The organism is Marivibrio sp., assembly GCF_040218065.1.
GTDB lineage: Bacteria > Pseudomonadota > Alphaproteobacteria > UBA8366 > Aestuariispiraceae > Marivibrio.
Map to the genome: position 1 here is coordinate 168,894 of NZ_JAVJQE010000009.1, position 115,343 is coordinate 284,236.

At 68.5% G+C, this 115,343-nt stretch carries 95 protein-coding genes (2 of these 95 cut by a window edge); 55 read left to right on the forward strand and 40 right to left on the reverse strand.

Features of this window, described 5'->3' with window-relative positions:
- Positions 1 to 383 carry the final stretch of an alpha/beta fold hydrolase gene (locus tag RIB45_RS09540; RefSeq protein ID WP_350050030.1) on the forward strand. It extends 427 nt beyond the left edge of the window, so the window shows 383 of its 810 coding nt (coding positions 428–810); the start codon falls outside the window, past its left edge; its stop codon occupies positions 381 to 383.
- Here the strand turns inward: RIB45_RS09540 and pyk are convergent.
- Together pyk and RIB45_RS09550 are read right to left on the reverse strand one after the other, a co-directional pair.
- Positions 380 to 1,795, reverse strand: a complete 1,416-nt coding sequence (pyk, locus tag RIB45_RS09545; protein ID WP_350050031.1) for a pyruvate kinase — start codon at positions 1,793 to 1,795, stop codon at positions 380 to 382. The two genes, RIB45_RS09540 and pyk, sit on opposite strands and share 4 nt — an antisense overlap.
- Before the next feature lie 242 nt (positions 1,796 to 2,037).
- On the reverse strand, positions 2,038 to 2,658 hold the full coding sequence (locus tag RIB45_RS09550) for a UbiX family flavin prenyltransferase (RefSeq protein ID WP_350050032.1): 621 nt from the start codon (positions 2,656 to 2,658) through the stop codon (positions 2,038 to 2,040).
- Between the two features lie 397 nt (positions 2,659 to 3,055).
- Here RIB45_RS09550 and RIB45_RS09555 point away from each other — a divergent pair, with 397 nt between their 5' ends.
- Positions 3,056 to 3,226, forward strand: coding sequence for a YdcH family protein (locus RIB45_RS09555; RefSeq protein ID WP_350050033.1), 171 nt, complete (start codon positions 3,056 to 3,058; stop codon positions 3,224 to 3,226).
- A 97-nt stretch (positions 3,227 to 3,323) separates the two neighbouring features.
- Here the strand turns inward: RIB45_RS09555 and RIB45_RS09560 are convergent, their stop codons facing one another.
- Positions 3,324 to 5,777, reverse strand: coding sequence for an ATP-dependent helicase (locus tag RIB45_RS09560; RefSeq protein ID WP_350050034.1), 2,454 nt, complete (start codon positions 5,775 to 5,777; stop codon positions 3,324 to 3,326).
- Positions 5,778 to 6,002: 225 nt separating this feature from the next.
- On the opposite strand from RIB45_RS09560, the gene RIB45_RS09565 reads away from it, so the two are divergent.
- Entirely contained in the window at positions 6,003 to 7,613 is a 1,611-nt protein-coding gene (locus tag RIB45_RS09565) for a BCCT family transporter (RefSeq protein WP_350050035.1), read from the forward strand.
- A 94-nt stretch (positions 7,614 to 7,707) separates the two neighbouring features.
- On the opposite strand, the gene RIB45_RS09570 is transcribed toward RIB45_RS09565, so the two are convergent.
- The 4 genes from RIB45_RS09570 to RIB45_RS09585 all read right to left on the reverse strand — a co-directional run bounded on the left by RIB45_RS09570 (position 7,708) and on the right by RIB45_RS09585 (position 11,935).
- Positions 7,708 to 8,208, reverse strand: a complete 501-nt coding sequence (locus RIB45_RS09570; protein WP_350050036.1) for a PAS domain-containing protein — start codon at positions 8,206 to 8,208, stop codon at positions 7,708 to 7,710.
- Positions 8,209 to 8,310: 102 nt separating this feature from the next.
- Positions 8,311 to 10,074: a chloride channel protein gene (locus RIB45_RS09575; RefSeq protein ID WP_350050037.1), complete on the reverse strand. Its 1,764-nt coding sequence runs from the start codon at positions 10,072 to 10,074 to the stop codon at positions 8,311 to 8,313.
- A 178-nt stretch (positions 10,075 to 10,252) separates the two neighbouring features.
- Positions 10,253 to 11,302, reverse strand: a complete 1,050-nt coding sequence (locus tag RIB45_RS09580; RefSeq protein ID WP_350050038.1) for a diguanylate cyclase — start codon at positions 11,300 to 11,302, stop codon at positions 10,253 to 10,255.
- 141 nt (positions 11,303 to 11,443) lie between these two features.
- Positions 11,444 to 11,935, reverse strand: coding sequence for a thioesterase family protein (locus RIB45_RS09585; RefSeq protein WP_350050039.1), 492 nt, complete (start codon positions 11,933 to 11,935; stop codon positions 11,444 to 11,446).
- Between the two features lie 481 nt (positions 11,936 to 12,416).
- On the opposite strand from RIB45_RS09585, the gene RIB45_RS09590 reads away from it, so the two are divergent.
- Both RIB45_RS09590 and RIB45_RS09595 read left to right on the forward strand, forming a co-directional pair.
- Positions 12,417 to 13,274 (forward strand): MlaA family lipoprotein, encoded by an 858-nt coding sequence (locus RIB45_RS09590; protein ID WP_350050040.1) that lies wholly within the window; start codon positions 12,417 to 12,419, stop codon positions 13,272 to 13,274.
- Between the two features lie 21 nt (positions 13,275 to 13,295).
- Positions 13,296 to 13,955, forward strand: coding sequence for an MlaC/ttg2D family ABC transporter substrate-binding protein (locus RIB45_RS09595; RefSeq protein ID WP_350050041.1), 660 nt, complete (start codon positions 13,296 to 13,298; stop codon positions 13,953 to 13,955).
- A gap of 8 nt (positions 13,956 to 13,963) precedes the next feature.
- Here the strand turns inward: RIB45_RS09595 and RIB45_RS09600 are convergent, their stop codons facing one another.
- Entirely contained in the window at positions 13,964 to 14,575 is a 612-nt protein-coding gene (locus RIB45_RS09600; protein ID WP_350050042.1) for a TIGR02444 family protein, read from the reverse strand.
- 131 nt (positions 14,576 to 14,706) lie between these two features.
- On the opposite strand from RIB45_RS09600, the gene RIB45_RS09605 reads away from it, so the two are divergent.
- A complete protein-coding gene (locus RIB45_RS09605) occupies positions 14,707 to 14,913 on the forward strand; it encodes a YdcH family protein (RefSeq protein ID WP_350050043.1) in 207 nt (68 codons plus the stop codon).
- A 28-nt stretch (positions 14,914 to 14,941) separates the two neighbouring features.
- On the opposite strand, the gene RIB45_RS09610 is transcribed toward RIB45_RS09605, so the two are convergent.
- Positions 14,942 to 15,823, reverse strand: coding sequence for a GGDEF domain-containing protein (locus RIB45_RS09610; RefSeq protein ID WP_350050044.1), 882 nt, complete (start codon positions 15,821 to 15,823; stop codon positions 14,942 to 14,944).
- A 117-nt stretch (positions 15,824 to 15,940) separates the two neighbouring features.
- Between RIB45_RS09610 and purE the strand changes: the two genes are divergently transcribed.
- Together purE and RIB45_RS09620 are read left to right on the forward strand one after the other, a co-directional pair.
- Positions 15,941 to 16,444 carry a 5-(carboxyamino)imidazole ribonucleotide mutase gene (purE, locus tag RIB45_RS09615; RefSeq protein ID WP_350050045.1) on the forward strand — a complete coding sequence of 168 codons (504 nt, stop codon included), beginning with the start codon at positions 15,941 to 15,943 and terminating at the stop codon, positions 16,442 to 16,444.
- Between the two features lie 4 nt (positions 16,445 to 16,448).
- Positions 16,449 to 17,537 (forward strand): 5-(carboxyamino)imidazole ribonucleotide synthase, encoded by a 1,089-nt coding sequence (locus RIB45_RS09620; protein WP_350050046.1) that lies wholly within the window; start codon positions 16,449 to 16,451, stop codon positions 17,535 to 17,537.
- Between the two features lie 10 nt (positions 17,538 to 17,547).
- On the opposite strand, the gene RIB45_RS09625 is transcribed toward RIB45_RS09620, so the two are convergent.
- The 3 genes from RIB45_RS09625 to def are packed head-to-tail and all read right to left on the reverse strand — an operon-like array spanning position 17,548 to position 19,193.
- Positions 17,548 to 17,895: a hypothetical protein gene (locus tag RIB45_RS09625; RefSeq protein ID WP_350050047.1), complete on the reverse strand. Its 348-nt coding sequence runs from the start codon at positions 17,893 to 17,895 to the stop codon at positions 17,548 to 17,550.
- Positions 17,896 to 17,929: 34 nt separating this feature from the next.
- Positions 17,930 to 18,613, reverse strand: a complete 684-nt coding sequence (locus RIB45_RS09630) for a COQ9 family protein (protein WP_350050048.1) — start codon at positions 18,611 to 18,613, stop codon at positions 17,930 to 17,932.
- Positions 18,603 to 19,193: a peptide deformylase gene (gene def / locus RIB45_RS09635; RefSeq protein WP_350050049.1), complete on the reverse strand. Its 591-nt coding sequence runs from the start codon at positions 19,191 to 19,193 to the stop codon at positions 18,603 to 18,605. The genes RIB45_RS09630 and def overlap by 11 nt, the downstream gene beginning before the upstream one ends.
- A gap of 230 nt (positions 19,194 to 19,423) precedes the next feature.
- Here def and rpsU point away from each other — a divergent pair, with 230 nt between their 5' ends.
- The gene (gene rpsU / locus RIB45_RS09640) at positions 19,424 to 19,627 is read left to right on the forward strand and encodes a 30S ribosomal protein S21 (RefSeq protein WP_210681611.1); all 204 of its coding nucleotides are present in this window, start codon (positions 19,424 to 19,426) and stop codon (positions 19,625 to 19,627) included.
- Between the two features lie 112 nt (positions 19,628 to 19,739).
- Here rpsU and tssA read toward each other — a convergent pair whose 3' ends face one another.
- From tssA to RIB45_RS09690, 10 genes are all read right to left on the reverse strand, one after another.
- A complete protein-coding gene (gene tssA, locus RIB45_RS09645; protein ID WP_350050050.1) occupies positions 19,740 to 21,035 on the reverse strand; it encodes a type VI secretion system protein TssA in 1,296 nt (431 codons plus the stop codon).
- Between the two features lie 5 nt (positions 21,036 to 21,040).
- A complete protein-coding gene (locus RIB45_RS09650) occupies positions 21,041 to 25,189 on the reverse strand; it encodes a type VI secretion protein IcmF/TssM N-terminal domain-containing protein (protein ID WP_350050051.1) in 4,149 nt (1,382 codons plus the stop codon).
- Positions 25,186 to 26,100 carry a DotU family type IV/VI secretion system protein gene (locus RIB45_RS09655; RefSeq protein WP_350050052.1) on the reverse strand — a complete coding sequence of 305 codons (915 nt, stop codon included), beginning with the start codon at positions 26,098 to 26,100 and terminating at the stop codon, positions 25,186 to 25,188. The genes RIB45_RS09650 and RIB45_RS09655 overlap by 4 nt, the downstream gene beginning before the upstream one ends.
- A gap of 19 nt (positions 26,101 to 26,119) precedes the next feature.
- Positions 26,120 to 27,475 carry a type VI secretion system baseplate subunit TssK gene (tssK, locus tag RIB45_RS09660; RefSeq protein WP_350050053.1) on the reverse strand — a complete coding sequence of 452 codons (1,356 nt, stop codon included), beginning with the start codon at positions 27,473 to 27,475 and terminating at the stop codon, positions 26,120 to 26,122.
- Between the two features lie 151 nt (positions 27,476 to 27,626).
- A complete protein-coding gene (locus tag RIB45_RS09665) occupies positions 27,627 to 28,133 on the reverse strand; it encodes a hypothetical protein (RefSeq protein ID WP_350050054.1) in 507 nt (168 codons plus the stop codon).
- Positions 28,134 to 28,139: 6 nt separating this feature from the next.
- The gene (locus tag RIB45_RS09670; RefSeq protein WP_350050055.1) at positions 28,140 to 29,144 is read right to left on the reverse strand and encodes an SPOR domain-containing protein; all 1,005 of its coding nucleotides are present in this window, start codon (positions 29,142 to 29,144) and stop codon (positions 28,140 to 28,142) included.
- A gap of 250 nt (positions 29,145 to 29,394) precedes the next feature.
- The gene (locus RIB45_RS09675) at positions 29,395 to 29,685 is read right to left on the reverse strand and encodes a PAAR domain-containing protein (protein ID WP_350050056.1); all 291 of its coding nucleotides are present in this window, start codon (positions 29,683 to 29,685) and stop codon (positions 29,395 to 29,397) included.
- 78 nt (positions 29,686 to 29,763) lie between these two features.
- Entirely contained in the window at positions 29,764 to 30,264 is a 501-nt protein-coding gene (locus RIB45_RS09680) for a GNAT family N-acetyltransferase (protein WP_350050057.1), read from the reverse strand.
- A gap of 194 nt (positions 30,265 to 30,458) precedes the next feature.
- A complete protein-coding gene (locus tag RIB45_RS09685; RefSeq protein WP_350050058.1) occupies positions 30,459 to 31,298 on the reverse strand; it encodes a DUF3750 domain-containing protein in 840 nt (279 codons plus the stop codon).
- Positions 31,295 to 31,915, reverse strand: coding sequence for a hypothetical protein (locus tag RIB45_RS09690; protein WP_350050059.1), 621 nt, complete (start codon positions 31,913 to 31,915; stop codon positions 31,295 to 31,297). Before RIB45_RS09690 ends, RIB45_RS09685 begins: the two co-directional genes overlap by 4 nt.
- 97 nt (positions 31,916 to 32,012) lie before the next feature.
- Here RIB45_RS09690 and RIB45_RS09695 point away from each other — a divergent pair, with 97 nt between their 5' ends.
- The 3 genes from RIB45_RS09695 to RIB45_RS09705 are packed head-to-tail and all read left to right on the forward strand — an operon-like array spanning position 32,013 to position 34,470.
- Complete coding sequence (locus tag RIB45_RS09695) at positions 32,013 to 32,870, forward strand: division plane positioning ATPase MipZ (protein WP_350050060.1); 858 nt, start codon at positions 32,013 to 32,015, stop codon at positions 32,868 to 32,870.
- A 54-nt stretch (positions 32,871 to 32,924) separates the two neighbouring features.
- Positions 32,925 to 33,674 (forward strand): vWA domain-containing protein, encoded by a 750-nt coding sequence (locus RIB45_RS09700; protein WP_350050061.1) that lies wholly within the window; start codon positions 32,925 to 32,927, stop codon positions 33,672 to 33,674.
- Between the two features lie 34 nt (positions 33,675 to 33,708).
- A complete protein-coding gene (locus RIB45_RS09705; RefSeq protein ID WP_350050062.1) occupies positions 33,709 to 34,470 on the forward strand; it encodes a DnaJ domain-containing protein in 762 nt (253 codons plus the stop codon).
- 13 nt (positions 34,471 to 34,483) lie between these two features.
- On the opposite strand, the gene RIB45_RS09710 is transcribed toward RIB45_RS09705, so the two are convergent.
- Complete coding sequence (locus RIB45_RS09710) at positions 34,484 to 34,636, reverse strand: hypothetical protein (protein WP_350050063.1); 153 nt, start codon at positions 34,634 to 34,636, stop codon at positions 34,484 to 34,486.
- Positions 34,637 to 34,950: 314 nt separating this feature from the next.
- Between RIB45_RS09710 and RIB45_RS09715 the strand changes: the two genes are divergently transcribed.
- The 3 genes from RIB45_RS09715 to pgmG all read left to right on the forward strand — a co-directional run bounded on the left by RIB45_RS09715 (position 34,951) and on the right by pgmG (position 38,773).
- Positions 34,951 to 35,841 carry a UTP--glucose-1-phosphate uridylyltransferase gene (locus RIB45_RS09715; protein ID WP_350050064.1) on the forward strand — a complete coding sequence of 297 codons (891 nt, stop codon included), beginning with the start codon at positions 34,951 to 34,953 and terminating at the stop codon, positions 35,839 to 35,841.
- Positions 35,842 to 35,865: 24 nt separating this feature from the next.
- Complete coding sequence (locus tag RIB45_RS09720) at positions 35,866 to 37,179, forward strand: UDP-glucose dehydrogenase family protein (protein ID WP_350050065.1); 1,314 nt, start codon at positions 35,866 to 35,868, stop codon at positions 37,177 to 37,179.
- Positions 37,180 to 37,372: 193 nt separating this feature from the next.
- Entirely contained in the window at positions 37,373 to 38,773 is a 1,401-nt protein-coding gene (pgmG, locus tag RIB45_RS09725; protein WP_350050066.1) for a phosphoglucomutase/phosphomannomutase PgmG, read from the forward strand.
- Positions 38,774 to 38,791: 18 nt separating this feature from the next.
- Here pgmG and RIB45_RS09730 read toward each other — a convergent pair whose 3' ends face one another.
- Positions 38,792 to 39,190, reverse strand: a complete 399-nt coding sequence (locus tag RIB45_RS09730) for a hypothetical protein (RefSeq protein ID WP_350050067.1) — start codon at positions 39,188 to 39,190, stop codon at positions 38,792 to 38,794.
- 55 nt (positions 39,191 to 39,245) lie between these two features.
- Here RIB45_RS09730 and RIB45_RS09735 point away from each other — a divergent pair, with 55 nt between their 5' ends.
- The 15 genes from RIB45_RS09735 (at position 39,246) to RIB45_RS09805 (ending at position 57,648) form a co-directional block, all read left to right on the forward strand.
- Positions 39,246 to 39,953, forward strand: a complete 708-nt coding sequence (locus RIB45_RS09735; protein WP_350050068.1) for an HAD family hydrolase — start codon at positions 39,246 to 39,248, stop codon at positions 39,951 to 39,953.
- Between the two features lie 255 nt (positions 39,954 to 40,208).
- A complete protein-coding gene (locus RIB45_RS09740) occupies positions 40,209 to 41,591 on the forward strand; it encodes an aspartate aminotransferase family protein (RefSeq protein ID WP_350050069.1) in 1,383 nt (460 codons plus the stop codon).
- A gap of 31 nt (positions 41,592 to 41,622) precedes the next feature.
- Positions 41,623 to 42,645 carry an agmatine deiminase family protein gene (locus RIB45_RS09745; protein WP_350050070.1) on the forward strand — a complete coding sequence of 341 codons (1,023 nt, stop codon included), beginning with the start codon at positions 41,623 to 41,625 and terminating at the stop codon, positions 42,643 to 42,645.
- 40 nt (positions 42,646 to 42,685) lie between these two features.
- Positions 42,686 to 43,564, forward strand: a complete 879-nt coding sequence (aguB, locus tag RIB45_RS09750) for an N-carbamoylputrescine amidase (protein ID WP_350050071.1) — start codon at positions 42,686 to 42,688, stop codon at positions 43,562 to 43,564.
- A 188-nt stretch (positions 43,565 to 43,752) separates the two neighbouring features.
- Complete coding sequence (locus RIB45_RS09755) at positions 43,753 to 44,868, forward strand: polyamine ABC transporter substrate-binding protein (protein WP_350050072.1); 1,116 nt, start codon at positions 43,753 to 43,755, stop codon at positions 44,866 to 44,868.
- A gap of 116 nt (positions 44,869 to 44,984) precedes the next feature.
- Positions 44,985 to 46,175 carry an ABC transporter ATP-binding protein gene (locus RIB45_RS09760; RefSeq protein ID WP_350050073.1) on the forward strand — a complete coding sequence of 397 codons (1,191 nt, stop codon included), beginning with the start codon at positions 44,985 to 44,987 and terminating at the stop codon, positions 46,173 to 46,175.
- On the forward strand, positions 46,172 to 47,134 hold the full coding sequence (locus tag RIB45_RS09765) for an ABC transporter permease subunit (protein ID WP_350050074.1): 963 nt from the start codon (positions 46,172 to 46,174) through the stop codon (positions 47,132 to 47,134). The genes RIB45_RS09760 and RIB45_RS09765 overlap by 4 nt, the downstream gene beginning before the upstream one ends.
- Positions 47,131 to 47,952 (forward strand): ABC transporter permease subunit, encoded by an 822-nt coding sequence (locus tag RIB45_RS09770; RefSeq protein ID WP_350050075.1) that lies wholly within the window; start codon positions 47,131 to 47,133, stop codon positions 47,950 to 47,952. The genes RIB45_RS09765 and RIB45_RS09770 overlap by 4 nt, the downstream gene beginning before the upstream one ends.
- 21 nt (positions 47,953 to 47,973) lie before the next feature.
- Complete coding sequence (locus RIB45_RS09775; protein ID WP_350050076.1) at positions 47,974 to 49,305, forward strand: NAD(P)/FAD-dependent oxidoreductase; 1,332 nt, start codon at positions 47,974 to 47,976, stop codon at positions 49,303 to 49,305.
- A gap of 204 nt (positions 49,306 to 49,509) precedes the next feature.
- Complete coding sequence (tssH, locus tag RIB45_RS09780; protein WP_350050077.1) at positions 49,510 to 52,200, forward strand: type VI secretion system ATPase TssH; 2,691 nt, start codon at positions 49,510 to 49,512, stop codon at positions 52,198 to 52,200.
- A gap of 182 nt (positions 52,201 to 52,382) precedes the next feature.
- Entirely contained in the window at positions 52,383 to 54,542 is a 2,160-nt protein-coding gene (locus tag RIB45_RS09785; RefSeq protein ID WP_350050078.1) for a type VI secretion system Vgr family protein, read from the forward strand.
- Positions 54,543 to 54,554: 12 nt separating this feature from the next.
- On the forward strand, positions 54,555 to 55,502 hold the full coding sequence (locus tag RIB45_RS09790; RefSeq protein WP_350050079.1) for a toxin-antitoxin system YwqK family antitoxin: 948 nt from the start codon (positions 54,555 to 54,557) through the stop codon (positions 55,500 to 55,502).
- An 87-nt stretch (positions 55,503 to 55,589) separates the two neighbouring features.
- Positions 55,590 to 56,339 (forward strand): TerB family tellurite resistance protein, encoded by a 750-nt coding sequence (locus RIB45_RS09795; RefSeq protein WP_350050080.1) that lies wholly within the window; start codon positions 55,590 to 55,592, stop codon positions 56,337 to 56,339.
- Positions 56,336 to 57,052 (forward strand): N-acetylmuramoyl-L-alanine amidase, encoded by a 717-nt coding sequence (locus RIB45_RS09800; protein WP_350050081.1) that lies wholly within the window; start codon positions 56,336 to 56,338, stop codon positions 57,050 to 57,052. Before RIB45_RS09795 ends, RIB45_RS09800 begins: the two co-directional genes overlap by 4 nt.
- Positions 57,049 to 57,648 (forward strand): 2-hydroxychromene-2-carboxylate isomerase, encoded by a 600-nt coding sequence (locus tag RIB45_RS09805; RefSeq protein ID WP_350050082.1) that lies wholly within the window; start codon positions 57,049 to 57,051, stop codon positions 57,646 to 57,648. The genes RIB45_RS09800 and RIB45_RS09805 overlap by 4 nt, the downstream gene beginning before the upstream one ends.
- Before the next feature lie 4 nt (positions 57,649 to 57,652).
- On the opposite strand, the gene RIB45_RS09810 is transcribed toward RIB45_RS09805, so the two are convergent.
- Complete coding sequence (locus RIB45_RS09810) at positions 57,653 to 58,555, reverse strand: nucleoside hydrolase (RefSeq protein ID WP_350050083.1); 903 nt, start codon at positions 58,553 to 58,555, stop codon at positions 57,653 to 57,655.
- Between the two features lie 234 nt (positions 58,556 to 58,789).
- Between RIB45_RS09810 and RIB45_RS09815 the strand changes: the two genes are divergently transcribed.
- The 8 genes from RIB45_RS09815 (at position 58,790) to RIB45_RS09850 (ending at position 64,945) form a co-directional block, all read left to right on the forward strand.
- The gene (locus tag RIB45_RS09815; RefSeq protein WP_350050084.1) at positions 58,790 to 59,824 is read left to right on the forward strand and encodes a Glu/Leu/Phe/Val family dehydrogenase; all 1,035 of its coding nucleotides are present in this window, start codon (positions 58,790 to 58,792) and stop codon (positions 59,822 to 59,824) included.
- Positions 59,825 to 59,968: 144 nt separating this feature from the next.
- Positions 59,969 to 60,418 (forward strand): GFA family protein, encoded by a 450-nt coding sequence (locus RIB45_RS09820; RefSeq protein ID WP_350050085.1) that lies wholly within the window; start codon positions 59,969 to 59,971, stop codon positions 60,416 to 60,418.
- 31 nt (positions 60,419 to 60,449) lie between these two features.
- Positions 60,450 to 60,941 (forward strand): glucosaminidase domain-containing protein, encoded by a 492-nt coding sequence (locus tag RIB45_RS09825; RefSeq protein WP_350050086.1) that lies wholly within the window; start codon positions 60,450 to 60,452, stop codon positions 60,939 to 60,941.
- Between the two features lie 24 nt (positions 60,942 to 60,965).
- Positions 60,966 to 61,247 carry a glucosaminidase domain-containing protein gene (locus RIB45_RS09830; RefSeq protein WP_350050087.1) on the forward strand — a complete coding sequence of 94 codons (282 nt, stop codon included), beginning with the start codon at positions 60,966 to 60,968 and terminating at the stop codon, positions 61,245 to 61,247.
- 144 nt (positions 61,248 to 61,391) lie between these two features.
- Positions 61,392 to 63,173, forward strand: a complete 1,782-nt coding sequence (locus tag RIB45_RS09835) for an ABC transporter permease (RefSeq protein WP_350050088.1) — start codon at positions 61,392 to 61,394, stop codon at positions 63,171 to 63,173.
- A 77-nt stretch (positions 63,174 to 63,250) separates the two neighbouring features.
- On the forward strand, positions 63,251 to 63,646 hold the full coding sequence (locus RIB45_RS09840) for a hypothetical protein (protein WP_350050089.1): 396 nt from the start codon (positions 63,251 to 63,253) through the stop codon (positions 63,644 to 63,646).
- A gap of 59 nt (positions 63,647 to 63,705) precedes the next feature.
- Complete coding sequence (locus RIB45_RS09845; RefSeq protein ID WP_350050090.1) at positions 63,706 to 64,617, forward strand: DMT family transporter; 912 nt, start codon at positions 63,706 to 63,708, stop codon at positions 64,615 to 64,617.
- A gap of 172 nt (positions 64,618 to 64,789) precedes the next feature.
- Positions 64,790 to 64,945: a hypothetical protein gene (locus RIB45_RS09850; protein WP_350050091.1), complete on the forward strand. Its 156-nt coding sequence runs from the start codon at positions 64,790 to 64,792 to the stop codon at positions 64,943 to 64,945.
- Here RIB45_RS09850 and RIB45_RS09855 read toward each other — a convergent pair.
- From RIB45_RS09855 to asnB, 4 genes are all read right to left on the reverse strand, one after another.
- The gene (locus RIB45_RS09855) at positions 64,942 to 65,499 is read right to left on the reverse strand and encodes a PAS domain-containing protein (RefSeq protein ID WP_350050092.1); all 558 of its coding nucleotides are present in this window, start codon (positions 65,497 to 65,499) and stop codon (positions 64,942 to 64,944) included. The genes RIB45_RS09850 and RIB45_RS09855 overlap by 4 nt on opposite strands.
- A gap of 221 nt (positions 65,500 to 65,720) precedes the next feature.
- On the reverse strand, positions 65,721 to 66,491 hold the full coding sequence (locus tag RIB45_RS09860) for an SDR family oxidoreductase (RefSeq protein ID WP_350050093.1): 771 nt from the start codon (positions 66,489 to 66,491) through the stop codon (positions 65,721 to 65,723).
- A gap of 35 nt (positions 66,492 to 66,526) precedes the next feature.
- Complete coding sequence (locus RIB45_RS09865; RefSeq protein ID WP_350050094.1) at positions 66,527 to 67,708, reverse strand: glycosyltransferase family 4 protein; 1,182 nt, start codon at positions 67,706 to 67,708, stop codon at positions 66,527 to 66,529.
- The gene (gene asnB, locus RIB45_RS09870; protein ID WP_350050095.1) at positions 67,693 to 69,618 is read right to left on the reverse strand and encodes an asparagine synthase (glutamine-hydrolyzing); all 1,926 of its coding nucleotides are present in this window, start codon (positions 69,616 to 69,618) and stop codon (positions 67,693 to 67,695) included. The genes RIB45_RS09865 and asnB overlap by 16 nt, the downstream gene beginning before the upstream one ends.
- Positions 69,619 to 69,827: 209 nt before the next feature.
- On the opposite strand from asnB, the gene RIB45_RS09875 reads away from it, so the two are divergent.
- Complete coding sequence (locus tag RIB45_RS09875) at positions 69,828 to 70,865, forward strand: Fe(3+) ABC transporter substrate-binding protein (RefSeq protein WP_350050096.1); 1,038 nt, start codon at positions 69,828 to 69,830, stop codon at positions 70,863 to 70,865.
- A gap of 286 nt (positions 70,866 to 71,151) precedes the next feature.
- Here RIB45_RS09875 and RIB45_RS09880 read toward each other — a convergent pair whose 3' ends face one another.
- From RIB45_RS09880 to RIB45_RS09890, 3 genes are read right to left on the reverse strand one after another with little or no spacing between them, the layout of a single operon-like run.
- Complete coding sequence (locus tag RIB45_RS09880) at positions 71,152 to 74,574, reverse strand: error-prone DNA polymerase (protein ID WP_350050097.1); 3,423 nt, start codon at positions 74,572 to 74,574, stop codon at positions 71,152 to 71,154.
- Positions 74,574 to 76,172 (reverse strand): Y-family DNA polymerase, encoded by a 1,599-nt coding sequence (locus tag RIB45_RS09885; protein WP_350050098.1) that lies wholly within the window; start codon positions 76,170 to 76,172, stop codon positions 74,574 to 74,576. The genes RIB45_RS09880 and RIB45_RS09885 overlap by 1 nt, the downstream gene beginning before the upstream one ends.
- Positions 76,169 to 76,882, reverse strand: coding sequence for an ImuA family protein (locus tag RIB45_RS09890; protein WP_350050099.1), 714 nt, complete (start codon positions 76,880 to 76,882; stop codon positions 76,169 to 76,171). The genes RIB45_RS09885 and RIB45_RS09890 overlap by 4 nt, the downstream gene beginning before the upstream one ends.
- A gap of 302 nt (positions 76,883 to 77,184) precedes the next feature.
- Here RIB45_RS09890 and hspQ point away from each other — a divergent pair, with 302 nt between their 5' ends.
- From hspQ to RIB45_RS09905, 3 genes are all read left to right on the forward strand, one after another.
- Complete coding sequence (hspQ, locus tag RIB45_RS09895) at positions 77,185 to 77,535, forward strand: heat shock protein HspQ (RefSeq protein ID WP_350050100.1); 351 nt, start codon at positions 77,185 to 77,187, stop codon at positions 77,533 to 77,535.
- A 38-nt stretch (positions 77,536 to 77,573) separates the two neighbouring features.
- Complete coding sequence (locus RIB45_RS09900) at positions 77,574 to 78,782, forward strand: SLAC1 anion channel family protein (RefSeq protein ID WP_350050101.1); 1,209 nt, start codon at positions 77,574 to 77,576, stop codon at positions 78,780 to 78,782.
- Between the two features lie 88 nt (positions 78,783 to 78,870).
- Positions 78,871 to 79,599: an orotate phosphoribosyltransferase gene (locus tag RIB45_RS09905; protein ID WP_350050102.1), complete on the forward strand. Its 729-nt coding sequence runs from the start codon at positions 78,871 to 78,873 to the stop codon at positions 79,597 to 79,599.
- Here the strand turns inward: RIB45_RS09905 and RIB45_RS09910 are convergent, their stop codons facing one another.
- Together RIB45_RS09910 and RIB45_RS09915 are read right to left on the reverse strand one after the other, a co-directional pair.
- Entirely contained in the window at positions 79,600 to 79,986 is a 387-nt protein-coding gene (locus RIB45_RS09910; RefSeq protein WP_350050103.1) for a DUF423 domain-containing protein, read from the reverse strand.
- A gap of 17 nt (positions 79,987 to 80,003) precedes the next feature.
- Positions 80,004 to 80,519: an adenine phosphoribosyltransferase gene (locus tag RIB45_RS09915; RefSeq protein WP_350050104.1), complete on the reverse strand. Its 516-nt coding sequence runs from the start codon at positions 80,517 to 80,519 to the stop codon at positions 80,004 to 80,006.
- A gap of 148 nt (positions 80,520 to 80,667) precedes the next feature.
- Between RIB45_RS09915 and RIB45_RS09920 the strand changes: the two genes are divergently transcribed.
- The 9 genes from RIB45_RS09920 (at position 80,668) to RIB45_RS09960 (ending at position 91,950) form a co-directional block, all read left to right on the forward strand.
- Positions 80,668 to 81,822: an MlaE family lipid ABC transporter permease subunit gene (locus RIB45_RS09920; protein WP_350050105.1), complete on the forward strand. Its 1,155-nt coding sequence runs from the start codon at positions 80,668 to 80,670 to the stop codon at positions 81,820 to 81,822.
- A gap of 15 nt (positions 81,823 to 81,837) precedes the next feature.
- Positions 81,838 to 82,614: an ABC transporter ATP-binding protein gene (locus RIB45_RS09925; RefSeq protein WP_350050106.1), complete on the forward strand. Its 777-nt coding sequence runs from the start codon at positions 81,838 to 81,840 to the stop codon at positions 82,612 to 82,614.
- Between the two features lie 74 nt (positions 82,615 to 82,688).
- A complete protein-coding gene (locus RIB45_RS09930) occupies positions 82,689 to 83,822 on the forward strand; it encodes an MlaD family protein (protein ID WP_350050107.1) in 1,134 nt (377 codons plus the stop codon).
- Positions 83,819 to 84,514 (forward strand): ABC-type transport auxiliary lipoprotein family protein, encoded by a 696-nt coding sequence (locus RIB45_RS09935; protein ID WP_350050108.1) that lies wholly within the window; start codon positions 83,819 to 83,821, stop codon positions 84,512 to 84,514. Before RIB45_RS09930 ends, RIB45_RS09935 begins: the two co-directional genes overlap by 4 nt.
- 27 nt (positions 84,515 to 84,541) lie before the next feature.
- A complete protein-coding gene (locus tag RIB45_RS09940) occupies positions 84,542 to 85,876 on the forward strand; it encodes an aspartate aminotransferase family protein (RefSeq protein WP_350050109.1) in 1,335 nt (444 codons plus the stop codon).
- Between the two features lie 98 nt (positions 85,877 to 85,974).
- Positions 85,975 to 86,940 (forward strand): TAXI family TRAP transporter solute-binding subunit, encoded by a 966-nt coding sequence (locus RIB45_RS09945; RefSeq protein WP_350050110.1) that lies wholly within the window; start codon positions 85,975 to 85,977, stop codon positions 86,938 to 86,940.
- A 627-nt stretch (positions 86,941 to 87,567) separates the two neighbouring features.
- Positions 87,568 to 88,539, forward strand: coding sequence for a TAXI family TRAP transporter solute-binding subunit (locus RIB45_RS09950; RefSeq protein WP_350050111.1), 972 nt, complete (start codon positions 87,568 to 87,570; stop codon positions 88,537 to 88,539).
- Between the two features lie 132 nt (positions 88,540 to 88,671).
- Positions 88,672 to 91,488 (forward strand): TRAP transporter permease, encoded by a 2,817-nt coding sequence (locus RIB45_RS09955; RefSeq protein WP_350050112.1) that lies wholly within the window; start codon positions 88,672 to 88,674, stop codon positions 91,486 to 91,488.
- Positions 91,489 to 91,521: 33 nt separating this feature from the next.
- Positions 91,522 to 91,950, forward strand: a complete 429-nt coding sequence (locus RIB45_RS09960; protein ID WP_350050113.1) for a universal stress protein — start codon at positions 91,522 to 91,524, stop codon at positions 91,948 to 91,950.
- 7 nt (positions 91,951 to 91,957) lie between these two features.
- Here the strand turns inward: RIB45_RS09960 and RIB45_RS09965 are convergent, their stop codons facing one another.
- Positions 91,958 to 94,237, reverse strand: a complete 2,280-nt coding sequence (locus RIB45_RS09965; protein WP_350050114.1) for a hypothetical protein — start codon at positions 94,235 to 94,237, stop codon at positions 91,958 to 91,960.
- A 175-nt stretch (positions 94,238 to 94,412) separates the two neighbouring features.
- Here RIB45_RS09965 and RIB45_RS09970 point away from each other — a divergent pair, with 175 nt between their 5' ends.
- From RIB45_RS09970 to RIB45_RS09985, 4 genes are all read left to right on the forward strand, one after another.
- Complete coding sequence (locus RIB45_RS09970) at positions 94,413 to 96,086, forward strand: peptide ABC transporter substrate-binding protein (RefSeq protein ID WP_350050115.1); 1,674 nt, start codon at positions 94,413 to 94,415, stop codon at positions 96,084 to 96,086.
- Between the two features lie 127 nt (positions 96,087 to 96,213).
- Positions 96,214 to 97,176, forward strand: coding sequence for an ABC transporter permease (locus tag RIB45_RS09975; protein WP_350050116.1), 963 nt, complete (start codon positions 96,214 to 96,216; stop codon positions 97,174 to 97,176).
- Entirely contained in the window at positions 97,173 to 98,111 is a 939-nt protein-coding gene (locus tag RIB45_RS09980) for an ABC transporter permease (RefSeq protein ID WP_350050117.1), read from the forward strand. The genes RIB45_RS09975 and RIB45_RS09980 overlap by 4 nt, the downstream gene beginning before the upstream one ends.
- Before the next feature lie 212 nt (positions 98,112 to 98,323).
- The gene (locus RIB45_RS09985; protein ID WP_350050118.1) at positions 98,324 to 98,800 is read left to right on the forward strand and encodes a hypothetical protein; all 477 of its coding nucleotides are present in this window, start codon (positions 98,324 to 98,326) and stop codon (positions 98,798 to 98,800) included.
- A 122-nt stretch (positions 98,801 to 98,922) separates the two neighbouring features.
- Here RIB45_RS09985 and RIB45_RS09990 read toward each other — a convergent pair whose 3' ends face one another.
- The 5 genes from RIB45_RS09990 to RIB45_RS10010 form a co-directional block, all read right to left on the reverse strand.
- Positions 98,923 to 100,128 carry an amidase gene (locus RIB45_RS09990; protein WP_350050119.1) on the reverse strand — a complete coding sequence of 402 codons (1,206 nt, stop codon included), beginning with the start codon at positions 100,126 to 100,128 and terminating at the stop codon, positions 98,923 to 98,925.
- Between the two features lie 72 nt (positions 100,129 to 100,200).
- Positions 100,201 to 101,517 carry an HlyD family type I secretion periplasmic adaptor subunit gene (locus RIB45_RS09995; protein WP_350050120.1) on the reverse strand — a complete coding sequence of 439 codons (1,317 nt, stop codon included), beginning with the start codon at positions 101,515 to 101,517 and terminating at the stop codon, positions 100,201 to 100,203.
- Between the two features lie 23 nt (positions 101,518 to 101,540).
- Positions 101,541 to 105,209 (reverse strand): type I secretion system permease/ATPase, encoded by a 3,669-nt coding sequence (locus RIB45_RS10000; RefSeq protein ID WP_350050121.1) that lies wholly within the window; start codon positions 105,207 to 105,209, stop codon positions 101,541 to 101,543.
- A 223-nt stretch (positions 105,210 to 105,432) separates the two neighbouring features.
- The gene (locus RIB45_RS10005; protein WP_350050122.1) at positions 105,433 to 105,930 is read right to left on the reverse strand and encodes a hypothetical protein; all 498 of its coding nucleotides are present in this window, start codon (positions 105,928 to 105,930) and stop codon (positions 105,433 to 105,435) included.
- Between the two features lie 130 nt (positions 105,931 to 106,060).
- On the reverse strand, positions 106,061 to 115,343 hold the 3' portion of the coding sequence (locus RIB45_RS10010) for a cadherin-like domain-containing protein (protein ID WP_350050123.1). The gene runs 2,777 nt beyond the window's last position; 9,283 of the gene's 12,060 nt are visible here — the last part of the coding sequence; its start codon lies off the right edge, out of view; the stop codon is at positions 106,061 to 106,063.

Below are 115,343 nucleotides of genomic sequence, written 5' to 3' on the forward strand. Positions count from 1 at the left end.
AACAGGAAGGCATGGAGGCCCTGGTCGAGGGCACGATCGAGCGCTGGTTCACCCGGGCCGCCCGCACCGCCGCCCTGCCGGAGATCGCGCCCGTCCGACGGATGATCGCGAACACGTCCGTCGAGGGCTTCGTCGCCTGCTGCGGCGCGATCAAACAATGGCGCTTCACCGAGCGCTTGCCCGAAATCCGCAAGCCCGCGCTCGTCGTGCAGGGGCGCGAGGATCCGGGGACGACGGTCGAGGCCGGCCAGGTCATCGCCGAACATCTGCCCGGCGCCCGGATCGAGGTGGTCGAGGACGCCGCCCACCTCGCCAATATCGAACAGGCGGAGCGCTGGACGGCGATCGTCAAGGATTGGGTCGACGCCAACGCCAGGGTTTAAGGCAGCCGCGCGATCCGAAGCAGGTTGGTCTTGCCGGGCGTCCCGAAGGGCACGCCGGCGGTGACGACGATGCGGTCGTCGCTTTCCGCAAAGCCGTCGATCTTCGCCTGATGCAGCGCAGTCTCCACCATGTCGTCCAAATTGCGGGCGTCCGGCGCGCGCGCCGAATGGACGCCCCATACCAGCGCCAGCTTGCGCGCCGTCTCCTCCCGCGGGGTGAGCGAGATGATCGGCCGATCCGGCCGCTCGCGCGCGATGCGCACGGTGGTGGAGCCGCTGGTGGTGTAGGTGACGATCGCCGACGCCGTGATCGTCTCGCCCACCTGACGGGCGGCGGCCGACATGGCGTCCGCGGTGGTCGCCTCCGGCTCCAGACGCTGGGCCTCGATCACCTCGCGGTAATAAGGATCCTTCTGCACGCGCTGGATGATGCGGTCCATCATCTCGACCGTCTCGACCGGATAGGCGCCGACCGCCGTCTCGGCCGACAGCATCACGGCGTCCGCCCCGTCATAGACGGCGGTCGCGACGTCGGAGGCCTCGGCCCGGGTCGGAACCGGCGCGTCGACCATCGAATCCAGCATCTGGGTCGCCACGACCACAGGCTTGCCGGCCCGGCGCGCGCTGCGCACGATGTCGCGCTGCAGGACCGGCACGTCCTCCGGCGGCATCTCGACGCCCAGATCGCCGCGCGCGACCATGATGCCGTCGGACAGCTCGACGATCTCCTCCAACCGTTCGATCGCCGCCGGCTTCTCCAGCTTCGCCATGATCCAGGCGCGGCCTTCAATGATCGCTTGCGCCTCCGCCACATCCTCCGGGCGCTGGACGAAGCTGAGCGCCACCCAGTCGACGCCCAGCTCAAGCCCGTAGGCCAGATCCTCGCGGTCCTTGTCCGTCAGCGGAGACAGCGGCAGGACCACGCCCGGCACGTTGACGCCCTTGCGCTCGCTCAATGTCCCGCCTACGGCGACGCGGCAGTCGGCCGAGGCCTCGTCGCAACGCTCCACGGTCAGTCTGAGCCGCCCGTCGTCCAGCAGCAGGTCGGCGCCCGGCTCCAGCGCCTTGAAGATCTCAGGGTGCGGCAGCCGCACCCGCGTCTGATCGCCCTTCGCGGCGTCCAGGTCCAGCCGGAAGGCCGCGCCTTCCTCCAACTCGACCGGCCCGTCCGCAAACGCGCCGATGCGCAGCTTCGGGCCTTGCAGGTCCAGCAGGATCGCGATCGGCCGTCCGGTCTTGCTCTCCAACGCGCGGATGGCGTCGAAGCGGGCCTTGTGGTCCGCCTTCTCGCCGTGGCTGAAATTCAGGCGGAAGACGTCGACGCCGGCCATGAACAAGGCTTCGATCATATCCGGATCCGAAGTGGCGGGGCCGAGGGTGGCCAGAATCTTGGTCTGCCGGGTGCGGCGCATGGGGACTCTCTAAGGATGATGGACCGGGCGCCAGCATAGGCGCGGAGGCGGACGGAGGCTCGCAGAATTTCCCGAGACCGTCTACGGGCGTTTGGCCCCTCCCCCTTGCCGAGAGAGACCCCCCTCGCCCCCTTCATAGGGGGAGAGGGAGGGACCCGCGGGCGCGCCAGCGGCCGTGGGAGGGCGGGCGAGGGTGAGGGGATGGTTGGGGTTTGGCCGGGGCACGGCCTTACAGCCCTCCCTCACCCAGCCGCCGCCCCGTCCGCTTTCCAGCGCTTCACCCCGCCCGTGTCGATCCCGAACAGGTCGAGCGCGCGCCCGACCGTGTGGGCGACCATGTCGTCCAGGCTTTCCGGCTTGGCGTAGAAGGCGGGGACCGGGGGGGCGACGATCCCGCCCATTTGCGTGACCGTCAGCATGTTCTGCAGATGCACTTGGGTCAGCGGGGTCTCGCGGGTCAGCAGCACGAGGCGCCGACGCTCCTTCAGCACCACGTCGGCGGAGCGCGACAGCAGGTTCGACGTCACCCCCGTCGCGATCTCCGCCAGCGTCTTCATCGAGCAGGGCGCGACGATCATCCCGTCGGTCGGGAAACTGCCGCTGGAGCAGGGCGCGCCGACGTCGCCGATGGCGTAGGCGCAATCGGCGAGGTCGCGCACGTCCTTGGCCTTCAGGTCGGTCTCGTAGGCGAGCGTCATCTCGGCGGCCTTGCTCATCACCAGATGCGTCTCAACCCCCGCGGCGCGCAGCGCGCGCAGGCATTCCAGCCCGTAGACGATCCCGCTCGCCCCTGTCAGGCCCACGATCAGGCGGCGGCGCGTTTGCCCGGCCGTCCCATTCTGCGCGTCTCGACCGATTGTCATATTCTCGCCCTTCACATCCAACGGCGTTCAGGTATCCTACAAGACCGTGCGGCGTTCAAGGAAGGCCGCAGGGGACACCGGGTCGGCCGCCCGTTCGGCCCGGCGCAAAGAACAAGGGGCGCACCGCCCGCCGATGCACCGGGGCCGCGACAGACCGCCCTCGACAGCCTCGGCGGAATTCTCATCCTTTCGGGTCCGCTCGAAGATAGGGCGATCCGGGAGGGAGGCGAGAGGCCGCACCGCCGCAAGGCGCGCCGGCCCCGCCGCAGAAGCCCGCCGGGCGACCGGGGACGGGCTGCGCGTCCGACGACCGAAGGCTACGGGCATCGGTTTCCGACCGCCGGCTTCAGACGGGTCGGCCCGCTCGGTTCATCGCAACCAGCGGAGGGTAGATCCCATGAGCAAATCCGATCGCATCGAAAGCTTGAAGGTGAAGCACGCGGAACTCGAAGCGGCCCTGCGCCGCGAGGAACTGCGGCCCCACCCCGACGATGCGGCGTGCCATCGGCTCAAGCGGGAGAAGCTCGCAGTCAAGGACGAGATGATGCGGATGGCGGAAGCCCCCTAACCGGCTCCCGCCTCTTTTATCAGCCGAGAACGCCCCCGGAGGAAGCTTCGGGGGCGTTTCTTGTGAGAAGGAGGTCACGCACGGACGGCGCGGATCGCTACTCCGGCGGCCGCTCCACGAAATTCGCCACCACGGTCTTCGTCCCCGCCTTGTCGAATTCGATGGTCAGCCGGTCGCCGGAGACCTTGATCACGGTGCCGGGGCCGAATTTCTGGTGGAAGCAGCGCTCGCCCTCGCCCCAGTCGCTGTCGGCCGCGCCGCCGATCGGCTCGGCGCGGACGTCGATGACGGGCGGACGCGACGCCCCCGCGAGGCCGCGCTCCTGCAGGCGCTTCCAGCCCGGCCCGCCGCCGGAGGAGAAGCCCGACGTGCGCTCCGGCGCGCCGGGCCGCAGGCCTGAGCCGCGGGCGCCGAAACCGCCATAGGAGCTTCCCCCGTACGCCCCGCCGTACATGAAGCCGGCGCGCTCCTCCGCCATGCCGCCGCCGGAGCCGGCGTAGACGCCGCGGTCGGCCTCCATCAGCACATGGTCCTTGGGCAGCTCGTCGATGAAGCGCGAGGGCAGCGCCGCCTGCCAGGAGCCGTGAATGCGGCGGTTGGCGGCGAAGCTGATCTCGCAGCGCTCGCGCGCGCGGGTGACGCCGACATAGGCGAGCCGGCGCTCCTCCTCCAGGCCCGCCAGCCCGTTCTCGTCCATCGCGCGCTGGTGGGGGAAGAGGCCCTCCTCCCAGCCGGGCAGGAAGACGGTCCCGAACTCCAGCCCCTTGGCGGCGTGGAGCGTCATCAGGCTCACCATCGGACCCTGCGCGCGGTCGTCGGCGTCCATCACCAGGCTGACATGTTCCAGGAACTGCGCGAGGTCGTCATATTCCTCCATCGCGGTCAGCAGTTCCTTCAGGTTCTCGAGCTTGCCGGGCGCCTCGGGCTTTTTGCTTTCCTTCCACATGGCGGTGTACCCGCTCTCGTCGAGGACGGTCTCGGTGAGTTCGATATGGTCGACGCCTTCGGCCAGGCGCCGCCAGCGGTCGAAATCATCCAGGATCGCGGTCAGCGACCGGCGCGCGGCGGGTTTGAGCTCGTCGGTCTCGACCATCCGGCGCGCGGCGATGAATAGCGGCAGACGCTCCAGACGGGCGGCCTGATGGACCGCCTGCAGCGTCGTCTTGCCGACGCCGCGGGTGGGTTTGTTCACGATCCGCTCGAAGGCCAGATCGTCGGCCGGCTGGGCGATGACCCGCAGATAGGCGATGGCGTCGCGCACCTCCTCGCGCTCGTAGAAGCGCGGGCCGCCGACGACGCGATAGGGTACGCCCAGCGTGATCATGCGCTCCTCGAACTCGCGCGTCTGGAAGCCGGCGCGCACCAGCACCGCGATCTCGTCCAGCGAATAGCCCTTGAGCTGCAGCGCCTCGATCTCCTCGCCGACGAGACGGGCCTCCTCCTCGCCGTCCCACAGGCCGCGCACGCGGACCTTGTCGCCCTCGTCCTCCAGGTCGGTCCAAAGCGTCTTGCCGAGCCGGCCCTGATTATGCGCGATGAGGCCCGAGGCCGCGCCCAGGATATTGGGGGTGGAGCGGTAATTGCGCTCCAGCCGGATCACCTTGGCGCCGGGAAAGTCCTTCTCGAAACGCAGGATGTTGCCGACCTCCGCCCCGCGCCAGCCGTAGATCGACTGGTCGTCGTCGCCGACGCAGCAGATGTTGGCCGGCCCCTCCGTCGCCTCGTCCGTCTTGGCCAGCAGCCGCAGCCAGAGATACTGCGAGATGTTGGTGTCCTGATACTCGTCCACGAGAATGTAGCGGAAGAGGCCGCGATACTGGGCCAGGACGTCCGGGTTCTCGGTGAAGACGGTCAAATTGTGCAGCAGCAGGTCGCCGAAGTCGCAGGCGTTCAGGGTCTGCAGGCGCTCCTGATAGATCTTGTAGATCTGGATGGCGCGACCGTTCGCAACCTCCCCGGCGTCGCCGGCGTCGACCTTGGCCGGCGTCAGGCCCTTGTCCTTCCAGCGCTGGATCACGTGAATCAGCATCCGCGCGGGCCAGCGCTTCTCGTCGATGCGCTCGGCCTCCAGGATCTGCTTCAGCAGCCGGATCTGGTCGTCGGTGTCCAGGATCGTGAAATTGGATTTTAGGCCGACCAATTCGGCGTGACGCCGCAGGATGCGCGTCGCCAGCGCGTGGAAGGTGCCGAGCCACATGCCCTCCGTCGCCGGGCCGATCAGGTCGGCGACGCGCTCGCGCATCTCGCGCGAGGCCTTGTTGGTGAAGGTGACGCACAGGATCTGATAGGGCCGGGCGCGCCCCTCATGCAGGATCTGGGCGAGGCGCGTGGTCAGCACCCGCGTCTTGCCCGTGCCCGCGCCGGCCAGCACCAGCACCGGCCCGTCGACCGCCAGCACGGCCTCGCGCTGGGCCTCGTTCAGCGTCTCAAGCCAGCGCGGCGGCGGCGCGTTCGGCGCAGGCGCGCGTCCCGGGCCGGGATAGGCCGGCGCCGGGCCGCTGGGCGCGCCGGGCCAATCGTCGTCGTCATCGTAATCGAGCGGATCGGACATGATGAGGCGGACTATAGCGTCTTGCGCCGATCAGACCAGACGGCGGCGTTAAATCGCGGCCCCGCCGTCGCTTATTCCAAGCCCCCGGCGCCGTCCCGGCGCCCGGGCGCCTCGAATCGGGCGGGCTTGACATATTGCTTCGGCAGCCGAAGTAAGCCTCAAGTCAAAGGCGCCGCCCTCGGGTCGCGCCGACGCGTTTTCACGGGAGAGAGGGGGATCGAAGCGATGAGCGCGATCCGATCATATCTCAACACGCACACGAACCCGCCGGTGTTCATCATCTCGGCGGTTCTGGTGCTCGCCTTCGTCGTCTGGGGCGTCGTCGCCCCCGGCACGCTGGACGAACTCGCTGGCGGCCTGATGAGTTGGACCACCGAGACCTTCGGCTGGTGGTACATCGCCGCCATGACCGGCTTCATGGTCTTCGTCCTGTTTCTGATGTTCAGCCCCTACGGCCGCATCAAGATCGGCAAGGACGACGAGAAGCCCGAGTGGGGCACCTGGTCCTGGTTCTCCATGCTGTTCACGGCCGGCATGGGCATCGGCCTCGTCTTCTACGGCGTGGCGGAGCCGATCTTCCACTACAACAGCCCGCCGACGATGGAGGGCGGCACCGACGCCGCCGCCTTCGAGGCGATGAAGATCACCTTCTTCCATTGGGGCCTCCACCCCTGGGCGATGTATCTCGTGATCGGCCTGTCGATGGGCTACTTCTGCTTCCGGCACGATCTGCCGCTGCGCCCCGCCAGCGCGTTCTATCCGCTGATCGGCAAGGGCGTTTACGGCTGGGTCGGCAACACGATCGACATTCTCGCCGTCTTCGGCACGCTGTTCGGTCTGGCGACGTCGCTCGGCCTCGGCGCTTCGCAGATCAACGCCGGGCTTTCGGAAGTCTTCGGGATCGCCCAGAACGCGACCGTTCAGGTCCTGATCATCGCGGCCGTGACGGCGGTCGCCGTGACGTCCGTCATGCTGGGGCTGGGCTCGGGCGTGCGCCGGCTCTCTGTCGTGAACATGTATCTGGCCCTTCTGTTGGCCGCGGTCGTGTTCGTCGCCGGGCCGACGCTGTTCATTCTGGAGTTCATGATCGGCTCGACGGGCAACTACGTTCAGACCCTGCCGTCGACCAGCCTGCGGCTTTTCAGCCTGAGCAATGAGGGCTCCGATTGGATCTCCAGCTGGACGCTCTTCTATTGGGGCTGGTGGATCGCCTGGTCGCCTTTCGTTGGCATGTTCATCGCACGGATTTCGCGCGGGCGAACGATCCGCCAGTTCATCGCCGGCGCGCTGTTCGCCCCGGTCGGCGTCTCCATCGCCTGGTTCACCGTCTTCGGCGGCAGCGCGCTCAAGATGATCATGGGCGACGGGTCGAGCCCGCTGGCCGACGCCGGCACCACCAACGCGATGTTCCTGCTGCTCGAAGAACTGCCGCTGGCCGAGGCGTTCACCACGCTGCTCTCGCTGCTGGCGGTGATCGTGGTGGCGATCTTCTTCGCGACGTCATCGGACTCGGGCTCGCTTGTGGTCGACATGCTGACCAACGGCGGCGATCCGCATCCGATTTGGCAGCAGCGCTTCTTCTGGGCGGTGCTGGAAGGCGCCGTCGCCGCGATTCTGCTGGTCGCCGGCGCCGCCGGCGGCGGCAACCCGCTCTCGGCGCTGCAAACCGCGGCCGTGACGTCCGGTCTGCCCTTCTCGGTCGTGCTGGTCTTTATGGCGTGGGGACTGCTGCGCGCCCTGCGCCGGGACCGCGTGCCGGCCCCGACGGGCGCGGCGCAGCACCCGGACCACGCGCCGCAAGCGTCCCGCGCGACGCAACCCGCCGCCGGCGACTGAGGCGTCGGAAGCCGGGGCGCGCGGCCCCGAACGGCGCCGAACGGCCCCGCCCGCCCGGGCGGGGCCGTTCGCGCGTCCCGCGACCTTCGACGATTCACGGGTTGTGCGGGTCGAACGTCGGCGAAGACGCCTCCTGGCCCACCCGCTTCAGATCGGCGGCGATGAGCCACAGCATGTCCACCCTCTTCCCGTCGGCCGCCAAAGGCAGAATCAGACGGGAATACTCAAGATGCTCCCGCCCCTCGACCAACGGATAGGTCCGGTGGGAGAAATGCGGGCGCCGGCCCTCAACAATGGCGCGGTAGGTCGCCAGCGCCTGATCAAGATAGGCGCCGACATAGAGCTGATCGAAGCGCTTCCCCGTCGGATCCCGCCCGGCGCGCGCGGCGATTTCCGTGCCCGCCAGGCGATAGCGGAAATTTGGACCCTGCGGCTCCTCTAGCACCTCAACCAACGCCACCCGCGGCAATTGCTGGGGAAAATCGAGAGGATCAATGTCGCGACGGCCCGGCAGGCGGCCGTCGCGCCGCCGGGCGCGCCAGTAGCTCAGCATCGCCTGCAGTTCAGGATGCTCGACATCGTCGACGCTGGTCATCCGTCGCATCCTTTCCCCTTGACGCCCCCGTCGGAACGCGCCCGCGGAGGGCGGCATGCACTCGCCCCTGCAGCTTAATTTATTCCTCAATGGGCGCGTCGATCAAATCCGCTCTTCCTTCCGGGTCTCCAACACGGTGTGATGGTAGGCCGAAAGCACGTCGCGCTCATGAAGCACGCCGACCAGCTTGCCGCTGGCCTCGTCGACGACCGCGACATGCTCCTCGCCGCAACGTTCCAGGAACCACATCGCTTCCTCCAAATCATCGTCCTGATCGGCGGTCGGCGGATCGCGTCGACAGACGTCGATGGCGCGCACCTGATCGTCATGGCTGCGGTCGAACGCGTCGTCGGCCAGGTCGAGCAGCGTGAGCGTGCCGACGAGGATGCCCTCCTCATCGACCACGAAGACCTCGGCGTAGCTGGTCTGGGTCAACGCGCGGCGCACTTCCGGCAGCCGGGCGCTCGGCTGCAAGGTGACGAAATCCTGTTTCATCACGGTCTTGATCTTGGTTTGGCGCAAGACGCGGCTTTCCCGGCCGCCGGCCAGATTGACGCCGCGGGCGGCCAGTTGGAAGCCGAAGAACCCGCGCCCGAAGACCTGCAGCATGACCTGCGAGGCGATGACGGTCGCGATCATCACCGCGATCGTCAGCGCGTAGTCCCCCGTCATCTCGAAGACGATCAGAATGGTCGAGATCGGCGCGCCCAACACCGCGCCCGCGACCGCCCCCATGCCGACCAGCGTGTAGGCGCCGTGCCCGGAGGAGAGATGCGGAAAGAACCCGGTCGCCACCACGCCGAAGGCGCCGCCCAGCATCGCGCCGAGAAACAGCGAGGGCGAGAACACGCCCCCGCCCATACCGGATCCCAGCGTGATCGCCGTCGCCGCGGTTTTGAGCACGATCAAAAGGATCAGCATGTGGAGCGCCAGCTCCTCGTTCAACGCCTCGTCCGTCGCCTCGTACCCGACGCCCATGACCTGGGGGAAGGTGACGCCGATCGCGCCGACCAGCAGGCCAGCCATCGCCGGCCGCGCCCAGATCGGCAGGTCCAACCGCTTGTGCGTCCTCTGCACCGCGTCGATCGACCAGACGAAGGCCATGGCGACCACCGCGCTCAGGACCCCCAGCATCGCGAAAGCCGGAAACTCCCAAAACGAGCCGATCTCGTGCGGCGGCAGGATGAAGGCCGGATAGTCGCCGAAATAGGCGCGGCTGACGATCGTGCCGGTGACCGAGGCGATGACGACCGGCGCGAAGGCGCGCAGCGCGTAGTTGCCCGTCACCACCTCCAGCGCGAAAAAGACGCCGGCGATAGGCGCGTTGAAGCTGGCCGCCACGCCGGCCGCCACCCCGCAGCCCAGCAGGGTCTGGCCTAACGATCGGTCAAGATGCAGCACCCGCGCGGTTTTGGCCGCCAGCGCCGCCGCGAAATGCACAACCGGTCCTTCCCGCCCGGCCGAGCCGCCGGAGCCGATCGTGATGGCTGAGATGACGAAGCCGCGCAGACCGGCGTTCAGACTCATGCGGCCGCCGTGCAGCGCGCTCGCCTCGATCACGTCGGCGACGCCGAGCGGTCGTTTTTCGGGCGAGAAGAACCGCAGGATCAAGCCGACCAACACCCCCCCGCCGGCCGGCGCCAACAGGATCCACCACCAGGGATGATCGGCCGCCATGGAATGGAACAATTCGCCGTCGAAGCCGTAGAAGACGAATTGCACCCACTCGATCGCTTCGCGGAAGCCGATCGCCGCGCCGCCGCCGAGCAGCCCGACCGCCACCGCCAAGGCGGAGAGGATGATCTGCTCATTGCGGGCGAGATCGCGGATGCGATCGGTCAGCGCCTGAGGCGAGAACAGCGCCACCTTCAACTCCCCCGTGACGCCGCCCGCGGGTCCCGACGCCCGATACGGCGCTGGCGGCGGGGTCGAAAGCGTCAGAAAGTCAACCTGTTAGAACCAGCAATCAGCGTAGCGCGGAGCGTCGCTCCACCACAAGGGCCGGGCCGCGGCCGGGGCCGCGCCTCGGGCCGCGCGCGGCGTTTCAGTCGGCCTCGATCGTGTCGAGCTGATCTTCCAGCACCGTCTGGTTGCGCCCGTGACGCTTGGCGAAATAGAGCCCTTCGTCGGCGCGATGGATCAACTCCGACAAGGGCTCGCCCGGCCGGAACAGCGCGACCCCGAGCGACAATGTGATGTTGCCCATCTCCTCGCCCGTCTGACGGTTGCGGATGCGCTTGCTGGCGACAGTGTTGCGGATCTGCTCGCACACGGTCTTCGCGTCGGCGATTGCGGTGTGCGGAAGGATCACGCCGAACTCCTCTCCGCCGTAGCGCGCGGCGAGATCGCGGCCCTTCACGTTCTCTTTCATAATCCGGGCGACCAGCTTCAAGACCTGATCGCCCGTCTGATGGCCGTAGGTGTCGTTGAATTTCTTGAAGAAATCGATGTCGGTCAGGGCGAGGCACAGAGGCGCCCCGTCCTCCATCGCCTCCATTGCGGCGCGCCGCAGCACGGCGTCGAACATTTTACGGTTAGCGATGCCGGTCAGCGCGTCGGTCATCGCCTCGCGCTGCACCTCTTCGAGGTTCTGGCGCAACGATTCGATTTCGCTGGAGCTGTTCTCAAGCTTTTCCTGCAGCTTCTGATTGGAGGATTGCATCTTCTGCGTCTCCGCCACCAGCTGCTGCACCGCGGCCTTGATGCCCCCCAGACCGTCGGATTTCGCGATCGCGCCGAGTCCGCTCTTCAAGGACGCTTCGAAATCGTCCGCCCCTTCCGAGGCCTGCCCGAGCATGGCGAGGATCTGCGTCATCTGATCCTCGATCTTGCGCCCGGTCTCCTGCACGGCGAGCCCTTCGTCGCTGCTGGAGAAATATTTCTCATAGAGTTCCGCGTTCTGAGTCGGATCGAACCCTTGCTTGTTGGAGATCAGCACGTCCATCGCCTTGCGCAGGTCGGGGATGGTCTCCCCGACATAGGCGTACCAGACGGTGAAATTCTTCGGCGTAGGCGGAATCTTACGCTCGCGCATCAGCGCCAAAGCGCGCTCCGCGTAAGCGTCCGCTTGATCGAAACCGTCGCCGAATTCCACCTGCAAAACCCCTACAGTCCCAGCACGTCCGGGCGGCCGCCCGAGCGAACCGCGCGCCCCCTGTGCGAACGCCCCTCCCGTTCGCTGCTTATGCTAGCAAATCGACGCGCGCTCACAAGCGATTTGCCGGGGTTCCGCGTCTTAACGGCGCAACCCGATAACCCGTCCCGCCCCTTCAGGCGTCGGAAGGGGGGCCTGACGGTCGCTCAGGTCCCGCAAGTTCGCCAGAACCGACTCCGGCATGGGCGCGCTGCGCCGCGCCGTCATGTCGACATGGACGGTCAAGATCTCGTTGGTCGCGGCGAGGAAACCCTCCTCGGCGTGGTGCATCATATGAAAGAATCGAATCCGCTTCGAATCGAATCCCAGAAGCTGCGTGGCGAAGACGAGCGGCGCGCCGCCGCGCAGTTCGCGCTTGTAGGTCACGTTCATGTCGACGACGAAGAATGAGGCGTTTGCGCCCGCCCGATAGGCGGCGTCGAGGCCGATCCCGTCGGTGAAATGGTCGGTCGCATGGTCGAAAGCCAGAACGTAGTAGGCCACGTTCATGTGGCCGTTGTAGTCAATCCACTCCTCCCGAACCTCCTCGCGCCACCCTTGCACGAGGGCGGGATCGAATTCAGGCGCCGGCATGCTCCAACCTCCTCAAGATGACGATCGACCGGGCGCGCCCGGCGAGGCCGCCACGTAAGCGCATCGGGGGATCGGGAAAAAGCGGCAAAAATGCAACAGGTTTGTCTTGAAAGACCGGACGCGTCATCTCGGATCATGACGCGTGTCGGACCCTGTGCTAACCAAAACCTACTTGGGGATCGTGCGCCTAGACTTAGGCGAGGCCGCGCCGACGCTGGGCTGACGGCCTTGCTCGACGGGCTCTGTGGGACGAGGCGTTCTCGTCTGATCCGCAGGCGGGAGACGCTGCGTATTCAGCTTTACGACATGCTTGGTTGCGCGCCGAGGCCGCTGCGGTTAACTGATCCTTAGGGTGGATGCGCTTTAGTCGGGTCGACTGACCGAAGCGCCGCGGTGCGCTGGGCGACGGGGCGGCCCGGCTGCGGTGGGGAGTGAAACGGCCGGTCGCGCCGGAGGCGGACCGGACGAAGTGGAGTGCAAGGTGGAACGGGCTCTGACTGTTTTCAGCGATGCGATCGGGTGGACGGCCATGCGACGCGCGGCGGCGCGCGGCCTGCTCGCTTTGATGTTGGCGATGACCGCGGCGGCCTGCGCCACCCCGCCCGACGATCCGGACGAGCGCGCGGCCTATGAGGAGGTCAACGACCCGCTCGAGCCGATGAACCGCACGATCTTCGAATTCAACATGTTCGTGGACGAGTTCCTGCTGCGGCCGGTCGCCAAGGCCTATGAATTCATTTTCCCCGATCTCGTGCGCAATAGCGTGCGCAATTTCCTTCGCAATCTGAAAACGCCGGTCATTCTCGCCAACGACCTGATGCAGGGAGAGGTGGAGCGCGCCGGCGACACCGCGGGACGCTTCATCTTCAACACCCTGATCGGCGCCGGCTTATTCGATCCCGCGAGCGAGGCGGGCGTGGCCTACCACGAGGAAGACTTCGGCCAGACGCTCGCCGTCTGGGGCGTCGACGGCGGTCCCTACTTGATGCTGCCCTTCCTCGGGCCGTCCAATTTGCGGGACACTGGCGGCTTCGTGGCGGATCGTTTCCTGCAGCCGACCACCTATTGGGCGGAAAATTCCTCGCGCGATTGGGCGGAGTATTCGGGGCTGATCCTCGGCGTGACCGAGGCGGTCGACATGCGCTCGCGCAATTATCGGCAGCTGGAGGATCTTCAGGAAACCTCGCTCGACTTTTACGCGACCGTGCGCAGCCTCTATCGTCAGCAGCGCGAAGCGCTGATCGAGAACCGGCAGGATGCGGACCAACCAGCCCCGATGCCGTCGATGAGCTTCGACTCTTTCCTTGAGGAAGATGGCGCGGTGGCGGCGAGCGAGTAGGCCGGAAGAGGCGGAGTCTTCATGACGCGATCGCTAAAAGCAATTGGATTGGCGCTTCTAACCGCCCTCGCCGGCGCCGCGCCGCTGACGCTCGATCGCCCCCTCCCGACCGCCTTCGCCGCCGAGCGAAGCGCGCCTGACGCCGGGGCCTTCATCACCGAACTCGGCGACAAGGCGATCGGCGCGCTGACCGACAAATCGCTTGAGCCGGACGTGCGGCGTGAGCGGTTCCGGACCCTGCTGAACGAAGGCCTCGACATCGACTATGTCGGACGCTTCGTTCTCGGCGCCTATCGCCGCCGCGCGGACGAGCGGCAGATGGAGGAGTTCCTGGGCCTGCTGGAGGACAACATCGTCCAAAACTACGCTTGGCGATTCCGCAATTACGACGGCCAGCAGCTCGACCTTCTCAATGTGCGCGAGGGATCGCGCGACACGACCATCGTCGAGACCGAGCTCGAGCAGGCGGGCGACGCGCCCCCGATCCGGGTCGACTGGCGCGTGCACAAGAAGGACGGCGAGTTCAAGGTGATCGACATCGTCGTCGAAGGCATCTCGATGATGGTCACTCAGCGCGACGAGTATGTCGGCTTCATGCGATCCAACGGCGGGGTCGACGCGTTGATCGACGCGTTGCGCAAACAGAACGCGGCGCTGGCGGAGCGCTATCAAAACGGCTGACTCCGGCGCTAGACGTCGGATTCGGGTCCGTCCTCCCGCTCCCGCTCCTGGGTCTCCGGACCGAGCAGCATATCCACCGTTCCTCGGACCAGAACCTCCATCAGATCGCGCGCGCCTTGCGGGGGATCGACGCCGGCGTGCGCGGCGTACAGCGACAGATTGACGCGCATCAGGCCCGCGCGCTCCGCCTCGCGGCCGTCTTTGCCGGGCAGCCGCTCCAACGTGTGGAACAAGGTCTCCAGCTGCAGCCGTTCGGCCTCCAATTCCAGCGCCTTCACCCGATCGCGGAACGGCGCGGCCCGCTCGGCGGAGACCGCGCCCACGTCCTGCTTGAGGCGCCGGCGCAGATCGCGCAACGGTTCGACCGCGACCGATCGCCAGGCGCGGGCGTGCTGATCCAGCGTCTGAATCGTCTCGCGGGTCGCGCGCACCCCGTGCCGCCCCATGAAACAGCACAACAGCAGCAGCGGCACGTCGAGCCCGTGCCGGTCCTGCAGGCTGAGCGCCGCCTCCTCCACGCCCTCCTGGGCGTAAAGATCCAACGCAAAGCGCCAAAGGCGCTCGGCGTCGCCCTCGGTCGCGGCCGCTTCGATCGGGGTTTCCTCGTCTTCGTCGCTCATGGCGCGACTGTCTCAGGCCAAGCGCCCGCGCGCAAACGCTAAACCCCTTCTTTCCGGGCGACGGCGCTGTTATAAGTCCCTCGCGCGGCCGCGCCGACGGCTTCACGATCATCAGACCGACGAAAGCGTCCATGGACGAACAAGAGGAACGCGAGATCCGCGCGCGCATCGCCGCGCTGCTCTCCGAGCATCGGGATCTCGACGATATGATCGCGCGCGTCTCTGAACGCGCGCCCTTCGACCAGCTGCAACTGCAGCGGATGAAGAAGCGCAAGCTGGCGATCAAGGATCAGCTTTCGCGGCTCGAAAACATGTTGATCGACGACATTATCGCGTGATCGCCGCCGCCGGCGCGCGGCTCCGCCCTCACCCCGAGCGCAGATCCCGATCCGCCGCGGCGAGAACCGCTTCCGGATCGGGGGCGGCCTCGCCCTCCTGCGGATCTCTTGGCGTGGCGGCGGCCAGGCCGACGGAGGCGTCCAGATCGAATCTCGCGCTCTCCACGCGGAACGGCTCAGCCAACGCGGCGGACAGAAGCGTGCGCAGCCGCGTTTCGGCCGCCTCGGCGAAACGACCGGGCAGGATGATCGCGAACTCCCCCTCGCCAAGATGCGCCAGCGCTTCGCCGGGCTCGGACGCCGTGCGCAAGGCGTCCGCGGTCTCGCGCAGCAGCCGTTCCATCGCCGGACGGCCGAAACGGCGGCGAACCTCCGGCGCGGGAGTCAGATCGATCAGGGCGATCGTGCTGCGCGCGCCTTCACGGGCGTCCAGCGATTGGACGTGCGCGATCTCATGGAGCAGTCCGGCGCGGTCCAAGAGGCCGGTCAGCGAATCGTGCTCGATCGTTTCCTCAAGCCGGTCGATGCGCGCCGCCGCAGCGGCGAGCGCTTCGTTCAGGTGCGCGATCTCCTCGCCCATTTCGTCGAGCGCCCGGACCGCGGGGGCCGGCAGCGACTCGACGTCGAGGCCGTGAATGGCGACCCGATCGCGGGCCGGCGGCTCAACGGCCTCGTCGCGCCTGCGCCCGGCCCGCGCGTAGGCGTCTTGCGCCTGGCGGCCGCCGCGCCCGCCCCCCTCGCCTGCGGCCGACGCGGCGCGGCGCTGCGCGCGCCAGAGTTCAAAGGCGTCAGCCTCTTGCTCGCCCGGATCGCGCGGGCCGACAGCGCGCAATTGCTCAAGGCCCGGCGCGCCGGTTTGGCGCGGCGGGGCTTGCGGGTTGCGCACCCAATTCGTCTCATCCGTCTTCATAGCCCCTAAGATAAGCGCTTTGCGCGCGGCTTGCACGGATCAGGCGGATTCCTATACTCCCCTCTTTCCGGCGCGCCGGCGGGCGCGCGGGCTCAACCGGTCGACAGCGGGGGCGAGATGGCCGAAGGCGCGGCGGATGTCGGGATCATCATGGGCAGCCAGTCGGACTGGCCCACCATGAAGCACGCAGCCGAGACGCTGGACGCGCTCGGCGTCGCCTATGAGGCGCGCATCGTCTCCGCCCACCGAACGCCGCAGCGGCTGGTGGAATACGCCCAAGGCGCGCGCGCGCGCGGCCTCAAGGTCATCGTCGCCGGGGCCGGCGGGGCGGCCCATCTGCCCGGCATGACGGCGTCGATGACGCCGCTTCCGGTATTCGGCGTGCCGATCCAATCCAAGGCGCTTAGCGGACAGGACAGCCTGCTCTCCATCGTACAGATGCCGGCGGGCGTTCCCGTCGGCACGCTCGCCATCGGTCGCGCAGGCGCGGTCAACGCCGCCTTGCTCGCCGGCTCGGTCCTTGCGCTGTCCGACCCGCGGGTGGCGGAGGCGTTGGACGCCTTCCGCGCACGGCAGACCGACGCGGTCGCCGACGCCCCGGTCGACGAGGACGGGGCCTGAGCCGGTGAGGTCGGACGACGCCGCTCGCCCGATTCCGCCAGGCTCCGTGATCGGCGTCCTGGGCGGCGGCCAGCTGGGTCGGATGCTGGCGCTCGACGCGGCGCGGCTCGGCTACCGCTGTCGCATTTTCGAGCCGGCGGAAGGCTGCCCGGCGAGCCATGTGGCCGACCACGTCGCCGCGTCGTGGGACGACCGACAGGCGTTGAGCGCGTTCGCCGCCGGCGTCGACGTCGTGACGCTCGAGTTCGAGAACGTCCCGGTCGAGGCCGTGGACTTCCTCTCCGGTCTGAAGCCGGTCCGGCCCGGCGGCGAGGCGCTGAAGATCGCTCAGGACCGGGCGCTCGAAAAAGCCTTTCTCAACAAGGCCGGCGTCGAGACCGCGCCGTGGGCCGAAGTCTCGCATGTCGAGGAACTGAACGCGGCGCTTGAGCGCCTCGGTCGACCGGCGGTGCTCAAGACCGCCCGCTTCGGCTATGACGGCAAGGGGCAAGCCGTCATTCGCGCGGGCGACAATCCGGCCCAGGCCTGGGCGGCGGTGCAGGGCCAACGGTCGGTCCTGGAGGGCTTCGTCGCGTTCTCGCTCGAGGTCTCCGTGATCGCGGCCCGGACGCCGACGGGCGACATCCGCTGCTACGAACCGGTCGAGAACCGCCATCGCGACGGCATCCTGCACAAGACGCTGGCGCCGGCCCCGATCGACGCCGACGTCGCCGAGCGCGCGGTGGAGACCGCCTGCAAGGTGATCTCCTCGATGGAGTATGTCGGATTGCTCGCCGTCGAGATGTTCGTCATGCCGGACGGCCGCGTGCTGGCCAACGAAATCGCCCCGCGCCCGCACAATTCCGGCCACTGGACGATCGACGGCTGCGTCACCTCGCAGTTCGAACAGACGGTGCGGGCGATCTGCGGCCTGCCGCTCGGCGAGACGACGCGCCTCGGCGCGGTCGAGATGGAGAACCTGATCGGCGACGAGGTCGAGCGCTGGCCAGAGCTGTTGGCCGAACCGAACGCCAGCCTCCACCTCTACGGCAAGGCGGAGACGCGCCCCGGCCGCAAGATGGGGCATGTGACGCGGGTGCGGCCCGGCGCCTGAGGGCGTCGGTCTACCCCGCCGCCCAGGCGACCGCGGCGCCGAGATAGGCGAGAACGCACAGCAGCGGCAGGGCCGAAATCAGGCACGAGAGAAAGAAGCGCCCGCGGCGGTGCAGCGGCATGGAGATCATCGCCGCGCCGACCGCCAGCACCGGGTAGAGCAGCGCCGCGTCGTACATCAGCCCTGGCGGGTCGCCGACATTGTCCCAGAGCAGCAGGAGCGCGATCCACATCAGCGCCGTCAGCGGCGCGATCGCCGCGGCGGCGATCAGGATCACGTTGCGCGCGCGCAGCGCCTCCTCGGCCTTGCGCTCGCCCTTGGCGGCGTCGCGCAGCTCCTCGCGGAAGTGGTTGAACATCGCCCAGCCCTCCCCGCGCGCCGCGGCGGTCGGCTCAGCCGCGCCCGAAGCCGGCGGGCCGGAAAGTGCGGAAGGCCTTCAGGCGGCGCGGGATGAAGGTCGCGACCCGTCCGAGCTTTTCAGCCCCGCCCTTGATCTTCGGAATCGCCATGACGTTTCCGATCCGGCGGTCCAGGAAGGCGCGCGTCGTCTCGAAGTTCTCCGATTCGTCGTTAAGCCAGACCATCAGCGTCGAGGAATAGACGCCGGCCAGCAGACCGCGCTTGGAATAGAAGTTCCAGTCGGTCGAGCGATCGCCGCAGGCGAACCAGATGTCGTCCACAGTCCGGTAAAGAAGTTCGGCGGCCAGCGGCGCGTTCTGCGGCAGGGCGAGGAAGCTGAGCGCCGAGCGGATCGCCTCGCGATCCGGGGCGTTCTGCTCGAAGCGCGTCATCACCGCATACGCGATGCGCTCGCGGATGCGCATCTCGTCGAGCGAACTCTCCGCAAGCGCCGCCATCATGCGCCGATCGGCCATGCGGCTGTGCCAGTTGACGAGGTCGCGCGCGCCGGCAGGGAACAGCGCCTCGGCCGTTCTCCAATCGACGTCGCACTCCTCGGCCGCGCGTTTCAGCGCCGCCTTGCTCCAGCCGTCAAAGGGCACGTGCATCAGCACCGCGTCCGTCAGCCGGTCGCGAACGGCGTTCACATCCGTGTCCTGCTCGCGCTCATGCGGCATTCTCTTCCTCCTCGTCGGCGGGGTTGCGCGGGGCCAATCCCATCAGACGGCGCGCCTTTTCCGGCGGGCCGTGACGCATCTCATCGGCGAACAGCAGCAAGGATAGATCGTCCATGCGCTGCGGATAGAGGATCCCGTCCAGGTGGTCGCATTCATGCTGCAGGACGCGGGCGTGGAATCCGTCTACTTCGCGGTCGATCGTCTCCCCGTCGGGCGTCGTCGCCCGGACATGGACACGCGTCGGTCGCGGCACCAAGCCGACCAACCCGGGAACGGACAGGCAGCCCTCCCAGTCGTAGGCCAGCTCCTCCGTCGTCGGCGTGACGAGCGGATTGACCAGCGCCGTCAAGGGTACGTCCTCCGTCGCGCCGCGCCGTTCCGACGCCTCCACGAAATAGACCACGACGCGCGCCGACACGTGCACCTGCGGCGCCGCGAGCCCCGTGCCGTCGGCGTCCTGCATGGTCTCGATCATGTTCTTGACCAGCGCCCGGACGCCCGGCGCGCCGGGATCCGGGACCGTGTCGGCGGCGCGGCGGAGCGACGGATGCCCCATCTTGGCGATCTTCAATATCGACATGGGCTCAATATGGGTCGGGTTCGCGCCCGCGTCAAAAGCCGCAGGCGCGCGGCCGTCCTTTGCGCTTCGCCCTTCACAAACGGGGGAGGCGGTGCTATAAGCCCGCCAGCTGTCGGCGCGCCCGGGGTGCGCCGACGCCGTCTTTTTGCGTCCAACCTTGAAAAATCAAGCGGTTGGCGCGATCTGGACGGATGAAAGACAACGCAAACCGAAAGGTCGGGTGAAAAACCGTGCAAGTCATCGTTCGTGACAACAATGTCGACCAAGCGCTTCGCGCTCTGAAGAAGAAGATGCAGCGTGAAGGCGTCTTCCGTGAGATGAAGCTCCGTCGTCATTTCGAGAAGCCTTCCGAGAAGAAGGCGCGCGAACGGGCCGAGGCCGTGCGCCGGCATCGTAAGCTGCTGCGCAAGCGCCTGGAGCGCGAGGGCTTCTAAAGCCCGCGCCGCCCATCGGTACGGGTCCTGACGGACCCGCCCGCGACAACGCTCTCGACCGTCCGGTCGGGGGCGTTTTTGCGTTGGGGCCGCCGTGGCGGAGTCGCCGTCTCTACTCGTTCTTCTCTTGCGGGCGTCCGAATTCGTCGAGACCGAGAAGACGCAGGACGCGCTGGTGATCTCCGCCGTTCTCCATCAACTCGACCAGCAATTCGCCGAAGCTCATATTCCCCCACACCACCGCGCGTCGGACGAGGTAGGGCACGGGGCTGTGCGGCTCGGTGCGCATCAGGTAGTCGGCCGCCTCCGCCAGGCGACGATAGGCGTCGGCGCGGCTCTCGATCGGACCGGCGGCGGCGGGGCCGGCGGTCGCTTTCTTTTCGCTCATCGGCTTCTCCTCAGGCGCGGCTGCGGCGTTGGCTTCGGCCGCGTGCGCCTCCTCGTCGTCGACGCCGTCGTTCGGCATTTCACCGCCCTTGTCGGCGAGATAGCGTCGGGCCAAGTCATCGACCTCGACCAAGGTCGCACGGATGCGGCCAAGGCTCGGCGCCTGCTTGCCGGCGCGCGCGTCGAGCGCCTGATCGAGACGCTCCACCTCCCCCAGCGCCGCCTCCGCGACAGTCGCCAAGTCGATGTAAAACGATACGGGCGTGAGACTGACCGAAGCCTCGAACGCGCCGCGGCTTGGCTTGCGGCGGCCTTCGCGCTCGGCCGCTTTCGGGTCGCGCTCGCGCAAGGTCTCGATCCGGAGCACATCGTGCCAGCTGTGCAGGTCATAGGGCCGCTCGTCGCCTTCCGGTCGCGTAATTGGAACCAGTTGCAGCAGACGGCCGAACTGGGTGTTGGCCCACTGTACAGGACCGAGGCGGAAGTCGAGATCGCCGTCCTCCTCGATCGCCGGGTGCAGATCCTCCCAGAAGTCTTCGATCAGCGAACAGGCGAGATCGATCCCGCGTCGAAACCCGCGAAATCCCTCCAGATGGGTCCAGGCCTCAGTCAGCCAGAACACCAGATGCAGATCCTTCGAGCGGGTCGCCAGCGCCTCCAAGCACAGATCGCGCACGTGCCGCCAGTCGGCGCGCTTCAAGTCGCGCTGCCATACGCCTTGCGGCAGATCGGCCTCGGCGCGTCGGGCCTCGCGGATTTCGTCGAATATCGGATCGTAGCGCAGCGAGACGCCGCAAGGCCCGTCCGGACCCGGAATCTCCGCCAACGCCGCCTCCGGCGGGCCGTCCTCTGCCACCGGCGGGGGCGGCTCGCTGCGCACCGTCGCGACTGCGGCGCCCTTCCCCGCGGCCGCCGCCGCCGCCTCGGCTTCGAGCCTAGCTGCCGAGTCTTTCGCCGGCTCGGCCTTCTTCGCGTTTCCCGGTTTCGCCGCCGCCTTCTTAGCCGCAGACTTCTTGGCCATCCTCGTTACTCCAAAACCTCGGGCGCGCGGGTCGGGAAGACGGGGACGACGACCGGCTGGGCCTCGCCCCCGCCCCGCGCCGTCAACTCGACCCGAATGAAAAGCCGCGCCGTTTCGATCCCCCCGCCGGCCGCCGGCCGCGTGGGCGCGTCGACGCGCAGCGTGTGCGGGCGCGGATCGACGAATTGCTCGAAATCGTCGGAGCCGGCCCGGTGACGGCGGATCGCCTCCAACAGCGACCACGCATTGTCGTACCGCAGACGCACCGTGCGGCGATCGACGATGAGGTTCGGTCGATCGGGCGTGGCGGCGGGGACGGCGGTCGAATTCTCCGCCCAACGCAGCAGGATCTCGACCGGCTCGCCAAGGCTCCAGCGCGCGGTGCGCTCCCCGCTGCGTTGGTCGAGCCGCGTCGGCCCGACCTCCAGCGCCCACTCGATCACTTGATTGGCGCCGGCCTCGCGCGCGCGGTTGACCCGGAACGTCGCGGCGACGTCGAAGACCGGCGCGTCGTCGGGACCCGGCGCGTCGAGCCACGGGCCGAAAAGCGCGCGCACCTGATCCATCCGATCCAGGAAGTCGAGCGCCCGATCGCGGGAGAAGCCGAGATCCACCGCCTCCTCAAGGGCCCGCCTGGCCGGTCCGGCCTCGGCGTCGTAGACGGCGAAGAACGCCTCCAATTCGCGCGGGCTCACCTCGGTCATATCCTCGCGCCACCCGTCGGCGACAAAGGGATAGCGTCCGGCCAGACGTTCGTCGAAGGCGTCGGCGACGGCGCCGTAGGCGGTTTGCGCCTGAACGCCGGCGAGATCGGCGCAGCGCTGGCGAAGCCCCCTTTCAAGCCGGCGCACGCGCTGGACGAAGAAATCTCCGCCGCCCGACGCCTCGCCTGCGCCCGCCCGATCAAGCACGTCAGTGCAGGTGGCGAAGGTGATCTCCATCATCGGCCCCAGGATGAAGCCCTCCAGCTCCGCGACCGAATTGTCGGCCCGACGCAGCGCGTATTTCTGCAGCTCTTCGGCGATGCGTCGCCATTTCGTAACCAGCCGGTCGGCGGCCTCCGGCAGGCGCAACTCACGGGCGTCGAGAAAGTCGATCAACGGCCGGACATACTGGTCGGCCAAGATCTGGATGCGCTCGCGCTGACGGGCCAAGATGTCGATCAGCTCAAACCGATCGCGGGCGCGGTAGGCCTCGAGCGCCATCCGCGCGCCGCCGTCCCACCAGCGAAAATCGCCGCCCTGCGGCTCGTAGAACGCCTCTTGGGCGAACAGCGAATCGGCTTCCTCCACCATGCCGACGGCGTGACCGACCGCCAAGTCGCTCAGGTCGAGGAAGCTGTCCTCGCGCCCCAGGTCGTCATAGGCCGCCATGATGCGCGCCAAATCCGGCGCGACGGCCGTGAAGCTCTGAACCTCGCGGCGCAACGCCTCCTCGGCGCGCAGGCCGGCGGCGGCCGCGTCGCGTCCGACCTCCAGAGCCCGGGCGATCTTGTCGTTGACCGTGCGCTCCAGGCGCTCGGCTGACGCGCCGCGGATCATCGAATGAAGGGCGCTCGGCGCGCGCTGGAGGTCCGCGCTCATAAAGTCGTTATAGGTGTCGATCAGCGCCAGCGCGTCGTCCAGCCGTTCGGGCCGCCACAAGGCGGGGACGCCGGTCGGCGGGGCCGGCGGCATCGGCTGCAATGCGCCCTCCGCCATGAAGGGCTGCGCGAAGAGCCGCCCGATCACGCCGTCGAGGGCGGCGATAGGCTCGGAGAACTCAAGCGTCGCGCGCTGTCCGTCGCGCTTCAAAAGCGGCCCGACGGCGAGCGAGCGCAATGTCGGCAGTTCTCGGACCACATCCTCGACGCCGAGGCGCGCGCGTCGCTCGAACGCCGCCGCCAACTCTCCGCCGAGAAGCGCCGACCCGCCGACGCGTTCGAGAAAGCCGGAGAAACCGACCGCGACGTCGTAGGTCGGGGTCTCCATCCAGGCGTAGCGCGGCGCAGTGAACTGATCGCGCGTCGCTTCGATGCGCGCGCGGATCTCCTCCAGCAACGCCGCCCCGCTGGACCGGCGATTGGCCGCATCGTCCAGCGAGATCCCGAGCCGGCGCAGATTGACCATCAGCGGATTCTCGGCGAACAGCGCTGGAATCGCCTCGTCCAGATAGGCGTTGTAGCGCGCGACCGCAGGCGCGCGGAAGGGCTGCAACGCCAGTTCCCGATAATCGATGCGCGCCAGCGCCGCCTGATAGAGATCCGCGTCCTCCAGAAAATCGGCCGGCAGCGTCATGCCGAAGAGATATTCGACCAACGCTTTGACGTCGTTCAGGTCCTGGCGTTCCTGCAGGTGATTGTAGCGATCGAGCGCCGACTCGAACCGACGCAGCTCCCGCACGAACCGCTCAAGCCGCTCGAAGGCGGGGCCGCGCTCGAACTCCGCCCCGCCGCCTTCCGCCCGCGCCGCGCTCCGCCCGTCGGATTCGGCGCCGGACCCGGCGGCGACGGCGTCCAACCGTCCGGCGACCAGCGCTTCGCCGCGCTGCTGCAGCGCGGCGCGCATCGACTGCAGGATGAACAGATTGAACGCGTCGGTCGCGACCGCCGTCACACGGTCGTCCAACGCGCTCAACCAGCTGGTCGGCATGGTCGGCCGCGCGAAGCCGCCGGCCTCGACGCGCGCCATCCCCTCCAGCAGGGTCAGCGCCTTTTCTCGGTCGAAACCGCCGCGCCCGACCGGCGCCTCGCCCCGTTCGATCGCGGCCTGACGCAGCGCCTCGGTCTCGCGCATATCGGCCTGAACCTCCCGCACGAACGGCGTGACCGAGGCGACGCCGGCGCGCAGCGCGCCGTAGTCGACCGCCATGCCGATCCCGCCGAGCACGATGAGCGCCAGCGTGGCGACCTGCGCCGTCAATGCGGTTCGGTTGCGCGACAACAACGCGCGCTTCGCCGGCCGCGCGACCCCGTGCTCGGCGAAAATCTTGTCTTCGAACAGATCCGTCAGGAAGACGGGGCGCATCTCCTCCTTCGGCCCGCTGTAGACGCCGGGCAGAACGGGGATCGGCCGCAAGCCGGCCGGCGGCGGCGCGCCGCCGTCCCCCGCGAGAAAGACGCCGCGCAGCGAGAAAGCCTCGTGATAGGCGCTCGCCTTGAACAGATGGCGCAATGCAGCGCGCAAAGGCTCGCGTAGCTGGGCGATCTCGCCCGGGAGCTGGAACAGCCCTTCGGCGTCCGCCAGCTCCGCGCGCTCGGCGAAGATCTCCATTTGCGCGCTGCGCACGGCCTGGACGATCTGGTCGACCGCCTCGTCGATCCAGTCGGCGCGGAACTCGGTCTCGAAGCTGTAGGGGCTGGACCATCCCAGCATGTCGGCATGCTGCGCCTCGGGCAATTCGCCGACAAAGCTCTTGAAGCCGACCAGCCGGTCGGCCTTGGTCACGACGACATAGACCGGAAAGGCGAGCCCCAAGCTGGTCTGCGCCTGCCACAGTTTCTTATACAGCGCCTCGGCGCGATCGGCGACCACGTCAGACGGCCGCGGCCGCCCCTCCGCATCGAGCAGATCCTCGATCGGCAGGGTCAGCACGACTCCGTCGATCGGCCGGCGCGGCCGGTGCCGATCAAGCAACCGCAACAGCTGCGCCCAGCCTCGACGGTCGGAGGTCATGGCGCCGCGCGCGCGCACCAGTTGGCCGGCCACGTCCAGCACCACGCCGCGGTCGAAGAACCACCATTTGCAGGCGGGACGGACGTCTTCCCAATCCTCCGCGGGCGCGCCGACCGGCAGCGTCATGTTCGTGTTCCGGATGAGCGTCGACTTACCCGAGCCTTCCGGTCCGATCAGCAGATACCACGGGATCGCGTACCGCCAGTCGCGCCCGCTGACATGCGCTTTCAGCAGTTTCAGCGCGTGACGGAAGCTGCGGCCCAGCGGCAACAGCGGCAGATCGTCGGGCTCCAGCTGGAACGGCTCCAGCGCGTCCATCTGCTCGACCTCGCGCCGGTCGGCGTCGGCCTCCGTCTCAGCCGCCTTCTTCTTGGACCGCCGCACCAACAGCCACAACGCCAACAGAAGCGAAATCGCGACCAGAACCAGCATGCCGACGATCGCGGGCATGTAAGGGATGATGCGCACCAGGAAATCGTAGATCGGATCGAACCAGGTCATCCCGGCCCTCCCGACCGCAACAGCGCGTCCAACTCTTGGACGGCGCCGGTCCACAAAACGTGGCCGAGGAGGATGAAGCCGAGAAGAACCGCCGCGAACAGCCAATACCAACGCGCCGGCGACGGCAGCATCCGCGCGCGCGCCTCGCCCTGGGTCTGGTCGTAGGCCTGGGGCGTCAGCCGGCGGGTCTGATCGGCCAGATCGGGGCGACGCTGATAAATGTAGTAGTAGAGCTGCTTGCGGTAATCGATCAGCTTCTGATCATGTTTGGCGCCGCGATACTTGCCGCGGAAGCCGAGCGACAGGGCCAGCAAATAGACGACCGCCAATTCCGCCTGAACCCTGTCGCCGCTTTGCAGCAGCCGGTCGAGGCGCTGGAACAGCTTCTCGCCGGCGGCGTAGCTCCCGAAGAGCCGGGTCTCCAGCAAATCCTCGCGCCACGCCGTCCGCCCCGGCCAATCGAGATGCAGAAAGATCTCGTCGGCCAGCGCCGCCATCACGTATTGCGCCTCCTTATAATAGAGGACGCCGTATTCGCCGCCGCGCCGTCCGGCCTCCAGCGCCTGCATCTCAAGCAGCGACTGCAACTGCTGCAGCGCCTCTTCGGCGCTCAGGTGCGCGCCGCCCGCGCCGCTCTCCGCGGCGGCGTCCTCCTCCGGCTCAGGCGGATCTGGATCGGCCGGCTTCGGCTTGCCCGGCAAGGGCGGCGGCAGCGGGCGGATGACGCCCTCAGGCGGCGGTTCGGGCCGCTTCTTGGCGCCGGCCTTCTTGGCTGCGGCGGCGCGCGCGCGCCCGCCCCTCAACGCCTCGGCGCGCAGGCGCATCAGCTCGTCGTAGAACTCGCGGAACTGATCCAGCACGTAGGCGCCGGCGCTGCCGGTCGCGGCGGGGGCGGCGGCGGAAGGGGGCATGGGCTACCGGCCTTTCCGCTCAACCCGCCCCGTCGCCGGCGGGATTGCGGACGTAAAGAACGATCTCCTGCGGCGGCTCGCGCCGGCCGCGGTCGCCGGAGAGGATGAGAAGCGGCTCGCCCGCCTCGATGAATTCCGGGTCGATCTCGATGCGGAACAGCACCACGCCCCGGGTCGGGGTTAAGTCCAGCGCTTCGTCGCGATCGATGCGCCGACGCCCCGCGCCGAGCACCCGGCGATCCTGCATCGACTGAAGCATCGGTTCGGAGCCGATCAGCGCGCCCTCCATCCATTCGATGACGTCGGGTTCGGTCATCTCCGGCCGGGCGCGCACCCCAACGGTCAACGCCTGATCGCACCAGGCGGCGTCCAGGCTCAGGCGGAAGACGCCGGCCTCCTCCGCAAAGGGAATGGCGATGTAGGCTTCCGACACCCGGTCAAGCATCTGGATCGCGAACTGAATGGCGGCGTCGAAGCTGGCGCGCAGGTCGTCGTGATCATAGGCGGGCAAGGCCGGCGGCACCAAGGCGCCCCCCACCGCCGTCATATGCCCGACGATCCCGGTCAGCGAGAGATACAGCTGGAAAGGATGACAGCGGTCCGTCTTAAGGATCGCCTCGAAGGTCGGCAGGCCCGCGACCAGACCGTGGATCACGGTCTGGGTCTGATGCAGCATCGGGCGGTCGCTTTGCGAGACCGGCGCCTTGGCCCGCTCAGCCAGGAAGACCGCCTTCTCGCGAAGTTTGGCGGCCAGCGCCGAACAGCTCTCTCCCACCGGCGAGGCGCGTGTTATCGACAAGGCGGGCGGCAGGAATCCGGTCTGGGTGAAGGCCTCCTCCTCCAGCTTGATTTCGGCGATCGGAAAGCCGGTGAACTTCTCCGGCAAAGCGTCGGCGGCGATCAATTGCAGCCGCGGCACCATGCGCGCGATGCGCAGTTCCCCCTCGCCCGAAATTTCGTCCGCGACCGGGGCCCCGTCGACGCTCTGATAGCGCGGCAGCTCGCCCCCGGTGGGCCGCCCGCCGGGCCGGCGCACCGGGACCGCCAGCTGAAGCTTAAGGGGCGCGCGCGCCAAACGGTCCTGATGGGCGCTCAGATCGATCTCCAGCGGCGCGCCCTCGCCCTGCACATGATGGACGATCAGACCGTCCGGCAGCACGGCCTCCAGTTCGAGCACCCGGAAGACGCCGGAGACAAGCATCACCGGATCGGTTTTCAGATGCCGCACGCCCCAATGGAAGGGGGCGGCGCTCAGCGTGTGATAGACCGACAGCTCTTCAGCGCGCAGCGCCAGCTGCTGAAAATGCTGCGGGGCGAGCAGCATGCCCTCATGCCACTCGATCGCCTCCGGTAGTTCTCGCGCCGATCTCGGCATGAATGACGGCCCCCGCACACGCAACGCCCCGCTCTCGCCCGGAGTCTAGCCGAGGCGCGGGGGCGTTCTCAAGAAAACGCGCGAAGACCCTACAATAAAAAACAAGGCCTGTCCCGCCTTGGCTTTTTGCGGAAAAGAATTCGAAACCCCCTCAATTCGGGGGGTCGAAGGACTCAATCGTGAAGTCGTCGGGGCCGAGCCGAATGCGCACCGCCTCCTGACTTTCCAGCCGCGCGCGGTGGTCGCCGGGGGTGAAATAGTCTGCGAAGACGAATGCGGCGCGCGGCGCCGCGCCGTCGGCGTTCTCCAACTCCTCCTCCGTCAGCGCGCGCGGGGCGATCGCCAGTTCCGGCACCAGCTCCCAGCCGATCACCGTGAAGCCCGACGGGAAGTCGCGACGAAACTGACCCTTCCGGCGGAACCAGTCGGCCGCGGACAGCGACGCAATCTGATCTTCGACCGCCGCTTCATGCACCAGCACCAGATCGACGGCGGTCGGATTGTTTCGATTCGAGTTCGGTTCGGAGACGAGCGCCACCCACTCGAGCGAGAAGACCGGCGCATCCTCGCCCGCCAAACCGCACCCGCCGAGCAGCAGCGCCGCAGCGGCGAGGACCGCCAGCTTCCTCCGAGCTCGTTGGCACGCCCCCACCGTCACCCGCTCCTACCCGTCGCGCCCGCGGCGCACGAAGCTCTTGAGGCCTTGCGCGGTCTCCAGCTCGGCCGCCCGGTCGCGCGCCGCCCCGACGCTGTCAAAGCCTCCGGCGCGGACGTAAAACAGGGCCCGGCCGGCGCTGTCGCGCCCGTCCACTATGCGCGCGTCGAGGGCGTCGGGGATGCGGGCCAAAAGCTCCTCGGCGTTCGCCCGCTCGCGAAAGGCTCCGAACTGCAGAGCATAACCGCCGGACGGCTCCGACTGGGCGGTTTCCGCCGGCGCAGGCCGGGCGCTCGGCGATGCGGTGAAGCCTCCCTCCTGTTCCGGCGGGGCCGACGGCGCGCGCACAGCCGGCGGGAGACGTTTCAGAAGCGCGCGCGGCGCACCGGTCGCCGACGCAGGGAGATCGGACTGAGCGGGCTCAGGCGCGACAGTTTCAGAGGTTCGAGGCAGCGCGGCGACTTGCGAGCGGGCGCCGGCGGACTGCTGATCGAATGCGGCGCCGCGTTCCGCCGCGGCCAGGATCTCCGGCGCCGGCGGGGCCGGCGTCTCAGGCGCGTCGCCGGCGGTCGCGCGCGCGATCAGCGCCGGGATTCGCGCGGAGGGCGCGGCGGGGGCCGCCGGCTCGACCGCCGCGACGCCGGCGTCCGTCGGGGCCTGCGTCGCAGGCGCGCGGGCGACGCCCCCGTCCGGGGCGATCAGCCAGAAAGCGGCGAGGAACCCCGCCACGAACAACAGCAAGGCCGCCGCGGCGGCGCCGCCTATCACGCCGTAAGCGGCGCGCGGCGAGAGCGCGACGCGCAAGGCTTCGCCGCCGTGGCGGATGCGCGGAGCCTCCTCATAGGCCGCCCGCTCGAACCGCGGCGCGCGGTCGCGCGCGCCGCGCCAATCGCGACCGGCGAGATCGAGCACGCCGAGAATCCCCGGCCGCGGCGCGGACGCGCCGACGGGTCGCCAGCGGCCCCCGCCGCCGTCGCCGACCTGCTCCCCTCCGCCCATACTCGCCGCCGCCATCGGGCTCGTCGCTCCTCGTTTCCAGCTTAAAAATCCATATCTGGTGGGCCGATTCCGATCGACCCGCCAAATATAGAATCGGCTAATCGGATGATATCACTGGCGGAATCGGGGGCACAAGAAAGCATTCACAAGAAAAGGAAAATAAACCCTGACCTGTCGCCCGGTCCGGAGAGCGACGAATCCCGGCGGAGCCCGACATGCTGCGCCGCGAGTCCTCGAACACGGCCTTACGAATATTTAGCGCGGTTCAGGCGACCAAAACCGTGGGTTGGGGAACGACGATCGTCCCGCCGTGCGCGCAGCTGTCGGCGACCCGCGCCATCGGCAAGCCGCCCGCCAAAACGGTGGGCGAGCCCATCGCCACGCTGTCCGGCGGCCCCACGCAGACGGCCATCGAGCCCGGCCCGATCGCCGGCATCACGCCGACCAAGACGGTCGGCGCGGAGGGAGCCGCGACCGGGCCGCCCACATGCGGGACCACCCCCGTCACCATCGGGCAGACATGCATGGCGGTCAGGGTCGCGGCCGGCATGGCCATGAGCGGCGCCTCGTTTTGCGGATGACAGCGTCATGCTAGCCGATTTCGGCGGCGACGTCAGCCGTGCGCGTCGCGACCCTACGCCGCGACGGCCCAGCTTTCGCCGAGCGGCTTGCTGAGCCGCCCCCCGGACGGCGTTCCTATGGCGCGAAAACCCTGCGCCTCAAAGAAGCCGCGGGCCGCGGCCGCGTCGGTCGGAAGCTTGAGTTCAAGGCGCGTCGCCTCATGGGCGCGGGCCAAGGTCTCCGAGAGCCGCATCAGGCGACGGCCTAAGCCCATGCCGCGATATTCCGGATAGACAGCCAGTGCGACGATACGCCAACCCCGGGACGCCGCCTCCGGCCGGCTCAACAGCAAACCGGCCGGCATGGCGTCCAACGTCGCCAGATGCACCGCGCTTAGCGGAAGCGGCGCGTCGGCCCGCGCCATCGTGCGAGCCGCCGCCTGCAGCCCGCTCTCGTTCGCCGCCGCATCTTGCGCCCACAGGCGCTCGGCCCCTTCGCCGAGGGCGACCCGGACGAGTTCGGCCGCCTCGCACGCCTCATTACGGCGGGCGCGCCGAATTTCGATATCAATCATCTCTTGTTTCCCCATGAAGCGGACCGGAGGAGTCGATAAGCAAGACCGTCCCCCGTTACCGCGCGGACCGGCGGGAGATAGTCGAGACCGGCGCACAACGGGAGTGACGATCGTCACTCCCCTCCATTCGGATTCTGCATGGCAGGGTTTCGCGGGGAGGGGCTTCGGGGCGGACAGCCCAGGGGACTGACGGCCTAATCGCCGGCCTGCTCCGCTCGGCGGTTCGGGGCGGGGCCGACCCGCCCGACGCCGGGCAGTTTGAGATTCAAATCGTCGAAATCGAGCCCGACCGTCAGGCCGGCGACATTCACCTCCACCCCCTCGCGCAGCGCCGCCGTCACGCCGAGCAGGCCGAAGAGGGAGAACTGCACGCCCGTACCGCTGGTCGCCGCGCCCAGAACCTCCGCCCCGCGATAGTCTTTGCCGATCGCCGTCGGCGGCAGATCGAGCTCAAGCGCCGGGACTGCGCGCCCCACCCAGGCGGTGAAAGTGTTGCTGTTCGGCCCGGGCCATAGCGTGTAGTCACGCGTATAGGGGTAGGCCTCGATCGCCGCGCGGATCTTCGGTATCGCCGCCGCCGCCGCGTTCCCTTCCAGGTGCGCGACCAGTTGGGGCGCGCTGCCGAACCAACGGCGGTCCGGCGGGCCGGTGCGGCGCGACACGGCGGCGCCGCCGTACCGGGCGCGCCATCTGAGGACGTGCCAGTTCTCGTAGGAGGCCGCGCTTTCCTCCTTCAGCGAAATCCAGCTGTGCACGCCGAACGCCCCGCGCCAGCCGTAGGCGCGCGCGGCGTAGACCTGGACGATCGGCTGCGGATGGACCGCGGGATCGGGGGCGATTCCGACCGGATCGCGTGAGGCGGTGCGCCAGTCGGCGCCGGCGCTTTGCCCCATGGCGAGCATCGACATCGGCCCTGCCAGCAGCAGCGCCAGCAGCAGCAGCAGGCGAAGCGAATGCTTCTTGATATGATGCCTAACCCGGACCATCGCCTGATGGAGATAGGGCGCCGCGGTCGAAGAAGCCAGCGCGCTCACTCGTCCCGATCGACGAGCCTGACCGCCCGTATGACCGTTTCCGCCTGACCGGCGGTCAGACCGTCGCCGACGGGCGCGCAGTAATAGCCGGCGACCCGACGCATGACCTCGTTCGGATTGGGGCCTAGCCCCTGCTGGAAGAGCACGCACAGTTGCCCGCCCGCTTCGAACCGCCGATAGAACACCGGCCCGAGCGCGTTACGCGATTGAATCAACGCGGCGAAAGCGGCGTTCTTCAAATAAAGATCGGGCCAAAGCGTGATCGCCTCACGGACGTCGCCCGGATAACTGATTACGCGGCCGTTGGTTCGGCTCTGGATCAGGATTGAGGCGTGGACCCCTGTCGGATCCGCCGTGCGCCAGATCCGCCGGCGCTCAAAGACCGCGTCGTCCTCGTTGACGCGCGTCGAGAGCAGGCTCGAGGTCCCCTCCAGCGTCTCCAAATCGAACTGCATGACGGTCGGCGGCGGCGCGCGGGGATCGTCCTCATCGACCGTCTGGAACAGATGCTCGCCGGGCGAGAGGGCCTCGAGTCCGACCTGCTCGCATGCCGCGAGCGCAAAGGCGACGAGAAGCGCTAGAAACGGCGGGGCGGCGCGGCGCGGGCTCTTGTTCATGGGCCTTTCCTGACTATGCTGCGCCGCAGTTCGACGCGGCTGACGCGGTTGGGAGAATCGCGCAAAAGCGCCGAGGAATAAAGAGGGCGAGCCAGAGATGTCCACCGCCGACGAAGAGAGTCAGAGCCGAGCGCGCACGCGCGCCCATGTGATCGTCGTCGGCAATCAGAAGGGCGGCTCCGGCAAGTCGACCACAGTGATGCATCTGTGCGCGGCGCTAATGGCGGGCGGCGCGCGCGTCGCGTGTCTCGACCTCGACGCCGATCAGGGCACCCTCTCGCGCTACATCGCCAATCGGCGCGCCTATGCGCAGAAGAAGGGCCTGCAATTGCCGATCCCCGGCTTCGAAGCGCTGGAAGCCGCCAAGCACGATGCGCGGGCCGACGCCGACGCCGCCGATCGGGCGGCGGTGGCGGACGCGGTCGCCCGGCTCGGCGCGAGCGCTGACTTCCTGGTGATCGACACGCCCGGCGCGGACAGCAATCTGAGCCGCGTCGGCCATTCCTACGCCGACACGCTGATCACGCCGCTCAACGACAGCTTCGTCGATCTGGACGTGCTGGCCTCCATCGATCCGGAAACCTACGAGGTGAAGCACCCCAGCCGCTACGCCGAGATGGTCTTCCGCGTTAAGATGGAGAAGGCGAAGCGCGAGGGAACGAACCGCACCTTCGACTGGATCGTGATGCGCAACCGTTTGGGCCAGCTCGACAGCAAAAACCAGCGCGCGATGGAAATCGCGATGGAGCGGCTCGCCAAGCGGATCGGCTTCCGCACGGCGCGCGGCTTTTCCGAGCGCGTGATCTTTCGCGAGCTTTTCCTGAAGGGGCTGACGCTGCTCGACCTGCGCAATCCGGGCGCGGACGTGCGGATGAATATGTCCCATCTCGCCGCCCGACAGGAAGTGCGCGACCTGATGATCGAAATCGGCCTGACGCCGCCGGCGCCGGCGTGACGATTGATCCGGCTTACGGGTGACGCGGCCCCTGGATCGCCCCATATTACCGCCATGGCCAGAACGCCCGACAAACGCGACCGGACCCAGCCCCCCTCGACCACAGACGCCGAGGTCGAGACGTTCCTCGCGAACCTAGAGCGCGCGCCGAAACCCGCCCCCGGCGGCGGAGCGCGCGGGCGGCTGATTTTCGCTCTCGACGCGACGATGAGCCGGGAGCCGACCTGGGACCGCGCCTGCCAGATCCAGGGCGAAATGTTCGAGGCGACGCGCGCGATCGGCGGCCTGGACGTGCAGTTGGTCTTTTATCGCGGCTTCGGAGAGTGCAAAGCGGGCAAGTGGCAGCCCGACGCAAAGGGCCTCGCCCGGCAGATGACGTCCGTGCGCTGCATGGGCGGCCAGACCCAGATCGGCAAGATCCTGAACCACGCCGATAAGGAGGCGAAGCGCTCGCTTGCCGAGGGCCGCAAGGTCGGCGCCCTGGTTTTCGTCGGCGACGCCTTCGAGGAGAACATCGACGCCGTGTGCGCCAAGGCCGGCGAGTTGGGTCTGCGCGGCGTGCCCGCGTTCCTGTTCCAGGAAGGCCGCGACCCGATCGCCGAAAAGGCGTTTCGCGAGATCGCACGGCTGACCGGCGGCGCGTGGGCGCCGTTCGATCTCAACAGCTCAGACCAATTGAAGCGGTTGCTCTCGGCCGTCGCCGTCTACGCCGCGGGCGGCGTCGCGGCGCTGGAGGATTATACGAAGAAGGGCGGCGGCGGCGAAGCGCGCCTGCTGATCGACCGGCTGAGCGGCCGGCGATGAGCGGAGGCGCGCGTCAGAGGGCGAACGGCGGACCATGAGCTATTTCTTTCTCGGCGTCGGGGTGCTGATCCTGGCGCTCTACCTGTTCAACTGGTTCGCCAACGCCAAGCCGGGTCAGGTGCTGAATTCCGGCAAGTGGATCGTCGCCGGTCTGGGCGTGCTGCTCGCCGTCCTGCTGATCGCCACAGGGCGGTTCTCGCTGATCTGGGCGGCCCTTTTCGGCCTCATCCCGTGGATCAGCCGCATCAACATGCTGCGCAATCTCTGGAAGGCGGCGCAGGGACCCAGCCGGGGCAAGAGCTCCTCCGTCTCGACGCGCTTCTTTGAGATGACGCTCGACCATGACAGCGGCGCGATGGACGGACGAATCAAGGAGGGGCCGTTTGTCGGCCGGATGCTGAGCGAGTTGGACGCGGGCGAGCGCCTCGACCTCGCCCGCGAGGTGGCGCGCGAGGACGCGCAGTCGATGCGCATCCTGGAGGCGTATCTCGACCGCACGCACGGCCCGGACTGGCGCAAGGCCTTCGGCGGCGACGACGGCGACCGCAGCGGCTCCTATGAAGGGGGCTTCGGCGACGCCGGCGCGGGATCGGGCCGCGGCGGCTCAGGCGGCGGCCAAGGCGCGATGACGGACGACGAAGCGTGGCGGGTGCTGGGCCTTTCGCCGGGGGCGAGCGCCCAGGATGTCAAGGACGCGCATCGGCGCCTGATGAAGGTGGTGCACCCGGACGTCGGGGGCTCCGACTACATGGCCAGCAAAGTCAATGAGGCGAAGCGCGTGCTGTTGGGCAAGTGACCCGCGCGAAGATTCAAATCTCTTTGACGGACTCGGCCGGTTGGACGCGCTCGGCCTCGACCGCCGCGGCGTGATCCGACATTTCGGCCATGCCGAAGGCGAGGCCGGAGGCGACGAGCAGGACGGAACTGATCCATCCGACGGCTATGGTGCGAGCGTTCAACATGTGCGATCTCTCCTTTACCCCGCGCCTTATAGGAGCCGCACTGACGACAGGACGGCCCGGGTCGAGACGCTGGGACTGACGAAGCGACCCATTAATTCGGTATCCGAAATAATAACCGTTCGGACCGAACTGCGCAAGGGTCCGTGCGTCGCCCGATGTGAAGATTTCATGGCGCCGGCGCCTAAACGCCCCGTCGGTCGGCCTGGTCGGCGGCGGGCCGCTTGCCGGGCTGCGGGGGCTGTGGCAGAACCGCGCACGGTGGCGCAGGCGCTCCCCCTCGCCTCGCCCCTCCAACCGAGCGAGCGATTCCGACGATGCCCAACGCCCCGATCCGCACCGCGGTCTTCCCCGTCGCCGGCTACGGCACGCGCTTCCTGCCCGCCACCAAGGCGATGGCGAAGGAGATGCTGACAGTCGTCGACAAGCCGTTGATCCAATACGGGCTGGAAGAGGCGATGGCGGCGGGAATCACCCGCTTTGTGCTGGTCACCGGGCGGGGCAAGCAGGCGATCGAGGACCATTTCGATCTGGCTTACGAACTGCAGGCGACGCTGAAGGCGCGCGGCAAGGAGGCCGCCGTCGCCGAAATCACGGACTATCTGCCGCCGCCCGGTGCGATCCATTACGTCCGCCAGCGCGAGGCGCTGGGTCTCGGTCATGCGGTTTGGTGCGCGCGCGAGCTGGCCGGCGAGGCGCCCTTCGCCGTCGTGTCGCCGGACGATCTGGTGTTGAGCCGCACGGCGTGTCTGAAGCAGCTGGTCGACGCCTATGAGACGTTGGGCGGGAATCTCACCGCCGTTATGGACGTGCCCCGCGCCGACACCGCGCGCTACGGCGTGTTGGCGACGCCGGACCCGGACTCTCGCACGCCGCGGGTGGACGGGCTGGTGGAGAAGCCCGCGCCCGAGGCCGCGCCGTCGACCTTGTCGATCATCGGGCGTTACATTCTGCAGCCGGAGATCTTCGAGGAGCTCGGTCGTCACGAGCGCAGCGTCGGCGGCGAAATCCAGTTGACCGACGCGATGGCCGCGCTGATCGGCCGGCAGCCGTTCCACGGGCTGCGCTTCGAGGGGGAGCGCTTCGATTGCGGCACGAAGGACGGCTGGCTTGCCGCCAACATCGCCTACGCGTTGGCCGACCCGGCGCGCCGCGCAGCGGCGGCGGCGACGGTGCGTCGCTTCGCCGCCGAGCTGGACCGCGACTGAGAGACTTTACGGGGGACGAAGGGCATGAGGATCGCCACCATCGGCGCGGGATATGTGGGTCTCGTCACCGGCGCTTGCTTTGCGGATATGGGCTGGGACGTCACGTGCATCGACATCAATCCCCAGAAGATCGCCGCCTTGGAAGAGGGCCGCATCCCAATCTACGAGCCGGGGCTGGAGGAGGTAGTCCGTCGGAACGCCGACGCCAAGCGCCTGCATTTCACGACCGAAGTCAGCGAGGGCGTTCCCGGCCGCGACGCCGTCTTCATCGCCGTCGGAACCCCGCCGCGACCGGAGGACGGCCACGCGGACATGAAGTACGTCCACGCGGCCGCGGAGGCGATCGCCGCCGCCATGACCGGGTTTACGGTGGTGGTCAACAAATCGACCGTCCCCGTGGGCACCGCCCGTGAGGTGGCCGGGATCATCGGCCGCACGCGCGAGCCGGACGAATTCGAGGTGATCTCAAATCCGGAATTCCTGCGCGAGGGGGCGGCGTTGGAGGACTTCACGCGCCCCGACCGCGTCGTGGTCGGCGCGCGCTCCGAGCGCGCGGCCGACGTGATGCGCCAGCTCTACAAGCCGCTCACCGATCAGGGGCACGCCATGCTGGTGACCGATCCGGAATCGGCGGAGCTGATCAAGTACGCCGCCAACGCTTTCCTGGCGACCAAGATCACCTTCATCAACGAGATCGCGGATCTGTGCGAGAAAGCAGGCGCCGACGTCGACCAGGTCGCTCAGGGCATCGGTCTCGACACCCGCATCGGACCGCGCTTCCTGAAACCGGGGCCGGGCTACGGCGGCAGCTGCTTCCCGAAGGACACGTTGGAGTTCGTCACCACCGCGCGCGGCTACGGCGCCCCCAGCCGGATCGTCGAGGCCGTGGTGGAAGCGAACGACCGCCGCAAGGAGGCGATGGTCGAGCGCATCGAGACGGCGCTGGGCGGCGATCTGACCGACAAGCGCGTCGCCGTGTTGGGCGTCACCTTCAAGGCGGAAACCGACGACATGCGCGAGAGCCCGGCGCTCACCGTCGTCCCGGAACTGCAAAGGCGCGGCGCGCGCGTCGTCGCCTTCGATCCCCAGGGAATGGCCAACGCGGCCGAGCTGATGCCGGGCGTGGACTGGGCGGAGGACGCCTATGGCGCGCTCCGCGGCGCGGACGCCGTCGCAATCCTGACAGAATGGCGTCTCTTCGCCACGCTCGATCTGGTGCGCATCCGCAGCGCCCTTAAATCTCCGATAGTCGTCGATATGAGGAACCTGTACGATCCCAGAATCATGGAGGCGGCGGGCTTTCGATATATCAGCGTCGGTCGGCGGTCGGTCGGCTGACGGCCGGCGAAGGGGGCCGGCGAAGGGGGCCGGCGACGGGGCCGGCGAAGGGACCGGCGGGTTGTCCGGCCGGGTTCGGGCGGATGCGCGGTGCATGCGGCGTCGCCGTCGCATGGCGGCGGTAGTGGGGAGCGGCGCGCCGCCTGACCGGAGCGACGGTTAGGACGACGGGCCGACAGGAGGGTCAAGAGCGATGGCGGTGCGCGGACACAGGTTCGATCCGACGATTCTGCGCGAATATGACATCCGCGGCGTGGTCGGGCGGACGCTGACGCCGTCGGACGCGCTGGCGCTCGGCCGCACGCTGGGGACGATCGCGGCCGCAGGCAGCGGGCGCGTGGCCGTCGTCGGCTTCGACGGCCGGATGAGCTCCACCGTGCTGGAGGAGGAGTTGTGCCGCGGGATCGCGTCCTGCGGGCTGTTCGTGCTGCGCATCGGGCTGGTGCCGACGCCGTGCCTCTACTTCACCGCAAAGATGCTGAACGCCGAATTGGGCGTGATGATCACCGGCTCGCACAACCCGCCGGAATACAACGGCTTCAAGATGGTCGTGGGCGGCAAGCCCTTCTTCGGCGACGACATCAAGCGCCTGCGCGATCTGGCCGGACGCGGCGTCTGGGCGCGCGCCGAGGGCGGCGTCGTGGAGGTCGACGCGATGTCGGCCTATGTCGCGCGGCTGCTGGTCGACTATCACTCGAAGCGCGCGCTGCGCGTCGGCTGGGACGCGGGCAACGGCGCCGCCGGCCCGGCGCTGCTGCGCCTCGCCCGCCGGCTCAGAGGCGAGCATCTGCTGCTGAACGAGACGGTCGACGGCTCGTTCCCCAATCATCATCCCGATCCGACGGTGGCCGAAAATCTGGAACAGTTGCGCCAACTCGTGATCGACGAGAAGCTTGACCTCGGCATCGCCTTCGACGGCGACGGCGACCGCATCGGCGTGATCGACGACGAGGGCGAGATCATCTGGGGCGATCAGCTGCTGGCGATCCTCGCCGGAGAGGTGCTGAAGCGCCATCCGGGCGCGCCGGTGCTGGCGGACGTGAAGGCGAGCCAGGTGCTGTTCGACGAAATCGAGCGTCTCGGCGGCAAACCGATCATGTGCCCGACCGGCCATTCGATCATCAAAAGCATGATGGCGGTCCATAACGCGCCGCTCGCCGGCGAGATGAGCGGCCATATCTTTCTGGGCGACCGCTATTACGGCTACGACGATGCGCTCTACGCGGCCGTGCGCCTGATCAACCACTTGGCTGAAAGCCAGCACAAGCTCTCCGACCTGCGCAAGGCGCTCCCCCAGGTGGTCAATACGCCCGAAGTGCGCATCGACGTGCCGGAAGAGCGCAAGTTCGACATCGTCCAGGAGGTGAAGACCCGCCTCGCCGCCACCGACGCGAACGTCAACGACATCGACGGCGTGCGGGTCAAGGTGGCGGAGGGCTGGTGGCTCCTGCGCGCCTCCAACACGCAGAACGCGCTCGTCGTGCGCTGCGAATCGCACGACCAGGCGGGGCTCAAGGCGCTCAAGAAGATGGTCTCGGACCAGCTCTCGAAGTCCGGCGTCGACGGCGGCTCGGTGAAGGGGCTGGCGGCCTGAGGCGCCGACCAGGCCGGCTCACGCCAGCGGCGCGCGCTCGCCGAGGAGATAGCGGATCGTATCGACCAGATCGAAGCCGAGCGAGACGACGAGCGTCGCCAGGCACGCCCAGATGAGCCAGCGCGCCGGCGTCGGCGGCGGCGCCTCGCTGCGCAGGCCGCGCCACAGGATGACGACCAGCGGCGTCCAGAACACCAGATGCCCCAGTCCGAGCAGCCGCACGAAGCCGAGCTCCAGAAAGATCCAGTAGGTGAGCGCGCTGGTCAGCGCCGTCAGGATCACGATCGCGGCGCCCAGCTTGCGCGCGCCCGGCTGGATCAGCGCGACGAGCGCGGCGGCGAACACGATCGCCGTGATCCAGTAGCTCCAGATCTGGACCCAGTCGGGCTGTTGGGCCAGGGCTTCGTTGAAACTCATCGGGGGACGCGCTCCTCGTCTTTTCGCCGATAGGGCCTTGGGCTAAGGACATAGGATGACTGTCGATCTGACAAGCGTCGACGCGGTGCTGTTCGACAAGGACGGCACGCTGCTCGACTATCACGCCACCTGGATGCCGGCGAACCGGGCGGTCGCGCACGCGCTGTCGGCGGGCGACGAGGGTCTGGCCGCGCGGCTTCTGGCCCGCGGCGGCTACGATCCTGAAAGCGGGCGCGTGCGCGCCGGCTCGCCGCTGGCCGCCGGCGATCTGCAGGACATCGTCGACGCGTGGGCGACCCTGCTGCCTGCAAGGTTGACGCAGGACCCGGACGCGCTCGCCGCGCGGATCGACGCGCTCTTCATCCGGCATTGCGTCCCCACGCCGGTCACGGCGCTGGACGCGCTGTTCGACGCGCTCAAGGCCCGCGGCCTGAAGCTCGGCGTCGCGACGGCGGACAGCGAGGCCGGCGCGCGCGCCAGCCTCGGCCCCTTCGGCCTTTTGGAGCGGCTCGACTTCCTCGCCGGCTACGATTCAGGTCACGGCTCGAAGCCCGGCCCGGGCCAGGCGCTCGCGTTTTGCGACGCGGCCGGCGTCGCGCCTGAGCGTCTGATGGTGATCGGCGACAACCGCCACGACGTCGACATGGCCCGCGCGGCCCGCGCGCGCTATGCGATCGGCGTGCTGACGGGCACGACGGCGGCGTCGGAGCTGGCGGCGATCGCCGACGCGGTGTTCGAGGATGTCGGGTTTCTCACAGTTTAACGTACGGGATGTCATCCCGGGCGGTCGTTAGGCCGACCCGGGATCTGGCGAGAGGAGCAGGATCGTCGAGATCCCGGCTCTCCGCTGCGCTTCGGCCGGGATGGCAGCCCAATTCTAACCCCGCGCAGCCGCCCCGGACGGTTCGCGCCGCGGCCGAGAACGACCGGCTAATTTGTGATCACATTTGCAAATGTGATCACATTTGATACAGTGCGGACCCTGCGGGATGGACGCGTCACATAAGGATAAGGCCCCATGAGCGAAATGATCCGGAATTACGACGTCGAAGCGCTGGTGAAGAGCGACACGGCGCATCACCTGCACCCCTTCACGGATCACAAGGGGCTGCACGGCGAAGGCGGCAGCCGGATCATCACGCGGGCCGAAGGCGTCTATCTGATCGACGGGCACGGCGAGCGCATCCTGGACGGCATGGCCGGCCTGTGGTGCGTCAATGTCGGCTACGGCCGCCAGGAGCTGGCCGAGGCGGCCTATCGCCAGATGCTGGAGCTGCCCTACTACAACACCTTCTTCAAGACGGCGCATCCGCCTTCGATCGAGTTGGCGGAAAAGGTGGCTTCGAAGCTCCCGGCTGATTTCAATCGCGTGTTCTTCGCCAATTCGGGCTCGGAGGCGAACGACACCAACCTGCGGCTCGTCCACCATTATTGGCAGTCGGTCGGCAAGCCCGAGAAGGTCAACATCATCAGCCGCGAGAACGCCTATCACGGCTCCACCGTCGCCGGCGCGTCGCTGGGCGGCATGAAGCCGATGCACAAGCAGGGGGGCAAGCTGATCCCCTCGATCCATCACGTCATGCAGCCCTATTGGTTCAAGCTGGGCGGCGATATGGATCCGGCCGAGTTCGGCCTGCACGCGGCCAAACAGGTCGAGGAGAAGATCCTGGAGCTGGGCCCCGAAACCGTCGGCGCCTTCATCGGCGAGCCGATCCAGGGCGCGGGCGGCGTGATCATCCCGCCCGAGACCTACTGGCCGGAGATCCAGCGCATCTGCAAGCAGTACGACATTCTGCTGATCTGCGATGAGGTGATCTGCGGCTTCGGACGCACCGGAACCTGGTTCGGCCTGGAGAATTTCGGCATTGAGCCGGATCTCATCACGATGGCGAAGGGATTGAGCTCCGGCTATCTGCCGATCGCCGCGTCCGGCGTCTCGGACCGGGTCGCCGACGCGGTCATGGAAAACGGCGGGGAGTTCTATCACGGCTACACCTATTCGGGTCATCCGGCGTCCTGCGCCGTGGCGCTCGCCAACATCGAGATCATCGAACGCGAGCGTCTGGTCGAAAAGGTGGCCGACGAGACCGGCCCCTACCTGGCCGAGGCGATCAAGCGTTTCGACGATCATCCGCTGGTGGGCGAGACCCGCACGCGCGGCCTGATCGGCGCGATCGAGCTGGTTAAGGACAAGAAGACCCGCGCGCGCTTCGAGCCGGACGGCAAGGCCGGCACCGTGTGCCGGGACGAATTCTTCAAGCGCAACGCGGTCATGCGGGCCTGCGGGGACACGATGGTGCTCTCCCCGCCGCTCATCATCTCCAAGCAGGAGATCGATGCGCTGTTCGACATCGCGGAAGAATCGTTGGACGCCGCGGCTGCGAAATTGGGCGTGATGTAGGGCCGGACCGACGGCTCGGGGGGCGAGAGGGATGACGACGCGCTATCCAAGCGAGGACGGTTTCACGATGCCGCCCGAATGGGCGCCGCACGCCGCGACCTACATGGCCTGGCCGTGCAGCGAGGAAGCGTTCCGCGACCGCTTGGAGCAAGCGCGCGACGCCTACGCCCAGGTCGCCCAGGCGATCGCGGATTTCGAGCCGCTGATCATGATCGCCGACCCGGCCCACGCGGCCGACGCCGCCGCCCGCTGCGGGCCGTCGGTGCAGGTGATCGAGGCGCCGCTGGACGACAGCTGGGCGCGTGACATCGGCGCGACCTTCGTCACCGCCGCCGACGGCCGGCTCGCCGGGATCGATTGGAGGTTCAACGCGTGGGGCGAGGCGTTCTCGAGCTGGGAGAAAGACGCCGACATCGCGCGGGTGATGATCGAGCGCGAACGCGCCGCGCGCTACCCTATCGACGTCTACATGGAGGGCGGCGGCCTGCACACCGACGGGCGGGGCACGCTGCTCACCACCGACACGGTGATGCTGAACCCCAACCGCAACCCCGGTCTGAGTCAGCCCGAGGCCGACGAGATCCTGACCCGCGCGCTGGGCGGCGCCCAGGTGATCTGGTTGGACGGCGCGGCGCTGGAATATGACAGCACGGACGGGCACGTCGACAATCTGGCCTGCTTCGTGCGCGAGGGGGTGATCGCCGCCCTGGTCGCGCAGGATCCCAGCGATCCGCAGTACGAGCGCTTGGCCGAGAACGCCAAGCGGCTGCGCGCCGCCAAGGACGCGGCCGGCAAACCCTTTGAGGTGGTGGAGATCGCCCATCCGGAGAAGCGGGTCGAGCACGATCTCCGCCTGCCGATGTCCTACATCAACTATTACATCGCCAACGGCGCGGTGATCGCGCCGGCCTTCGACGACCCAGCCGACGGCCCGGCGATGGAGAAATTGGCGCGCCTTTATCCGGACAGAAAGCTGGTGCAGGTTCCGGGCCTGGAAATCGTACGCGGGGGCGGCTGCGTCCATTGCATCACGCAACAGGTTCCCAAAATCTAGGGGTCGCGATCGCGCGCATGCCGCCGGGAGGAATTTGTCCATGAGCACCATCACCCTCGCCGCCACGCAGATGGCCTGCGACTGGAATACGGGGGCGAACCTCGATCGCGCCGAAGCGCTGGTGCGCGAGGCCGCCGCCAACGGCGCGCAGGTGATCCTGCTGCAGGAGCTGTTCGAGACCCCTTACTTCTGCCCCGATCAGAAGCAGGAGCTGTTCCGCTGGGCGCGCCCCTTCAAGGACAATCCCGTGATCGCCCGCTTCGCCGATCTGGCGAAAGAGTTGGGCGTGGCGCTGCCGGTCAGCTTCTTCGAGCGCGCCAACAACGCGCACTATAACTCCATCGCCATGGTGGACGCGGACGGGACGGTGATGGGGCTCTATCGCAAGAGCCACATCCCGCAAGGACCCGGCTACGAGGAGAAGTTCTACTTCAATCCCGGCGACACCGGCTTCAAGGTCTGGGACACCCGCTTCGGGCGCATCGGCGTGGGGATCTGCTGGGACCAATGGTATCCGGAATGCGCGCGCGCCATGGCGCTGCAAGGGGCGGACGTGTTGCTGTACCCGACCGCGATCGGCAGCGAGCCGCAGGCGCCCGAGATCGACAGCATGCCGCATTGGCGGCGCACGATGCAGGGCCACGCGGCGGCGAACATGGTCGCGCTGGTCGCAAGCAACCGCATCGGCGTTGAGCAGGCCGACGCGGCCGCAATGACGTTCTACGGCTCCTCCTTCATCGCCGACCACACCGGCGCCCTGATCGCCGACGGCGGCAAGACCGAGCAGGAGGTTCTGACCGCGACGGTCGATCTGGAGGAGATGCGTCTCGCCCGGGCCAGCTGGGGCTTTTTCCGGGACCGGCGGCCCGACCTCTACGGCTCCGTGATGACGCTGGACGGGGAGAGGCGGAACGCCTGACGCAGAATGACCCGCCGCGCCCCGCCAGTTGACGCGGCGGCGCATTCGCGGTGATGCTCATCCCCGGGAAAACGGGGGATGCGACGCGCCTTCCGGTCGATGCGAGGCCGGGGCGCCACACTGAACGCCGACGGCCGGGCCTTCCGAAACGAGCCCGCCCGGCGAACCCTTAGGAGGTAGACAGGGATATGGTTACGGGAGCACGCAAGACGGCGATGTTGAAGGCCGCCGCCGCGGTCGCGGCGAGCCTCGGCCTCGGCGCGGCCGGCGCTATGGCGCAGGACAATGTGGTCAACGTCTATAACTGGTCCGACTACATCGCCGAAGACACGATCGCGAACTTCGAGGCCGAGACCGGCATCACGGTGCGCTACGACGTCTTTGATTCGAACGAGGTGCTCGAGGCCAAGATGCTCGCCGGCAACTCGGGCTACGACGTGGTCGTGCCGACCTCGACGTTCCTGGCGCGGCAGATCCAGGCCGGCGTCTTCATGGAGCTGGACAAGTCGAAGCTGCCCAACTGGGAAAATCTCGACGAGACGCTGCTCGGGCGGGTCGAGGAGATGGACCCGGGCAACGCCCACGGCGTGCCGTACATGTGGGGCACCACCGGCTTCGCCTATAACAAGAAGATGATCGAAGAGCGCATGCCCGACGCGCCGGTCGACAGCTGGGACATGATGATGGACCCGGAAGTCGTCTCCAAGTTCGCGGACTGCGGCGTCACCTTCCTCGACGCGCCGACCGAGGTGATCCCGGCGGCCCTGAACTACATCGGCGCGGACCCGACCAAGCAGGACGCCGACAAGCTTGAGGAGGCGATGGCGCACATGCAGAAGGTGCGCCCATCGATCAAGTACTTCCATTCCTCGCAGAACATCAACGATCTGGCCAACGGCGACATCTGCATCGCCATGGGCTGGTCGGGCGACATGTTCATCGCCCAGGCCCGCGCGGCCGAGGCGGGTCAGGGCGTCGACATCGAGTACGTCATCCCGAAGGAAGGCGCGTTGCTGTGGACGGACATGATGGCGGTGCCGAAGGACGCCCCCAACCCGGACAACGCCCACACCTTCCTGAACTACATCATGAAGCCGCAGGTCGCGGCGGCGATCTCGAACTACGTCTACTACGCCAACGCCAACGAGGCGTCGATGGAGTATGTCGACGACGCGGTGAAGAACGATCCTGCGATCTATCCGGATAAGGAGACGATGCAGAATCTCTATTCGGTGCAGCCGTGGAACCCGCGCTTCCAACGCGAGGCGACGCGGGCCTGGACCAAGCTGAAGACCGGCCAGTGATCGGCCTCGGTTCGGCCTGACGGGCCGGCCGTGAACGCGCCCGCGATCGCCCCGTCCGGGATCTCCGACGGGTCGGTTGCGGGCGCTTCTTCTCCATTGCGCGGGATCGAAGCCTCATGAACGACAAAGCGGGCGCCGCCGCCGGCGCCGAGGGGAGCGACACCGCCGCCGGCGCGCCGCGAAAGGCGTCGGGCTGGTCGGTTCCGGGGGGCGATCCCTACATCTCCATCCGCAACGTCACCAAGCGTTTCGGCGACTTCGTCGCGGTCGACGACGTCAGCCTCGACATCTACCGCACGGAGCTGTTCTCGCTTCTCGGCGCATCGGGTTGCGGCAAGACGACCTTGTTGCGCATGCTGGCCGGTCTCGAGCAGCCGAGCGAGGGCCAGATCCTGATCGACGGTCAGGACATGGTGGGCGTGCCGCCCTACGAGCGGCCGGTCAATATGATGTTCCAATCCTACGCCCTCTTCCCGCACATGACGGTGGCGCAGAACATCGCCTTCGGCCTGAAGCAGGAGGGGATGTCGAAGGCCGAGATCGGCCCGCGGGTGGATGAGATGCTGCGCCTCGTGCAGCTCGACCGCTTCGCCAAACGCAAGCCGCATCAGCTCTCCGGCGGCCAGCGTCAGCGCGTCGCGCTCGCCCGCGCGCTCGCGAAACGCCCGAAGCTTCTGCTGCTGGACGAACCGCTCGCCGCGCTCGACAAGAAGCTGCGAGAAAGCACGCAATTCGAACTGATGAACATCCAGGAGGAGCTGGGCGTCACCTTCATCGTCGTCACCCACGATCAGGAGGAGGCGATGACGCTGTCGACCCGGGTCGCGGTTATGAATGAGGGCGTGATCCAGCAGATCGGCACGCCGTCGGAGGTCTATGAGTATCCCACGACGCGCTACGTCGCCGATTTCATCGGCTCGGTGAACCTGTTCGAAGGGCGCGTCTCCGAAGCGGGCGTGCAGGACGGCGCGTTGACGGTGGGCGATACGGATGCGGGCGTCGACCTCCATCTGGATTATGACGGTCGGGAGCTCTCCGCCGGCCAGTCCGTCGCCGTGGCCATCCGGCCGGAGAAGATCGCAATCTCCAAGGAGAAGCCGGACCAGGACCGCAATCTGCTGCGCGGGATCGTCGACGAGATCGCCTATCAAGGCGCGCTGTCGATTTATCAGGTGCGGCTTTCGGACGGCAAGATCGTGCGCGTGACCTCCCCCAACCTGACCCGCACCGCCGAACGACCGATCGATTGGGAAGAGGAGGTGTGGCTCAGCTGGGGACCCAAAGCCGGCGTGGTGCTGACCTCATGAGCCAGGCGAGCGATCCGCTGCAGACCGTGCGACCGGCGCCCGGCGCCGGCCGGCTCGCGCGGCTCAGGGCGCGGCTGTTGAACCCGCGCACGGTGATCCTGCTGCCGCCCTACGTCTGGCTGCTGCTGTTTTTCCTGGCGCCGTTCGCGATCGTGCTCAAGCTCAGCATCTCGGAGGCGGCGATCGCCATGCCGCCCTATCTGCCGATCTTCGAATGGGCGGAGGGGCTGATCCCGAAATTCACGGGCACGCTTTACAACTTCACCTTCCTGTTCACCGACGACCTCTACATCGTCGCCTATCTGAACTCGATCAAGATCGCGGCGATCTCCACCTTCGTCTGCCTGCTGATCGGCTATCCGATGGCCTACGGCATCGCGCGCGCGCCGGGGGCGTGGCGCAACGCGCTTTTGATGCTGGTGATTCTGCCGTTCTGGACCTCCTTCCTGATCCGGGTCTACGCCTGGATCGGCATCCTCAAGAACAACGGCATTCTCAACAATCTGCTGATCAGCCTCGGGATCATCGACCAGCCGATCCAGATGCTGCACAACGATTTCTCAGTCTATGTCGGAATCGTCTACTCCTACCTACCTTTCATGATCCTGCCGCTTTACGCCAATTTGGCGAAGATGGACGAAAGCCTGCTGGAGGCGGCCGCGGATCTGGGCTGCCGGCCCTGGAAGGCGTTCTGGTCGGTGACGTTGCCGTTGTCGCTGCCGGGGATCGTCGCCGGCTCGATGCTGGTCTTCATTCCGGCGGTCGGCGAGTTCGTCATCCCTGAACTGCTGGGCGGACCGGACACGTTGATGATCGGACGCATCCTGTGGAACGAGTTCTTCCATAACCGCGACTGGCCGGTCGCCTCGGCGGTGGCGATCGCGATGCTGATCTTCCTGGTGATCCCGATCGTGATCTTCCAGCATTATCAGAACAAGGACGCGGAGGCCCAGAAATGAAGAAGGGCCTGCACCCGTTTACGCTGAGCATGCTGCTGTTCGGCTTCGCTTTCCTCTATGCGCCGATCGTCATCCTGATCATCTTCTCCTTCAACGAGGGCAAGCTGGTCTCCGTCTGGGCGGGTTTCTCGCCGAAATGGTACGGCGAGCTGCTGCGCGACCCGCAGATCCTGTCGGCCGCCTGGATGAGCCTCAAGATCGCCTCCGTGAACGCGACCTTCGCGACCGTCCTGGGGCTGTTCGGCGCCTATGCGCTCCACCGCTTCGGATCCTTCAAGGGCCGCACGGTCTTCACCGGCATGCTGACGGCGCCCCTGGTCATGCCGGACGTCATCACCGGCCTGGCGACGCTGCTGCTCTTCGTGTGGCTGTCCTGGCAGCGCGGCATGTCGACCATCACCATCGCGCACATCACCTTCTCGATGGCCTTCGTGGCGGTGCTGGTGCGCGCGCGGCTCGCCTCCCTCGACCAGTCGCTGGAGGAGGCGGCGATGGATCTCGGCGCGCGCCCGGCCAAGACCTTCCTGCTGATCACCGTGCCGATGCTGGCGCCGGCGCTGGTCGCCGCCTGGCTGCTGGCCTTCACGCTCTCGCTCGACGATCTGGTGATCGCGAGTTTCGTGGCCGGGCCGGGATCGACCACCCTGCCGATGGTGGTCTTCTCCAAGGTGCGCCTCGGCGTCAGTCCGGAGATCAACGCGCTCGGCACGCTCATCGTGCTGCTGGTGACGCTTTGCATCGTCATCGCCGCCCTGATCTTCCAACGACAGGAGGCGCAGCGGATGCAGGACGTCCAGATGGCCGATCGCGCCGATTGACGCCAGGAGTCCGTCCTTTTCATGAGCTCGCCCCCCGTTGAAGCCGTCGCCTCCGACGAGGCCGCGCCGGACGCCGCGGACGTCGTGGTGGTCGGCGCCGGGATCGTCGGCGCCGCCGCCGCCCTCTGTCTCGCCGAAAAAGGCCTTTCGGTCGCGCTGGTCGAAAAGGGCGTCGTCGGCGGCGAGCAGTCGTCGCGCAATTGGGGCTGGTGCCGCCAGCAGGGTCGCGACCGGCGGGAGATCCCGCTGATCAAGCGCAGCCTTGCCGAATGGGACGGGCTGGCGGAACGCACGGGCCGCGATCTCGGCTTCCGCCGCGCCGGCGTCGTCTGGGTCACCGACGAGCCGGATCAGATGGCGGTGTGGGAGCGCTGGGCCGACGCGGCGCGCGACCATCAGATCGACACCCGCCTCCTCTCCAAGGCCGATCTCGCCAAACGCTTTCCCGACGCGAAGGCCGACTGGATCGGCGGCGTGGAGACTCCGAGCGACGGCCGGGCGGAGCCCGCGCGCGCCGCGCCTGCGATCGCGAAGGCGCTGCGCGCCAAGGGCGGGTCGGTGCTGACCGGCTGCGCCGTGCGGGGGCTCGAGACCGAGGCCGGCGCGGTCTCCGCCGCCGTGACCGAGAAGGGCCGGATCAGGACCCGCCTCGTCCTGCTGGCCGGCGGCGCCTGGTCGAACCTTTTCCTGAAGCGCCTCGGCCTCGAGATGCCGCAGCTCTGCGTCAAAGCCTCCGTTCTGCGCACCGACCCCGCGCCGGTCGTGACCGATGGCGGCTTGGGCGCGCCCGACTTCTCGCTGCGCCGGCGCGAGGACGGCGGCTACAGCCTCGCCTGGGGCGGGGCGACGACCTTCGAGCTGACGCCGGACGCCTTCCGGTACATGCGCCGGTTCTGGCCGGCCTTCATGGCGGAGCGCGCCGCGATCAAGATCCGCTTCGGCCGCGCCTTCTTCGAGGCGCTGCGGACGACGGCCGATTGGCCGCTGGACGGGGAAAGCCCGTTCGAGGCGACGCGCATCCTGGACCCGGAGCCGGACGAGGGCGTCCTCGACCACGCGCTCGATGCGCTGAAGCGCACCTTCCCCGCGCTGGCCGATCTCAAAGCGTCCCAGCGCTGGGCCGGCATGATCGACGTGACGCCCGACGCGGTCCCGGCCATCGGACCGGTCGACGCCCTGCCGGGCCTTTTCGTCGCCACCGGCTTTTCCGGCCACGGCTTCGGCATCGGCCCGGGCGCGGGCCGCCTCGCCGCCGACCTGATCGCCGGCGACGCGCCGATCGTCGATCCCGAGCCGTTTCGCTTCTCGCGTTTTTCGGACGGGACGAAACTGAGCCTCGACGCCGGGATGTGAGGAGACCGCCCGCGCCGCCAGCGCGGCACGGCTGTTGGCCCGGAACAAGTCCGGGCCGACGGGAATTGCGGAGGCCCGCCCGAGAGACGCCGCGCCGGGCTTGGTCCCGGGCAACGACAGAGCGCGCCGAGGCCGTTCCTTGCGCGCGGGCGCGAATCGCGTCCGAGTCATGCTTGGGAAAAAGCGCGAAAAGGCGGCGGGCCCATGCAGCTCGACATGAAGACGCTGGTCGGCAAGCTTAACCCGACGGCCAAGCGGGCGTTGGAGCAGGCGGCGCAGCTCTGCGTTCAGCGCACCCATTTCCATGTCGAGCCGGCCCATCTGCTGCTCACGCTCCTGGAGCAGCCGGAGAGCGATTTGTCCGTCGGGCTCGTCGCTCATGGGATCGAAACCGCGGCGCTGACCGCCGATCTTCAGGCCGCGATCGACCAGCTGCACAGCGGCAACACCCGCACCCCCGCGCTCAGCGCCGAGATCGGCGATCTGTTGCAGGCGGCCTGGGTCTACAGCTCGACCGCGCTGGATCAGAACGCCACCCGCTCGGCCGCGCTGTTTCAGGCGGCGCTGGAGACGCCGGGGATCGCGGACCCGCTGCGCGCCGCCTGCCCGGCGCTGGCGGCCCTCGACGCAGAGGCGTTGCGCCAGGCTTGGCCCGACATCGTCGCCCGCTCGCCCGAGCGGATGCCGAGCGCGCAGGAAGCCGCCAAGGCGGATCTCGCCGCCGGCCGCGCAGCGCGCCGCGAGGCCAAGCAAGCGCGCCAGACGGCCGCCGACGCCTCCGGCGAGGCCGCGGCCGGCGAGGAGAGCGCCGGCGCCCCGGACCCGCTGGAGACGCTGGACCTCTACACGGTCTCGCTGACCGATCAGGCGCTGGTCGGCGCGATCGACCCGATCGTCGGGCGGGACGCGGAGATCCGCCAGGTGATCGACATCCTGATGCGCCGGCGCCAAAACAACCCGATCCTGACCGGCGAGGCGGGCGTGGGGAAGACCGCCGTCGTCGAAGGCTTCGCCCAGCGCATCGCCGACGGCGACGTGCCGGCGCCCTTGCAGGACGTGGACGTGCGGCTCCTCGACCTCGCGCTGCTGCAGGCCGGCGCCTCGATGAAGGGGGAGTTCGAGGAGCGCCTGAAAGGCGTCGTCGAGGCGGTGAAGGCGAGCGCCCGGCCGATCGTCCTCTTCGTCGACGAGGCGCACACGCTGATCGGCGCCGGCGGCGCGGCCGGCCAGGGCGACGCCGCCAATCTGCTGAAACCCGCGCTGGCCAGAGGCGAGCTGCGCACCATCGCCGCCACCACCTGGGCCGAATACAAGCGCTATATCGAAAAGGACCCGGCGCTCGCCCGGCGTTTCCAGGTGGTGAAGGTGGACGAGCCGGATCAGGCGCGGGCGGTCGCGATGGTGCGCGGGCTGGCCAAGCGCCTGGCGGCCCATCACGGCGTGCGCATTCTGGACGAGGCGATCTCGGAGGCGGTCTCCCTCTCGCAACGCTACATCGCGGGCCGTCAGCTGCCGGACAAGGCGATCGCGGTGCTGGACACGGCTTGCGCGCGCGTCGCGGTGGCGCAGGCAGCCGAACCGCCGGCGCTGGAGGCCGCGCGCCGGCGGGTCGAGCGGCTCGCCACCGAAATCGAGATTCTGACCGACGAACGGGTGCTGGAGGAAGACCACAAGGAGCGCCTCGCCGCGCTGGCGGCCGATCGCGCCGCCGCGGAGACGGAGCGCGACGATCTCGCCGCGCGCTGGGAGGAGGAGCGCGCGCTGGTCGAGGAGATGCGCGCGCTCTTGGCCGATCGGCTGGACGAGAGCGAGCCGCCCGGCCCCGCCTTCGCCGCGCTGGAGGAGAAGCTGACCGCCCTGCAGGGCGAGACGCCGATGGTGCCGCCGCGCGTCGACGGCCGCTTGGCGGCCGAGGTGATCGCCGGCTGGACCGGCATTCCGGTCGGGCGGATGATGCGCGACGAAATCCAGGGCGTGCTGGATCTGGAGGCGCGCCTCGCCGCGCGGATCGTCGGCCAGGATCACGCGCTGGCCGCCGTCGCCAAGCGCATCCGAACCTACCGCGCCGGCCTGGACGATCCTATGAAGCCGGTCGGCGTGTTCCTGTTCGTTGGGCCGTCCGGGGTCGGCAAGACGGAGACGGCGCTGGGTTTGGCGGAATTGCTGTTCGGCGGCGAGCAGCACCTGATCACCGTCAACATGTCGGAGTTTCAGGAGGCGCACACCGTCTCCGCCCTCAAAGGCGCGCCGCCGGGCTATGTCGGATACGGCCAAGGCGGCGTGCTGACCGAGGCCGTGCGGCGCAACCCCTATTCCGTCATCCTGCTGGACGAAGTGGAGAAGGCCCATCCGGACGTGATGGAGCTGTTCTTCCAGGTCTTCGACAAGGGGATGATGGAGGACGGCGAAGGCGTGGAGGTGGATTTTCGGAACACGGTCCTGATCCTGACCTCCAATCTCGGCGACCGGATCATCATGGACGCCGCCTTCTCGGGCGAGGAGATCACGGTGGAGGCCCTGGCCGAAAAGGTCCGCCCGGCGCTGCTGGAGCGCTTCAAGCCGGCCTTCCTCGGCCGCCTCGTCACCGTTCCCTATCTGCCGCTGGGCGAAGAGCAGATCCGCGGCGTGGTCGACCTGAAGCTCGCCCGCATCGCGGATCGATTCCGCGAGAACAACGGCGCCGAACTGATCCTCGACCCCGCGATCGCCGAGACGGTCGCCGCCCGCTCGACCGAGGTGGAAAGCGGCGCGCGCGCGATCGACGCGATTCTGACCCACAATCTGCTGCCCGTCGTCTCCGACGCGGTCTTGCGCGCAATGGCGGACGGGACGCCCTTCACGGCCGCGCGCGTGACGCTCGAGGCCGGCGGCGGGTTTTCGGCGGGGGTGGAATGACGGGCGACGCTGCAATGCGCTCAATAGCCTCTCCCCTTCATGGGGGGAGATTGGCGGGGGTGCGATTTCCGAGCCGGAAATCGACCCGGCGCGGCGCGTCGGGCATTCTCATAGCGCCTGGCGGCGCCCACCCTCTCTCCGCCCCTCTCCCATCAAGGGAGAGGGAGTGTTGAGGCCGCCCGATGTCTGACGATCTCGGCTTCACGCAGGACAATCGCGTCCTCTCGGCGACGACGCCGCTGGGAAAGGACGTCCTGTTGCTGAAGAGCGTGCGCGGGACGGAGGCGGTCTCGCGGCTGTTCCGATTCGAGCTGGAGCTCGCCTCCGAGGACGCCGAGATCGATTTCTCCAAGATCGTCGGCGAGAGCGTCACCGCGAAGATCGAGATCGGCGACGGGACGACGAGCCGCTACATCAACGGCCTCGTCACCGACTTCTCCCAGCATGACAGCGACCCGCGGCTTTGGACCTATCGCGCCGTGCTTCAGCCGACCTTCTGGCTGGGCACGCGCACGCGCGACTGCCGCATCTTCCAGGATCAGAGCGTCACCGACATCCTGGAGACCGTGCTGGGCGAGATCGGCGTCAGCGACTATGCGCTGGAGACCACCGGATCCTATGCCGCCCGAGAGTACTGCGTGCAGTACAACGAAAGCGCCTTCGATTTCCTCTGCCGGCTGATGGAGGAGGAGGGGATCTTCTATTTCTTCCGGCACGATGAGGGCAAACACACCCTGGTCCTGGCCGACGATTCCGACGTCCACACCCCCTGCCCCGGAGCGGATCAGATCACCTATCGCCCCTCCCAGGCGGGGGACCGGCAGGATGAGGATTCGGTCTTCCAGCTGGCCTACACCGAGCGGGTCGCGACCGACCATTTCGCCGCGCGCGACTACAATTTCGAGCAACCCTCCACCGACCTGACGACGAAGGCCGAAGGCGGCCAGGGCGCGTCCGACATGGAGGTCTACGAGTATCCCGGCGGCTACACCGCGAAGGACGCGGGCGCGGCGCTCGCCGATCTGCGCCTGCAGGCCTTCGAGACGCCGACCAAGGAGCTCTCCGGCCGCTCGACCTGCAAGGGGTTGATTGCGGGCTATACGACCACGCTCGACTGGCACGAGCGCCCGGCGTTGAACGCGGACTACATGATCCGCGAGCTCACCTTGCGCGCCGACGCCGATCGCTACGAAAACGGTTTCGCCGCCCAGCCCAAGACCCATCCCTTCCGGCCCGCCCGCACGACGCCGCGCCCGCGCATTCACGGCGGCCAGACGGCGCTGGTCGTCGGCAAGGCGGGCGAGGAAATCTGGACCGACAAATACGGCCGCATCAAGCTGCAGTTCCACTGGGACCGCGAGGGCAAGAAGGACGAGAAGACCAGCTGCTTCGTGCGCGTCGCCCAGGGCTGGGCGGGCAAAGGTTGGGGCGGTTGGTTCCTGCCGCGCATCGGCATGGAGGTGGTGGTCAGCTTCCTGGAGGGCGACCCCGACCGGCCCCTGGTGACGGGCTGCGTCTACAACGGCGAAAACGCGCTCGCCTACACGCTGCCCGACGATCAGACCAAGAGCTGGATCAAGACCAACAGCTCCAAGGGCGGCGGCGGCTCGAACGAGTTGCGCTTCGAGGACAAGAAGGAGTCGGAGGAGATCTATCTCCACGCCCAGAAGGATTGGAACAGCGTCGTCGAGAACGAACGCACCACCACCGTCAAGGAAAGCGACGACACGCTGACGATCGAGAAGGGGAACCGCACGCTCGAGGTGCAGAAGGGCGACGAGAGCCACAGCGTCAAGGGCGACCGCACCCTGAAGGTGGACGGCGCCCAGGACCACAAGACCGGCGACGGCTTCACTCACAAGGTCACGGGCGACTACACGCTGAAGGTCTCGGGCGACCTAGTGATCAACGCGACCGGCAACGTCACCATCAAGGCCGGCAAGAAGATGACGCTGCAGTCGGGCGCGGACATGCTGGCCAAATCGGGCAAGAACCTGACCGCGCAGTCGGCTATGGACTGGACCCAGAAGGCGGGCAAGAACCTCGCGATCAGTTCGGGCATGAACACCACCAACAAGGCCGGCATGAATATGACCAACAAGGCCGGCATGAACCTGAAGACCGAGGCGGGCATGAACCTGACCGAAAAGGCGGGCATGACCTACAAGGCCGAGGGCGGCATGACCTACCAGACCAAGGGCGGCATGCAGATGAAGCAGGAAGGCGGCATGATGGCCAAGCTGAAGGGCGGCATGCAGGGCGTCTTCGAAGGCGGCATGATGGGGCAATTGAAGGGCGGCGTGATGGCGGCCCTCAAAGGCGCCATCAACAAGCTGGGCTGACGGAGGCGCGCGATGAGCGACGAGACGGCCCCCCTGGACCCTGACGACCCCGCCTTCGACGCGCTGTTCGCCGATCCGCCCGAAGGGGCGGAGGTCGACGGTCTGCCCGACGGCGATTACGAGGACCTGGACGAGGCCGGACGCCTCGCCGCGCGCTATTCGATCCAGGACGGAAAGCTGGAGGGGCCGGCGGAATTCTACGAGGACGGCGCGCTGACCCAGACTTGCGCCTTCCGCGCCGGCCGGCTGCACGGGCGCTGTCTGATCTATGAGGGCGAGGCGCTGGTGCAGGAGACGACCTATGTCGACGGCGTGCTCGACGGCGAGGCGGTGGAGTACGAGGACGGCGGCCCGACGAGCCGCATCGCCTTCAAGGACGGCCGCCCGCACGGGACGGCCGAATTCTATGAGGAAGACCGCCTCGTCCAACGCTCCACCTTCGATCAGGGCTATCTGGAGGGGGAGAGCCTGTTCTTCGACGAAGCCGGCGAGGTGGCCCAGCGCCTGCCCTTCGCCGCCGGGCTGAGGCAAGGCAAGAGCACGCTCTACGATCAGGGGCGCAGGCTGGTGGAGATCGACTTCCAGGACGACCGCCAGACCGGCCTCTTGGTGACATACGGCCCGAACGGCCGCCCGATGGCGAAGATCCCCTTCAAGGACGGGCTGAAGGAGGGCGAGGCCCGCTACTTCGATCCGGACGGTCGGCTCGTCAAAAGCGAAACCTTCAAGGCGGACAAGCCGGACGGCCCGACGCGAGAGTATCTGCCGGGCGGGCCGTGCGTGAAGCAAAGCCCCTTCGTCGCCGGCCAACTGACCGGCTGGGCGATCGAGTTCACGCCGAAGGGCAAGGAGGCCTTCCGTCAGCGCTTCGAAGCGGGCGAGCCGGTCGGCCCGAAGGAGGAGAAGACCGCCTTCGGCTGGCGCGCGCTTGAGGCGGCGCCGGACGACGGCGAGGGCTGAGCGCGCCCGCCGGTTCGACTGGCCTTCACGGCCTTGATCCGCTAAACCCCGGAAGATGCGTATGGGAAAGGGTCTCGGCCGGTCGGCATGAGCATTTGGGGGAAGATCGTCGGCGGGGCCGCGGGCCTCGCCATCGGCGGGCCGATCGGGATGCTGGTCGGCGCGGTCGGCGGGCATTTCGTCGACCGCTATTACGGCGAGCGCGACGGCGAGGGCGACGGCGCCGAGCCCGACCCCGAAAAGGCCAAGCGTTCCATCGGCTTCACCATCGCGGTGATCGTCCTCGGCGCCAAGATGGCCAAGGCCGACGGACGCGTCACCCAGGACGAGATCCGCGCCTTCAAGGACGTCTTCCAGGTCCCGCAGGACGAAGTGAAGAACGTCAGCCGCGTCTTCGACCAGGCGCGCCGCGACGCCCGCGGCTTCGAACCCTACGCCCGCCAAGTCGCCGGCATGTTCAAGGAAGCGCCGGAAGTGCTGGAGGAACTGCTCTGGTGCCTCGCCTACATCGCCAAGGCGGACCAGACGATCGACCCGCGTGAGATGGAGTTCCTGCGCCAGGTCTCCGACATCTTCGGCTTCGACGAGGCCACCTTCGAGCGGGTGACCGAACTGCGCGCCGGCGGCGAGCAGGCCGACCCCTACCGCGTGCTCGGCGTCAGCCGGGAGGCGAGCGACGCCGACGTGAAGAAGGCGCATCGCCGGCTGGTCGTAGAGAACCATCCCGACAAGCTGATCGCCAAAGGCATGCCGGAAGAGTTCATCTCGGTCGCGAACGAGAAGGTCGCGCGCATCAACGCCGCCTACGAGGCGATCCGCAAGGAGCGCGGGATTTGACGGCGCCGGCGATCGTCGACAGCCCCAGCCCGAATTTCGGCGACCGCCGCCCCCTGCCCGACGGATCGCCGGCCCCGATCGACATGCTGGTGCTGCACTACACCGACATGGAAAGCGCCGACGCCTCGCTCGCCCGCCTCACCGACCCGGCGGCGGAGGTCAGCGCCCATTATCTGATCGATGAGGACGGCGCGGTTCATCGCCTGGTCGACGAGGAGAAACGCGCCTGGCATGCGGGCCTCGCCCACTGGCGGGGGACGGCGGACGTCAACTCCCGCTCCATCGGGATCGAATTGCAGAATCCGGGTCATAGCCTCGGCTATCGGCCGTTTCCCGAGGCGCAGATCGCGGCCTTGATCGCCCTCGCCCGCGACATCCTGGCGCGGCGGCCGATTCCGGCGCGCAACGTGCTCGGCCATTCCGACGTCGCGCCGGACCGCAAGGTCGACCCCGGCGAACTGCTGCCCTGGGCGCGGCTCGCCGCCGCCGGGGTGGGACTGTTTCCCGCGGCGCCGACGTCGACGGATCGCTCGATTCATGACCTGCTGGCCGAAATCGGCTACGATCCGGGGGCTAAAAAGGTGGTGGACGCGTTTCAACGTCGTTTCCGGCCGGCGCGCATCGACGGGCGGGTCGACGCCGAGACGACCGGACTCGCCGCCGCTTATCTGGCGCTTTGTAACGAGGACGCGGAAAGGGAAGCCGACGCATGAGCCGGACCGTCGCCTATTTCTTCAGCCACGCCTCGCCCTGGAGCTTCATGGGCCACCGCCGGCTGATCGATCTCTGCGCGGAGGTCGACGCCGCGCTCGACCTCCGTTCGATTTCGGTCGCCGACGTCTTTCCGAAGACGGGCGGATTGCCGCTCAAAGACCGGCCGCCGGAACGCCAATCCTATCGCATGGCCGAACTCAAGCGCTGGCCGCAGAAGCTGGGGCTCGAGATCGTGCTGGAGCCCAAGTTCTTCCCCGTCGACGACAAGCCGTCGGGCCGCCTCGCCGTCGCGGCGGCGCGCCGAGGTGTTGACGTCGGGCCGCTCAGCGAACGCATCATGAGCGGCGTCTGGCAACGCGAAGAGAATATCGCCGATCTGGACGCGCTGAAACGCATGGCGGAGGACGTCGGCCTGGACGGCGACGGGCTGGTCGAGGAGAGCCTGACCGAGGCGGCGTCGCAGGGGCTTGCCGACAACGGCGCGCGCGCCCTGCGCGGCGGTTGCTTCGGGGTTCCCTGGTACGAAGTCGACGGGGAGCCCTTCTGGGGGCAGGATCGCCTGGACATGCTGGCCGAGCGACTGCGCGAGGCGTAACCCCCTACCCCCGAAGTCCGCCGACGCACTGCGTCAGCAGCGCGAAAAACCCGTCCGCGTCGAGCGCGGTCATCAACTCGATCGGGCCCTGCGGATCGTCAGTCGTCATCAGGCGGCCTCGCTGGGCCGGATTCGCCGTCTCCACGCTCGCCCGGACCCGGCGGCCGGCGAACAGGTCCGGCTGCAGCAGCCACGCGATCGTGCAGGGGTCGTGCAGCACGGGCCGCGGCCGCTCCCCCTGATAGGCGCGCAGCATCCGGGCCAACGCCTTGCCCGCCGGCGTGCCGAGCGCGTCGAACGCCGCGATGCGCTGCGGCGTGACGTGCGCCTGACGGGTGACGTCCAGGCCGAACAGCGCGGTCGGAAGCCCGCTCTCCAGGACGATTCGCGCGGCCTCGGGATCGCAGGCGAAATTGAACTCGGCCCAGTCGGTGACGTTGCCGGGTCCGTCGGCGACGCCGCCCATGATGACGAGCCGCTCGATCTCCGTCGCGATCGCCGGCTCCTCAACCAGCGCCAGCGCGAGGTTGGTGAGCGGCCCGATCGCAACGATCGTCACACCGCCCCCGCGCGCCAGCCGCCGGATCGCCTGGACCGCATGCTCAGGCGACGGCGCAGGCCCCGGCGACAGGGCGACGCCGCCGATCCCGTCGGCCCCATGTACATGCCCGGCCCTCTCGCCCGCACCGAACAGGGCGCGCGGGCAGCCGGCGTGCAGGGGCACGTCCGTGCGCCCGGCCAGCGCCAGCAGCCCGGCCGCGTTGCGCGTCACGGCGTCGAGATCGACATTGCCGGCGACGGTCGTCACAGCGCCGAGCGACAACCGGTCCGCCGCGCCGAGCGCGGTCAGAATCGCCGCCGCATCGTCCAGGCCGGGGTCGCAATCAATCAGGATTGAACGGCGCATCGGCGGCGGCTCCCTCTCCTTATCCGGCTTACCGGATTACCGAAGACGACGCGTCGGCGCAGCAAGATTCCACGCGGACGCCTTGCGCTGTTGCTTTGCTGCGAAGGTGCGCAGCGCGCCTGATTCGCCCTTCACAGGCAGCCGAATTGGTTCCTATATGGGAGTAATATTATTGCTGCCGGGCGCCGCGACGGCCCGCCCGAACAGACGGAGCGAGGAGGCTCTAGCGTTCCCATGACCGTCTTCACCACATCCCATTTCGCCGATCACGAGCAGGTGGTCTTCGCGTCGGACGCCGAGACCGGCCTGAGAGCCGTTCTGGCCGTGCACAACACCAACCGCGGCCCGGCGCTGGGCGGTTGCCGCATGTGGGCTTACGAATCGGAAGAGGCGGCGATCGCCGACGTGCTGCGCCTGTCGCGCGGCATGACCTACAAGAACGCGCTGGCGGATCTGCCGTGGGGCGGCGGCAAGTCCGTGATCATCGCCGACGCCAAGACCGACAAGACGCCGGAGATGATGCGCGCCATGGGCCGGGCGGTCGAGCGCCTGGGCGGACGCTACATCGTCGCCGAAGACGTCGGCACGACCCCCGACGACATGCTGGCCGTCAGCGCGGAGACCGCGCATGTCCGCGGCGTAAAGGGCGTCGGCTTCGACCCGTCGCCGGCCACCGCCTTCGGCTGCTTCGTGGGCATCAAGCGGTCGGTCGAGGAGCGGCTCGGGCGCGCCAATCTGGAAGGCGTCAAGGTCGCGGTTCAGGGCCTCGGTCACGTCGGCTACGACCTCGCCCAACAGCTGCGCGACGCCGGCGCCGACCTGGTGGTGAGCGACATCGACGAGGGCGCCGTCGCCCGGGCGAAGACCGAGTTGGGCGCGACCCCCGTCCCCTTCGACCAGATCTATTCCCAGGACGTCGACGTCTTTGCGCCCTGCGCGCTGGGCGCGATTCTGAACGACCAGACGATCGCCCAGTTGAAGGCCAAGATCGTCGCCGGCTCCGCCAACAACCAATTGGCGGAGGAGCGGCACGGCCAGGCGTTGGCGGACAAGGGCGTGCTCTACGCGCCGGACTACGTGATCAACGCGGGCGGCGTCATCCACATCTACCACGAAGGCGCGGACTACGACCGACAGGCCGCTTTCGGCCATGTCGGCCGCATCGCCGAGACGCTGGGCGAAATCTACGAGCGCGCGGCCAAGAACGGCGAGCCGACCCACGTCGCCGCCGACCGGATCGCCGAGGAGCGGTTCGCGAACGCCGCGTAGGCGCGCCGGCGCGCCGGCGCGCCGAACCGCTGCAATCCGGCTTGCAGCGATCGTAGGCGTCATCCCCCTCGCCGTTCCCCGTCGCGCGCGTCGCTCGCCCTCGATATGCTGCGCACGACCGCAGGAAATGGGAGAGCGAGCGCGATGGATCTGTCCGACACAGAGGTGACCCATGCGACCGGCGGCTGCCTTTGCGGCGCCGTGCGCTATGAGATCAGAGGCTCCTTGCGGCCCGTGGTCGCCTGCCATTGCGAGCAGTGCCGGCGCACCAGCGGGCATTTCGTCGCCGCCAGCGGGTGCGCGCAACGCGACCTGATCCTGCGGGAGAAGAGCGGGCTGACCTGGTTCCAATCCTCAGACGCCGCTGAGCGCGGCTTCTGCAACCGGTGCGGCGGCAACCTGTTCTACCGCCGGCGCGATCCAGGCGACGGACGCGTCAGCGTCATGGCCGGCACGCTGGATCCGCCCACGGGCCTGCGCATCGTCGGCCACATTTTCGCGGCGGCGAAGTCCGACTATTACGCGATCGGCGACGAGACACCCAAGTTCGCCGGCGACTACGACAGTCCGGAAATTTCCGATCCCGAAATTTGACAGGGCGGCGCGGGGCTCTAGGCTTGCCGCCATGTCCAGATATGCGGCTTTTCTACGGGGCTTCCGGTCCTTCTCGCTCAAGGTTCGGCTGATCGGTGCAGGCCTCGGCCTCGCGGCCTTGCTGACGCTCGCCTGGGGCGGATTCCTGGTTTATGAGAACGCGGCCACAGGCGGCGTGGGATACGTGCAGCCCGGCGACTTCGCGCTGCCGGACGACGTCGAGGTCGCCGAGAAGAAGCGGATCTTCTTCGCCGCCCTCCGACCGGTGGTGCTGGCCGAGAACGCCCGCCTCGCGGGCTTGCGCGCCGAAGTGCTGGCGGCGCGGGAGGCGAACGATCCTTCGCGCGTTCGTGAGATCGCGGCGCGTTTCGGAATCGAGACGTGGCCCGACGCGGGGTGGGAGGCCCTTTTGCGGCGGGTGGATACGATTCCGCCGGCGCTGGCCCTGGCTCAGGCGGCCAGTGAGAGCAACTGGGGTCAGTCCCGCTTCGCCCAGGAAGGGGCGAACTTTTTCGGCCAATAGTGCTTCCGCGAAGGCTGCGGCTTGGTGCCGGAACAGCGGGTCGAGGGCGCAACGCACGAAGTCGCGGCCTTCAGCAGCGTGAACGAGGCCGTGCGCGCCTATCTGCACAATCTGAACACCGGCGACGCCTACAACCGGCTGCGCACGCTGCGCGCCCAAGCCCGGGCGGCCGGAAAGGCCCCGGATCCCATAGCTCTGGCGGGCGGGCTGACACGGTATTCGGAGCGCGGACAAGAGTATATCGACGACATCCGCAGCATCATCCGCACCAATCGCCGGCTGATGCGCGCCCCGGCGGAGGGGTGAGCGCCGGCATTGTTGCCGTTTCGAAACGAGCGCGGCTTGTCTAAACTACGATCGCAGTCCCTGAACGCTTTCCCTTGGCCGCGCCCGGTGCAGGGTGTATCTCGCAGGCATGATGCGAACCGTTCGCGATAGGATGCGGCCCGGATGACCGACACCGCCCCTCTGGCCCCGCCCCCGCCGCCGTCAGGACCGGGAGACCCGGACGCATTGGAGCCTGCGGCGCCGCGCCGCGTCTCCGGGCGGCGCGCGCAGTGGCGGCCCAGCGCGCTGGGTCTCCTGGCGCTGCTCACGGCGTTGGTCCTGGCGCTGCCGGTTCTGGCGGTCGCAGCCCACCTCTTCGATCGCTCGGAGATCATGGGCCACATCATGGCGACGCTGCTGCCGCGCTATATCGAGAACACGCTGTGGATGATGGCGGGCGTCCCCTTGGGCGTCGCCGTGATCGGTACGGGTTGCGCCTGGCTCACCACGATGTGCCGCTTTCCCGGACGGCTGATCTTCGATTGGGCGTTGATTCTGCCCTTGGCGGCGCCGGCCTACATTCTGGCCTACGTCTATTCAGACTTCCTGCAGCATTCCGGCCCGGTTCAGACCGGATTCCGCGCGCTGATGGGGTGGACCCCGCGCGAGGGGTGGTTTCCCAACATCCGCTCGCTGCCCGGCGCGATTCTGATGTTCACGCTGACGCTGTATCCGTACGTCTATCTGCTCGCGCGCGCGGCGTTCCTGGAGCAGTCTGTCGGCGTGTTCGAGGCGGCGCGAACCATGGGCTGCAGCGCGCTGCAGGCCTTCCGCCGGATCGCGCTCCCGCTGGCCCGCCCGGCGATTGCGACAGGCGTGGCGCTCGCCCTGATGGAGACGCTGGCGGATTTCGGCGCGGTTCAGCATTTCGGCGTGCAGACCTTCACGACCGGCGTCTATCGCGCCTTCTATTCGTATGGCGATCCGGTCGCGGCGGCGCAGCTCGCCTCCATGCTGCTCGGCTTCGTCGCCCTGCTGCTGGTGTTCGAGCGGGTGAGCCGGGGCAAGCGCGGCTTCCAGTCGTCCGGCGTCTACAAGGTGCTGCCAGGCTATCGACTGCGCGGCTGGCGCGCCGCCGGCGCGGTCGCGGCCTGTACGACGCCGATCCTGTTCGGCTTCCTGCTGCCGGGCGGGCTGATGGTCGCCATGTCGATCGAGGCGGGCAATTTGTTCGAGGCGCGCACGCTCGGCCTGATCTGGAACAGCTTCTCGCTGGCCGCGGTCGCGGCCGTCGTCGCGGTGCTGACGGCGCTGCTGCTGGCCTACGCCAATCGCCTCGACCGCTCGAAGATCGCGCGCGGGGCCGTGCGCGCGGCGGGGCTCGGCTACGCCGTACCCGGATCGGTCATCGCGGTCGGGCTCTTGATCCCGCTCGGCGCCGCCGACAACGCGCTCGACGCTTGGATGCGCGAGACTGTCGGCGTCTCAACCGGTCTGATCTTCACCGGCGGCGTGGCGGCGTTGGTCTACGCCTATCTGGTGCGCTTCATGGCGGTCGCCTTGCAGACGGTGGAGGCGGGACTGACGAAGGTCACGCCGTCGATGGACGACGCATCGCGGACGCTCGGCCGCGGCCCTTGGCGGACGGCCAAGGATGTGCACGCGCCGATCCTGTCCACCAGCCTGCTGACGGCGGGCCTGATCGTCTTCGTCGACGTGATGAAGGAGTTGCCGGCGACGATCATCCTGCGCCCGTTCGATTTCAACACGCTGGCGATCACCGCCTACAATCTGGCGTCAGACGAACGGCTGACCCAGTCGGCCGCGCCGTCGCTTATGATCGTCCTCGTCGGCCTGCTGCCGATCATCATCTTGAGCCGCCGGATCGCCGCCGCGCGGCCGGGCGCGGCGGCGAAACGGCGGCGCAAGCGCGGCCGCCTCGGGACGGCTGCGAGCGCGCGCTGAAAGCGCTTGCGCGACGCGCGCGACGCCCCCTAGCGTAGCGTCCGTCGGTCCGAGGGTGGGGCCTTCGGAGAACTTTCATGACGCACAGCCTGTCTAACCATTTTCTGCGCGCGTCCGTCCTCTACGCCTTGGCCGGCATGGCGCTCGGCATTCACATGGCGGCGAGCCGCGATCACGGCCAGCACGCCACCCACGCCCATCTGATGCTGTTCGGCTGGATCGGCATGACCCTCTACGCCCTGGTCTATCGGCTGTTGCCGGCGACCGCGGAAGGGATCCTGCCCAAGCTTCACGCGTCCCTCGCCCATCTCGGGCTGATCGGGCTGACCGCGGGTCTCTATCTTCTGTACGCGGACCGGATCGCGACGGGCGAGCCGATCGCCGCCGTCGCCTCGCTGGCGCTGTTCGCCAACATGGCCCTGTTCGGGCTGATCGTCTTCCGCGCCACCGGACGCGCCGCCGCGCCGGCATAGACCTTGTGCCGCCGCACGGGCTGGCGGGCGCGGGTGCAAGCGCGTAGCGTCGGTGCGTCATGACCGACGCCGCCGCCAAGCCCCCGCCCCCGCCCCGTCCGGCGGAAGACCCAAAGGCCGCCCTCAAGGGCGTCGGCCTGATGTGCCTCGCCGTCTTCCTGTTCATCATGTTGGAGATGACGGCGAAGGCGGCGGCCGACCACATCCCGGTCGCGCAGACGGTCTGGGCGCGCTATTTCTCGCACCTGGCGCTGATGACGGTCTTTCTGGCGCCGCGCTACGGCAAGCGCCTGGTGGCGACCAAGCGTCCGGGCCTGCAGCTCGCGCGCTCGCTGTTCCTGCTGACGATGACCGGCTGCACCTTCTTCTCGCTGCGCCATCTGCAGATGGTGGAGGTGACGACCATCGGTTTCGCCGCGCCTTTCTTCGTCGCCGCGCTGAGCGTGCCGCTGTTGGGGGAGCGCGTCGGCTTTCACCGCTGGACAGCGATCGCGCTCGGCTTCGTGGGCGTGGCGATCGCCATGCGCCCGGGTTTGGGGGTCTTCCAATGGGCCTCGCTCGTCATCCTGTTCGGGGCCTTCATGAACGCGCTCTATCTCATCCTGACGCGCAAGGCGAAGGACGAGGATCCGATCGTCTCGATCTATTTCACCAGCTTCGCCGGCGCGCTGATCATGAGCCTGATCGTTCCCTTCGTCTGGGTCACGCCGAGCGACCCGATGGGTTGGGTCATCATGGTGGCGCTGGGGCTGTTCGGCGGTCTGGGGCACTTCCTGTTGATCCTCGGACACACGATGGCGCCGGCGTCGCTGTTGGCCCCCTTCTACTACACGCAACTCGCTTTTTCGGTCGGGGTCGGTTATGCGGTCTTCGGCGACGTGCCCGACGGCTTCACCATCGCCGGCGCGCTGATCGTCTTGGCGAGCGGCCTCTACCTGATCTATCGCGAGCGAAAAAAAGCGCGCGCGTAGACGATTTTTTCATCATTGCTGTGATCTAAGAGAGCCGGGGCCGCGAAAGAAGGCGGCCGCATCGCCGCGGCGCGAAACGGAACGTCCGATCGCACGCCCATTCGCCGGGTCGGCCCCAGACGGGGGGTCGGCCCGCTCTCGTTCCAAACTGCGTTTTCAAAGGAGGCGCGCCATGTCCGACCAGCTGCTCACCCTGTTCGCCGCCGGCAGCCTTGGGCTGCTGACGCTCGCCTCCTTCAGCGCCTGGGCCTATGTGCTGATGCGCGATCTGCGCGCCGCGCGCGCAGCCAGACGGGCGGCTGCGGCGGCGGCGCAGGCGGCGCTTTAGAGGCGAGGAGGATCGCGCAACAAATAGCCGACGGGCGGCGGACGGTCTTCGGTGCAAAGATCGATCACGCCGAGGATGTGGGCGACCCGGCCGCCGTCGACCAAGGGGAGCATCAGCCGATCGAAGCGCCGCCACTCGTAGCGACTCCACTCGCCGCTCAACCGCTCCAACCGCGGGACGGGATGTCGCACCATCGCGTCGAAGTCCCGGCGCGTCCGCTCGACGTCGATCAGGCCTTCGCACTCCGCCAGGCGATGCCGGGTGAAACGCCCGCCCAATCGCTCCTCGATTCGGCCTCCGACGACGGTGAAGCGATAGTCCTCCGGCTCGACCGCCGCCAAAAAGACGTTCGGCAACGCGCCTGCAATCGCCATCGGGTCGAAGTCGGCGCGGCTCGGCGCGCCGCCCGGCCAGGCCAGGCTCTTCCAATAGCCGTACACCTCGGCCAGCGGCGCCCCGAAGCCGGGCAGTTCCCGCTCAACCGCATCCTCGGCTTCGAGCGTCGCGTGTTCGCGCAACGCGTCGCCGGGGGCGCCGCCCAGGACGGGGATCATCGCCCCGCCCCTGCGCATCCGCGCGCCGCAGGCGGGCCGTTGCGATCGACAGAAACGCAGGGCCTCATGCGTCCCCCTTCCTCGCTCACGCTCGCCGCGCGCCGCTGCGCGCGAGCATCGACCTCCGTAATACTACCCGATCACCGGAACACGGTGAACGATAAAACGCTGAATTATTTATCGTAACAGTATTCCGCGCACGGGCGCTGCGCCCGCGGCCCTCACGCCAACGACCGAATCGCCCCGTCGATGCTGATCGCCTGGCCGGAGATGCGCGCGCCGGCAGGGGAGCAGAGATAGACCGCCATCGCCGCGATATCGTCGGGGCTCACCATCGTCTCCAGCGCGGCGAAGCGCGCGTATTGGGCGCGCATCTCGGCCTCCGGCACGCCGCGCGCGGCGGCCTTGTCGGCGATGACGCGCTCGATACGCTCCCCCTCGACGACGCCGGGCAGCAAGCTGTTCGCGCGGATTCCGGCCGGCCCCAGCTCGGCGGCCAGGGTTTGGGTGAAGCCGACCACCGCGAATTTCGAGGCTGAATAAGGCGTGCGCAGCGGATAGGGAAATTTGCCGGCCGCGCTGGAGAGCGTGACGATCGATCCGCCGCCGGCCGTCTTCAGCAGCGGAACCCCGGCGCGCACCGTCAGGAACATGCCGTCGATATTGACCGCCATGGTGCGCCGCCAGTCCTCGAGGCTCACCTCCTCCACCGGCAGGGCCGGCCCGGCGATCCCGGCGTTGGCGATCAGATTGTCGAGGCCGCCGAGCCGCTCGCGGGCCGTCTTGAACAGGCGGACGACGTCGTCCTCGTCGCTTACGTCGGCGCGCACGCCCGTCACCTGCGGGCGCTCTTCGGCCAACCGCGCGAGGGCGGTTTCATCGACATCGCACACGATGATCCGGGCGCCCGCCTCCAGGAAATGCTCGACCATGCGCCGGCCGATGCCGGCGGCGCCGGCGGTGATAAGCGTGCGGGGGGCGATGAGAGTCATGGGCGGACCATCCTTCTTCGGCTGAGCGCGCCCCCTCATTGGGGCGGCGACGGTTCGCGCAGCGTCGCATCATAAAGCGCCAGCGTCTCCGCGACGATCCGGTCGATCGAAAAGCGCTCCTCCGCCAGCCGCCGCGCGGCCTGGCCCATCTGCGCGCGCAAGGTCGCGTCGCGCGCAAGGCGCTCCAACGCGTCGGCCAGCGGCTCAACCGCGCGGACGGGGACGCGAAGGCCGGTCTCGCCCTCGACGCAGACCTCGCGGCAGCCGGGCGCGTCGGTCGCGACAATGGGTCGGCCGCAGGCGGCGGCCTCCAGCAAGGACTTCGGCAAGCCCTCGCGATAGCTCGGCAGGACGGCGATGTGGCTGCGCGCGTATTCGCCGGCGACGTCGCGCGTCTTGCCGGCCGCCTCCACCAGCCCCTCGGCGACCCAGGCCTCGATCGTCTCGCGCGGGATTGCGGCCGGGTTGGCGTCGCTCGGCCCGACCAGCCGGACGGTCAGCGGGACGCCGCGCGCGCCCAACAGCCGCGCCGCCTCGACCAGCTCGCCGATCCCCTTGTCCCACAGCATGCGCGACAGGCAAAGCGCGACCGGCGGCCGGTCGTCCGAAATCGGCGGGGGCTCGGCCGGGCGCAAGGCGTCCACGTCCACGCCGGAGCCGCGGATGGTGGCGATCTTCCGGTCCGACACGCCCAGCAGGTCGCGAAACAGCGCCCGATCGTCGTCGTTCTGCACGATGACCGAGACCTGAGCCCGTCGGTTCAGCCAGCCCATCGCACCGCGGATAGCCGGGCGAAGAAGTCGCGCCTTCAGCCCCTGCGAAATGAACAGAAATCCCATGCCCGCCATCGCATTCACCACCTGCGGGACCCCGGTCATCAGGGCGGCGAGCGTGCCGTAGAGCGTCGGCTTCATGGCGACCTGATGGACCAGATCCGGCCGCTCGCGCTGATAAACCCGGCGGATTTCGGCCAAGGTCTTGAGATCAGCGATCGGGTTCAACCCGCTGCGGTCAAATGGGATCGGGGCGACCGCAAAGCCTTCGGCTTCAAGGGTCGCGCGGTCGTCGTTGATGCGGGTCGCGACGACGACCCGCGCGCCCGCCTCACGCGCCGCGCGGGCCAGCGGCAAACGGTGGGAGAGGAAATACCAATCCTCGCTTACAAGGTAGAGGATCGTGCGGCCGGAGAGGTCCGGCGCGCTCATGCGTTCAGCCATCGCTCAGCCCACGCCTCCAGCATCAAGACGCCCCACAACGCCTCCGCCCGGCCTTGGCCGGCGCCGGTCAGGTGATCCGCCCAGACCCGGCGCACGACGGCCGGGTCGACGAAGCCCCGACGGCGCAAGCGCTCCTCGCTCAACAGGTCGCCCGCCCACTCCCGCAAGGGGCCGCGCAGCCAGTCGCCCAGCGGCAAGGCGAACCCGGCCTTGGGCCGCTCCACCAGATGGCGGGGGACGTGGCGATAGAGGATCTGGCGCAACGGGTGCTTGGTGACGCCGTCCTTGAGCTTGAGCGACGCCGGCATCGACCAGGCGTATTCGACCACCCGGTGGTCCAAAAGCGGCACGCGCGCCTCAAGGCCGACCGCCATGCTGGCGCGATCGACCTTGGTCAGGATGTCGTTCGGCAGATACGTCAAGGCGTCGATCAGGGCCGCCCGCTCCGCCGCGCCAAGGCCGGGCGGCAAGCCGGCGGGCAGCAGATCGTCAGGCGCGGCGGGGTCGAGCAGCCCGTCCGCCGCGCGCCAATGGCCGACAACGTCGAGATAGCGGGCGTCCCGGTCCGGCGCGGCCAAGGCCCGGGCGAGCTTCGCCGCCTTGTCGTCGACCTGACGCGGGCGCTTGTCCGCCGGCATCAGGCGCGCCAGAGCTTGCGCGCCGCCCGGCCCCAGCGCCTTCAAGCCGCCGGCCGCAAGCCGGCGCAACGCCGCCGGGGCGACGTCCAGCCGGGCCAGTCGGGCGAGCGCTTTGTGTCGGTTGTAGCCGAGAAACATCTCGTCCCCGCCGTCCCCGCTCAACGCAACCGTGACCGAACGCCGCGCCAACCGGCTCACCAGATAAGTCGGCAGGGCGGAGCTGTCGGCGAAGGGCTCGTCGTACCAGTCCGGCAGATTGGGGATCAGCTCGCGGGCTTCCTTGGGCGCAAGATAGAGGTCGGTGTGGTCGGTCTTCAGATGGGCGGCCACCTGCTTGGCGTGCGCCGCCTCGTCGAAACCCTGATTGTCGAAGCCGATGGTGAAGGTCTTGATCGGGCGGTCGCTTTTCGCCTGCATCAGCGCCGCCACGGTCGAACTGTCGATTCCGCCCGACAGCAAGGCGCCCAACGGCACGTCGGCGACCATGCGTCTTTCGACCGCGTCGCCGATCAGCGTCTCCAGCGCATCCAGACTCTCGGTCTCGTCGCCGCCGCGCCGGGGCTGGGCCGCGACCTCCTCCAGCCGCCAATAACGCCCGCCCTCGCGCGCGCCGCTCTCGGCGTCGATCGAAAGCCAGCCGCCGGGGACGAGTTGCTCGATCCCGCGATAGATGGTGCGCGGCGCGCCCACGCAATTGAACCGCAGGAAGCGGTCGACGCTCGTCGGGTCGACCTCTCCGCGCCAGTCCGGATGCGCCGCGAGCGCCTTCAACTCCGATCCCCACAAGATCAGATCGCCCTGCCGGCCGTGGTAGAGCGGCTTGATTCCCAGCCGGTCGCGGACCAGCCACAGCTTGCGGTCGCGCGCGTCCCACAGCGCGATCGCAAACATGCCGATCAGGCGCTCGACCGTCTCCAGCACGCCGTGCCGGGCGACATGCTCAAGCATCACCTCCGTATCGGAGGCGCCGCGGAAGGTGACGCCGGCGCTCTCCAACTCGCCGCGCAGTTCGCTGTGATTGTAGATCTCGCCGTTGTAGGTGACGGTCCAGCGGCCGTCGGCGCTGGTCATCGGCTGACGGCCCGCCTCGCTCAGGTCGATGATCGAGAGGCGGCGAAACGACATGGCGAGACCCGCCCCCTCGCAGGCGTGGGCGCCTGCGTCGTCGGGCCCGCGATGGCGCAGCGCGTCGCCCATCGCCTGAGCGCGCGCCTTTAGCGCCTGCGCCGAGGTCGAACGGGTGAGATCGAGAAAGCCGGCCAATCCGCACATGATCGGCGGAGACTAGTGCGCTTCGGGGCGAGCGTCACGCTGGGAGAGACGCGGCGGCGGTCAACCGCGCGGACGGCTGGGCAAAAAAGATAGAATCCTGCAATTGACAATCACTCTCATTTGCAATACCCATCGACGCGTCGCGGGCGATAGGCGCGGCCGAGAGGGCCTCCCCGCCCGAATGAACGAGACATCGGAGAAGGAAAGACATGTCGTCCAATCTTCTGAAGACTGCGGTCGCCGGACTGGCCGCGATGCTGCTGGGCGGCGCCGCCGCGCCGGCGCTGGCTCAGGGCGAGCTCAATCTTTACAGCTCGCGCCACTACGACACCGACGAGCGCCTCTACTCCAATTTCGAGGAGGCGACCGGCATTAAGATCAACCGCATCGAAGGCAAGGCCGATCAGCTGATCGAGCGCATCCGGACCGAGGGCGCCAACAGCCCGGCCGACGTGCTGTTGACGGTCGACGCGGGCCGCCTGTGGCGCGCCGACCAGCTGGGCCTGTTCCAGCCGGTCGATTCCGACACGCTGGAGGCGCGGATCCCGGAGCATCTGCAGCATCCGAACAATCACTGGTTCGGCTTCTCGCAGCGCGCCCGGATCATCTTCTACGACAAGGAGCGCGTCGAGCCGCGTCAGGTCGCGACCTACCAGTCGCTGGCCGACCCGGAGCTCGAGGGCATGGTCTGCACGCGCTCCAGCGGCAACATCTACATGCTCTCCCTGATGGCCTCGATGATCGAGCATGTCGGCCCGACGCTGGCCCAGGACTGGGCCGAGGGCATGTGGAACAACCGCGCGCGCGAGCCTGAGGGCGGCGACACCGACCAGCTGCGCGGCATCGCGTCCGGGCAGTGCGCCATCGCGGTCTCCAACACCTACTACTTCGCCCGCGCGCTGCGCAAAGAGGTCTCGGATCTGGGCGACGAGCAGTTGGCGAAGATCGGCTGGGTGTTCCCGAACCAGAATTCGACCGGCTCGCACGTGAACATCTCGGGCGCCGGCGTGCTGGCGAACGCCCCGAACCAGGAGAATGCGGTTCGGTTCCTGGAGTACCTCGCCTCCGAGCAGGCGCAGGAGTACTTCTCGGCCGGTAACGACGAGTATCCGGCGGTTCCCGGCGTGGGTCTGAGCGACAGCGTCGCCCAGCTCGGCCTGTTCCGTCAGGATACCCTCAACCTCGAGGCGCTGGGCCGCAACCAGACCCAGGCGCAGATGATCTACGACCTCGTCGGCTACAAGTAAGCCGCGGGGCTCGTACCCGACGTCCCTTTCAGACTGTGGGGTCTGAAACACCTTGCCCGCCCGGGGCGACCCGGGCGGGCTTTTTTTTACGTGGTTTTGAGGGCCCGCCTCCTTAGACGGAAGACTGTCACCCCGGAAGGAAGACGGGCGCCCCCGCGAAGGCGGGGGCCTCATGCGGATCGCGCCGATGGCGAACAGGTTGGGAAAGGTCCCCGCCTTCGCGGGGACGCCCCACGGCGGACCGACGGGATGACGTCCGAGCATCGGACGCCTGCGGGCGCCCGCCTTAGAAAAACGCCTTCGCCTGGTCGCGCGGATGGCGCGGGCGGGGGACGGTCTTCTGCTTGACCGGGTGATAGCCGGTCCCGCGAAAATCGGGCGTCGGGATCGGGCGGCGCACCTCGTCGGCAGGGGCGAGCGCCGAAACCGCGGCCGTATCGCCGTCGGCCGGGTCGACCAAGCGGTCCAGCAGGTCGGAGCGATCCTCGACCTTGTCCGCGATCAGATGGATCACCGCGCCCTCGCGCTGCAGTTTGCCGGAGACGCGCATCAGCCGGGCGGTCAGCAGGGCGCGGCGGCAGCGCTCGAACACGTCGGTCCAGACGACGATGTTGGCGACGCCCGTCTCATCCTCCAGCGTTGCGAAGATCACGCCGTTGGCGCTGCCCGGGCGCTGGCGCACCAGCACGAGGCCGGCGGTTTCGAGCTTGGCGCCGTCCTTGACCTCCGCCAATTGCGCGGCCGTGACGCAGGCGGCCAGCGGGGCGTCAGGCGCCTGGCGGATCAGCGCCATCGGATGCGCCTTCAGGCTCATCCGCAAGCTGGCGTAGTCCTCCGCCACCTCTTCGCCCAGGCTGGCCTGGGGCAGATCGACGACCGGGTCGAGGCCGCGGTCGCTCTCATTCGCGGCCTCGAACAGCGGCAGCGGCCGGTCCCCGCCGATCCCGCGCACGGCCCAAAGCGCCTCGCGCCTGGAGAGCCTAAGCGAGCCGTAGGCGTCCGCCTCCGCCAGCGCCTTCAAGGCCCGCCGCTTGAGGCCCGCGCGCCGCCACAGATCGACCGGCTTGCGATAGCCGTTGGCGCGCGCGGCGACGATCCATTCCCCGTCTTCCTGGGCGAGCCCCTTCACCTGGCGCAGGCCGAGGCGGACGGCGTGGGGCTGGCGGGCCGTCGCCTCGGCGTTGACCTCCACCGTACAATCCCAGTCCGAGAAATTGACGTCCGGCGGCAGCGTCGGGACGCCGTGATCGATCGCGTCGCGCACGATCTGGGCGGGGGCGTAGAAGCCCATCGGCTGGCTGTTGAGGAGCGCGGCCGCGAAGGCGGCCGGGTAATGGCGCTTCATCCAGGCGGAGACGTAGACCAGCAGCGCGAAGCTCGCCGCGTGGCTTTCCGGGAAGCCGTATTCGCCGAAGCCCTCGATCTGCTTGAAGCAGCGCTCGGCGAAATCCGGATCGTAGCCGTTGGCGATCATCCCCTTGACCATCTTGTCGTGGAATTCGTGGATGATCCCGGTCTTGCGGAAGGTCGCCATGGCGCGGCGCAGGCGGTCGGCCTCGGCGGGCGTGAAGCCGGCGGCGACGATGGCGATCTGCATCGCCTGTTCCTGAAACAGCGGCACACCCAGCGTCTTGCCCAGCACCCGCTCCAGATCGGCGGAGGGGAAGGAGACCGGCTCCTCCCCGTTGCGGCGGCGCAGATAGGGGTGGACCATGTCGCCCTGGATCGGCCCGGGGCGGACGATCGCCACCTCGATCACCAGATCGTAGAAGTCGCGCGGGCGCATGCGCGGCAGGAAGGCCATCTGGGCGCGGCTCTCCACCTGGAAGACGCCCAGCGAATCCGCCCGACACAGCATGTCGTAGGTCGCCTTGTCGGCCGGCGGCACGCTCGCCAGATCGAAGCTGCGGCCGTAATGGTCGCGGATCAACTGGAAGCCCTTGCGCAGGCAGGTCAGCATGCCGAGCGAGAGGACGTCGACCTTCAGAATGCCCAGCGCGTCCAGATCGTCCTTGTCCCATTCGATGACGGTGCGGCCCTCCATCGCCGCGTTCTCCACCGGCACGATGCTGTCGAGGCGGCTTTCGGTGATGACGAAGCCGCCGACATGCTGGCTCAGATGGCGGGGAAAGCCGATCAGCTGTTCGATCAGCGCCATCGTCTGGCGCAGGCGCCGGTCGCGGCCGTCCAGGCCGATCTCGGCCAGTCGATCCTGGATCGACGCGGTATCCGACCAACCCCAGATCTGCGAGGCCATGAGGGCGACCGTATCCTCGCTCAACCCCATGGCGCGCCCGACTTCGCGCACCGCGCCGCGCGCGCGATAGCGGATGACGGTCGCGGTCATGCCCGCCCGGTCGCGGCCGTACTTCTCGTAAATGTACTGGATCACCTCCTCTCGGCGTTCATGCTCGAAATCGACGTCGATGTCCGGCGGCTCGCCGCGCTCGGCGGACACGAACCGTTCGAACAGAAGATCCAGCTTGGAGGGGTCGACCGCCGTCACGCCCAGGCAATAACACACGGCCGAATTGGCGGCGGAGCCGCGACCCTGGCACAGGATCCCGCGTTCGCGCGCGAAGCGCACCAGATCGTGCACGGTCAGGAAATAGGGCGCGTAGCCGAGTTCCCCGATCAGTCGCAGCTCATGCTCCACCGTCACGCGGACCTTGGCCGGCAGACCGCCGGGATAGCGGCGCTGCGCGCCCTCCCAGGTCAGCCGCTCCAGCGACTGCTGCGGGGTCTCGCCGGCGCCCACCACCTCGCTCGGATAGTCGTAGGCGAGCTCGTCGAGCGAAAAGGCGATCTGGTCGGCGATCTCGACGCTCGCCGCCAGCGCGTCCCCATAGCCCGCGAACAGGCGCGCCATCTCGACCGGCCCTTTCAGATGCCGCTCGCCGTTGAGCAGCAAGCGCCGACCGGCGGCGTCGATCGTCGTCTTCTCGCGAATGCAGGTCAGCACGTCGGCCAACGGCCGGCGCGCGCGGGCGTGCATCATCACGTCGTTGGTCGCGACCAGGCGAACGCCCGCCGCCTGGGCCAGCGCCGCACGGCGCGCGATGCGCGCCCGATCGTCGCCGCGCTGCAGGTGGCTCGCCGCCAGATAGAGGCGCCCGGGGTCGGCGGCGGCCTTCAGGCGACGGAGCGTTTCGCGCACCGGCTCCCGCCTTGCCTCCTCTTCTTCTTTGTCACCCCGGACGGCCGACAGGTCGAGCCGGGGGCTGAAGACGCCCTGTGCGTCGGAGCGCGCCGCGGGAGATCCCGGGTCTCCGCTTCGCTCCGCCCGGGATGACAGCTCGCGAAAGGGGGGGCCATCATCGACGACGATCAAAACCAGCCCCTCGGCCGCCGCCTCCAGATCGCTTAGATAAAGCGCGCAGTCGCCTTTCTCCGCCCGGCGCCGCCCCAGCGTGATCAACTGGCTCAACCGCCCGTAGGCCGCCCGGTCGACCGGATAGGCGAGCGCCGAGGGCGCGTCGCGGAAGTCGAGCCGCGCGCCGATCAGCAGCGGGAGCCCCGCCTCCTTCGCCGCCTTGTGGGCGCGCACCACGCCGGCGAGGCTGTTGCGGTCGGCCACGCCGAGCGCCTTTAGTCCCAGCGTCTTGGCGCGCGCGACCAGCTCGTCCGCATGCGAAGCGCCCTCCAGAAAACTGAAGTTGGTGAGGCACTGCAGTTCGGCGTAGGCGGGCGGCGGTACGAGGGCGGCCATCAGTCGAAAAGCCCGTGCAGATACCAGTGCTGGCGGCCTGCGCCGTCGCCGAGCGCGTCGGCCAAGGGGCCGGCGACGCCGTCGCGGTAGATCCAGTAGCGTCGGCCCGTCTCGTCCTCGACACGCCAGTAGTCGCGCGCGCCGGCGGCCCAGGCGGCGTCCTCGCGCCACCAATCGGGGGCGATGCGCTCCGGGCCGACGGCGATGCGCACGGCGCAGCGCCGGCCGTCCAGCCGAAAGGCTGACAGCGGCTCTCCCGCCTTCGGCGCGCTCAAAGGCTGCAGCGTCTGGGGCTGGGCCAGCAGACGGACCGGGCGGCTCGGCGTCTCAGGCCAGGGCGGCTCTTGGAGCGCGCGGCCGCGACGGCGCGGCGCGACGCACGGCGCTTTAGCCTGCGCGGCGTCGGGCAGCCGGCTGTCGGCGGGGGCGAGGCGGAAGACGTTCTCCCCTCCCAGTCGGTTGGCGAGGCGATCGACAAGCGCGGCGAAGAGGTCCGGGTCGCGGCCGCCGGCGCCGCCGGCGTCTAGTCCGCCGGAGAGCTGATCGCTCTCGAACGGCTCCACACGCGGCGCCGCCAGGATCAGGCAATCGATCCCGAAACCCGGCTCGATCGCGTCCAGTTTCTCCGCCAGCAGACGCAGCAACCGGGCGCGCTCGCGCACCGGCCGGCCGGTTCCGAGCGTCACCGTCTGCGCCGCGCCGTCGGCCCGGAAGGCGGTCAACTCCAGCCGCCGACATCCAAGATTCTCCGCCGAGAGCCGCTGGCACAGCCGATCGACCAGCCGTTCGACGGCCGCATCGATGTCGCCGCGCAGCCCGATCGGATCAGGAAAGGAGAGGCGCACGCGCCAAGGCGCGACCGGCCGACGCGGCGTGATGGGCTGGGCGGTGCGGGCCAGCAGCCGGTCAAGCGCGCTCGCCGCCGCCGCGCCGAACCGCGCGGAAAGCGCGGCGCGCGGCAAGCCGTAGAGATCGCCCAACCGGCGCAACCCGACCCGTTGCAGCCCGACGGACGTCTCGGGATCGAGCGCCGGCTCGGCGAGCGCCAACGCGGCGACCGGCGCCTCCTTCAACGCTTCCGGCAAGTCGACCCGGCGCTCGACCACCCGCCCGTCGGCGCCGAAGCGCGCCAGCGCGGCCGCCGCGGACGGGCTAGGCGCATAGGCGCCGGCCGCACAGAAGCCGGCCGCGCGAAGCCGCGCCCGCGCGTCGTCCAGCATCGCCTGCGCCCCGCCGAAAAGATGGGCCGCGCCCGTGGCTTCGATCAGGATCCGATCGCCGCCGGCCGTTCCCACAAGGGGCGAATACCGATCGCACCAGCCGGCAAGACGCTGCAGGAGCGCCGCGTCGGCCGTCTCGTCCATTTCCGTCGCCGTCACCGTCGGGGCGAGCGCCCGAGCGCTCGCCAGCGTGACGCCCGGCGCGACGCCGGCGTCGGTCGCGGCCTGGTCGCAGGCGGCGACGAACACGCCGGTTCCGACCGTACGCGTCATCGCCACCGGTCGCGCCGGGGGCAAATCCGTACGCGTACGACGCAGCCGATCGGTGGAAAGACGCGGCAGCCAGAGCGCCAGAAAGCTTTTCTCCGCGGCGCTCATCCAGGCGCCTCCACGAGCCACTCGCCGCTCCCGCCGCCGCGGCGACGGATCAAGGTCGCCCGCCAACGAGGGGTCGTCGCGGGTCCGGAGATATCGGCCGGCGCCGGCTCGATCCGCCAGCGGCTGGCGACGGCGCTTGGCGCGACCGCAGCGCCTGCCGCGCCCCCCTGCGCCCCGGTCAGCAGCAGACCGAGAGCGCCGCCCGCCTCGGCGGCGAGTTGCAGCCGTCGACTGGCGGTCAGATCGATCGGCCCGTCCGGCTCCAGCGCGAGCCCGTCCAACGCGCCGGAGCGCAAACCCTCCTCCGCCGCCCACAATCCTTCGTCCCGGCTGCGCGCGCGCACGACGACCAGTCGCCCGGCCAACGCCCCGCCGAGCCGCGCCAGGCCGGGTCCGTAGAGCGCCCAACGGCTGCGCGCCGGGTGGACCCACATCACCGGCCCCTTGCAACGCGCCAAAATCCGAAGCGCGAAGCCGTGCGCCGCCGGACCCGCCGCCTCATGCACGCCTGTCGCGGCGAGAACGCCGTCGGGAAAAGCGTCGTCCACCGTCTCCCACCCGAGGGGGAGGCCGGCGGGCGCGCCCGCGGCCGCGCCGGCGCGCTCGATCCGCGCAATCTCGACGCGCAAACGCTCAAGCGACGGGCTGGCCGCCAGGCTGGCGTCCTCGCTCGTCCCGTTCCGGAACAGACTTGCGCGATACTCGCTCACCGCTCAGACTCCCAACACTCGTTCGGGCTTCCTTAGTTCCAAAAAGAAGGCGCCCTCAATCCCGCAATGGACTCTCTTAACCCCTCTTTTGTTCTTATTACGTTTTATTCTTGATCGCGTTCGGGAGTCAAGCGACCGATCGGACCCGCCGCCTGCGGCGACGCGGCGGCGCATCGGGCGGAACGCCGCGCTCCCTTTGCATTCCCGGACGTCCGAGGCTATGACTAGAGCGATATGAGACCGACCCCGTCAGGCAGACGGAGCCGCTCAACGGTGAACGCCCATCGGTGAACAAGGGTCCCATGCTGACCAACGCCCCCACGCCCGCCAACGCGAAATACACCCCCGGCCAGATCGTCCGGCACACCCGCCACGAATATCGCGGCGTGATCGTGGACGTGGATCCCAGTTTCCAAGGCGCGGACGAACTCTACGAAGAGGCGGTCGAGACCGCCGAGGAAGAGGCCCAGGCCCCGAAGGACCACCCCTGGTACCATGTGCTGGTCGATGAGGAGGACGTGGTCACCTACGTGGCGGAGGATCATCTGTCGGCGGACCGCGACGATTCCCCGATCGATCATCCGATGCTGGAGGACTTCCTCGGCGAGCGGCGCGACGACGGCAGCTACGCGCCGCTTCACACCGTGAACTGAGACGCCCGCCCGCCCGCAAAAGCTCTGAGGAGACCCGTGTGAGCGACGACGCGCCCGACACCGGCCCCGAGACGGGCGCCCGCAAGGCGTCGGACCTCGAAAAAGACGCGGTCGAGACCAGCCCGGCCAAGAGACGCCCCGCCAAGAAAGCTGCGGCCAAAAAGACTGCGGCCAAAAAGCGCCCCGCATCCGCCGCCCCCGAGGCTTCCTCCCCTCACGCCCCCGACGCCCGTGCAGCCGCCCGCGCCGGCCGCGCGCTGCGCAACCCGTCCACCCGGCATTTCCCGGTCCAGATGTTCGCAAGCGTACTGGGCGTCGCCGGGCTCGGGCTGGCCTGGCGGGAGGCGGGTCAGGTGTTCGGCTTTACGCTGGCGGTGGGGGAACTGTTTCTTGGCTTCGCCGCCGGGTTCTACATCGCGGTGCTGGCGCTCTACGGCTTGAAGGCCGCGCGCCATCCGGACGCCATGGCGGAGGATTTCACCCATCCGGTTCGCGGCTGCTACTTCTCGGCCGCCGGCATGGGGCTGCTGCTGCTCTCCGCCGCCGCCGCGCCGCATTCGCTTTGGCTGGCGGAGGCTCTGTGGATCTTCGGCGCGCCGGTCAATTTCGCCATCACGCTGGCGATCGTCAGCGGCTGGATGACCCGCGAGTTCCACATGCGTCACGCCACGCCCGTCTGGTTTCTGCCGATCGCGGGCAATCTGCTGGCGGCGATCGCCGGCGCGCCGCTCGGCTATGTTGAGATCGGCTGGATGGCCTTCGCGATCGGCGTGGTGTTCTGGCTGGCGCTGCAGGTGGTGATCTTCTACCGCCTGCTGTTCCACGAGCCGATCGAACAGCCGCTGCGCCCCACCATCGTCATCATGCTAGCGCCGCCGGCCTTGGCCTATATCGCCTACCAGGTGCTGGCCGGCGGGCCGGTTTTCGGGGCGCTCGGCGGTTTCGGGACGATGTTTTACGGCCTGACGCTGTTCATCGCCGCCCTGCTCGCGGTGCAGGTCCCGATGCTGATGCGCCTGCCGTTCGCGCTCAGCAACTGGTCCTACACCTTCCCGATCAGCGCGCTGGCCGCCGCCGGCGCGATCTACGCCGGGCGTCACGAGAGCTGGGCCGCAGACGGCCTCGCGATCGTGACGCTGGCCGGCGCCACGTTGATCACGATCTGGGTCGCGGCGACCACCGGCCGGGCGCTGCTGGCCGGCGCGCTGTTCCGCAGCCCCCAACCGGGCGGGGAGCGGCAAGACTAGCCGGACGCCCGCCCCGCCCCAACCCGGCCCGCCAACCCTCGCCGCCTACACCCCTTTCCCACAACTGAGCCGAGACAAGAGCACGCCCATGTCCGACCTGCCGCCCGACACCCGCCCCCCCGCCGATCCCGCCGCCGCCGCAACCGGGACCCCCGCCGCCAACGCCGCGCACATCGCCGCGTCGATCCTGATCGAGACGCAGTCGGTGCTGTTCCGGCCGGAAGACCCCTTCACTTTCACCAGCGGACGCAAAAGCCCGGTCTATGTCGATTGCCGGCGCCTCATCGCCTTTCCGCGCGCCCGGCGTCGGCTGATGAAGATGGCGGCCGCGCGGCTCGAGGAGGCGATCGGATTCGAGAGCCTGGATGCGGTCGCCGGCGGCGAGACGGCCGGCATTCCCTACGCCGCCTGGCTGGCCGATCACCTGATGCTGCCGATGGCCTATATCCGCAAGAAACCGAAAGGCTTTGGGCGCAACGCGCGGATTGAGGGCGATCTGCATGAGGGTCAGCGGGTGCTACTGGTCGAGGATCTGGCGACCGACGGGGGCTCCAAACTCTCCTTCGTGCAGGGGATCCGCGACGCGGGCGCGGTGTGCGAGCATTGCTTCGTCGTCTTCCACTACGGAATTTTCCCGGAGAGCGTCGCGGATCTGAAGAAGGAGGGGGTGACGCTGCACGCGCTGGCCACCTGGTGGGACGTGCTGACGACCGCCCGCCAAAGCGGCTATTTCGACGAAGCCTCGCTGGCCCAGGTCGAAGCCTTCCTGCACGACCCCAAAGGCTGGTCCGCCGCGCACGGCGGGGAGGAGGACTGACTAGGCGCGCAAGCCGCCCAGAGCGCCCCACGCCACCATCAGCCACCCCAAGATGAAGGCGAGGCCGCCGATCGGCGCGACCGCCCCGAGAACGGACGGCCCGCCGAGCGCCAACGCGTAGAGAGCGCCCGGGAAAAAGACGCAGCCGGCGAGGAACGCCCACGCCGCGGCGATTGCGCGGCCCGGACGCTTCAGCCGCCCGGCCGCCAGACAGGCGGCGACGGCGGCCAGCGCATGGATCACCTGATACTGCGCGCCGAGCGCGCCGCGCTCGGCTGCGACCTCTCCGAAGCGCGCCGCCATTCCGTGCGCGGAGAAAGCCCCCATCGCGACCGCGAGGGCCCCGACCAGGGCGGCGACGATCAGAGAGACGCGCGCGCCGGACATGAGATCGCGCGTCCGGGCTATTCGTCGTATTGGATCAGCGAGGCGAAGGGAACGTCGAGTTCGTCCACCCCGCCCAGTCCGGTGAGTTCGATGATGCAGGCGGCCCCCGCGACCTCGCCGCCGACCTTCCGGATGAGCTCGATCGCCGCGGCCATGGTGCCGCCGGTCGCCATCAGATCGTCGAGGATCACCACCCGCTCGCCCGGCTTGACCGCATCGGCCTGAATTTCGACCGTGTCGGTGCCGTACTCCAACTCGTAGACGTAGCGCACGGTCTCGCCCGGCAGCTTGCCCTGTTTGCGCACCATGGCGAAGCCGAGTCCGAGTTCGAGCGCCAGCGGCGCCGCGGTCAGAAAGCCGCGGGATTCGATGCCGATCAGCTTGTCGGGGTTCCAGACCCGCACCGCCTGAGCCAACTGGTCTACGCAAGCGCGCCACGCCTCGGCGTGGGCCAGCAGCGTCGAAATGTCGTAGAAAAGGATGCCCTCCTTGGGAAAATCGGGCACGGTGCGGATATGTTGCTTGATGTCCATCGCGGCGTCTAAGCTCTCGACGTAATAGGGGCGTCCGGGGCGCGAAACGCGCGCATCCTAGACGCGCGGCGGGGCGCGCGCAACGCAGCCCGGACGCGCTCGCCCGACGGCGACGGGTCCGACGACGACACGGGACAGGCGAGACGCAATGGCGATGGAGGCGGCCGACCCCGACGCGAACGCGCCGGGCGACCTGGAGTGGTCGACGGACGGGCGAAGCTTGCGGGCGATCGGCCGGTGGACGATCGACCAAGCCCGCCTGGTCGAGGCGCGTCTTGCCGGTCTTCGCACCGAAGGCGGCGGCGCGCTTACGGTCGACCTGTCCCGCATCGCGGCGTTGGACACCGCCGGCGCGTGGCTGCTGTTCCGGGCGCTGGCGCAGTTGCGGCAGTCGGGGGCGGAGATAGAACTCGCCGGCGTGCGCAACCGCCACAAGCCGCTGCTGGACATCGTCGCTCAAATTCACGCCGAAAAGCCTGAGGGATTCCACCCGCGATCCACCGGTTTCCTCGGCCTGCTGGAACAGTTGGGCGGCGGCTTGATTCGGGCCCTGATTCACGGCCGGGATCTTTTGAACTTTTACGGTCTGGTGACGGTGGTCTTCGCCCGGACGGTCGCGAACCCGGCGCGTCTGCGCCCGAAGGCCCTGGTGACGCAAATTCAGGAAACCGGGCTGAACGCACTGCCGATCGTGGGGCTGTTGTCCTTCCTGATCGGCGTGGTGCTGGCCTATCTTATGTCTGATCAGCTCACCCGCTTCGGGGCGGAGGTCTACACGGTCAACCTTCTGGGGCTGTCCATCACCCGGGAGATCGGCGTACTCCTGACCGCGATCATGATCGCGGGGCGCTCCGGCTCGGCCTTCACGGCCCAGATCGGGACGATGAAGGTGACGGAGGAGATCGACGCCATGGGCACGATCGGCCTCGACCCGATCGAGGTCTTGGTGATCCCGCGCGTGCTGGCGCTGATGATCACCCTGCCGATTCTGACGATCTGGTCCGATTTCGCCGGCGTTCTGGGCGGCGCGGCGATGACGATGGTGGCGCTGGATCTGTCGCCTGCGCAATTCGCCAACCAGTTGAAGGAGGCGGTCGGGATCGACGACGTGCTGGTCGGGTTGGTCAAGGCGCCGGTCCACGCCTACATCATCGCCATGGTCGGATGTTACGAAGGCTTGCGCGTGCAGCGCTCGGCGGAGAGCGTCGGGCGGCAGACGACGCTGTCGGTGGTTGAGAGCATCTTCCTGGTGATCGTCGCGACGGCGGCCTTCGCCGTGCTGTTCTCGATCCTCGGGGTCTGAGGGGGCGCAGGAGCGATGGCGCAACGACCGGCGGTGAGCGTCGAAGGCCTCCGAACCCAGTTCGGCGCCCAGGTGATCCACGACGGGCTCGAACTCACCCTGCGCCAGGGCGAAGTTCTGGGCGTCGTCGGCGGATCCGGCACGGGCAAATCCGTGCTGTTGCGCGAGATCATCGGCCTGCAGCGGCCGACAACCGGGCGCATCACGTTGTTGGGGGAGGATGTCTGGTCGCTGAACCGCAGGCAGCGACAGGCGCTGGCGACCCGCACCGGCGTTCTGTTCCAGGACGGAGCGCTGTTCTCATCGCTGACGGTCGCGGAGAACATCCAGGTCGCGATGCGCGAGCATCTGTCGCTCAAGCCCGCGCTGATGGACGATCTGGCGGCGCTTAAGATCGCGATGGTCGGTCTGCCGCCCGAGGCGGGGGCGAAACTGCCCTCCGAGCTCTCCGGCGGCATGCGCAAACGCGCAGGCCTGGCGCGAGCGTTGGCGCTGGACCCCGAAATCCTGTTCCTGGACGAGCCGACGGCGGGTCTGGATCCGATCGGCGCGGCGGCTTTCGATGAGCTGATCGGCTCGCTGAAGCGCTCGCTCGACCTGACGGTCTTTATGGTGACGCACGATCTGGACAGTCTGGCCGCGGTCTGCGACAGGATCGCGGCCTTGGTGGACAAACAAGTGCGCGTCGCTACCATGGCCGAGCACATGAAAGACGATCATCCCTGGCTCAAGGAATACTTCCACGGGCCGCGCGCCAGGGCCGTGAAGGCCCCGGCACGCGCCGATGCGTGAGCGCCGGCTTGCGGACCGCGTCCGCGGACGGGCCAGGGCTCTGACGCCAGCGCGCGAGAAAGGCTGGTAGCGCGATGGAGACACGCGCGAGCTACATCCTGGTCGGGACCTTCGTCCTGGGCTTCCTGATCGCGGCCTTCGCGGCGGTGATCTGGCTCGCCGGCGTCGACCTGGACGAGACGCAGCAGCAATACGACATCTTCTTTGAAGGCTCGGTCTCCGGCCTCAAAGTCGGCAATCCGGTGCGCTATCGCGGAATACCGGTCGGCGTGGTGCGGGACATGCGGATCAATCCGGACAACGTCGAAGAGGTGCAGGTGACGATCGAAGTTCCCGCCTCGACCCCGATCAAGGAGGACGCCTCGGCGAGCCTCGAGTTCCAGGGCGTCACGGGCGTCGCCTACGTGCAGATCTCAGGCGGCAGCAACGAGGCGCCGCGCCTGACGGCCGCCTCAGGCCGGGATAGGCCGGTCATCCCCTCGACGCCCTCGCAGATCCAAGAGGTGATGGAACAGGCGCCGGAGCTCTTGAACCGATTCATCGGCTTGGTCGACGAGGCCCGGTCGATCATGAACGCTGAGAACCGCCGCAATCTGGAGACGACGCTGGCGAATCTGGCGGCGTTTTCCGGCGCGCTGGCCGACTCGTCCGGCGACATCCAGGCGACGCTCGCCCAGACGGCGGGCGCGATCGAGCAACTGCGCGCGACGGCCGGCGAGGCGGAGACGGTGCTCGCGACCCTCTCACAGCGCGGCGACGGGATAGCTGATCGGCTGGAAACCACGCTCGACAACGCCAACGGGCTGGCCGAAGAAGCGAGCCGGCTGGTGGCGGAATTGCGCCCCGTCGTACAGTCCGCCGGCGAGACCGTCGATAGCGTCGGCGCGATCGCCGACGACGTGCGTCCGCATGCGGGGCCGATAGCCGAGCAGGCCGAAGGCGCTTTGCGCGACGCGCGGACCATCACCCAGGATCTGAAGACGGCGAGCGAGAACATCGCGACCGCGGCCGACGAGGCGGCGGTTCTGTTGCGCGACGCGCGCGAACCGGTGAACAGCTTCGCCAACACCGGCCTCTACGAATTCACCCAGCTCGTGGTTGAGATGCGCACGCTGGTCGCCTCGCTCTCGCGCATCAGCAACGAGATCGAGCGCGATCCGGCGCGTTTCTTCTTCGGCGACAAGACGCAAGGCTTCGAGGCGGAATGAACGATCCAATGCAATATCCCAAGGGCGTGACGCGCCGCACGGCGGGCCGGATTATCGGCGGGGGCGCGTTGGCGCCGCTGACGGCGGCCTGCGCGGTCGATCTGCCCGGCACGGGCGAGCCGGCGCGGATCTTCGTGCTGACCCCGAAAAGCACCTTCGCCGACGACCTTCCGGACGTGGACTGGCAACTGCTGGTCGAGGCGCCGACCGCAGCCGCCGGCATCGCCTCGAGCCGGATCGCATTGCGCCGCCAGTTGGTGGAGCTCGACTACTTCGCCCGCGCCGCTTGGACGGACAACGCCCCCGCCATGTTGCAGACCTTGATGATCGAAAGCTTCGAGAACACCGACAAGATCATCTCGGTGGGACGTCAGGTCATCGGGCTGCGCGCGGACTTCATCCTCAAGACCGATCTGCGGGAGTTCCAAGCGGAATACATGGATGAAGACGGTCGGACGCTGCCCGAAGGCGCCGCGCCCTTCGTGCGCGTGCGCCTGAACGGCAAGCTGGTCCAGATGCCGCGGCGCGAAATCGTCGCCTCCGAGACCTGGGAGAGCGTCGTGCGGGCCGACGGCTCGGAGATGCAGGCGATCATCCGCGCCTTCGATGCGGCCTACGGCGACATCTTGAAGCGTCTGGTCACATGGACTTTACGACGCGGAGAAGAAATCATGCAGCGGCGCGAAGACTGACGCGCGCCCGCCTTCAGGAGAGCGACCATGACCCACGTTTTCCACCGCAGCGCCAAGAGCCTGCCGCCTACGGCTGCGCGCGGCGACGGCTGTTACATCGTCGACGCCGACGGCAAGCGCTATCTGGACGCCTCGGGCGGCGCGGCGGTCAGCTGTCTCGGCCACTCCCACCCCAAGGTCGTCCAGGCGATCAAGGAACAGCTGGACCGGATCGCCTTCGCCCACACCGGGTTCTTCACCAACGAGCCGCTGGAGAAGCTGGCGGATCATCTGATCGCCCGCGCGCCCGACGGGATCGAGTACGTCTATATGGTTTCCGGCGGCTCCGAAGCGGTCGAGGCGGCCCTCAAGCTCGCCCATCAGTATTTCGACGAGAAGAAGCAGCGCTCCAAGCGCTGGTTCATCGCGCGGCGCCAAAGCTACCACGGCAACACGCTGGGCGCGCTGGCGGTCGGGGGCAACATGTGGCGGCGCGATCAGTTCGCGCCGATCCTAATCGACAGCCAGCACATTTCTCCCGCTTACGCCTATCGCGACCGGCGTGACGATGAGAGCTTGGAGGCTTACGGCCTGCGGGTCGCCGACGAGTTGGAGACGCGCATCGAGGAATTAGGCGCGGAGAACGTCATCGGCTTCGTCGCCGAACCGGTGGTGGGCGCGACGGCCGGCGCGGTCGTTCCGCCGCCCGGCTACTTCAAGCGCATTCGAGAGATCTGCGATCGTCACGGCGTGCTGTTGATCCTGGATGAAGTGATGTGCGGCATGGGACGCACCGGCGCGCTGTTCGCCTGCGAGCAGGACGGCGTGCGCCCCGACATCCTGGCCGTCGCCAAAGGCCTGGGCGCGGGCTATCAGCCGATCGGGGCGATGCTGTGCTCGGCTGAAATCTTCGAGACGATCCGCGACGGATCGGGCTTCTTCCAGCACGGCCACACCTATATGGGCCACCCGACCGCCTGCGCCGCGGCCTTGGCCGTGCAAGAAGTCATCGAAGAGGAGAACCTGCTGGAGAACGTGCGCGACAAAGGCGCGAAGCTGATGGAGCGGCTGGCCGCCCGCTTCGGCAACGATCCGCATGTGGGCGACATTCGCGGGCGGGGCCTGTTCATCGGGATCGAACTGGTCGCCGATCGGTCCAGCAAGGAGCCCCTGGATCCCGCGCTTCAGATCCACGCCAAGATCAAGCGCCAGGCCATGGAGGAAGGGCTGATGTGCTATCCTATGGGCGGTACGATCGACGGCAAGCGGGGCAATCACATCCTGCTGGCCCCGCCTTTCATCATCGACGACGCGCAAGTCGAGGAAATCGTCGAGAAGCTCGGCCGCGCCGTCGACGGCGCAAAGCAAGAGGCGGGGCTTTGAGCGTCGATTGTCGGTTGGGGCGCCGTCACTTCGGAGCGTGGAAGGGCTGTGGGATGCGGGCGTCGCCAAGCCGCCTTGCCGCTCGCTTCAAGGCGGCTTTGCTCGCAGCTCTGGCCGCGGCGGCCCTCGGGCTGACGCCCGCTGCGACGTCGGCGCAGGATGACCCGTCGGCGAACGGCGATCCTGAGGGCCGCGGGCCGATCCAAATCGGCGGCGGCGTGCCGTTCGGCCTCTACTTCCCGCTGGCCGGCGCCATCTGCCAATTGATCGAAGATCGGGGCGACGGCGCGCGATCCTGCCGGGTGGCTGCGCTGGCCGACAGCGCCGCGGCCATCGACGCCCTGCGCCGGGCTGAAGTGGACATGGCCCTGGTTCAATCGGACTGGTTGGCGCATGCGGTCGCCGGCACCAGCCGCTTTCAGCAAACCGGCGCGCTGGACGAGCTGCGCGCGGTCGCGAGCCTGCACGGCGAAGGGCTTGTGATCCTGATGCGTCGCGGCGAGGCGGCCGGCGGCCCCCAGAGCCTCGAAGGGATGCGCGTCAGTCGCGGACCGCAGCAAAGCTATCGCGCGTTGCTGACCTATCAGTTGCTGCGGGCGGTCGACCTGTCCATCGACGATCTCGCCCAGGCGACGGACGAGCCGGTGCGCGAAGGTCTCGCCAAATTATGCAGGGGCGAGACCGATGCGGTCGCAGCCATCACCGCCAGGCCGGCGCAGGTCGCGGCCGCCGCCCCGGCGGGCTGCGCGCTGGACTATCTGCCGATCGACGAGCGACAGGCGGACGGCGCCTCGCAGGACATGCCCGGCGTCGCGCCGTTGGCGTTGCCCTTGGACGGAGACGGTCGGCGTCTCGCGAGTTTCGGTATGACGGCCGTGTTGACCGCGGACGCGTCTTCCGATCCCGACGCGATCGAGCGCGCCGCGCGCGGCCTGATCGAAGGGGCGGAGCGCTTGGCCCGACTGCACCCCGCCCTCGCCGTCATCGCCCCCGGTCGGCTTGAGCGCGCGGCCCGCGTCGCGCCCCTGCACCCGGCGGCGGACGCGGTCTATCGCGGACGCTAAAGGCCGACGCCCCGTCGGTTGACGCCCCGTCGGTTGACGCCCTGACACGCCAGGGGCATAGTTTTCGCCAGCGCCCGGCGGCGGCCGGTGGGCCGCCCGACGCCGCGGCGCCGTGGGGATGGGTTAGGGGCGCGCGTCCTAAGGCGGCGCCCGACCTAAAGAATGATAACGAGGGTCGAAGCAGGGTGGCTTTCAGCTGCGCTGACGTCGGGCGGGGGCTCGGATCGCAGGGGGTGATCGCCGGGCCGTCGAACGGGTCGACAAAAGGCGATCCCGTCACCCGACGGCGCATATCCGCGCGACTTGCAGACACGAGGGGTAACAGGGGCGTCGAGGGATCGACGCGCCGTTGCGGCGGCGTTGCGCCGCCGCGCACGCTGAGAGGTTCGGACCGGTTGGCCGGTCGCGGGGGGCGCAGCCCGTCGCGGCGGACCGGTCGGAAACGGGGCGCGGGCCTTGGACGTCTTCGACGTTGACGGGCCGGGCGCCCCGAACAGGCGGCAGCCGGCCGGCCGGCCCGACGCGCTGAGACAGTGCGTTCACAGGGTCGTCCGCCGGACCGCTCGAGATCGCCGAGCCGCCGCCGTCCGGGCGTCGGCGAGGGAGACAACAAAGGGAGCGAGAACGATGTTCATGCGCAAAATCGGCGTCGCGGCGGCCGCGGTCGCCGGCATGGCGATGCTGTCGGCCCCGGCTTCGGCCGAGGAGACTTTCATCACCATCGGCACCGGCGGTCAGACCGGCGTCTACTATCAGGTGGGCGGCGCCGTCTGCCGTCTGGTCAACCGGGGCACCGAGGATCACGGCATCAAGTGCACGCACACGACCGGCGGGTCGGTCGACAACATTAACGGCCTGCGCAACGGGGACCTGGATTTCGGCGTCGCCCAGGCGGATTGGCAGTACCACGCCTATAACGGCACCGCCCCGGACACCTTTCCGGACGGCGCCTACAAGGACCTGCGCGCGGTCTTCTCGGTCCATCCGGAGCCGTTCACCGTCGTGGCCCGCGCCGACAGCGGCATCTCCAGCTTCGAGGATCTGGTCGGCAAGCGCGTCAATGTCGGCAACCCCGGCTCCGGCGCCCGCGCGACCATGGAGGTCGTGATGGAGGCCATGGGCTGGACCATGGACGACTTCTCGCTGGCCTCGGAGCTCAAGTCGGCCGAGCAGGCGGCGGCGCTGTGCGACAACAAGATCGACGTGTTCGTCTTCACCGTCGGCCACCCCTCGGGCACCATGGAGGAGGCGGCGACCACCTGCGACGTCAACTTCATCCCGGTGCAGAACGAGGCGATCGACGGCCTGGTGCAGGAGCATCCCTACTACTCCTACGCCACCATTCCCGCGGGCATGTATCGCGGCCAGGATGAGGACGTGACCGTCTTCGGCGTCGGCGCCACCTTCGTGTCCAACACGGACGCCAGCGAGGACACGGTCTATCACGTGGTCAAGGCGGTCTTCGACAAGTTCGACCGGTTCCGGCGGCTGCATCCGGCCTTCGCGAACCTGCAGAAGGAGAAGATGATCACCAACAACCTGTCCGCCCCGCTGCACGACGGCGCGGCCAAGTATTACAAGGAAGCCGGCCTGATGTAAGGCCGCGTTACGGCGGGGACGGCCTTTGGGACGTCCCCGCCGATTTCTTTTCGATCGGTTCTTTGAGCTCTTTGCGAGCGGGCGGCGACGCCGACCGGACGGGGGTCCGGATGAATGGGGGACGGGTGAACCATGAGCGATCAGAACGCGGCGGAGAAACCCTCGCAGAAGACCGACGGCGGCAACGATCTCGACGATCTGGTCTCGTCGGTCGACACCGGCGGCCGCTCGCCCGACAACAAGGCGGTCGGGTTGTTCCTCGCCGCCGTGGCGTTTTCCTGGTCGGCCTTTCAGCTCTGGTACGCCTCGCCGATCTCCTACGAGATCGGGATCGGCGTCTTCAACACCACCGAAGCCCGCGCCTTTCATCTCAGCTTCGCGCTGTTCCTCGGCTTTCTGTTCTATCCGGCCCTGAAGCGCAGCCCGCGCGATCGCATCCCGCTGCAGGATTGGGTTTTGGCGACCGTCGCCGCCTGCACGTCGCTTTATCTCTACGTCTTCTATCAGGAGCTGTCGGAGCGACCGAACAATCTGATCACCCAGGACGTGGTGATCGCATCGATCGGAATCGTGCTGCTGCTCGAGGCGACGCGGCGCGCGTTGGGTCCGCCCTTGATGATCATCGCCATGATCTTCCTGGGCTACACCTTTCTCGGGCCGCACGCGCCCGGCATCCTCGCCTGGAAGGGGGCCAGCTTCCAGGCCGTCGCCTATCACCAGTGGATCTCCAGCGAGGGCGTGTTCGGCATCGCGCTCGGCGTGTCGACCGACATGGTGTTCCTCTTCGTGCTGTTCGGCGCGCTGCTGGAAGGCGCGGGCGCGGGCAACTATTTCATTAAGGTCGCCTTCGCGCTGATGGGCCATCTGCGCGGCGGGCCGGCGAAGGCGGCGGTGGTCGCCTCGGCGTCGACCGGCCTGATCTCCGGCTCCTCGATCGCCAACGTGGTGACGACGGGCACCTTCACGATCCCGATGATGAAGCGCGTCGGCTTCTCGCCCGAGAAGGCGGGCGCGGTGGAGGTCGCCTCCTCGGTCAACGGTCAGCTGATGCCGCCCGTGATGGGGGCCGCCGCCTTCCTCATGGTGGAGTACACCGACACGCCTTACGTCGACGTGGTCAAACACGCCTTCCTGCCCGCCGTCATCAGCTACATCGCGCTGGTCTACATCGTCCATCTCGAGGCGGTGAAGCAGAAGATGAAGGCGCTGCCCCGCGCGACCGAGGCGAAACCGCCGAAATGGGCGCTGCTCTCGCCGCTGATCACGATCGGGATCGTCGGCGGGATCGCCGGCGGCCTCTATGCGATTTCAGAGCTTTGGCTGGCGCTGGAAACCTCGGGCGCGCGGCTCGGCTTCGTGGCGCTCGCCTTGGCTCTGCAGGCGCTCGTCTATTTCGCCTTCGTGCGCACCACGACGGGCGACGCGCGCAAGCACGCGCTGTCGGTCGGCATGCTGGTGCTGGGCAATCTGGTGATCGGGGCCTTCGGGCTTTTCTTCGTGATCGACCTGGTCCGCCAACTGTTCGGCGACATGACGCCCTACGTCGTGGCGCTGGGCGTGCTCGGCGTCTACATCGCGCTGGTCGCCTTCTGCTCGCGCTATCCCGATCTGGAGATGGACGATCCCAACAGCCCGGTGGTGAAGCTGCCGCTGCCGGGGCCGACCATCAAGTCGGGCCTGCACTTCCTGCTGCCGGTCGTGCTGCTGATCTGGTGCCTGATGGTCGAGCGGCTGTCGCCCAGCCTGTCGGCCTTCTGGGCCGCCGCCTTCATGATCTTCATCCTGCTGACGCAGCGCTGGCTGTTCGCCTTCTTCCGCAAGCAGTCGCTGAAAGGCCAAGTCTATCGCGGCTTCATGGAGGTCGTGCAGTCGATGATCTCCGGCGCGCGCAACATGATCGGCATCGGCATCGCCACCGCGGCGGCCGGCATCATCGTCGGCGCCGTCTCGCAGACCGGCGTCGGCAACGCGCTCGCCGATCTGGTCGAGGCGCTGTCGATGGGCAACATCCTGCTGATCCTGCTGCTCACCGCAGTGTTGAGCCTGATCCTCGGGATGGGCCTGCCGACGACGGCGAACTACATCGTCGTGGCCTCGCTGCTGGCGCCCGTCATCGTAACGCTGGGCCAGCAGAACGGCCTGATCGTGCCGTTGATCGCGGTGCATCTCTTCGTCTTCTATTTCGGCATCATGGCGGACGTGACGCCGCCGGTCGGGCTCGCCTCCTTCGCCGCCGCGGCGGTCTCGGGCGGCGATCCGATCAAGACCGGCTTCGTCGCCTTCTTCTACTCGCTGCGTACGGCGCTGCTGCCGTTTCTCTTCATCTTCAACACGCAGCTTCTGCTGATGGACGTCAGCTTCCTGGAGGCGATCCTGATCTTCCTCGTCGCAACAGCGGCGATGCTGGTCTTCACCGCCGCCCTGCAAGGGTTCTTCCTGGCGCGCTGCCGGATCTACGAGATTGTTGCGCTGCTGCTGATCTCCTTCACCTTGTTCCGACCGGGCTTCTGGATGGACATGGTCGTCTCGCCCTACGCCTGGCGCGAGCCGACGACCTTCGTCGAGACGCTCGGGAACGCCAAGGTCGGACAGGAGCTGCGCGTCGTCGTCGACGGGCTCGACCAGTACGGCGCGCCGGTCACCTTCTCGGCCCAGGTGCCGGTGATGGAGGGCGATACCGGCGAAGAGCGTCTAGAGGCCTTCGGCCTGCTGCTTTTCGAGCAGGACGGCGAGCTTTTGATCGACGGAACGGAGTACAATTCGCCCGCCTCCGACGCCGGCTTCGACTTCGACCAGAAGATCATTCGGCTGGGCGTCCCGCAGTCGCAGCCGCCGAAGGAGTTGTTCTGGATCCCCGCGCTCATGCTCCTGGGCCTGTTGGCTTTCGCGCAGAACCGGCGGGCCAAGCGCGAGGACGGCGGCGCGGACGCCTCGCCGGCCGAGGCCTGAGCGCGCCCGCGCGCCGGATTGAAGGGAAAACCGATGTACAAGAACATCCTGCTGGCGATCGATCTGGGCCACGACGAATCCTGGGCCAAGGCGCTGCCGACTGCGGTGGAATACGCGCAGAAGTTCGGCTCCGCGCTGCATCTGGTAACCGTCGTGCCGGATTTCGGCATGTCCATCGTCGGCTCTTTCTTCCCCGAGAACTTCGAGGAGAAGGCCATCCATGAGGCGGGCGAGAAGCTGCAGGCCTTCGCCGACGCGCATCTGCCGGACGGGCTGGAGGCGCACTGCCATGTCGCGCACGGCAAGAGCTACGACGAAATTCTGGCCGCCGCGAAGAAGCTCGACGCGGACCTGATCGTCATGGGATCGCACCAGCCGGGAGCGGAGACCTATCTGCTCGGCTCCACGGCTGCGCACGTAACGCGGTTCGCGCGCTGTTCGGTGTTGGTGGTGCGCGGCTGAACGCGGCTCAGTTCAACTCATCCGGCGAGATCAACAGATCGTCACTCGCCGGCGGGGGCGGCACAGGCGGCGGCGCGGTCGCTTCGCCGTCATCCTCCAGCTGATCCGGCCCCGGTTCGTCGGCCGGCGCATCCAAGAGCGCGCCCTCACTGTCCAGCACGTCCCCGTTCGACGGCGGCAGGCTCGGCTCCGCGCCGTCCAACAGGTCGCCGTCGGTGACGGGCGCGTCGCCGGGCGCCGGCTCTTCCAGAAGCTCCGGCTCGGGGGCCGGCTCCAAGGTCGGCGCGGCCGCCTCGTCGGTCTCGCGCGGCGCATCGGGCTGCGCCGCGTCGGAAGGCGCGTCCAGCACGTCGTTCGCGGCTGGGACGTCGACGCCCGGCTCCGTCTCCTCCAGCGCCGCCGGCGGCGTGGTCTCAGGCGGCTGCAGGTCGGCCGAGGGCGCGCTTGGGTCAGGCTCCAGAGCGTCGGCGGGAATCCCGTCCGGCGTGACGTCGTCAAGCGGCTGGGAGTCCGGCTGCGCCTCCGGTTGCGCGGCTGAGGCGTCCGGCTCAGGCTTTTCCTGGCGTAGCGCCCCCTCGTCGAGCGTCGCCGACGGGGCGCTCTCGATCGTCGGACCGGTGTCCAGAACGTCCTCTTCGCCCGCGGCGTCAGGCGCCTCGGGCTCCTCGTCGATTTCGTCCGAGGGGCCCATCGCGTCCGATGGTGCGCTCTCGCTCGGCGGAGCGTCAGGGTCGATCACCGAGCCGTCCGGCCCGAGCTCGAGATCGGCCGGCCCCTCGAGCGGGCCCGAAGGATCGACCGTCTCGTTCGGATCGAGCGGGGCCGGCGACGGCTCGCCCGTCTCGTTCGGGTCGAGCGGCGCATTCGGATCGAGCGCGGCCCCTGGATCAAGCGGCGCGCTCGGGTCCAGCGGAGCGGAGGGATCGAGCGGCGCGCTCGGGTCCAGCGGGGCCGAAGGGTCCAGCGGCGCGCTCGGGTCTAGACTAGGCGCGGGGTCGAGCGCGGCGCCCTCGTCCCCTCCGGGAAGCTCGGGGGCCTCCGGGCCGACGGGCGCGGCGTCCGCTCCGGGCGGTTGTTGAATGCTCTCTGGGACGTCGCCGGCGTTCAGCAGAGCCAAATAGAAGCGATCCGACTCCTTTGCCGCGCACCCCTCGCAGACCTGAAGCCGAGCGCCCCCGAATCCGGCGGTGGCGCCGACGATCGTCCCGTCCGGCTCGATCACCGTGTAGCGGTAATTGCCGAGCGGTCCGGTGAAGGTCTGCTGCACTTTCTCGACCAGCGTCAACGGGCCGGGCTCCACGATCCCGTCAGACGTCACGCTGAAGGACGGGGCGGCCAGGATCGATCCGACCTGCATGTCCCGGTCGAGAAACAGCGTCAAATCGCGCCGCAGCGCATAGTCGTTCGCGTGCACCTGCACGTAGCGCGTCCCGTCGAGCCGTTCGGCGATGAAGGGGGCCGCGCTCGCCTTCGCGTATTGCGGATAAGTCGCCGCGAGCGCATGCCCGGAGCGGCTATAGAGCGCGTGCAGCTCCGCTGCGATGCAGTCGTAGGCCGCGGCCGCCTCGGCCGGCGTCAGATTCAGCTCCGCCGGACCCGCCGGCGCGCTCGGCGCGCTGGGCATCGGCGCCTCGGCGACCTGGCGGGCGATCTCTTGCGCCGGGGTCAACGAGGCCGCCGGCGGCGGACTTGGCGCCGGGCTTGCCGCCTGCGCGGCGCCGCGCACGGGTCCGCCCGTCGGCGCGGGCTCGCCGCTGTCGCCGTCAGCCTCGGTCTCCGTCGACCGGTTCGACGCCGGTTCGTCGCCCGCGGGGGCGGTCGGATCGAACGGCCCGTCCCAGGCGCTGCCCTGATCTTCAATCGGAAGCGTGACGGGCTCCAGCGCCGTGGTGGCGGGGTCGGTCGGATCAGGCAAAGGCGCGGCGATCGCCCCTTCCGCAACCTGACGCCGCAGCGCCGTTGCGCGCTCTTGGGCGTCCGCGATCCGGGACACAACGCAGACCCTGTCTTCGACGGCGACGCCGGGCTCCGGCGTCGGCTCGACAAGCGGCGCCGCTTCGGGCGGCGCCTCGACGGTCTCTGGCGTCGCGGCGTCCAACTCCGCATCGGTGGAGAGTTGCGCCGTCTCGACTGCGCCCCCGGCGTCGGCGTCTGTCGGCGCCGCGGGCGCATGCAGACAGGCTCCGAGCGCGAGCGCAGAGACCCCGGCGAGCCAGGGTCCGACCCACCGCCCGCGCGTCGATCTGCGGCGGCTTTTCGCCCGCTCGACCGGCTGGACCCCCATCATCGCGCACGCCTCCCAGTGTATCGTTTCAGGGATACAGCGATTCGCCGCGCGATTCCAAGTCATTGCTGGAGTCCGCCTGCGGCGCGCAAGGCGTGCGCGGCGCCTTGCCCCCGGCCCGGCGGGTGTTACCCTTGTAGACTGTCGACAAACGGCCGTCCTCGAGGGAGCCCCCGTCATGAAGCTCTTCGCCGCGCTCGCCGCGTCTTTATGTCTGACGCTCGTCGCCGCTGCGCCGCGCCCGGCGGAGGGCGCCTCGAAAGAGCGGCTGACGATCGGGATCTCGCAATATCCCTCGACGCTGCATCCGAGCTTCGATTCGATGCTGGCGAAGAGCTACGTGGCCGGCATGGCGCGCCGCAAGATCACCGTCTTCGATCCGGATTGGGAGCTCGCCTGTCTGTTGTGCACGGCCCTCCCCTCCTACGCCGACGGCACGGCCGTCGACGAGACCGCGGAGAGCGGCGACCCGGGCGTCGCGGTGACGTACGAGCTGAAGGAGGGCTTGGTCTGGGGCGACGGCACGCCGATCACCACCGAGGACGTGCGCTTCACCTGGGAAGTCGGACACGACCAGCGCACGGGCGTCGACGCCTATGAACTCTATCGGCGGATCGACCGGGTGGACGTGCACGACGCCCGTCGCTTCACCCTGCACATCAACAAGCGGACCTGCGACTATCAAGGGATCAACGACTTCAATCTGCTGCCCGCCCATATCGAACGGCCGATCTTCGAGAGCGGGGAGCCCGGCGACTACAAGGCTCGCACCGCCTATCAGACCGACCCGACCAATCCGGGCTTATGGATGGGACCCTACCGGGTCGCCGAGGTCGTCACCGGTCAGCGCATCACGCTGGAGCGCAATCCGCGCTGGTGGGGCGCTCGCCCCTACTTCGACGAGATCGTCGTGCGCACGATCGAGAACACGGCCGCGCTGACGGCCAACCTGTTGTCGGGCGACATCGACATGATCGCGGGCGAGCTCGGCCTCGCGATCGATCAGGCGCTCGCCTTCGAGGAGCGCCACGGCGAGCGGTTTCAGATCCGCTACAATCCGGGCCTGATCTACGAGCATCTCGACGTCATGTTCGATCATCCGGCGCTTGGCGAACGCCCCGTCCGACAGGCGCTGATCCAGGCGATAGATCGTCAGGCGATCAGCGAGAGGCTGTTCGGCGGTCGCCAGCCGGTGGCCCACGGGAACGTCAATCCGCTGGACGCCGTCTATTATGAAGACGTTCCGAAATACGCTTACGATCCGGTCGCGGCGCAGACGATGCTGGAGGACGCGGGCTGGGCGGAGGGGCCGGACGGCGTGCGCGTGAAGGACGGCGAGCGGCTCGCCTTCACTCTGATGACGACCGCCGGCAACAAGTCGCGCGAACAGGTGCAGCAGGTCCTGCAGGCGCAATGGGGCGCGATCGGCGCCGAGGTGACGATCCAGAACGAGCCGCCGCGCGTTTTCTTCGGTCGCACCGTGAGCGAACGGCGCTTCGAGGGGCTGGCGATGTTCGCCTGGCTCTCCTCGCCGCAGTCGATCCCGCGCACCACCCTGCATTCCGACCAGATTCCGACCGAGGAGAACAGCTTCACCGGTCAGAACTATCCCGGCTACGCCAATCCGGAGATGGACCGCATCATCGACGGGTTGGAAACCGAGTGCGCCGAAGAAGACCAACAGCGGCTATGGCGCGAGTTGCAGACCCTCTACGCAGCCGATCTGCCGGCGATCCCGCTCTATTTCCGGGCCAACAGCTACATCCTGCCGAAGGGCCTCGAAGGCCTGCGCCCGACCGGCCATCAGTACCCCTCGACCCTGTGGATCGAGGAATGGCGGCTGGCGCAGTGAGGCGGGCGGGGTTCGCGCACGCCGCCCCAGGCGGCCGGGTCGAGCCCGGCGGTGTGTCGCATCACGAACCATATGCTCCGTCATCCCCGGGCTTTACAGGGGGATCGTCCCGGCAGGCCCGCTCCCCATGCTGACCTACGCCGCCCAGCGCCTGACGGAGAGCCTCATCGTGCTCTTCATCATGAGTTTTCTGGTCTATGCGCTGATCGGCCTGATGCCGGGCGACCCGATTGATTTGATGATCTCGGCGAACCCCGCCTTCACGGCCGAAGACGCGCAGCGCCTGAAAGAGCTTTACGGCCTCGATCGTCCGCTGTTGGAGCGCTATGCGGCCTGGCTCGGGGCCGCGCTTCAGGGCGATTTCGGCTATTCCCGCCTTTATCAACAGCCCGTGGGGGAGATCCTGCTTCCTCGGCTCGGCTGGACGAGCGTGCTGTTGGGGCTCAGTCTGCTGCTGTCGGTGGCGATCGCGATCCCGCTCGGCGTTCTGGCGGCGGCGAAGCCCTATTCGCCGCTCGACTACGGGGTGAATCTCATCTGTTTCGCCGGCATTTCGGTCCCGCCTTTCTGGCTGGCGCTGATCCTGATCCTGCTGATCGCGGTGCCGTTCCAGGGCGTCCCAGCAGGCGGCATGGGCGAGGCCGATGCGGGAGTGTGGGAGCGGCTTCGCCACCTGTTCCTGCCGGTGCTGACCTTGACGCTCGCTTCCATCGGGGGCTTCACCCGCTTCATGCGCGGCGCGATGCTGGAGACGCTGGGCCAGGATCACATCCGCACGGCGCGCGCGAAAGGCGTCGCGCCCCGTCGCGTGCTGGTCGGACACGCGCTGCGCAACGCGCTGCTGCCGCTGATCACGGTGGTGGCGCTCAGCTTCGGGACCTTGTTCTCGGGCGCGCTGATCACCGAGACCATGTTCAGCTGGTCCGGCATGGGGCGCACGATCTACGAGGCGACGCTCGGCAACGACTACAATCTGGCGCTGGTCGGGTTGCTGACGGCGACCGGCTTCACGCTGGCCGGAAACATTCTGGCCGACCTGCTCTACGCCGGCCTTGACCCACGGATCAGCTTCAAAGGAGAGACGGGATGAGCGCGCTCGGCGCCGACGCGTCCGCGCCTGCGCCAGGGGCCCTGCGCCGCCCGCTCTGGCGACGCTTCCTGCGCCATCGACTGGCCGCGGCCAGCCTGGTTTTTCTGGCCGTGATCACGACCGGCGCGCTCGGCGCCCCCTGGATTCAGACGCAGCTCGGCGTCAACGCCTTCGGCGTCGACCTGTTCAACCGCTTCGGACCGCCGGGCGGCGGCAGTGTGCTCGGCGCGGACGAGGTCGGGCGCGACCTGTTCGCGCGGCTGCTCTACGGCGGACGGGTATCGCTCGCCGTGGGATTGACGGCGGCGGTCTTCGCAGCGCTGATCGGGACGGCGGTCGGCCTCGCCGCCGGATTCTACGGCGGCCGGCTCGACGCGCTGCTGATGCGCACGACCGACGGGGTGATCGCCTTGCCCATCCTGCCGCTACTGATCGTGCTGGCCTCTGTCGACCTCACGAAGCTCGGCCTCGATCCGGCGACGGCGACCGGCGCTTGGGCCGGCCTCGCGCGGATCGTCGTGATCATCGCACTGGTCGGCTGGCCGACCGTGGCCCGGCTGGTGCGCGCGGAGACGCTCAGCCTGAAGACGCGCGCCTACGTGACCGCCGCCAGAGCTCTGGGTGCGACGCCGCGCGCGATCATGTGGCGGCACATCCTACCCAACACGCTGCCGGTGGTCGTCGTGGCGACGACGCTGTCGATCGGCAACATCATCTTGCTGGAAAGCGTGCTCAGCTTCTTGGGCCTCGGCGTCCAGCCGCCGACGCCCAGCTGGGGCAATATGCTGACCAACGCGCAGGAGCTGGTCTGGTCGCACCCGCATCTCGCCGTCTGGCCGGGGGCGATGATCTTCGCGACCGTCATCGCGTTCAACTTCGTCGGCGACGGGTTGCAGGACGCGCTCGATCCCAGGAGCGACGCCCGCGGGAGCTGAGCCGCGGAACTCCGGGCTTTTGCGGGGCGGCGCCTTGCCAAACGCGCCCGTTTTCCCTATATTGACGGCAGGTACTGGGCAGGAATGCGAGAAGCGCATCGGCTTATGACCTAAGCGGCGATTTGTGCGCCCGCTGAATTGGACGGCTACCGCCTTGACGTAAAAGGCTAAAGCCGGGCGCATCAGACGTACCGCAGCGAAAGGAAGGCAGAATGGCTGACATCGCGGGTATCGGCGTCGGAGGGAGCGCTTTCGGCTTCAATCCGACGCGCAGCACGCCGAGCGAGCCGGAGGAGCAGCTTCAGCGCCCCCGGCCGGAAGAAACGACTCCGCGTCCCGCCGACCGCGGGGCGGAGGTCGCGCCGAGCGAGACGGACGCACCTGATCAGGCGTCCCAGACCGACGCCGACAGTCAGGCGGCGGGCGATCGCGCGCCGGAGTTGACCGAAGACACCGTTTCGCTGAGCGCGGGCGCCGAAGAGGCGCTCGCCGCCGAAGCCGCCGCCGGCGCTGCGGCCGAAGCCGCGCCGACGCCCGCCGCCGGCGCGACCAATGCGGTCGCGGCGGATACGCGCGAGACCAATCAAGTCGCGCGGCAGGAAGACACGACCGCCGAGGTCAACGGCAATCAGAACAACCAGTCGGAAGGGACGCGGACGCTCGGCCAGGTCGTCGACCAGTTCGCCTGATCCTTCCCGGCGAGGGATGATGATAAGGCCCGCGACGCGCCCGCGGGCCTTTTTCTTTCGCGGCGCGGGCGCGCCGTCGGCGCCCTTTCGCAGGCGGACGCGACCGCCGGCCCGGCGGTCCCTCAGCCGATCTCCGCCAGTCCGCTTTTCGCCTCTCCGCAGAGCCGCTCCGCGAGACCGAGCAGCCATTCGTCGCGCCCGCGCGCGGCGATCAGCGACAAGCCGATCGGCATGCCCTCCAACCGCCCGACGGGCAGGCTGATCTGCGGATGGCCGCATAAGGGCGCCAGGCCGGAGTTCTGCAGCACGCGATAGCGGAAGCTCTCCAACGCTTCTGCGGTCCGCCCGACCTCCGGCGCGGGACCCGGCGCGGTTGGGACGACGATCAAGCCGCCGCCCTCGGTCAGCGCCTGGAAGCGCGCGCGCACTTCCGCCCGCTTGGCGTCGGCCGCTTCGTAGTCCGCATCGGTGAGCGTCGCAGCCCACGCCATCCGCTCCTTCACGCCGGGTCCGAACCGGGGCCGTTCGCGGTTGATCCAGTCTTGATGGACCTGATGGATCTCATATCCCTGAGCGATGCGGAACGGCATGAACCAGGGCTTGAGGCCTTCCTCGACAGGCGCGAGGCCTATCTCCTCCGGCGCGCCGAAGGTCCGCTCCAGCACCGCCATCGCATGCGACAACGCCGCCTTTGCGCCTGGATCGCACAGCGCCCAGACGTCATGCGGAACGTAGAGGCGGGTCGGCGCGGCGTCGTCCGCGGCGTAACCGTCGATGACGACCTCCCCCACCCGGCGCATCAAGGCGGGGTCGCGCGCGAACCAGCCGATGGTGTCGAAGCTGGGCGCGAGGGGCATGAGCCCGTCGAGCGGGATGCGCCCGTGCGTCGGCCGCAGACCGAAAATCCCGCAGAAGCTGGCCGGCACGCGCACCGAGCCGCCAGTATCCGTCCCCAGCGCGAAATCGACCAATCCGCCCGCAACCGCGGCGGCGGAGCCGCTGGAGGAGCCGCCCGGAATGCGCCCCACTGCGTTCGGATTGACCGGCGTGCCGTAGTGCGGATTCTCGCCGTTGATGGAGTAGGCGAGCTCGTCCGTATGGGTCTTGCCGCGCACGACCGCCCCGGCCGCCAAAAGGCGATCGACGATCGGCGCGTTGGCCGGCGCCGGCGAATGGGTGCGGCCCCAATCGGGATTGCCGCAGCAGCTGACCCGCCCTGCGATGTCGAACAGGTCCTTCACCGCGAAGGTCAGGCCGTGAAGCGGCCCGTCGGCCGCGCCGTCGATCGCCAAATCGGGGTCGATGAAACAATTCAAGGGGTCGCGCATCGGGCCGCTCCTGCCGCCGGAAAGAATGAGGGCGGTCAGTCTGGCCGTGCAGCGCGTCGCGTCAAGATGGGGTCATTTCTCGCGCAGCGCGTTCTGCTTCGCCTTGATGATCGGCTTCAGCAGATATTGCAGCACCGTCTTTTCGCCTGTCAGGATGTCCACGGTCGCGGTCATGCCGGGGATGATCGGCTTGTCTTCGCCGAGCTTGGTCTCGGCCGTGCGCAGCCGGATGCGGTAATAGCTTTCCCCCTCTTCGTCGACCAGCGTGTCGGCCGAAATATCGATCAGCTCCGCATCCAAGCCGCCATAGACCGAGAAATCGTAGGCGCTGACCTTCACCGTCGCCGGCAGCCCTTGATACAGCGCCGCGCGGTCGGACGGCATGATGCGCGCCTCCACCACCAGGCTGTCGCCGAGCGGCACCACTTCCGCGATCGGATCGCCGGGCCGAACCACGCCGCCGATCGTATTGATCACCAGCTTGTTGACGGTGCCGCGCACGGGCGTGCGCACCTCCGTCCGCTCGGCGCGGTCGACGCCCGCCTCAATCTCCTCGCGGGTGCGCTCGGCCTCGGACTGGACTTCGTTGAGCTCCTGCTGCGCCTCGGTCATGAAGGTGGTGCGCTTTTCCTCGATCCGGCGCTCGGCCTCGCTGATGGCGCTGCGCGTGCGCGGCAGGGCCAGTTGCACGCTCTCGATCTCGCTGCGCAGCTCCTGCATCTTCTGCTCGATGCGCAGCAGGTCGATGCGGCTGCTCGCCCCTTGCTCCACCAGCGGGCGGATCAGCTCCTCCTCCTGCTGGGCGAGCGAGAGGGCCTCGCGGGACTGCTCGACCTTGGCGGTCAGCTCAGAGAGCTCCTGGCGCTTCTGGGTGCGCTGGTCCTCCAGAATGTTGATCTGCTGCTCCAACTGGCGCAGCCGGCTTTCGAAAAGCAGGCGTTCGTTGCGCACCACCTCAGGCGAGGTGCGCTCCAACTCCTCCGGGAAGGTGAGGCTCTGCGCCAATTGCGCCTCAGCCGAAAGCCGAACCGCCTTGGCCCGCAGATTCCGGTAGAGCTTCAGCTTTTCGGAGAGTTGCGCCTCGGCCGAGCGGTTCTCGACCCGCATCAAAACCGCGCCCTCTTCGACGACCGCGCCCTCTTCAACCAGAATGTCGGTAACGATGCCGCCTTCGAAATGCTGGACCGTTTTGGTCTGGCCGGAAGGCACGATCTTGCCTTCGCCGCGGGTCACCTCCTCCAGCGTCGCATTGTGCGCCCACAACAGAAAGGTCACGAAGAAGGCGACGATCGCGAACAGCATGATGTGGGCGACGCGGCTCGCCCCGCGGCCGGGGCCGCGGCCGTCCTCAATGTCGGCGATTTCGTCTTCCCAGCGTCCCGTCGTCATGCTGCGTCCCGTCTATAGCGCGATCAAGTGCGCGCCGTCTGGATGCGCCCCGCGTTGAGCGCTTCCATCACCACATCCTTCGGCCCGTCGGCGACGATGCGTCCGCCGTCCATCACGATCAACCGGTCGACAAGCGTCAAGAGCGAGCCGCGGTGGGTGACCAGGATCAGCGTCTTGTTCGCCAGAAGCGTGCCGATGCGCGCCTTGAAGCGCGCTTCGGTCGTATTGTCCATCGCGCTGGTCGGCTCGTCCAGCACAAGGATCGGCGGGTCGAGCAGCAGCGCCCGCGCGATCGAAATCGCCTGACGCTGCCCGCCCGACAGGCTCATCCCCCGCTCGCCCACCGGCATGTCGAGGCCGAGCGGATGTTTGGAGATGAACTCGTCCACACCCGCGATGCGCGCGGCCCGCAGGATCGTCGGGTCGTCGGCGTACGGCGCGCCCAGCGCGATGTTCTCGCGCACCGTGCCCCAGAACAGATAGACGTCCTGAGGCACCACGCCGATGGCGCGGCGAAGGTCGGCCGGGTCCAGCTGGCGCGTGTCGGTGCCGTCGACCAGAACGGCCCCGTCCTCGGGATCGTAAAGCCCAAGGATCAGCCGCTCCAACGTCGATTTGCCGGAGCCGATGCGGCCGATGACGCCGACCTTCTCGCCCTGCTCGATCTTGAAGCTGACGTCGTTCAGCGCCTGCGTTTTGGCGTCGGGATAGGTGAAGGCGACGTTCTTGAACTCGATGTTGCCGTGGAAGCTCGGCCGGGTGACGAAGCTGCGTCCTTCGGGCCGCTCCACCGGCGTCTGCATCATCTGATCCAGCCCCTGCAGCGCCTGACGGGACTGGTGGAAGCGCGTGGCGATGCCCGCGATCTGCGACAGCGGCGCCAGCGCGCGGCCGGACAGGATGGTGCAGGCGACCAACGCGCCGACCGACATGTTGCCCTGCTGGATCTCGTAGACGCCGACGACCACGACGGCGACCGTAACCGTCTGCATCATCGTGCCGGAGAAAGTCATCGCCAAGCTGGACCAGCGATGCGCCACCATCGCGGAGCGCGCGGTCTTGTCGACGAAGGTCTCCCAGGCGCGCTGCATGCGCCCTTCCGAGCCGGTCGCCTTGATCGTCTCGATGCCGCTGATCGCCTCGATCAGGATCGCGTTCTTCTGCTGGCTTTCGCGCTGGGTTTCGCGGACCACGCGCTGCATCGGGATTTGCATCAGCATGCCGACGACCACCGTCAGCAGCACGATGAATGCGGGGATGATGACGATCGTCCAGGTGCCGATCACCGAGATGATCGCCAGAAACAGGAAAATGAAGGGCAGGTCGATCAGCGTCGTCATGGTCGACGAGGTGAAGAACTCGCGCAGATGCTCGAATTCGCGCAGCTGATTGGCGAGCCCGCCCGCCGACGGCGGGCGATGCGCCATCTTCATGCCCATCATCTGCTGGAACAGCCGTGCGGCGATCTGCGTGTCGGCGGACTTGCCGGCCACGTCGACCAGATAGGCTCGCAAGAGTTTCAGCAAGAAATCAAACAGATAGACGATCAGGATGCCGATCGCCAGGACCCACAGCGTCTCCTCCGCGAAGTTGGGCACGACGCGGTCATAGACGTTCATGACGAACAGCGGGTTCGCGATCACGAAGGCGTTGATCATGATCGCGGCGATGATGACTTCGACGTAGAGTTTCCAGGAGCCGAAGATCGTGCCCCAGAACCAGCCCTTCGGATCCTTGACCTTGGTTTCCTGGGCGCGTTGGTCGTACTGAAACTCCGGCCGCGCGAAGAGCGCGTAGCCGACATAGTCGGAGGCGAGTTCGGCGTAGTCCACGTCGCGCGCGCCGGCGCCCATCTCCGGCAGGATGATGGTCGCCTTGCCCTCGGCGCGGCGCAAATGGGTCAGCACGCACGCGCGCTGCTGGTCCAACAGCAAAACGCAGGGCAGCGCCAGCTTGCCGATGCTGTCCAGATCCCGGCGCACGAGGCGGGCCGAGACGCCGGCGCGGGCGGCCGCCCGCACGAAGAGCTCCGGCGTCAACATGCCGTCGACCAGCGGCAGGCCCGATGTGAGACCCTCAGCGGAAATGTTGCGATCAAGCAAGGTGCACAGGATGGTGAGGGAGCCGAGCAGCGGATCGTCCTTGGTCCCCGGGCTCGGCTTGATCTGCCAGCGTTTTGCGGCCCCCTCGCGCCTGTCGTCTTCGGCGCGCGTCTGGCCGCGACGATCGGCGCCGTCTCGCCGCTCGCCGCGCGGGACGGGCTCGCCGTCGAGCGCGTCGTCGCCGCTCTCGCTCTCGGATCCGTCGGCCGTCTCGTCCCCCGCGGCCCCGGACCCGGCGGCGTCACGGCCCGGCGGGCGATCCTCCTCGTCCTCGTAGAGCGCGGACACCTCCCTGGTCGCCGACGCCGCGCGCGGCTCCGGCGCCTGACCGTGCGCGGTGCCGGCGCTCAACGCCTCAAGATAGGCCTTCAAACTTTGCTCCGACAGCAGATCGCGATCGCCGCGTCCGGCGTCGGGGTCGACCTTGGCGGGATCTTCGGGCGCAGTCGCGCCCTCGGCCTCCTTCGGGTCGAGCAGATCCCCGCTCGCCTCATCCGGGCGCGGCGCGTCAGGGGCCGTCTTCGTCCCGCCCGTCTGCCCGGCGCCCGTCTCCTTCGCCCCCGTCTCCTTTGCCCCCGTCTCCTTTGCCCCCGTCTCATGGACGCGCGGACCGTCGGCCGTCGCGCCGGCGGCGGCGCCTTCCGGCGCGTTCACCCGCTCCGCCGCTGCGGCCGCCTCGAAAGACCGCTCGGCGTTCTCCTCAATGTCGTGCGGGGCGGCGGCCGCCTCAGCCTCCGCCGCGCTCAGCGCGTCGTCGCCCGCCAGACTTCCATCCCGACCCGCCTCGTCCTCGGCCGCCGGATCGAACGGGCTGTCGTCCCAGCCGGGTCCGTCCAGCGGCGCCTCGAAGTCGGCGTCGAAGTCGGCGTCGAAGTCGGCGTCGAGGTCGGCGTCCGCCTCACGCAGCTCGGATCCGGCCGCTCCCAGTTCCTCGTTTGGGCGATCTTCTGGGCGATCCTCTGGACGATCCGCTGGGCGGCGCGGCGCGGCGGGGGCCTCGCCGGCGCCGGCGAACGTCCCGCCGGTCAGAAAGTCGCGCGCTTGCCCCTCCGCTTGCGGCGGCGCGGGAATTTCGAAATCAAAGTCCTCGGGCGGCGTCTCCCGTGCGCGGGGGGACGGCCGTTGCGGCGGCGATTGCGCGGCCGCCTTAGCTGCAGGGGGCCGAGAGGCCGCTCCAGCTTGGGGCGAAGCGCGCGAGGCGGCCTCGTCGGAAGAACGGGTCTCGCTCGAAGAACGGGTCTCGCTCGAAGAACGGGCCTTGGGCGCGCGGGTCGGGCCGGCGTTCAATATCTGGTCCACCGCCTCGGCCCCGGCGACGATACGACGCCCGGGACCCGACTTGTCAGACTTCTGAGCGTCCGACGGTTGAGGCGGGCCGCCCGTGCCGCCCGACGCGCCGGGCGGCGGACCGGCGGACGGTCGGCCGGCGGATGCGCCTGAGGGGGCACCTGAGGGGGCGCCTGACGGTTGGGGCCGCCCGGCGCGCTGCTTGCGCGGCGGCTCGTCCTCCAACATCGCGCGCGCGACGATGGATTCGAGCGACTCGTCCTCGCCCGCGCCGCCGCCTTTGTCGTCGTCCCGATCCGCCATCTCGCCCCGAAGGTCCCCGCTCCTCGAGCGCCGGCCTCTGAACGCGTGTCGCGCAACAGCGGCCGTCGCCGGAATCGCCTCGGGCGTGCGGACAAGCCTTCGCCCGCGCGCCGTATCGCCATCTCGTTGAGAATCCTAGCACAGGGCGTGCCATCCGCCCAGCGCAAGCGGATCCGAAGGAGCGCCAACGGGGGGGCGTCCAAACGGCGTGCGGTCGCTCGGCTCAGCCGTCGTCTTCGCGCTTGGGCAGTTCAACCCACGCCGGCTGCCGGTACCCCTCCGGCCAAAGTTGGAGGCCTTGGATCGTGCGATGCCAGCCTTCGACCAAGTCCATTCCGTCCGGACGGGCGCGCAGGATCAGCGGCTCCTTCGGCGGGCCGGCGCGCTCCAGCCGCGCTCGCTGGGCGGCGTGCTTGCGCGCGTCGTCCCGAAAACCGGTCAGCTCGCCGTCGGTTCGGGCGCGCAGTCGCTCGCGCGTCCGGGGGGTGAAGAGCGCCGGCGTCACAAGCACCTCGCCGAAGCTGAACCGCCGCCGACTGTAGTAGGGGATCAACTCCCGCGCGCGCTCCGGCCGGTGCGCGTAATTCTTGTAGATGAAATCGATCAGCACATAGTCGGGCATGTCCGGAAACCAATTCCGGAACAGGTCCAGATCGATCGGGGTCGCCCGGATCGACCGCTCGGCGGCGCGCGTCGCCCCTTCGAAGGTGCGCTTCGTCATGGCGTCCCCGTTTAGCATAGAAAAAGGCGGCGGGCACCGACCTTGCCCGCCGCCTTAAGGGCTCGCATGCGCGCCGATCGCTCGGGCGCGCAAAGCCCCTCACCAGCCGCCCGCAGGCGTCCGACCGAAATCAGACGCTGGGCGGCTCCTCCCCACCGGAGTCGGTGAGCCCTGGTTCGACCGGCGCGACGAACACGATGCCCGCATCGCTCGGGGCCGGCGCGTCGCCGCCGTCGGTCATGACGTCTTCCTGCATGTTCACGAGCTCCTCGGCGTCGAGCACCCCGTCGGCGTCGCCGTCGGCGTCGTAGCTCGCCATGTTGCCGGAGGCGCCGAAGGTCTCGGCGTCGACGCCCACCAGCTTGATCGCGTCGCCCTGCTCGCCGAGGCGAATGACCGTGTCGTCGCCGTCCTGAACGATCGAGAGGTCGTCGGCCTCGTAGCCGCTGATGAACAGCTGGTCGGTCCCCATCTCGAAATCGTTGATGGTGTCGACGCCGTCGCCCTTGGCGAAGAAGAACACGTCGTGCTCCCCGTCGCCGGAGCCGCCTTGATCGCCGCCCCAGAGCTGGTCGCCCGCCTCGAAGCTGTCGAGCGCCGCGTCGACGGAAGACATGTCCACGACCGCGTCGTCGAAGTCTTCGTCGCCGCCCTGCCACAGATCCTCGAAGCCGATCGAGCCGTCCTCGCCGATGGTGATGTGCACCTCGCCGTCCGGGTTGAGATCGGCCGCGCCGGAGAAGTAGGCGGGCGCGTCCTGACCCGACAGCGTGACGCCGTCGGCCACCGCGACGAAGTCGCCGTCCTGATTCTGGTCGAAGGTGACGGAGAGACCGTTGCTGAGGTTGGCGTTCTGATCGGCCCCGTCGGGGATGATGAAGAAGCCGACGTCGTCCGCGGAGAAGCCGTCCAGCAGGATCTCATGCGTGGCCCCCACATCGGTCTGATGCAGGTTCGACCAGATGATCTCGCCGCTTTCCGGCCGGCCCTGCTCGTCCATGACGTAGTAGCCGACGGAGTTGGAGTAGCTGGCGTTGGTTCCCTCGAAGGTGACCGTGACGCTCTCGGAGAAGCTGGCCTGGCCGGCGTCCGTGCCGCCCATGATCCAGTCGCGTCCCGACCCGCCGACGACGATGTCGTCGTCCGCGCCGCCGCGCAGGTCGTCGTTCCCCGCCATGCCGAAGACCTGATCGTCGCCCGTTCCGCCGTGGAGGAAGTCGTCGGCGTCGGCGACCTGCATCGGCTGGTCGGCGTCGTCGCCGTCCTCCTCGTCGGTCGCCGCGGCGGTCGCGGTGATCGCCACCTCGGTGAAGTGGAACTCCACCCGCTCGTTGCTGGAGGTCGACTGGTTGAGGTAGCCGCCGAGCGTGATCTCATGCGAGCCCTGGCTCAGCTCCGGCAGGTCGATGGTGACCGTCTTCCAACCGGTGTCGCCGCCGCCGGCCACCCGCTCGACGTAGCTTTCGCCGTCGACGCCGAGCGTCTGGCCGTCGATCGAGACCATGAGATCGGCGATCTCGTCCTCTTCGAAGTGGTTCGCCATCTCGACCTTGTAGCTGAAGGTGAGCTTGGCGCCCGTGACCGCCTGATCGACGGTGAAGCTCCGGCTGTAGCCGCCCGACATCCCGTCGGTGACGTCGGCCCCGCCGCCGCCGCCCAGCGTGACTTCGATCTGGCCGTCATTCTGTTTGTAGCGGCCGTGCTCCTTGTCGTCATTGTCGCCGCCGCCGAAGACGCCGTCCTCGTAGGAGAAGCCGCCGACGTCGTCGTCGAAGTCCTCGGAGAGAAGCGTGACGGTCTCGCCGGCCTCTGCACCGCCGCCGTCGCTCGCCCCCGCCTCGGGCAGGTCGGCGATGAACTGCGCCGCACCCTTCTGGTAGAGCTCGGAGACCTGATCGGCGCTCAACGGTCCGTCGAAAAGCGCGGGATTGTCGATCCGCCCGTTCAGATAGGTGTGCAGGTTGTTCGCCTCGTCGTCGCCGGAGTTGCGCTGGCTCGCGCCGAACGTCCAGGGGTTCTGGTTGTTCGCCGGGCTCCAGTCGCTCTCGACGCTGTCGACGGCCTCGCCGTTGACGTAGAGGGTGACGGCCTCGCCGTCCCAGCTGACGGTCGCGTTGTACCAGTTGCTCCAGTCGACGTCGCCGCCCTTCAGATAGAGCGACTCGCCCTCGGTCTGGATGCGGACCTCCACTTCGCGATCGCCGTTCACCTCCATGTTGAAGTGACCGCCGTCGTCGTAGTTGGAGCTGTCCTTGGACGCGATCGCGCCGTTGTTCCAGGCCAGGAAGTCGACCGAGAAGGCGCCCGTCTCGACCTCCATCGAGGCGTCGTGCGGCACCTCGATATAGTCGCCCGAGCCGTCCATCTGGGCGGCCTCGCCGAAGCGGCCCTGGCCTTCGCCCGTGCCGCCCTTGGCGACGCCGGTCAGGCCGTTGACGGCGTCGGTCAAGGTCTCGTTCGAGCCCCAGGTCGCATCCTCGAGCGCGAAGTGGAACACCGCGCTCGGCCCGTCCGAGGCCGCACCGTCGCCGCCCTCGTAGACCGCGCCGACCTCGTCGCCGAGCCCGTCGATGGTCAGCGTAGCGCTCGAGGTCGCGCTGTCGTCGTTCGACGCCTCGCTGGAGCCGACCGACAGGGTGAGCGTGATCTCGGACTGCACGGCGGATTCCTCCGCGTACATCTGCAGCCCCTCGAGGTCCTCGGCCGCGATCGTCACCGTGCCGTCCGCGTTGACCGTGCCGGCGCTGAAGGTGACGCCCTGCGGGACGTTCGAGATCGTGATCTCGGAGAGGCTCTCAGAGCCGTCGGTGTCGCTCAACGCGGCGGCCGCATTGATGTTGTAGGTGTAGGTCGTCGGCCCGTCGCCGCCCGCACCGGATCCCTGGCCGGAGCCGGAGCCTGAGCCGGACCCGTGAGCGTGACCGGATCCCGAGCCCGAACCCTGGGCGTGACCGGATCCCGAGCCCGAGCCGGAGCCCGCCCCCTGGCCGGCCGCGCCGGAACCCGAGCCGGACCCTTGGGCGGCCGCGCCGGAGCCCGAGCCGGACCCTTGGGCGGCCGAGCCGGAGCCGGACCCGGCGCTCTCGGCGCCGCTGGCGTCCACCAGTTCGGCCTGAACCGAGATGCTGGGCGCGTCAGCCACCGCCTGCACCGCGAAGGTCGCGGTCGCCGTCTGCATCGTCGTCCCGTCGGAAACCGAGTACTCGACGCTGTCGCTCCCGGACCAGTCGCCGTCCGGCGTATAGGTGTGAGTGCCGTCGCCGTTGTCGGTCAGCTCGCCGTTGCTCGGCTGGCCCATGAAGACCACGGTCGAGCCGGCGGCGTCGCCGCCCAGCAGGTCGGCCGCGTCGAAGGTGATCGAGCCGTCCTCTTTGAGCGAGAAGGACTCGTCCTGCGCCGCGCCCGGGGTGTCGCCGTAGAGCACGTCGTCGCCCTGCTGGCCGTAGATCGTGTCCTCCCCGGCCCCGCCGGTGAGCGTGTCGTCGAAGCTGGCGTCGCCGCCGGCGTCGATCTCGGGAATCTCGACCGTCAGCGTCGTGCTGGTCGAGCCGGTATCGGTCTCGCCGCGGTCCGGATCGGTGTCGACCGAGGTCGTCTCGACCGTCAGATCGAAGCTCTCCGTTCCCGCCGGGACCGACACCTGCAGCCCGTCCAACTGCGCGGGGGTCAGCGTATGGCTGGAGGCCCCGGAGAAGCTGTCGCCCGCCGTGTTGGTGAAGACCGCGCCCTCCGGCGCGCCGCTGATGGTGACCGACAAGGTTTCCGAGCCGTCGACGTCGTTGTCGCCGGTCGTGATCGTCAACGGCGCGGTGAAGGTCCCGGTCGCCTCGGCCGGCTCCGCCTCGTCGCCGTAGATCACATCGTCGCCCTGCTGGCCGTCGATGACGTCGTCGCCGGCGCCGCCTTCGAGAACGTCGTCGTAGCTGGCCGAGCCGCTCGGGTCCGCGACCTCCAGGGAGGAGGTGAAGGCCTCATCGAAATGGACCTTCACATCGACCTGCTGGCCGTCCTCGAACAGGCGATAGGTGCCCTCCGCGCTGTCCGCGGTGAAGTACGTCTCGCTATTCGCCGGAATGGTGATCGTGTGCTCCTCGCCGGAGCCGTAACGGTCGAGCGTGACCTCCCGATCCTCGTCGGAGCTGTTGCGGATGCGCAGAACCTGGGCGTCGCCCTCGTCGGTCGAGAGCTTGCCCATGCTGGTGAGCCGCAGCCCGCTGTCGCCGGTCCCGGCGTCGTTTCCGTCGTAGGCGATTGTGTAGTCGCCGTGCTCGCTCAACGCCTCGACCAAGGTATAGCCGGAGCCGGACTGCACGCCCTCGGAGCCCGCAGCGCCGCCCGAGGCGTCGCCGCCGTCGCCGTCGATGACGTCGTCGCCGGCCGCGCCGTCGATCGTATCGTCGCCGGCGCCGCCGGTCAGCACGTCGTCGCCCGCCCCCCCGGCGATCACGTCGTCGCCGTCGGTCCCGGTCTCGGTGACGCCGGTTTCGCCGGAGCCGCCTTCGCCCGGGCCGGGCTGATAGGTCGCGGTCGCGTTCTCAGCCGTCAGGTCGATCTGGTCGACGACGGGGGAGACGAAGACCGTGAAGGTCTCGCTGTCGCTCGCCTGGTCGCCGTCGTCGTCCTCGGAAGAGACGCTCAGCGTCAACTCGACCTCGCCCGAGAAGTCCTCCGGCGCCTTCATCTGCAGCCCGTCCAGATCGGCCGCCTGCAGGGCGAAGGACCCGCCGCCCAGCGCGACGCCCGCGCTCAACAGCGCGCCCGTCGGCAGGCCGGAGAGCGTGATCGTCGGGTTGGACGAGCCGTCGCCGGTGGTCAGGTTCGCGTCGACATTGAGCGCGATCCATTGATCCTCGGCGCCCTCGCCGTCGGCCGCAACGGCGTCCGCGGTCGGATCGGCGCTGTCGGCGATGTCGAGCGTGGCGGTCGCCGCGCTCTCGTCGCCGTCGGCGTCGGTGATGGTGTAGGTGAAGCTCTCGGCCCGCAGATCGCCTTGGCTGTGATCGACCGAGGCGTTCACCTGGAAGCTGTAGCCGCCGTCGGCGTTCACGGTCAGCTCGCCGGTGCGGGTGGTCACCGTCTCGCCGGCTTGCGCCGTCTGCTCGTCGCCGTTGGCGTCGGTGTAGGTGAAACCGGTCACGCTCGCGCCGTCGGGGCCCTGATCGTCGTTGGCCATCAGGTTGCCGGTGATCGCCCCGTCGCCTTCGCTCACTTGGCCCAGATCGTCGTCGACCGCCGTCGGGACCCCGTCGGTGACGGAGATGTACTGGGTCGCGGAGGATTCCGAGCCGTCGCTGTCGGCGATGGTGTAGGTGAAGGGATCGGACAGATCGCCGCCGCTGTGAGTCTCGCTGGCGTCGGAGGTGTAGCTCCAAGACCCGTCGGCGTTCACCGTCAGCGTGCCGTACTGGGTGTTCGTCGGCTGGCCGACGACGCCCTGCTGCGTCGCCCCGCTCTCGTCGGTGTAGGTGAAGCCCGTCACCGTCACCGCGCCGTCCGAGCCCTCGACGTCGTTGTTCAGCACATTGCCGGCGATCGTGTTCGAGCCCTCGGCCACGCCCTGCGCGGCGTCGTCGGACGCGATCGGCCCGGCGCCGTCGGTGATCTCGATCGCCTGCTCGGCGGTCGAGACGTCGCCGTCGGCGTCCGTGATGGTGTAGCTGAAGCCGTCCGCGACGGCTCCGGCGTCGTTATCCACGCTGGCGTTCGGCGCGAAGCTCCAGGAGCCGTCGGAATTGACCGTCAGCGACCCGTTCTGCGTCGTCACCGTGGCGCCGGCCTGCGCGGTCTGCGCCGCGCCGTTCGCGTCGGTGTACTCAAAGCTAGTCAGCGTCGCGCCGTCCGGCCCCTCGTCGTCATTGTCCATGACGTTGCCGGTGACCGCAGCCGCCCCTTCCTCGACGGACGCCGTCGCGTCGTCGACCGCCGTCGGCACGCCGTCGGTGACCTCGATGGTGAAGCCGGCGGTGTCGCTCTCGACGCCGTTGGAAAGCGTGTAGGTGAAGCTCTCGCTCAGCGTCCCGGCGGAGTGATCCTCGCTCGCATCCGAGACATACGTGTAGGATCCGTCGGCGTTGACCGTCAGCGAGCCGTATTGAGTGTCCACCGTCTGGCCGGCGTCGGCCGACTGGGTCGAGCCGTCTTCGGCGGTGTAGCTGAAGGCGGTGACCTCGGCCCCATTGTTCGCGACGTCGTTGTCGAGCAGCGCGCCCGAGACGCTCTCGCCGCCTTCGGCGAGCGTCTGCGTCCCGTCGTCGACCGCGTCGATCTCCGGCGGCAGCTCGGGGCCGTCGAGAACGACGTCCTCCCAATCCTGCACGGTGAGCCCAAGCGCCTCGAAGGTCTGCTCCGCGCCGCTGTCGGTGGTCGCGTCGGCGTTGTCGGCGATGAACTGCTGCAGCGCCCGCAGGTCGGCGACGACCGCCGGATCCTGCAGATCCTGTTCGCTGTAGCGCACCGTCAGCGTGTCGGTCCCGACGCCGCCGTCGTAGCGCTCGCCCGCGCCGCCTTCGCCGACGGTGAAGACGCCGCTGTCGGCACCGTCGCCGGCGCGGACGTCGTCGATCCCCGACTGGCCGTCCACCGTATCGTCGCCGGTTCCGCCGGTTATCGTGTCGTCGCCGCCGCCGCCGTAGATCCGGTCGTCGCCCGCGCCGCCGTCGAGGACGTCGTCACCCGGCTCGGAGCCGCCGGAATTCTGGACCAGCGCTTCGTTGCCGATCACCGAATCGTCGCCGAAGGCGATCGCCTCGACGTTGTTCACGGTCAGCATCTCGCCCGTATCGTTGTCGATGATCTGGGTGTTGATGGAGCCGTTGTTGTTGGTGAAGTTCTGGAACGTATAGTCGCTCTGGTTCTTCGCCAGAGTGAGCACGTCGTCCCCAGCGCCGCCGTCCGTCGCGGCCGGCCCCTGGATATCGCCCTTGAGCGTGAGGCTGTCGTCGCCTTCGCCCATGTTGAGGTTGGCGCCCTGCTCGGTGTCGCCCTCCACGGTCAGCTGGTCGTCCCCGCCGCCCATGTGGAAGTTCTCGTTCATGGCGAGGTCGCGCTCGACCGTGAAGTCGTCGGCCCCGTCCGTGCCCTGGTGGTTCATGCCGCCGTCGTCGACGAAGTCGTTGCCGTCGCCGCCCTGGCCGCCGATCGTCATGCCGTCGAAGGCGTCCGCGAAGGTGAAGGTCGCGTCGGCGGAGTCGGCCGTCGGCAGATCGCCTTCAGCGAAAGCGTCGTCGAGGATCGTCAACTCGCCCTCGCCCGGGCCGTAGCCGTCGACCGCATTGTTTCCGGCCTTGACCGTCGCGGCGACCAGGGTGGTCCCCGGATAATTGTCGGCCACGAACTGGTCGAGCGGCAGGTCGTCCGGATCGCTGACGCCGTCTGCGCCGTCCGGGAAGTCCTCGATCTTCACCTTGGTGAAGGACCCGTCTTGGGCTTGCAGGTAGAGCACGACGTTCGACAGATCGTGCTCGAAGCTCGGGAACTGATCGCCCCCGCCGGCGTCGCCGCCGCTTTCCACGTCGTCGCCGTAGATCAGGTCGTCGCCGCCCTGGCCGAAGATCGTATCGTCGCCCGAGCCGCCGGTGATGGTGTCGTCGCCGGCCTCGGCGCTCGACACCGTGACCGAGATCTGGCCGGTCACGACGTTGGAGGCGTCGGTCGAGCCGTCGTCGGCGTCGGTGTCCAGCGTCTGGGCGGAAACGGTAAGCGTGTAGTCGCCCGTCCCTTGCGGCGTCGAGATCTGCAGCCCCTCCAGCTGATCGCTGGAAAGCTGCGCCTCGCCGTCGCTGATCGCGATGACGTCGCCGGCCGCGTTGCTCAGCGTCGCGCCGTCCGGAATGTCGCTCAACGTGACGGTGAGCGCTTCCGAACCGTCGACGTCGACCAGCGCCGCGTCAATATCCAGATCGGCGACGTTCTCGCCGTCAAAGCTGTCGCCGTACAGGACGTCGTCGTCGCCCATGCCGTCGATCGTATCGTCGCCGCCGCCGCCGTAGAGAACGTCCGCCTCCGCGCCGCCGTCGATGTCGTCGTCCGTGCCGGGATCGCCCAGCGCGTCCGCCGTCCCGTCGACGCTCAGCGTCGGATCGTCGGCGTCGACCTCAACCGTCACCGGCAGCGGATTGGTCGCCGTGGCGACGCTGTCGTCCAGCAGGTTCGTGACCGTGGTGGACACGCTGAGGTCGAAATCGTCGCCCGAATGCTCAGGCGGCAGGATAGTGAGGCCGTCCAACTGGTCGGGGCTCAACGTCACGCTGCCGTTCTGGGCGATCTCGTCGCCGTTCGCGTCGAACAGCTTGGCGCCTTGCGGGATGTCGGAAATCGTGACCGCAAGGGTCAGCACGCCCGTCGGCTCGGCCAGCGCCGCCGAGAGGTTGAGCGCGATCTGGTTGTCCTCGACGCCCGTCGCCGGGCCGAGGCTGAGCTCGACGTCGGTGTTGGGAGCCGGTCCCTCGAAGGAGACGTCCTCCCAGTCCTGGACGGTCACGCCCAAGGCCTCGAAGGTCCGCTCCGCGCCGCTGTCGGTGCTCGCGTCGGAATTGTCCGCGATGAACTGCTTCAGCGCCACCATGTCGGCCGCGATCGCAGGATCGGCCAGATCGTCCGCGCTGTAGCGCACGGTCAGCTGGTCGGTCCCGACGCCGCCGTCATACCGCTCGCCCGCGCCGCCTTCGCCGATGGTGAAGACGCCGACGTCGTCGTCGTCGCCCGCATGCACGTCGTCGATCCCGGCGCCGCCGTCGAGCGTGTCGGACCCGACGCCGCCCGAGAGCGCGTCGTCGCCGCCGTCGCCGTCGATGACGTCGTCGCCTTCCTGGCCGAAGATCGTGTCGTCGCCCGAGGCCTCGGCCGGGGTCGTGTACTCGTAGTCGATCGAGGTGATCCAGTAGTCCGAGCTGTCGCCCTCATTGCCGCCCTGGCCGTCGGCGTAGGGCTGGGCCGTGAAGACCAGCTGGTCGATCGTCACCCCGTCCGGCAGGTCGACCGAGATGTCGCCGACATTGCCCGGCTCCGGGATCATGAAGGCGGACTCCGCCACCAGCTCGCCGTCGGAATAGGCCTGCCAGTATCCCTGCTCGCCGCCCGAGCCCTCGGTCGAATAGAGGTTGGAGACGCCGACCGTGACGCCGCTGACCGGATTGTCGAAATCGACGATCAGCTGTTCGGAGACGCCCTCCGTCGGGTCGTAGCCGAGCTGACCGGCGACGCCGCTTTCCGGCGTACCCTTCACGCCGATCGCCTGACCGTCGTTCGAACCGCCGACCGACACGTTGGAGGTCGCGGCGTCGGACAGCGTGCCGTCCGAATTGATCACCCGCGCCGAGACGGTGAAGCCGCTGTCGGCCGCATCATAGTTCGCGGCCGTGATCTGGCCCGTCTGGACCTCGCCCTCTGCGAGCCCGCCGTCGCCGCGCAGGACG

Coding starts and splice junctions, on each gene's coding strand:
- pyk (WP_350050031.1), bottom strand. CDS start 1,795: ATGCGCCGCACCCGGCAGACCAAGATTCTGGCCACCCTCGGCCCCGCC.
- RIB45_RS09550 (WP_350050032.1), bottom strand. CDS start 2,658: ATGACAATCGGTCGAGACGCGCAGAATGGGACGGCCGGGCAAACGCGC.
- RIB45_RS09555 (WP_350050033.1), top strand. CDS start 3,056: ATGAGCAAATCCGATCGCATCGAAAGCTTGAAGGTGAAGCACGCGGAA.
- RIB45_RS09560 (WP_350050034.1), bottom strand. CDS start 5,777: ATGTCCGATCCGCTCGATTACGATGACGACGACGATTGGCCCGGCGCG.
- RIB45_RS09565 (WP_350050035.1), top strand. CDS start 6,003: ATGAGCGCGATCCGATCATATCTCAACACGCACACGAACCCGCCGGTG.
- RIB45_RS09570 (WP_350050036.1), bottom strand. CDS start 8,208: ATGACCAGCGTCGACGATGTCGAGCATCCTGAACTGCAGGCGATGCTG.
- RIB45_RS09585 (WP_350050039.1), bottom strand. CDS start 11,935: ATGCCGGCGCCTGAATTCGATCCCGCCCTCGTGCAAGGGTGGCGCGAG.
- RIB45_RS09595 (WP_350050041.1), top strand. CDS start 13,296: ATGACGCGATCGCTAAAAGCAATTGGATTGGCGCTTCTAACCGCCCTC.
- RIB45_RS09600 (WP_350050042.1), bottom strand. CDS start 14,575: ATGAGCGACGAAGACGAGGAAACCCCGATCGAAGCGGCCGCGACCGAG.
- RIB45_RS09605 (WP_350050043.1), top strand. CDS start 14,707: ATGGACGAACAAGAGGAACGCGAGATCCGCGCGCGCATCGCCGCGCTG.
- RIB45_RS09610 (WP_350050044.1), bottom strand. CDS start 15,823: ATGAAGACGGATGAGACGAATTGGGTGCGCAACCCGCAAGCCCCGCCG.
- purE (WP_350050045.1), top strand. CDS start 15,941: ATGGCCGAAGGCGCGGCGGATGTCGGGATCATCATGGGCAGCCAGTCG.
- RIB45_RS09625 (WP_350050047.1), bottom strand. CDS start 17,895: ATGTTCAACCACTTCCGCGAGGAGCTGCGCGACGCCGCCAAGGGCGAG.
- RIB45_RS09630 (WP_350050048.1), bottom strand. CDS start 18,613: ATGCCGCATGAGCGCGAGCAGGACACGGATGTGAACGCCGTTCGCGAC.
- def (WP_350050049.1), bottom strand. CDS start 19,193: ATGTCGATATTGAAGATCGCCAAGATGGGGCATCCGTCGCTCCGCCGC.
- tssA (WP_350050050.1), bottom strand. CDS start 21,035: ATGGCCAAGAAGTCTGCGGCTAAGAAGGCGGCGGCGAAACCGGGAAAC.
- RIB45_RS09650 (WP_350050051.1), bottom strand. CDS start 25,189: ATGACCTGGTTCGATCCGATCTACGATTTCCTGGTGCGCATCATCCCT.
- RIB45_RS09655 (WP_350050052.1), bottom strand. CDS start 26,100: ATGCCCCCTTCCGCCGCCGCCCCCGCCGCGACCGGCAGCGCCGGCGCC.
- tssK (WP_350050053.1), bottom strand. CDS start 27,475: ATGCCGAGATCGGCGCGAGAACTACCGGAGGCGATCGAGTGGCATGAG.
- RIB45_RS09670 (WP_350050055.1), bottom strand. CDS start 29,144: ATGGCGGCGGCGAGTATGGGCGGAGGGGAGCAGGTCGGCGACGGCGGC.
- RIB45_RS09675 (WP_350050056.1), bottom strand. CDS start 29,685: ATGGCCATGCCGGCCGCGACCCTGACCGCCATGCATGTCTGCCCGATG.
- RIB45_RS09680 (WP_350050057.1), bottom strand. CDS start 30,264: ATGATTGATATCGAAATTCGGCGCGCCCGCCGTAATGAGGCGTGCGAG.
- RIB45_RS09690 (WP_350050059.1), bottom strand. CDS start 31,915: ATGAACAAGAGCCCGCGCCGCGCCGCCCCGCCGTTTCTAGCGCTTCTC.
- RIB45_RS09695 (WP_350050060.1), top strand. CDS start 32,013: ATGTCCACCGCCGACGAAGAGAGTCAGAGCCGAGCGCGCACGCGCGCC.
- RIB45_RS09700 (WP_350050061.1), top strand. CDS start 32,925: ATGGCCAGAACGCCCGACAAACGCGACCGGACCCAGCCCCCCTCGACC.
- RIB45_RS09705 (WP_350050062.1), top strand. CDS start 33,709: ATGAGCTATTTCTTTCTCGGCGTCGGGGTGCTGATCCTGGCGCTCTAC.
- RIB45_RS09710 (WP_350050063.1), bottom strand. CDS start 34,636: ATGTTGAACGCTCGCACCATAGCCGTCGGATGGATCAGTTCCGTCCTG.
- RIB45_RS09715 (WP_350050064.1), top strand. CDS start 34,951: ATGCCCAACGCCCCGATCCGCACCGCGGTCTTCCCCGTCGCCGGCTAC.
- RIB45_RS09720 (WP_350050065.1), top strand. CDS start 35,866: ATGAGGATCGCCACCATCGGCGCGGGATATGTGGGTCTCGTCACCGGC.
- pgmG (WP_350050066.1), top strand. CDS start 37,373: ATGGCGGTGCGCGGACACAGGTTCGATCCGACGATTCTGCGCGAATAT.
- RIB45_RS09730 (WP_350050067.1), bottom strand. CDS start 39,190: ATGAGTTTCAACGAAGCCCTGGCCCAACAGCCCGACTGGGTCCAGATC.
- RIB45_RS09735 (WP_350050068.1), top strand. CDS start 39,246: ATGACTGTCGATCTGACAAGCGTCGACGCGGTGCTGTTCGACAAGGAC.
- RIB45_RS09740 (WP_350050069.1), top strand. CDS start 40,209: ATGAGCGAAATGATCCGGAATTACGACGTCGAAGCGCTGGTGAAGAGC.
- RIB45_RS09745 (WP_350050070.1), top strand. CDS start 41,623: ATGACGACGCGCTATCCAAGCGAGGACGGTTTCACGATGCCGCCCGAA.
- aguB (WP_350050071.1), top strand. CDS start 42,686: ATGAGCACCATCACCCTCGCCGCCACGCAGATGGCCTGCGACTGGAAT.
- RIB45_RS09755 (WP_350050072.1), top strand. CDS start 43,753: ATGGTTACGGGAGCACGCAAGACGGCGATGTTGAAGGCCGCCGCCGCG.
- RIB45_RS09760 (WP_350050073.1), top strand. CDS start 44,985: ATGAACGACAAAGCGGGCGCCGCCGCCGGCGCCGAGGGGAGCGACACC.
- RIB45_RS09765 (WP_350050074.1), top strand. CDS start 46,172: ATGAGCCAGGCGAGCGATCCGCTGCAGACCGTGCGACCGGCGCCCGGC.
- RIB45_RS09770 (WP_350050075.1), top strand. CDS start 47,131: ATGAAGAAGGGCCTGCACCCGTTTACGCTGAGCATGCTGCTGTTCGGC.
- RIB45_RS09775 (WP_350050076.1), top strand. CDS start 47,974: ATGAGCTCGCCCCCCGTTGAAGCCGTCGCCTCCGACGAGGCCGCGCCG.
- tssH (WP_350050077.1), top strand. CDS start 49,510: ATGCAGCTCGACATGAAGACGCTGGTCGGCAAGCTTAACCCGACGGCC.
- RIB45_RS09785 (WP_350050078.1), top strand. CDS start 52,383: ATGTCTGACGATCTCGGCTTCACGCAGGACAATCGCGTCCTCTCGGCG.
- RIB45_RS09790 (WP_350050079.1), top strand. CDS start 54,555: ATGAGCGACGAGACGGCCCCCCTGGACCCTGACGACCCCGCCTTCGAC.
- RIB45_RS09795 (WP_350050080.1), top strand. CDS start 55,590: ATGAGCATTTGGGGGAAGATCGTCGGCGGGGCCGCGGGCCTCGCCATC.
- RIB45_RS09805 (WP_350050082.1), top strand. CDS start 57,049: ATGAGCCGGACCGTCGCCTATTTCTTCAGCCACGCCTCGCCCTGGAGC.
- RIB45_RS09810 (WP_350050083.1), bottom strand. CDS start 58,555: ATGCGCCGTTCAATCCTGATTGATTGCGACCCCGGCCTGGACGATGCG.
- RIB45_RS09815 (WP_350050084.1), top strand. CDS start 58,790: ATGACCGTCTTCACCACATCCCATTTCGCCGATCACGAGCAGGTGGTC.
- RIB45_RS09820 (WP_350050085.1), top strand. CDS start 59,969: ATGGATCTGTCCGACACAGAGGTGACCCATGCGACCGGCGGCTGCCTT.
- RIB45_RS09825 (WP_350050086.1), top strand. CDS start 60,450: ATGTCCAGATATGCGGCTTTTCTACGGGGCTTCCGGTCCTTCTCGCTC.
- RIB45_RS09835 (WP_350050088.1), top strand. CDS start 61,392: ATGACCGACACCGCCCCTCTGGCCCCGCCCCCGCCGCCGTCAGGACCG.
- RIB45_RS09840 (WP_350050089.1), top strand. CDS start 63,251: ATGACGCACAGCCTGTCTAACCATTTTCTGCGCGCGTCCGTCCTCTAC.
- RIB45_RS09845 (WP_350050090.1), top strand. CDS start 63,706: ATGACCGACGCCGCCGCCAAGCCCCCGCCCCCGCCCCGTCCGGCGGAA.
- RIB45_RS09850 (WP_350050091.1), top strand. CDS start 64,790: ATGTCCGACCAGCTGCTCACCCTGTTCGCCGCCGGCAGCCTTGGGCTG.
- RIB45_RS09855 (WP_350050092.1), bottom strand. CDS start 65,499: ATGATCCCCGTCCTGGGCGGCGCCCCCGGCGACGCGTTGCGCGAACAC.
- RIB45_RS09860 (WP_350050093.1), bottom strand. CDS start 66,491: ATGACTCTCATCGCCCCCCGCACGCTTATCACCGCCGGCGCCGCCGGC.
- RIB45_RS09865 (WP_350050094.1), bottom strand. CDS start 67,708: ATGGCTGAACGCATGAGCGCGCCGGACCTCTCCGGCCGCACGATCCTC.
- asnB (WP_350050095.1), bottom strand. CDS start 69,618: ATGTGCGGATTGGCCGGCTTTCTCGATCTCACCCGTTCGACCTCGGCG.
- RIB45_RS09875 (WP_350050096.1), top strand. CDS start 69,828: ATGTCGTCCAATCTTCTGAAGACTGCGGTCGCCGGACTGGCCGCGATG.
- RIB45_RS09880 (WP_350050097.1), bottom strand. CDS start 74,574: ATGGCCGCCCTCGTACCGCCGCCCGCCTACGCCGAACTGCAGTGCCTC.
- RIB45_RS09885 (WP_350050098.1), bottom strand. CDS start 76,172: ATGAGCGCCGCGGAGAAAAGCTTTCTGGCGCTCTGGCTGCCGCGTCTT.
- hspQ (WP_350050100.1), top strand. CDS start 77,185: ATGCTGACCAACGCCCCCACGCCCGCCAACGCGAAATACACCCCCGGC.
- RIB45_RS09905 (WP_350050102.1), top strand. CDS start 78,871: ATGTCCGACCTGCCGCCCGACACCCGCCCCCCCGCCGATCCCGCCGCC.
- RIB45_RS09910 (WP_350050103.1), bottom strand. CDS start 79,986: ATGTCCGGCGCGCGCGTCTCTCTGATCGTCGCCGCCCTGGTCGGGGCC.
- RIB45_RS09915 (WP_350050104.1), bottom strand. CDS start 80,519: ATGGACATCAAGCAACATATCCGCACCGTGCCCGATTTTCCCAAGGAG.
- RIB45_RS09920 (WP_350050105.1), top strand. CDS start 80,668: ATGGCGATGGAGGCGGCCGACCCCGACGCGAACGCGCCGGGCGACCTG.
- RIB45_RS09925 (WP_350050106.1), top strand. CDS start 81,838: ATGGCGCAACGACCGGCGGTGAGCGTCGAAGGCCTCCGAACCCAGTTC.
- RIB45_RS09930 (WP_350050107.1), top strand. CDS start 82,689: ATGGAGACACGCGCGAGCTACATCCTGGTCGGGACCTTCGTCCTGGGC.
- RIB45_RS09935 (WP_350050108.1), top strand. CDS start 83,819: ATGAACGATCCAATGCAATATCCCAAGGGCGTGACGCGCCGCACGGCG.
- RIB45_RS09940 (WP_350050109.1), top strand. CDS start 84,542: ATGACCCACGTTTTCCACCGCAGCGCCAAGAGCCTGCCGCCTACGGCT.
- RIB45_RS09950 (WP_350050111.1), top strand. CDS start 87,568: ATGTTCATGCGCAAAATCGGCGTCGCGGCGGCCGCGGTCGCCGGCATG.
- RIB45_RS09955 (WP_350050112.1), top strand. CDS start 88,672: ATGAGCGATCAGAACGCGGCGGAGAAACCCTCGCAGAAGACCGACGGC.
- RIB45_RS09960 (WP_350050113.1), top strand. CDS start 91,522: ATGTACAAGAACATCCTGCTGGCGATCGATCTGGGCCACGACGAATCC.
- RIB45_RS09965 (WP_350050114.1), bottom strand. CDS start 94,237: ATGATGGGGGTCCAGCCGGTCGAGCGGGCGAAAAGCCGCCGCAGATCG.
- RIB45_RS09970 (WP_350050115.1), top strand. CDS start 94,413: ATGAAGCTCTTCGCCGCGCTCGCCGCGTCTTTATGTCTGACGCTCGTC.
- RIB45_RS09975 (WP_350050116.1), top strand. CDS start 96,214: ATGCTGACCTACGCCGCCCAGCGCCTGACGGAGAGCCTCATCGTGCTC.
- RIB45_RS09980 (WP_350050117.1), top strand. CDS start 97,173: ATGAGCGCGCTCGGCGCCGACGCGTCCGCGCCTGCGCCAGGGGCCCTG.
- RIB45_RS09985 (WP_350050118.1), top strand. CDS start 98,324: ATGGCTGACATCGCGGGTATCGGCGTCGGAGGGAGCGCTTTCGGCTTC.
- RIB45_RS09990 (WP_350050119.1), bottom strand. CDS start 100,128: ATGCGCGACCCCTTGAATTGTTTCATCGACCCCGATTTGGCGATCGAC.
- RIB45_RS09995 (WP_350050120.1), bottom strand. CDS start 101,517: ATGACGACGGGACGCTGGGAAGACGAAATCGCCGACATTGAGGACGGC.
- RIB45_RS10000 (WP_350050121.1), bottom strand. CDS start 105,209: ATGGCGGATCGGGACGACGACAAAGGCGGCGGCGCGGGCGAGGACGAG.
- RIB45_RS10005 (WP_350050122.1), bottom strand. CDS start 105,930: ATGACGAAGCGCACCTTCGAAGGGGCGACGCGCGCCGCCGAGCGGTCG.